The sequence below is a fragment of the Streptomyces sp. NPDC026062 genome, from assembly GCF_055568375.1.
Map to the genome: position 1 here is coordinate 26,068 of NZ_JBVHOQ010000011.1, position 112,217 is coordinate 138,284.

The 112,217-nt window shown below is 69.9% G+C and carries 106 protein-coding genes and 5 pseudogenes (1 of these 111 running past the window's edge); 51 read left to right on the plus strand and 60 right to left on the minus strand.

Annotation, left to right across the window (positions count from 1 at the left end; translation table 11 throughout):
* Positions 1-112: 112 nt before the first annotated feature.
* Positions 113-2,416, minus strand: a complete 2,304-nt coding sequence (locus ACZ4LX_RS12370; protein ID WP_467643421.1) for a transglycosylase domain-containing protein — start codon at positions 2,414-2,416, stop codon at positions 113-115.
* A 291-nt stretch (positions 2,417-2,707) separates the two neighbouring features.
* Here ACZ4LX_RS12370 and ACZ4LX_RS12375 point away from each other — a divergent pair, with 291 nt between their 5' ends.
* The 5 genes from ACZ4LX_RS12375 (at position 2,708) to ACZ4LX_RS12395 (ending at position 7,564) form a co-directional block, all read left to right on the plus strand.
* Positions 2,708-3,610: an SPFH domain-containing protein gene (locus ACZ4LX_RS12375; RefSeq protein WP_467643493.1), complete on the plus strand. Its 903-nt coding sequence runs from the start codon at positions 2,708-2,710 to the stop codon at positions 3,608-3,610.
* Positions 3,607-3,855 carry a type II toxin-antitoxin system antitoxin gene (locus tag ACZ4LX_RS12380; RefSeq protein ID WP_467721163.1) on the plus strand — a complete coding sequence of 83 codons (249 nt, stop codon included), beginning with the start codon at positions 3,607-3,609 and terminating at the stop codon, positions 3,853-3,855. The genes ACZ4LX_RS12375 and ACZ4LX_RS12380 overlap by 4 nt, the downstream gene beginning before the upstream one ends.
* Positions 3,856-3,963: 108 nt before the next feature.
* Positions 3,964-4,488, plus strand: a complete 525-nt coding sequence (locus ACZ4LX_RS12385; RefSeq protein ID WP_467643418.1) for a PadR family transcriptional regulator — start codon at positions 3,964-3,966, stop codon at positions 4,486-4,488.
* Positions 4,485-5,171 carry an ABC transporter ATP-binding protein gene (locus tag ACZ4LX_RS12390; RefSeq protein WP_467643415.1) on the plus strand — a complete coding sequence of 229 codons (687 nt, stop codon included), beginning with the start codon at positions 4,485-4,487 and terminating at the stop codon, positions 5,169-5,171. The genes ACZ4LX_RS12385 and ACZ4LX_RS12390 overlap by 4 nt, the downstream gene beginning before the upstream one ends.
* A complete protein-coding gene (locus tag ACZ4LX_RS12395) occupies positions 5,168-7,564 on the plus strand; it encodes an ABC transporter permease (protein ID WP_467643413.1) in 2,397 nt (798 codons plus the stop codon). The genes ACZ4LX_RS12390 and ACZ4LX_RS12395 overlap by 4 nt, the downstream gene beginning before the upstream one ends.
* Positions 7,565-7,586: 22 nt before the next feature.
* On the opposite strand, the gene ACZ4LX_RS12400 is transcribed toward ACZ4LX_RS12395, so the two are convergent.
* Together ACZ4LX_RS12400 and ACZ4LX_RS12405 are read right to left on the minus strand one after the other, a co-directional pair.
* A complete protein-coding gene (locus ACZ4LX_RS12400; RefSeq protein WP_467643410.1) occupies positions 7,587-8,552 on the minus strand; it encodes a hydrogen peroxide-inducible genes activator in 966 nt (321 codons plus the stop codon).
* Positions 8,553-8,893: 341 nt separating this feature from the next.
* Entirely contained in the window at positions 8,894-9,427 is a 534-nt protein-coding gene (locus tag ACZ4LX_RS12405; RefSeq protein WP_467643407.1) for a hypothetical protein, read from the minus strand.
* Positions 9,428-9,889: 462 nt separating this feature from the next.
* Here ACZ4LX_RS12405 and ACZ4LX_RS12410 point away from each other — a divergent pair, with 462 nt between their 5' ends.
* Together ACZ4LX_RS12410 and ACZ4LX_RS12415 are read left to right on the plus strand one after the other, a co-directional pair.
* Positions 9,890-10,441, plus strand: a complete 552-nt coding sequence (locus ACZ4LX_RS12410) for a peroxiredoxin (RefSeq protein WP_467643405.1) — start codon at positions 9,890-9,892, stop codon at positions 10,439-10,441.
* A 12-nt stretch (positions 10,442-10,453) separates the two neighbouring features.
* A complete protein-coding gene (locus ACZ4LX_RS12415; protein ID WP_267073866.1) occupies positions 10,454-10,987 on the plus strand; it encodes an alkyl hydroperoxide reductase in 534 nt (177 codons plus the stop codon).
* 83 nt (positions 10,988-11,070) lie between these two features.
* Here the strand turns inward: ACZ4LX_RS12415 and ACZ4LX_RS12420 are convergent, their stop codons facing one another.
* From ACZ4LX_RS12420 to ACZ4LX_RS12435, 4 genes are all read right to left on the minus strand, one after another.
* On the minus strand, positions 11,071-12,477 hold the full coding sequence (locus ACZ4LX_RS12420) for an AI-2E family transporter (protein ID WP_467643402.1): 1,407 nt from the start codon (positions 12,475-12,477) through the stop codon (positions 11,071-11,073).
* A 136-nt stretch (positions 12,478-12,613) separates the two neighbouring features.
* Positions 12,614-13,321 (minus strand): aggregation-promoting factor C-terminal-like domain-containing protein, encoded by a 708-nt coding sequence (locus ACZ4LX_RS12425; protein WP_467643399.1) that lies wholly within the window; start codon positions 13,319-13,321, stop codon positions 12,614-12,616.
* A gap of 390 nt (positions 13,322-13,711) precedes the next feature.
* On the minus strand, positions 13,712-15,034 hold the full coding sequence (locus ACZ4LX_RS12430; RefSeq protein WP_467643397.1) for a PhoH family protein: 1,323 nt from the start codon (positions 15,032-15,034) through the stop codon (positions 13,712-13,714).
* Positions 15,035-15,373: 339 nt separating this feature from the next.
* A complete protein-coding gene (locus tag ACZ4LX_RS12435) occupies positions 15,374-16,135 on the minus strand; it encodes an isoprenyl transferase (protein ID WP_148020469.1) in 762 nt (253 codons plus the stop codon).
* A gap of 198 nt (positions 16,136-16,333) precedes the next feature.
* Here ACZ4LX_RS12435 and mgrA point away from each other — a divergent pair, with 198 nt between their 5' ends.
* The gene (mgrA, locus tag ACZ4LX_RS12440) at positions 16,334-17,374 is read left to right on the plus strand and encodes an L-glyceraldehyde 3-phosphate reductase (RefSeq protein ID WP_467643393.1); all 1,041 of its coding nucleotides are present in this window, start codon (positions 16,334-16,336) and stop codon (positions 17,372-17,374) included.
* Between the two features lie 445 nt (positions 17,375-17,819).
* Positions 17,820-18,974, plus strand: a complete 1,155-nt coding sequence (locus ACZ4LX_RS12445) for a winged helix DNA-binding domain-containing protein (protein ID WP_467643390.1) — start codon at positions 17,820-17,822, stop codon at positions 18,972-18,974.
* A gap of 73 nt (positions 18,975-19,047) precedes the next feature.
* Here ACZ4LX_RS12445 and ACZ4LX_RS12450 read toward each other — a convergent pair whose 3' ends face one another.
* From ACZ4LX_RS12450 to ACZ4LX_RS12460, 3 genes are all read right to left on the minus strand, one after another.
* On the minus strand, positions 19,048-19,506 hold the full coding sequence (locus tag ACZ4LX_RS12450; RefSeq protein ID WP_467643387.1) for a hypothetical protein: 459 nt from the start codon (positions 19,504-19,506) through the stop codon (positions 19,048-19,050).
* Positions 19,507-19,575: 69 nt separating this feature from the next.
* Positions 19,576-20,382, minus strand: a complete 807-nt coding sequence (locus ACZ4LX_RS12455; RefSeq protein WP_467643384.1) for a class I SAM-dependent methyltransferase — start codon at positions 20,380-20,382, stop codon at positions 19,576-19,578.
* A gap of 113 nt (positions 20,383-20,495) precedes the next feature.
* Positions 20,496-21,347 (minus strand): prepilin peptidase, encoded by an 852-nt coding sequence (locus ACZ4LX_RS12460; RefSeq protein WP_467643379.1) that lies wholly within the window; start codon positions 21,345-21,347, stop codon positions 20,496-20,498.
* 104 nt (positions 21,348-21,451) lie between these two features.
* Here ACZ4LX_RS12460 and ACZ4LX_RS12465 point away from each other — a divergent pair, with 104 nt between their 5' ends.
* The 4 genes and pseudogenes from ACZ4LX_RS12465 to ACZ4LX_RS12480 form a co-directional block, all read left to right on the plus strand.
* On the plus strand, positions 21,452-21,823 hold the full coding sequence (locus tag ACZ4LX_RS12465; RefSeq protein WP_467643376.1) for a DUF192 domain-containing protein: 372 nt from the start codon (positions 21,452-21,454) through the stop codon (positions 21,821-21,823).
* 667 nt (positions 21,824-22,490) lie between these two features.
* Complete coding sequence (locus tag ACZ4LX_RS12470) at positions 22,491-23,687, plus strand: hypothetical protein (RefSeq protein ID WP_467643372.1); 1,197 nt, start codon at positions 22,491-22,493, stop codon at positions 23,685-23,687.
* 226 nt (positions 23,688-23,913) lie between these two features.
* Positions 23,914-24,501, plus strand: a complete 588-nt coding sequence (locus ACZ4LX_RS12475) for a hypothetical protein (protein ID WP_467643369.1) — start codon at positions 23,914-23,916, stop codon at positions 24,499-24,501.
* Positions 24,502-24,570: 69 nt separating this feature from the next.
* A pseudogene (locus ACZ4LX_RS12480) lies at positions 24,571-24,732 on the plus strand (hypothetical protein); the annotation flags it as partial.
* Between the two features lie 106 nt (positions 24,733-24,838).
* Here the strand turns inward: ACZ4LX_RS12480 and ACZ4LX_RS12485 are convergent.
* Positions 24,839-25,432, minus strand: a complete 594-nt coding sequence (locus ACZ4LX_RS12485) for a hypothetical protein (RefSeq protein ID WP_467643366.1) — start codon at positions 25,430-25,432, stop codon at positions 24,839-24,841.
* A gap of 401 nt (positions 25,433-25,833) precedes the next feature.
* Here ACZ4LX_RS12485 and ACZ4LX_RS12490 point away from each other — a divergent pair, with 401 nt between their 5' ends.
* Positions 25,834-26,337, plus strand: a complete 504-nt coding sequence (locus tag ACZ4LX_RS12490) for a DinB family protein (protein ID WP_467643363.1) — start codon at positions 25,834-25,836, stop codon at positions 26,335-26,337.
* A gap of 78 nt (positions 26,338-26,415) precedes the next feature.
* Here the strand turns inward: ACZ4LX_RS12490 and ACZ4LX_RS12495 are convergent, their stop codons facing one another.
* Complete coding sequence (locus ACZ4LX_RS12495) at positions 26,416-27,375, minus strand: YihY/virulence factor BrkB family protein (RefSeq protein ID WP_467643360.1); 960 nt, start codon at positions 27,373-27,375, stop codon at positions 26,416-26,418.
* A 296-nt stretch (positions 27,376-27,671) separates the two neighbouring features.
* On the opposite strand from ACZ4LX_RS12495, the gene ACZ4LX_RS12500 reads away from it, so the two are divergent.
* The 3 genes from ACZ4LX_RS12500 (at position 27,672) to ACZ4LX_RS12510 (ending at position 28,738) form a co-directional block, all read left to right on the plus strand.
* Positions 27,672-28,076, plus strand: coding sequence for a hypothetical protein (locus ACZ4LX_RS12500; RefSeq protein WP_467643357.1), 405 nt, complete (start codon positions 27,672-27,674; stop codon positions 28,074-28,076).
* Positions 28,073-28,390, plus strand: a complete 318-nt coding sequence (locus tag ACZ4LX_RS12505) for a hypothetical protein (protein WP_467643355.1) — start codon at positions 28,073-28,075, stop codon at positions 28,388-28,390. Before ACZ4LX_RS12500 ends, ACZ4LX_RS12505 begins: the two co-directional genes overlap by 4 nt.
* A gap of 102 nt (positions 28,391-28,492) precedes the next feature.
* Positions 28,493-28,738, plus strand: coding sequence for a hypothetical protein (locus tag ACZ4LX_RS12510; RefSeq protein WP_467643352.1), 246 nt, complete (start codon positions 28,493-28,495; stop codon positions 28,736-28,738).
* On the opposite strand, the gene ACZ4LX_RS12515 is transcribed toward ACZ4LX_RS12510, so the two are convergent.
* The 4 genes from ACZ4LX_RS12515 to ACZ4LX_RS12530 form a co-directional block, all read right to left on the minus strand.
* Positions 28,725-29,030, minus strand: coding sequence for a hypothetical protein (locus tag ACZ4LX_RS12515; protein ID WP_467643349.1), 306 nt, complete (start codon positions 29,028-29,030; stop codon positions 28,725-28,727). The genes ACZ4LX_RS12510 and ACZ4LX_RS12515 overlap by 14 nt on opposite strands.
* A gap of 168 nt (positions 29,031-29,198) precedes the next feature.
* On the minus strand, positions 29,199-29,687 hold the full coding sequence (locus ACZ4LX_RS12520; RefSeq protein WP_467643346.1) for a hypothetical protein: 489 nt from the start codon (positions 29,685-29,687) through the stop codon (positions 29,199-29,201).
* A 206-nt stretch (positions 29,688-29,893) separates the two neighbouring features.
* Complete coding sequence (locus ACZ4LX_RS12525) at positions 29,894-30,688, minus strand: GOLPH3/VPS74 family protein (protein ID WP_467643344.1); 795 nt, start codon at positions 30,686-30,688, stop codon at positions 29,894-29,896.
* A gap of 338 nt (positions 30,689-31,026) precedes the next feature.
* Positions 31,027-31,344 carry a hypothetical protein gene (locus ACZ4LX_RS12530; protein ID WP_467643505.1) on the minus strand — a complete coding sequence of 106 codons (318 nt, stop codon included), beginning with the start codon at positions 31,342-31,344 and terminating at the stop codon, positions 31,027-31,029.
* Between ACZ4LX_RS12530 and ACZ4LX_RS12535 the strand changes: the two are divergent.
* Positions 31,246-31,629: pseudogene (locus tag ACZ4LX_RS12535) on the plus strand (protein kinase domain-containing protein); the annotation flags it as partial. The gene ACZ4LX_RS12530 and the pseudogene ACZ4LX_RS12535 overlap by 99 nt on opposite strands.
* Here the strand turns inward: ACZ4LX_RS12535 and ACZ4LX_RS12540 are convergent.
* Positions 31,628-32,167, minus strand: a complete 540-nt coding sequence (locus ACZ4LX_RS12540; RefSeq protein WP_467643503.1) for an ATP-binding protein — start codon at positions 32,165-32,167, stop codon at positions 31,628-31,630. The pseudogene ACZ4LX_RS12535 and the gene ACZ4LX_RS12540 overlap by 2 nt on opposite strands.
* A 311-nt stretch (positions 32,168-32,478) precedes the next feature.
* Between ACZ4LX_RS12540 and ACZ4LX_RS12545 the strand changes: the two genes are divergently transcribed.
* Positions 32,479-33,330 (plus strand): helix-turn-helix domain-containing protein, encoded by an 852-nt coding sequence (locus tag ACZ4LX_RS12545; RefSeq protein ID WP_467643342.1) that lies wholly within the window; start codon positions 32,479-32,481, stop codon positions 33,328-33,330.
* 11 nt (positions 33,331-33,341) lie between these two features.
* Entirely contained in the window at positions 33,342-33,533 is a 192-nt protein-coding gene (locus ACZ4LX_RS12550) for a hypothetical protein (protein ID WP_467643340.1), read from the plus strand.
* 65 nt (positions 33,534-33,598) lie between these two features.
* Here ACZ4LX_RS12550 and ACZ4LX_RS12555 read toward each other — a convergent pair whose 3' ends face one another.
* The 15 genes from ACZ4LX_RS12555 to ACZ4LX_RS12625 form a co-directional block, all read right to left on the minus strand.
* Complete coding sequence (locus ACZ4LX_RS12555) at positions 33,599-34,111, minus strand: hypothetical protein (RefSeq protein ID WP_467643338.1); 513 nt, start codon at positions 34,109-34,111, stop codon at positions 33,599-33,601.
* Positions 34,112-34,409: 298 nt separating this feature from the next.
* Positions 34,410-35,054: an OmpA family protein gene (locus ACZ4LX_RS12560; RefSeq protein WP_467643334.1), complete on the minus strand. Its 645-nt coding sequence runs from the start codon at positions 35,052-35,054 to the stop codon at positions 34,410-34,412.
* Positions 35,054-35,647 (minus strand): hypothetical protein, encoded by a 594-nt coding sequence (locus tag ACZ4LX_RS12565; RefSeq protein WP_467643332.1) that lies wholly within the window; start codon positions 35,645-35,647, stop codon positions 35,054-35,056. The genes ACZ4LX_RS12560 and ACZ4LX_RS12565 overlap by 1 nt, the downstream gene beginning before the upstream one ends.
* A gap of 29 nt (positions 35,648-35,676) precedes the next feature.
* Positions 35,677-36,279: a pilus assembly protein TadG-related protein gene (locus ACZ4LX_RS12570; protein ID WP_467643490.1), complete on the minus strand. Its 603-nt coding sequence runs from the start codon at positions 36,277-36,279 to the stop codon at positions 35,677-35,679.
* Positions 36,279-36,512: a hypothetical protein gene (locus ACZ4LX_RS12575; protein ID WP_467643329.1), complete on the minus strand. Its 234-nt coding sequence runs from the start codon at positions 36,510-36,512 to the stop codon at positions 36,279-36,281. The genes ACZ4LX_RS12570 and ACZ4LX_RS12575 overlap by 1 nt, the downstream gene beginning before the upstream one ends.
* Positions 36,513-36,715: 203 nt before the next feature.
* Complete coding sequence (locus ACZ4LX_RS12580; RefSeq protein WP_467643327.1) at positions 36,716-37,798, minus strand: response regulator; 1,083 nt, start codon at positions 37,796-37,798, stop codon at positions 36,716-36,718.
* Between the two features lie 63 nt (positions 37,799-37,861).
* Positions 37,862-39,235 (minus strand): sensor histidine kinase, encoded by a 1,374-nt coding sequence (locus tag ACZ4LX_RS12585; protein WP_467643325.1) that lies wholly within the window; start codon positions 39,233-39,235, stop codon positions 37,862-37,864.
* Positions 39,236-39,288: 53 nt separating this feature from the next.
* Positions 39,289-40,176: a DUF5936 domain-containing protein gene (locus ACZ4LX_RS12590; RefSeq protein WP_467643323.1), complete on the minus strand. Its 888-nt coding sequence runs from the start codon at positions 40,174-40,176 to the stop codon at positions 39,289-39,291.
* Positions 40,177-40,204: 28 nt separating this feature from the next.
* Positions 40,205-41,143, minus strand: a complete 939-nt coding sequence (locus tag ACZ4LX_RS12595) for a type II secretion system F family protein (RefSeq protein WP_467643321.1) — start codon at positions 41,141-41,143, stop codon at positions 40,205-40,207.
* A 100-nt stretch (positions 41,144-41,243) separates the two neighbouring features.
* Positions 41,244-42,584, minus strand: a complete 1,341-nt coding sequence (locus tag ACZ4LX_RS12600) for a CpaF family protein (RefSeq protein ID WP_467643318.1) — start codon at positions 42,582-42,584, stop codon at positions 41,244-41,246.
* A 36-nt stretch (positions 42,585-42,620) separates the two neighbouring features.
* The gene (locus ACZ4LX_RS12605) at positions 42,621-43,025 is read right to left on the minus strand and encodes a TadE/TadG family type IV pilus assembly protein (RefSeq protein WP_467643488.1); all 405 of its coding nucleotides are present in this window, start codon (positions 43,023-43,025) and stop codon (positions 42,621-42,623) included.
* Positions 43,019-43,486 carry a TadE/TadG family type IV pilus assembly protein gene (locus ACZ4LX_RS12610; RefSeq protein ID WP_467643315.1) on the minus strand — a complete coding sequence of 156 codons (468 nt, stop codon included), beginning with the start codon at positions 43,484-43,486 and terminating at the stop codon, positions 43,019-43,021. The genes ACZ4LX_RS12605 and ACZ4LX_RS12610 overlap by 7 nt, the downstream gene beginning before the upstream one ends.
* A 109-nt stretch (positions 43,487-43,595) precedes the next feature.
* The gene (locus ACZ4LX_RS12615; protein WP_467643313.1) at positions 43,596-44,843 is read right to left on the minus strand and encodes an AAA family ATPase; all 1,248 of its coding nucleotides are present in this window, start codon (positions 44,841-44,843) and stop codon (positions 43,596-43,598) included.
* Between the two features lie 7 nt (positions 44,844-44,850).
* Positions 44,851-45,561, minus strand: a complete 711-nt coding sequence (gene cpaB, locus ACZ4LX_RS12620; RefSeq protein ID WP_467643311.1) for a Flp pilus assembly protein CpaB — start codon at positions 45,559-45,561, stop codon at positions 44,851-44,853.
* A 168-nt stretch (positions 45,562-45,729) separates the two neighbouring features.
* Positions 45,730-46,590, minus strand: a complete 861-nt coding sequence (locus tag ACZ4LX_RS12625) for a hypothetical protein (RefSeq protein ID WP_467643309.1) — start codon at positions 46,588-46,590, stop codon at positions 45,730-45,732.
* A 748-nt stretch (positions 46,591-47,338) separates the two neighbouring features.
* On the opposite strand from ACZ4LX_RS12625, the gene ACZ4LX_RS12630 reads away from it, so the two are divergent.
* Together ACZ4LX_RS12630 and ACZ4LX_RS12635 are read left to right on the plus strand one after the other, a co-directional pair.
* Entirely contained in the window at positions 47,339-49,006 is a 1,668-nt protein-coding gene (locus ACZ4LX_RS12630; protein ID WP_467643485.1) for a chitinase, read from the plus strand.
* 211 nt (positions 49,007-49,217) lie between these two features.
* The gene (locus ACZ4LX_RS12635; RefSeq protein WP_467643307.1) at positions 49,218-51,554 is read left to right on the plus strand and encodes a serine/threonine-protein kinase; all 2,337 of its coding nucleotides are present in this window, start codon (positions 49,218-49,220) and stop codon (positions 51,552-51,554) included.
* A gap of 93 nt (positions 51,555-51,647) precedes the next feature.
* Here the strand turns inward: ACZ4LX_RS12635 and ACZ4LX_RS12640 are convergent, their stop codons facing one another.
* The 4 genes from ACZ4LX_RS12640 to ACZ4LX_RS12655 form a co-directional block, all read right to left on the minus strand.
* Positions 51,648-53,123 carry a GntP family permease gene (locus tag ACZ4LX_RS12640; RefSeq protein WP_467643304.1) on the minus strand — a complete coding sequence of 492 codons (1,476 nt, stop codon included), beginning with the start codon at positions 53,121-53,123 and terminating at the stop codon, positions 51,648-51,650.
* A 120-nt stretch (positions 53,124-53,243) separates the two neighbouring features.
* On the minus strand, positions 53,244-53,681 hold the full coding sequence (locus tag ACZ4LX_RS12645; RefSeq protein ID WP_467643301.1) for a RidA family protein: 438 nt from the start codon (positions 53,679-53,681) through the stop codon (positions 53,244-53,246).
* 6 nt (positions 53,682-53,687) lie between these two features.
* On the minus strand, positions 53,688-54,446 hold the full coding sequence (locus ACZ4LX_RS12650) for an IclR family transcriptional regulator (protein ID WP_467643298.1): 759 nt from the start codon (positions 54,444-54,446) through the stop codon (positions 53,688-53,690).
* Between the two features lie 73 nt (positions 54,447-54,519).
* Complete coding sequence (locus ACZ4LX_RS12655; protein ID WP_467643295.1) at positions 54,520-55,572, minus strand: sugar kinase; 1,053 nt, start codon at positions 55,570-55,572, stop codon at positions 54,520-54,522.
* A gap of 334 nt (positions 55,573-55,906) precedes the next feature.
* On the opposite strand from ACZ4LX_RS12655, the gene ACZ4LX_RS12660 reads away from it, so the two are divergent.
* Positions 55,907-57,226 (plus strand): amino acid deaminase, encoded by a 1,320-nt coding sequence (locus tag ACZ4LX_RS12660; protein ID WP_467643292.1) that lies wholly within the window; start codon positions 55,907-55,909, stop codon positions 57,224-57,226.
* 82 nt (positions 57,227-57,308) lie between these two features.
* Positions 57,309-58,943, plus strand: coding sequence for an N-acyl-D-amino-acid deacylase family protein (locus tag ACZ4LX_RS12665; protein WP_467643289.1), 1,635 nt, complete (start codon positions 57,309-57,311; stop codon positions 58,941-58,943).
* A gap of 59 nt (positions 58,944-59,002) precedes the next feature.
* Here ACZ4LX_RS12665 and ACZ4LX_RS12670 read toward each other — a convergent pair whose 3' ends face one another.
* The 8 genes and pseudogenes from ACZ4LX_RS12670 to ACZ4LX_RS12705 form a co-directional block, all read right to left on the minus strand.
* Entirely contained in the window at positions 59,003-59,725 is a 723-nt protein-coding gene (locus ACZ4LX_RS12670; protein WP_467643286.1) for a DUF981 domain-containing protein, read from the minus strand.
* 106 nt (positions 59,726-59,831) lie between these two features.
* Positions 59,832-60,755, minus strand: coding sequence for a S1 family peptidase (locus ACZ4LX_RS12675; RefSeq protein ID WP_467643283.1), 924 nt, complete (start codon positions 60,753-60,755; stop codon positions 59,832-59,834).
* Between the two features lie 114 nt (positions 60,756-60,869).
* A complete protein-coding gene (locus ACZ4LX_RS12680; RefSeq protein ID WP_467643281.1) occupies positions 60,870-61,529 on the minus strand; it encodes a response regulator in 660 nt (219 codons plus the stop codon).
* Positions 61,526-62,680, minus strand: a complete 1,155-nt coding sequence (locus ACZ4LX_RS12685) for a sensor histidine kinase (protein ID WP_467643279.1) — start codon at positions 62,678-62,680, stop codon at positions 61,526-61,528. Before ACZ4LX_RS12685 ends, ACZ4LX_RS12680 begins: the two co-directional genes overlap by 4 nt.
* Complete coding sequence (locus ACZ4LX_RS12690; RefSeq protein WP_467643276.1) at positions 62,677-63,513, minus strand: lysostaphin resistance A-like protein; 837 nt, start codon at positions 63,511-63,513, stop codon at positions 62,677-62,679. The genes ACZ4LX_RS12685 and ACZ4LX_RS12690 overlap by 4 nt, the downstream gene beginning before the upstream one ends.
* 173 nt (positions 63,514-63,686) lie before the next feature.
* The gene (locus tag ACZ4LX_RS12695; protein ID WP_467643482.1) at positions 63,687-64,577 is read right to left on the minus strand and encodes an AraC family transcriptional regulator; all 891 of its coding nucleotides are present in this window, start codon (positions 64,575-64,577) and stop codon (positions 63,687-63,689) included.
* Positions 64,578-64,716: 139 nt separating this feature from the next.
* The gene (locus ACZ4LX_RS12700) at positions 64,717-65,520 is read right to left on the minus strand and encodes a DUF3626 domain-containing protein (protein WP_467643479.1); all 804 of its coding nucleotides are present in this window, start codon (positions 65,518-65,520) and stop codon (positions 64,717-64,719) included.
* A gap of 282 nt (positions 65,521-65,802) precedes the next feature.
* A pseudogene (locus ACZ4LX_RS12705) lies at positions 65,803-66,222 on the minus strand (class I SAM-dependent methyltransferase); the annotation flags it as partial.
* A 406-nt stretch (positions 66,223-66,628) separates the two neighbouring features.
* Here ACZ4LX_RS12705 and ACZ4LX_RS12710 point away from each other — a divergent pair.
* Together ACZ4LX_RS12710 and ACZ4LX_RS12715 are read left to right on the plus strand one after the other, a co-directional pair.
* A complete protein-coding gene (locus tag ACZ4LX_RS12710) occupies positions 66,629-67,840 on the plus strand; it encodes a pyridoxal phosphate-dependent aminotransferase (protein WP_467643274.1) in 1,212 nt (403 codons plus the stop codon).
* Positions 67,841-67,980: 140 nt separating this feature from the next.
* Positions 67,981-68,394, plus strand: coding sequence for an SCO4983 family protein (locus ACZ4LX_RS12715; protein ID WP_467643272.1), 414 nt, complete (start codon positions 67,981-67,983; stop codon positions 68,392-68,394).
* A gap of 425 nt (positions 68,395-68,819) precedes the next feature.
* Here the strand turns inward: ACZ4LX_RS12715 and ACZ4LX_RS12720 are convergent, their stop codons facing one another.
* On the minus strand, positions 68,820-70,646 hold the full coding sequence (locus tag ACZ4LX_RS12720) for a phosphoenolpyruvate carboxykinase (GTP) (RefSeq protein WP_467643269.1): 1,827 nt from the start codon (positions 70,644-70,646) through the stop codon (positions 68,820-68,822).
* Between the two features lie 212 nt (positions 70,647-70,858).
* Here ACZ4LX_RS12720 and trhA point away from each other — a divergent pair, with 212 nt between their 5' ends.
* The gene (trhA, locus tag ACZ4LX_RS12725; protein WP_467643266.1) at positions 70,859-71,557 is read left to right on the plus strand and encodes a PAQR family membrane homeostasis protein TrhA; all 699 of its coding nucleotides are present in this window, start codon (positions 70,859-70,861) and stop codon (positions 71,555-71,557) included.
* A 191-nt stretch (positions 71,558-71,748) separates the two neighbouring features.
* On the opposite strand, the gene ACZ4LX_RS12730 is transcribed toward trhA, so the two are convergent.
* On the minus strand, positions 71,749-73,770 hold the full coding sequence (locus tag ACZ4LX_RS12730; RefSeq protein ID WP_467643263.1) for a thioredoxin domain-containing protein: 2,022 nt from the start codon (positions 73,768-73,770) through the stop codon (positions 71,749-71,751).
* Positions 73,771-73,855: 85 nt separating this feature from the next.
* Here ACZ4LX_RS12730 and ACZ4LX_RS12735 point away from each other — a divergent pair.
* A pseudogene (locus tag ACZ4LX_RS12735) lies at positions 73,856-74,154 on the plus strand (DNA-binding protein); the annotation flags it as partial.
* Between the two features lie 33 nt (positions 74,155-74,187).
* On the opposite strand, the pseudogene ACZ4LX_RS12740 reads toward ACZ4LX_RS12735, so the two are convergent.
* From ACZ4LX_RS12740 to ACZ4LX_RS12765, 6 genes and pseudogenes are all read right to left on the minus strand, one after another.
* A pseudogene (locus tag ACZ4LX_RS12740) lies at positions 74,188-74,277 on the minus strand (DUF255 domain-containing protein); the annotation flags it as partial.
* 30 nt (positions 74,278-74,307) lie between these two features.
* A complete protein-coding gene (locus ACZ4LX_RS12745) occupies positions 74,308-75,348 on the minus strand; it encodes a DMT family transporter (RefSeq protein ID WP_467643261.1) in 1,041 nt (346 codons plus the stop codon).
* Positions 75,345-76,463 carry an arginine deiminase family protein gene (locus tag ACZ4LX_RS12750; protein ID WP_467643258.1) on the minus strand — a complete coding sequence of 373 codons (1,119 nt, stop codon included), beginning with the start codon at positions 76,461-76,463 and terminating at the stop codon, positions 75,345-75,347. The genes ACZ4LX_RS12745 and ACZ4LX_RS12750 overlap by 4 nt, the downstream gene beginning before the upstream one ends.
* Entirely contained in the window at positions 76,460-77,650 is a 1,191-nt protein-coding gene (locus ACZ4LX_RS12755) for an ATP-grasp domain-containing protein (protein ID WP_467643257.1), read from the minus strand. Before ACZ4LX_RS12755 ends, ACZ4LX_RS12750 begins: the two co-directional genes overlap by 4 nt.
* Before the next feature lie 127 nt (positions 77,651-77,777).
* Entirely contained in the window at positions 77,778-79,139 is a 1,362-nt protein-coding gene (locus tag ACZ4LX_RS12760; protein ID WP_467643254.1) for an ATP-grasp domain-containing protein, read from the minus strand.
* A 71-nt stretch (positions 79,140-79,210) separates the two neighbouring features.
* Positions 79,211-79,900, minus strand: a complete 690-nt coding sequence (locus ACZ4LX_RS12765) for an iron-containing redox enzyme family protein (protein ID WP_467643251.1) — start codon at positions 79,898-79,900, stop codon at positions 79,211-79,213.
* Positions 79,901-81,010: 1,110 nt separating this feature from the next.
* On the opposite strand from ACZ4LX_RS12765, the gene ACZ4LX_RS12770 reads away from it, so the two are divergent.
* The 10 genes from ACZ4LX_RS12770 to ACZ4LX_RS12815 all read left to right on the plus strand — a co-directional run bounded on the left by ACZ4LX_RS12770 (position 81,011) and on the right by ACZ4LX_RS12815 (position 94,003).
* On the plus strand, positions 81,011-82,204 hold the full coding sequence (locus ACZ4LX_RS12770) for an ATP-grasp domain-containing protein (RefSeq protein ID WP_467643247.1): 1,194 nt from the start codon (positions 81,011-81,013) through the stop codon (positions 82,202-82,204).
* A gap of 39 nt (positions 82,205-82,243) precedes the next feature.
* Entirely contained in the window at positions 82,244-83,383 is a 1,140-nt protein-coding gene (locus ACZ4LX_RS12775) for an MFS transporter (protein WP_467643245.1), read from the plus strand.
* Positions 83,359-84,561 (plus strand): tetratricopeptide repeat protein, encoded by a 1,203-nt coding sequence (locus tag ACZ4LX_RS12780; RefSeq protein ID WP_467643243.1) that lies wholly within the window; start codon positions 83,359-83,361, stop codon positions 84,559-84,561. Before ACZ4LX_RS12775 ends, ACZ4LX_RS12780 begins: the two co-directional genes overlap by 25 nt.
* Positions 84,562-84,564: 3 nt before the next feature.
* A complete protein-coding gene (locus ACZ4LX_RS12785; protein ID WP_467643240.1) occupies positions 84,565-85,626 on the plus strand; it encodes a class I SAM-dependent methyltransferase in 1,062 nt (353 codons plus the stop codon).
* A complete protein-coding gene (locus ACZ4LX_RS12790; protein WP_467643237.1) occupies positions 85,627-86,850 on the plus strand; it encodes an acyl-CoA dehydrogenase family protein in 1,224 nt (407 codons plus the stop codon). It abuts the gene before it with no gap.
* Positions 86,851-87,452: 602 nt separating this feature from the next.
* Positions 87,453-87,950: a flavin reductase family protein gene (locus ACZ4LX_RS12795; RefSeq protein WP_467643234.1), complete on the plus strand. Its 498-nt coding sequence runs from the start codon at positions 87,453-87,455 to the stop codon at positions 87,948-87,950.
* Positions 87,951-88,235: 285 nt separating this feature from the next.
* Positions 88,236-89,549 (plus strand): hypothetical protein, encoded by a 1,314-nt coding sequence (locus ACZ4LX_RS12800; RefSeq protein WP_467643231.1) that lies wholly within the window; start codon positions 88,236-88,238, stop codon positions 89,547-89,549.
* Between the two features lie 160 nt (positions 89,550-89,709).
* Positions 89,710-90,297 (plus strand): DUF2975 domain-containing protein, encoded by a 588-nt coding sequence (locus tag ACZ4LX_RS12805; RefSeq protein ID WP_467643228.1) that lies wholly within the window; start codon positions 89,710-89,712, stop codon positions 90,295-90,297.
* Complete coding sequence (locus ACZ4LX_RS12810) at positions 90,297-90,539, plus strand: helix-turn-helix domain-containing protein (RefSeq protein WP_467643226.1); 243 nt, start codon at positions 90,297-90,299, stop codon at positions 90,537-90,539. The genes ACZ4LX_RS12805 and ACZ4LX_RS12810 overlap by 1 nt, the downstream gene beginning before the upstream one ends.
* A 239-nt stretch (positions 90,540-90,778) precedes the next feature.
* The gene (locus ACZ4LX_RS12815) at positions 90,779-94,003 is read left to right on the plus strand and encodes a tetratricopeptide repeat protein (protein ID WP_467643477.1); all 3,225 of its coding nucleotides are present in this window, start codon (positions 90,779-90,781) and stop codon (positions 94,001-94,003) included.
* A gap of 168 nt (positions 94,004-94,171) precedes the next feature.
* Here the strand turns inward: ACZ4LX_RS12815 and ACZ4LX_RS12820 are convergent, their stop codons facing one another.
* Positions 94,172-94,408, minus strand: a complete 237-nt coding sequence (locus ACZ4LX_RS12820) for a hypothetical protein (protein ID WP_467643223.1) — start codon at positions 94,406-94,408, stop codon at positions 94,172-94,174.
* Position 94,409: 1 nt separating this feature from the next.
* Positions 94,410-95,291, minus strand: a complete 882-nt coding sequence (gene mca / locus ACZ4LX_RS12825) for a mycothiol conjugate amidase Mca (protein WP_467643220.1) — start codon at positions 95,289-95,291, stop codon at positions 94,410-94,412.
* 151 nt (positions 95,292-95,442) lie between these two features.
* Between mca and ACZ4LX_RS12830 the strand changes: the two genes are divergently transcribed.
* Both ACZ4LX_RS12830 and greA read left to right on the plus strand, forming a co-directional pair.
* Positions 95,443-95,853, plus strand: a complete 411-nt coding sequence (locus ACZ4LX_RS12830; RefSeq protein WP_467643218.1) for a DUF4307 domain-containing protein — start codon at positions 95,443-95,445, stop codon at positions 95,851-95,853.
* Between the two features lie 189 nt (positions 95,854-96,042).
* On the plus strand, positions 96,043-96,540 hold the full coding sequence (greA, locus tag ACZ4LX_RS12835; RefSeq protein WP_467643215.1) for a transcription elongation factor GreA: 498 nt from the start codon (positions 96,043-96,045) through the stop codon (positions 96,538-96,540).
* Between the two features lie 133 nt (positions 96,541-96,673).
* On the opposite strand, the gene ACZ4LX_RS12840 is transcribed toward greA, so the two are convergent.
* From ACZ4LX_RS12840 to ilvA, 3 genes are all read right to left on the minus strand, one after another.
* The gene (locus ACZ4LX_RS12840) at positions 96,674-97,537 is read right to left on the minus strand and encodes an ABC transporter permease (RefSeq protein ID WP_467643213.1); all 864 of its coding nucleotides are present in this window, start codon (positions 97,535-97,537) and stop codon (positions 96,674-96,676) included.
* Positions 97,534-98,556 carry an ATP-binding cassette domain-containing protein gene (locus ACZ4LX_RS12845; protein ID WP_467643211.1) on the minus strand — a complete coding sequence of 341 codons (1,023 nt, stop codon included), beginning with the start codon at positions 98,554-98,556 and terminating at the stop codon, positions 97,534-97,536. The genes ACZ4LX_RS12840 and ACZ4LX_RS12845 overlap by 4 nt, the downstream gene beginning before the upstream one ends.
* 151 nt (positions 98,557-98,707) lie before the next feature.
* Positions 98,708-99,937, minus strand: coding sequence for a threonine ammonia-lyase (gene ilvA, locus ACZ4LX_RS12850; RefSeq protein ID WP_467643207.1), 1,230 nt, complete (start codon positions 99,935-99,937; stop codon positions 98,708-98,710).
* A 210-nt stretch (positions 99,938-100,147) separates the two neighbouring features.
* On the opposite strand from ilvA, the gene ACZ4LX_RS12855 reads away from it, so the two are divergent.
* From ACZ4LX_RS12855 to ACZ4LX_RS12870, 4 genes are all read left to right on the plus strand, one after another.
* The gene (locus ACZ4LX_RS12855; RefSeq protein WP_467643204.1) at positions 100,148-100,672 is read left to right on the plus strand and encodes a MarR family winged helix-turn-helix transcriptional regulator; all 525 of its coding nucleotides are present in this window, start codon (positions 100,148-100,150) and stop codon (positions 100,670-100,672) included.
* A 73-nt stretch (positions 100,673-100,745) separates the two neighbouring features.
* Positions 100,746-101,240 (plus strand): sigma factor-like helix-turn-helix DNA-binding protein, encoded by a 495-nt coding sequence (locus ACZ4LX_RS12860; protein WP_467643202.1) that lies wholly within the window; start codon positions 100,746-100,748, stop codon positions 101,238-101,240.
* Positions 101,237-101,488, plus strand: a complete 252-nt coding sequence (locus ACZ4LX_RS12865; protein WP_467643200.1) for a hypothetical protein — start codon at positions 101,237-101,239, stop codon at positions 101,486-101,488. The genes ACZ4LX_RS12860 and ACZ4LX_RS12865 overlap by 4 nt, the downstream gene beginning before the upstream one ends.
* Before the next feature lie 198 nt (positions 101,489-101,686).
* A complete protein-coding gene (locus ACZ4LX_RS12870; RefSeq protein WP_266782074.1) occupies positions 101,687-101,878 on the plus strand; it encodes a DUF1059 domain-containing protein in 192 nt (63 codons plus the stop codon).
* A gap of 208 nt (positions 101,879-102,086) precedes the next feature.
* On the opposite strand, the gene ACZ4LX_RS12875 is transcribed toward ACZ4LX_RS12870, so the two are convergent.
* Positions 102,087-103,232, minus strand: a complete 1,146-nt coding sequence (locus tag ACZ4LX_RS12875; protein WP_467643196.1) for a cystathionine gamma-synthase — start codon at positions 103,230-103,232, stop codon at positions 102,087-102,089.
* A gap of 67 nt (positions 103,233-103,299) precedes the next feature.
* On the opposite strand from ACZ4LX_RS12875, the gene ACZ4LX_RS12880 reads away from it, so the two are divergent.
* From ACZ4LX_RS12880 to msrA, 3 genes are all read left to right on the plus strand, one after another.
* Positions 103,300-104,403, plus strand: a complete 1,104-nt coding sequence (locus ACZ4LX_RS12880) for a hypothetical protein (protein ID WP_467643193.1) — start codon at positions 103,300-103,302, stop codon at positions 104,401-104,403.
* 143 nt (positions 104,404-104,546) lie between these two features.
* Positions 104,547-104,669, plus strand: coding sequence for a hypothetical protein (locus ACZ4LX_RS12885; RefSeq protein ID WP_467643190.1), 123 nt, complete (start codon positions 104,547-104,549; stop codon positions 104,667-104,669).
* A gap of 139 nt (positions 104,670-104,808) precedes the next feature.
* A complete protein-coding gene (msrA, locus tag ACZ4LX_RS12890; protein WP_467643187.1) occupies positions 104,809-105,474 on the plus strand; it encodes a peptide-methionine (S)-S-oxide reductase MsrA in 666 nt (221 codons plus the stop codon).
* Between the two features lie 91 nt (positions 105,475-105,565).
* On the opposite strand, the gene ACZ4LX_RS12895 is transcribed toward msrA, so the two are convergent.
* Both ACZ4LX_RS12895 and ACZ4LX_RS12900 read right to left on the minus strand, forming a co-directional pair.
* Positions 105,566-105,808 carry a DUF397 domain-containing protein gene (locus ACZ4LX_RS12895; protein ID WP_467721165.1) on the minus strand — a complete coding sequence of 81 codons (243 nt, stop codon included), beginning with the start codon at positions 105,806-105,808 and terminating at the stop codon, positions 105,566-105,568.
* Complete coding sequence (locus tag ACZ4LX_RS12900) at positions 105,789-106,655, minus strand: helix-turn-helix domain-containing protein (RefSeq protein ID WP_467643180.1); 867 nt, start codon at positions 106,653-106,655, stop codon at positions 105,789-105,791. Before ACZ4LX_RS12900 ends, ACZ4LX_RS12895 begins: the two co-directional genes overlap by 20 nt.
* A gap of 1,399 nt (positions 106,656-108,054) precedes the next feature.
* Here ACZ4LX_RS12900 and ACZ4LX_RS12905 point away from each other — a divergent pair.
* The 4 genes from ACZ4LX_RS12905 to ACZ4LX_RS12920 all read left to right on the plus strand — a co-directional run.
* A complete protein-coding gene (locus tag ACZ4LX_RS12905; RefSeq protein ID WP_467643177.1) occupies positions 108,055-109,215 on the plus strand; it encodes a methyltransferase domain-containing protein in 1,161 nt (386 codons plus the stop codon).
* 340 nt (positions 109,216-109,555) lie between these two features.
* Entirely contained in the window at positions 109,556-109,972 is a 417-nt protein-coding gene (locus tag ACZ4LX_RS12910) for a YrdB family protein (RefSeq protein WP_467643174.1), read from the plus strand.
* A 105-nt stretch (positions 109,973-110,077) separates the two neighbouring features.
* Positions 110,078-111,988 (plus strand): albusnodin/ikarugamycin family macrolactam cyclase, encoded by a 1,911-nt coding sequence (locus tag ACZ4LX_RS12915; RefSeq protein WP_467643171.1) that lies wholly within the window; start codon positions 110,078-110,080, stop codon positions 111,986-111,988.
* Positions 111,981-112,217: the 5' end (the start) of a lasso peptide biosynthesis B2 protein gene (locus ACZ4LX_RS12920; protein WP_467643168.1), read on the plus strand. It continues 495 nt past the right edge of the window; only the first 237 of its 732 coding nucleotides appear in the window; it begins with the start codon at positions 111,981-111,983; the stop codon falls past the right edge of the window. Before ACZ4LX_RS12915 ends, ACZ4LX_RS12920 begins: the two co-directional genes overlap by 8 nt.

The window sequence follows — 112,217 nt, forward strand, 5'->3', positions numbered from 1 at the left end:
GCCGCCCGCCGCCCGTCCCCCTCCCCCCCCCCCCCGCCCCCCGGGGGGGGGGGGCGGGGGGGGCCCCCCCCCCCCCCCCCCCCCCGTTCCGGTACCCGGTCGCTTCAGCTCGTCAACGCGTCGCGGCGTTCTCGTTGTCCGGCCGGTTGTTGTCCCCGGGGTCCAGCGGGAGTTCGGGGCTGGTGGACGGCCCCGGCTCGTTCGACGGGCCGGTCGGCGGCTCGGTCGTCGGGTCCCCGCTGGGGCTGGCGGGCTGCGTGGTCTCCGGGGGCTGGGTCGTCGCGGGCGGTGTGGTCGCGGGCGCCTTGGTCGTGGCGTCGCCCGAGGGCGTGACCTCCTGGGAGGGCGACGTGGTCGCGCTCGGCGGGGTGGTGTCCGGCGGCGGGGTGACCGCGGCGCCCATGTCGGTGTCGAGGACGAACTTGCTCGGCTCGCCCATGGCCTTCGCCGTGAAGTCCGCCCAGATCTCGGCCGGGAAGCCACCGCCGTTGACGCGGCCACCGCCGCCGGCGCCCTTCAGGGTCACCTGGTCGTACTTGTGGATCTTCTTCCCGTTCTCGCCCGTGCGGTCGAAGGCCGCTTCGCCGAACAGGCCGACCGACGTGACGAGATCGGGCGTGTATCCGGTGAACCAGGCGGACTTGTTGTCGTCCGAGGTACCGGTCTTGCCCGCGATCTGCTGGTCGCCGAGTCCTTCGGCGTTCCGTACGGCCCCGTGGGCCGTACCGTCGTCGACGACTCCGGTCAGCACGGACGTCACGGAGTCCGCGGCCTGACGGCTGATCACCTGTTCGCCGATCGCGTCCGGCATCTGCACCGGGTCGTCGTCCTGGTGCACGGCCGACTTCACGATCTGCGGGGTGACCTTCTTGCCGTGGTTGTCGAGCGTGGCGTAGATCCCGGCCATCTCCATCGGGCTCGCGCCCATGGAGCCGAGCGTCTGCGCGGGCACGGCCTCCAGGCCCTTCACGTCCATGCCGAGCTTGCCGGCGGTCTGCATCACCTTGTCCATGCCGACGTCCACGCCCATCTGCGCGAAGACGGAGTTGACGGACTGGTTCATCGCGGTCTGGACGGTGATCGAGCCGTAGTTGTGGTCGTCCTCGTTCTCCGGCGCGAACGCGATGTCGCTGCCCACGACCGGCCGCTTGCTGGTGCCGTCGTAGCGGGTGCCGGCGGTGATCTGCTGGTCGTCCTGCGTCATCGACTCCTGGTCGAGCGCGGCGGCGAGTATGACCGGCTTGAAGGTGGAGGCGGGCTGGAAGTCGGTCCGGGCCGCGTTCGACGACCAGTGTTCGCTCTGGCCACGCCCGCCGTACAGCGCGAGCACCGCGCCGGTCTTCGGATCCACCGAGGCGGCGCCGGCCTGGACGTCCTGGTCGAGCTTGCGATTCTTCGTGTCCAGCTTGTCGATCAGCTTCGTCTCGACCGACTTCTCCAGCTGCTGCTGCTTCTTCTTGTCGATGTTGACGGTGATCGTCCAGCCACCGAGGTCGAACTGCTCGCTGCTGAGGCCCGTCTCCTTCAGCACCGCCTTGCGGGCCGCCTCGACGATGTACCCCTTCTGCCCCGCGATCCCGTTCAGCGGCTTGGGGTCCTGCGGAACCGGGAACTTCAGGCCCTGACGCTTGCCGGCGTCCAGCCAGTTCTCCTCGACCATGTTGTCCAGCACGTAGTTCCAGCGCTCCTTGACGAGCGCCTTCCCCTTCGGGCCCGCGACGGCCCAGTCGTACTGGCTGGGTGCCTGGAGCAGCGCGGCGAGGTAGGCGCCCTGGGCGACGTCCAGCTCCTTGGCGTCCTTGCCGTAGTACGCCTGCGCCGCCGCCTGGATGCCGTAGGCCTGCCGGCCGTAGAAGCTGGTGTTGATGTACCCGGCGAGGATCTCCTGCTTGCTCCGCTTCTGGTCGACCTTCAACGAGATGACCAGCTCCTTGAGCTTCCGGGTGACCGTCTGGTCCTGGTCGAGGTAGTAGTTCTTGACGTACTGCTGGGTGATGGTCGAACCACCCTGCTTGCCCTTGCCTGAAACGGTGTTGAGCAGACCGCGGGCGGTGCCCTTGAAGTCGACGCCCTGGTCGTCGTAGAAGGACTTGTTCTCGGCGGCGACGAAGGTCATCTGGACCTCCTTCGGCACCTGCGCGAGGTCCACGATCTCCCGGTTGACCTCACCCGTCCTGGCCAGCAGGGTCCCGTCGGAGTACTTGTAGATGTTGCTCTGCAGCTTGGCCCGGGCATTGCCCTCGGGCACATCCACGAGCATGTAGAGCACGGCGAAGCCGCCCATGCCCAGCAGGCAGACGGTGAAGGCCGCGCCCAGAAGTTTCCGCCAGGTGAAGAGTCCGCGTATGCCGCCGCCGCTCTTCCCGGCCCCCCGCGACCCGCGTCGCTGGGCTCGTCGCGCATCCGCTCGACCCATTGCTGTGTTGCTCCCGTTTCTCTGCTCGACCGGATCAGCTCGGACATGCCAGCTAACACCGTTGGCAAGGACAAAAAGCGAGCGATCCCGCATTTTCCGGACGTGACAATCAGCACCTGCTCCCAAGGGAACCGACTCATGAGAGGTGCGCAGGGTTGCGAAAAACGTTAATGTGAAATCACATTGCTAGCGAACAGCTAGCCACGCGAAGCGGGGGAATCCGTGACTGAACCGCACAACCCGAACACCTCGGCCGCACCACAGGCCGACCTCGTCCCCGACGCGCCCCAGATGCCGGAGCCGCAGGTCCGCGAGACGACCGCGCACAGCATCGCCGGCGGCCTCGGGCTCCTGCTCACCGTGATCGGAGTGTTCGCCGGTATCGCGCTCGCCGTCCTCGGCGGCGTCATCGGGTCGAACGGGAACAACGGCGTGGGCATACCGCTCTGCATCCTGGGCGTGCTGCTCACCATCGCCTCGTTCTTCTGCATGGGCGGTGTGAAGATGGTCGCACCGGGCGAGGCGCGGGTGATCCAGCTCTTCGGCCGGTACGTGGGCACGATCCGCTCCGACGGCCTGCGCTGGATCAACCCGCTGACCTCCAGCCGCAAGATCTCCACCCGGGTCCGCAACCACGAGACCGCGGTCCTCAAGGTCAACGACGCCTACGGCAACCCGATCGAGCTCGCCGCGATCGTCGTCTGGAAGGTGGAGGACACCGCGCAGGCCCTCTTCGAGGTCGACGACTTCCTGGAGTTCGTCGCCACCCAGACCGAGGCGGCCGTCCGGCACATCGCCATCGAGTACCCGTACGACGCCCACGACGAGGGCGGCCTCTCGCTCCGCGGCAACGCCGAGGAGATCACCGAGAAGCTGGCCGTCGAACTCACGGCACGGGTCCAGGCGGCGGGCGTGAGGATCATCGAGTCCCGCTTCAGCCACCTCGCGTACGCCCCCGAGATCGCCTCCGCGATGCTCCAGCGCCAGCAGGCCGGAGCGGTGGTCGCGGCCCGGCAGCTGATCGTCGAAGGCGCGGTCGGCATGGTCGAGATGGCACTCACCCGGATCACCGAGCAGGACATCGTCGAGCTCGACCCCGAGCGGAAGGCGGCCATGGTCAGCAATCTGATGGTGGTGCTGTGCGGCGACCGCGCGGCGCAACCGGTCCTCAACACGGGCACGCTCTACCAGTGACCGATCAGACCCCGCGGCGCCGCGCGCCGCAGTCCGGGCCGCAGCAGCGCAAGCAGATGCTGCTGCGGCTGGACCCCGCCGTGCACGACGCGCTGGCGCGCTGGGCCTCGGACGAACTGCGCAGCGCGAACGCGCAGATCGAGTTCCTGCTGCGGCGGGCGCTCGCGGAGGCGGGGCGGCTGCCCGGCGGCGCGGCACCGATCCCGCGCCGGGGACGCCCACCGAAGGCGGCCGACCCGGAGTGACCGCCGGGGCCCGCCCCCGCCCGGCCGGCCACCTGTCCGTCCACCCGCCCGGCCTCCCCCGGCCACCGGTATACACCGCAGGTATACACACCGTGTACAGTCCTGCTCATGTCTATCGGCCACACCCTGCTCGGGCTCCTGGAGTCCGGCCCCCGCCATGGCTACGACCTCAAGCGGGCCTTCGACGAGAAGTTCGGGCACGACCGCCCCCTTCACTACGGGCAGGTCTACTCGACGATGTCCCGGCTCCTCAAGAACGGCCTCGTCGAAGTCGACGGAGTGGAGACCGAGGGCGGCCCGGAGCGCAAGCGCTACGCCATCACCGACGCCGGAGTCACCGATGTCGCCACCTGGCTCGCGCAGCCCGAGAAGCCGGAACCGTATCTCCAGTCGACCCTGTACACCAAGGTCGTCCTGGCCCTGCTCACCGGCCGCCGCGCCGCCGATGTGCTGGACACCCAGCGCTCCGAGCACCTGCGCATGATGCGCGTCCTCACCGACCGCAAGCGCCAGGGCGACCTCGCCGACCAGCTGATCTGCGACCACGCCCTCTTCCATCTCGAAGCCGATCTGCGCTGGCTCGAACTGACCGCGGCCCGACTCGGCCAGCTCGCGAAAGTGGTAACCCAGTGATTCCCGACGGCTCCCTGCTCTCCGCCCACGATCTGCGCAAGACCTATGGGCAGACCCCGGCACTCGACGGCGCCTCCTTCTCCGTCCACCCCGGCGAGGTCGTCGCCGTGATGGGCCCCTCCGGCTCCGGCAAGTCCACCCTGCTGCACTGCCTCGCCGGAATCATCACCCCCGACTCCGGCACCATCACCTACGCCGGACGTGAGCTGTCCGCCATGTCCGACGCCGAACGCAGCGCCCTGCGCCGCAGCGAGTTCGGCTTCGTGTTCCAGTTCGGCCAGCTCGTCCCCGAGCTGACCTGCGTGGAGAACGTCGCTCTGCCGATGCGGCTGAACGGCACCCGGCGCAGGACCGCCGAACGCACCGCCCTGGAGTGGATGGAGCGCCTGGAGGTCGACGACATCGGCGCCCAGCGCCCCGGCGAGGTCTCCGGGGGCCAGGGCCAGCGCGTCGCCGTGGCCCGTGCCCTGGCCGCGTCCCCGAAGGTGATCTTCGCCGACGAACCGACCGGCGCCCTGGACTCCCTCAACGGAGAACGCGTCATGCGGCTGCTCACCGACGCGGCCCGTTCCGCCAACGTGGCGGTCGTACTGGTGACCCACGAGGCCCGCGTCGCCGCCTACTCCGACCGCGACATCACCGTCCGCGACGGCCGAGCCACCGACCTGGAGCACGCCGCATGACGCTGCTCGACCGGAAGCAGACCCCGGCCACCCCGGTGCGTCCTCCCGAACCGCCCTCACGCACGGCCTCCTGGCTGCGCGATCTCGGACTCGGTATCCGCTTCGCCGCCGGCGGCGGCCGCGAGGGCTGGACCCGCACGCTGCTCACCGCCGTCGGCGTGGGCCTCGGCGTGGCCCTTCTGCTCCTCGCCGCGTCCGTACCGCACATGCTCGACGAGCGGTCCGCCCGGGACCAGGCCCGCTCCGAGACGAAGATCTCGGAATCGCCCGACGCCCAGGCCAAGAAGTCGGACAGCACGGTCGTGCGGATCGAGGCGAGCACCGAGTACCACGACCGCACCATCACCGGCTTCCTGATGCGCGCCGACGGCAGCCACCCGGTCGTCCCCCCGGGCATCACCGGCCTCCCCGCCGCCGGCGAGATGGTGGTCTCCCCCGCTCTTCGGGAACTCCTCGACTCCCCGGACAACGCGCTGCTCAGGGAACGGCTTCCGTACAAGGTGACCGGCACGATCGGGGACGCGGGGCTGCGTTCACCCGGCGAACTCTGGTTCTACGCCGGCAGCGACACCCTGACCCCGGCGACAGGCGGCCACCGCATATCCGGATACGGCAGGCCCGGCCCGGCCGAACCGCTGTCCCCGCTGCTGATCGTGCTGATCATCATGGTCTGTGTGGTGCTGCTGGCCCCCGTGGCCATCTTCATCGCCACCGCCGTACGCTTCGGCGGCGACCGCCGCGACCGCCGGCTCGCCGCCCTGCGCCTGGTCGGCACGGACATCCGGATGACCCGCCGGATCGCGGCCGGTGAAGCGCTCTTCGGATCGGTGCTCGGCCTCCTCATCGGACTGGCCGTGTTCCTGACGGGACGCCGGTTCGTCGGGTACGCCGAAGTCTGGGACACCAGCGCCTTCCCCTCCGACCTGGCCCCCGACGCCCGGCTGTGCGTGCTGATCGTCCTCGCGGTACCGCTCACCGCCGTGCTCGTCACCCTGGCCGCCATGCGCTCCGTGGTCATCGAGCCGCTCGGCGTCGTACGCAACAGCCGTGCCCGCAAGCGGCGCCTCTGGTGGCGGCTGCTGCTGCCGGTCGCCGGGCTCGCGGTGTTCGGAGCCACCGGCAAGGTCCAGGAGTACGGGCCCGTCAACCCGTACCCGATCGCCGGGGGCGCGGTACTGGTCCTGGTCGGGCTGGCCCTGCTCCTGCCCTGGCTCGTCGAGGCCTGCGTCGGGCGGCTGCGCGGCGGTCCGGTCCCCTGGCAGCTGGCCACCCGCCGGCTCCAGCTGGGCAGCGGGGCGGCCTCCCGTGCGGTCAGCGGCGTCACCGTCGCCGTGGCCGGTGCGGTGGCCCTTCAGATGCTGTTCGCCGCGATGAACGACGACTTCAACAAGATCACCGGGCAGGACCCCTCCCGCGCCCAGTTCTACGCCGCCTCCGAGATCGTCCGGGGCGATGCCGCCCTGCACTCGATCAAGGAGTTCCGCGCCACCAAGGGCGTCACTCAGGTCATCGGCACCGTCGAGGCCTACGCGACCAAGCCGGGCACGTACACCGAAGCGGAGATCCAGCCCACCACCTCGTTCACCGTCGGGGACTGCGCGACCCTGCGCGAACTCGCCAGGATCACGTCCTGCCGGGACGGCGACACGTTCGTCGCCCACCCCACGGACAAGGGCCAGGCCGGCTGGGTCGACCAGACCGCCCGCAAGGGCAAGGTGGTGGAGTTCGACAGCTACGGCAACGGCAAACCGCTGCGCTGGACCCTGCCGGCCGACACCCGGACCGTCGCCGCCCGGACCGACCCGTACGGCGAGGAACGCTCCGGCATCCTCGTCACGCCCGGCGCGATCGACGCGCGGACCCTGCCCGGAGCCCAGACCATCTCGCAGATCCGCATCGACGAAGACGTCCCCGACGCCGCCGAGTACGTACGCAACACAGCGGCCCGGATCGATCCCGGCATGCGTCTGGTCACTCTCAACTCGGTCGAGCGCGACCGGCAGTACGCGAGCGTGCAGACCGGTCTCCAGGTCGGTGCGACCGCCACCCTGCTGCTGATCGCCGCATCCATGCTGGTCTCCCAGCTGGAGCAACTGCGTGAGCGCAAGCGGCTGTTGTCGGTTCTGGTCGCCTTCGGTACCCGACGGGTCACCCTCGGCTGGTCGGTGCTCTGGCAGACCGCGATCCCGGTGGTGATCGGGCTCGCGGTGGCGGTGACCGGCGGTCTCGCCCTCGGCGCCACCCTGTGCTGGATGGTGGACAAGGAGGTGTCCGACTGGTTCCTGTTCCTGCCGATGGCCGGGGCCGGCGCTGCCCTCATCCTCCTGGTCACCCTGCTCTCGCTGCCGCCGTTGTGGCGCATGATGCGCCCGGACGGGCTGCGCAGCGAATGACCCCCGCCGGCCGGACCTGTGCTCAGGTCCGGCCGGCCTCCGCCACGCGCACCGGCAGCACCTCCATCGCCCCGCGCAGCGCCGCCGCGAACTCCTCGAACTCCTCGTGCCGGGCCGCCCCGGTCCGCATCCCCAGCGCCACCCTCCGCGCGGGCGCCGGGTCCGCGAAGTACCCGGTGGTCAGCGCGTCGTTGCGAGCGGTCTCGACCGTCACCGCCGTCCGCGGCAGCAGCGTCACCCCGAGCCCCCCGGCCACCAGCTGCACCAGCGTGGAGAGCCCGGCCGCGGTCGTGGTGACCGGTGCGCCCTCCGTACGCCCCGCCTCACGGCAGATGTCGAGCGCCTGGTCACGCAGGCAGTGCCCCTCGTCGAGCAGCAGCAACGGCAGCTCACGCAGCGCCTCGCGCGGCAGGTCCGCACGTCCGCCGAGCCAGTGGTCGCGCTCCATGACCAGCACGAAGTCCTCGTCGAAGAGCGGGAGTTCGGTCACGCCCGGCACCCCGAGCGGCACGGCGAGCAGCAGCAGGTCCAGCCGCCCCGCCGCCAGCCCGTCCAGCAGCGAGGAGGTCTGCTCCTCGTGCACCTGGAGGTCGAGATCCGGATAGCGGTCCTGGACCAGCCGCAGCACGGTCGGCAGCAGATACGGGGCGACGGTCGGGATCACGCCGAGCCGCAGCACTCCGGTGAACGGCGCACGGACCGCCTCGGCCTCCTCCATCAGCTCACCGACGGCGTGCAGAACACTCCGCGCCCGCACGGCCAGCCGCTCCCCGGCCGGCGAGAGCAGCACCTTGCGTGTCGTGCGCTCGATGAGCTGGATGCCCAGCGCCTCCTCCAGCGCGGACACGGCTCCGGACAGCGCGGGCTGACTCATCCCGATGGCGGCCGCCGCGTCCCGGAAGTGCAGGTACTCCGCCACGGCGGCGAAGGCGCGCAGCTGCGAGAGACTGGGCTGTTTCGGCCGTATGCCCTGATTACCCTGGGCCACTGATAGGCACCTCCGATCATCACGAACGAGCGTAACCGATGGTTTCGATCAATGACTCGATGCCGCGACCGGGGCCGGACCGGACCGGCCGGACAGTGCCGGGCAGAACCTGCCGGCGGACAGCGCCCCTCAAGAGCACACCGGCGTACCGCGAGGGACCTCGCGATCAAAACAGGTGCGGTAAAAGAAAACGCCCGAGGCCCCCTGTCGCACGACAGGGGGCCTCGGGCGTGCTTCAGGCACTCCGCACCATGGCTCGGCGTATTCGCATTCCGGCGCAAGCGACTTCCACCCGTGCCGCATCGCAGAAGGCCGAAAGGGCCCGACCGAAGCGCCGACCGTCAGTTACAACTCGTCGCGGCCCGAACAGCGTTGACGATGTAGGTGCTTGAGCCCGACGTGCTCTTCATCAGCGCAGTGACTTCACCGCAGCCGCCACGGGTGCGGTAGACAGGCCCGGCATAGGAACTGAAATTACCCTCATCGCTCGCGCAGCCATCTGCCGTGTAGTTCGAGCAGAGCTTGATTTTCATCCACTTGGCAGATCCCGTGTTGTTCTCGAAGATCGCACACGTGGGGGTGTCGTTGCTGGCACCGTTGGTGCCCTTGATGTAGGTGAACAGGGTGCCCTTGCGCGTGGCATCGGGAAGCCGCTCCGCGTAGGAGAGGTTGTATCCCGTACCGCACACAGTGGCCGCCGCTACGACCGCACTGGGATTCTCCGCGGCGATCGCCTTCGTCACTTCATCCACCCCGGCCGCGACCCGAGAAGCGGGCTGGTCGATGGCCACAGCCTGCGGGACGGAAAAGGAAAGAACTCCGACAGTGGCCACGACCGACGCAAGTGCAATCTTTGCAACGCGAATCCTACGCATAAAGAATGTTCTCCTCGAACTGTCCGGAATCCTCATCGAAAACTCAATTAATAAAGTAAAAGCGAAGCGCCCTTTCGGGTGACCCAAATACAATCAGCTCACTCTCCCCCTGTCCATGACATATATCGACAGGAGAACGGAGGTCGCCATTCCGTTATTACCAAGGGCGCGCAAAATCACCTCTCCGCACGGAACGAAATGGACAAAGAAGGAGGCGCCGTCACGCCCGGTTTCGACCGGCAGGCATGCAAGTGATTCACATCACGTTCACATGAGGGGCACCGCGAGGCGCGGGGTGCGAGCCTCGCTTCGAGGGCCGGAAGTGGCGGCACGCGGCGCGCGATCACAGAACTGATCGTGATCCTCGATCAATCCTTTTGGGGTAACCAATTTCCGTGATCAATCGGGCATGTGGGAGCGTGCAGGGGTCCAACCCCGAGCAACACAGGAGTGCCCCGAATCATGCTCACTGTCGGTGACCAGTTTCCCCAGTTCGAACTGACTGCTTGCGTCTCCCTGGAGAAGGGCAAGGAGTTCGAGACCATCACCCACAAGTCGTATGAGGGCTGGAAAGTGATCTTCGCCTGGCCGAAGGACTTCACTTTCGTGTGCCCCACCGAGATCGCCGCGTTCGGCAAGCTGAACGAGGAGTTCGCCGACCGTGACGCGCAGATCCTCGGCTTCTCCGGTGACTCCGAGTTCGTGCACCACGCCTGGCGCAAGGACCACCCGGACCTGACCGACCTGCCCTTCCCGATGATGGCCGACTCGAAGCACGAGCTCATGCGTGACCTCGGCATCGAGGGCGCGGACGGCTTCGCGCAGCGCGCCGTCTTCATCGTCGACCCGAACAACGAGATCCAGTTCACGATGGTGACCGCCGGCTCCGTGGGCCGTAACCCCAAGGAGGTCCTGCGGGTCCTCGACGCCCTGCAGACCGACGAGCTGTGCCCCTGCAACTGGACCAAGGGCGAGAACACCCTCGACCCGGTCGCGCTCCTCTCGGGCGAGTGAGCTGACACGACCATGGCTCTCGACGAACTGAAGTCCGCCATACCGGACTTCGCCAAGGACCTGAAGCTGAACCTCGGCTCGGTCATCGGCAACAGCGAACTCCCGCAGCAGCAGCTCTGGGGCACCGTCCTGGCCTGCGCGATCGCCTCGCGCTCGCCGAAGGTGCTGCGCGAGCTGGAGCCGGAGGCGAAGGCCAGCCTCTCCGCGGAGGCGTACACCGCCGCGAAGTCGGCCGCCGCCATCATGGCGATGAACAACGTGTTCTACCGGACCCGGCACCTGCTGTCGGACCCCGAGTACGGCAACCTCCGGGCCGGTCTGCGGATGAACGTGATCGGCAAGCCGGGCGTGGAGAAGGTCGACTTCGAGCTGTGGTCGCTCGCCGTCTCCGCGATCAACGGCTGCGGCCAGTGCCTGGACTCCCACGAGCAGGTGCTGCGCAAGGCCGGCGTGGACCGCGAGACCATTCAGGAAGCCGTCAAGATCGCTTCGGTGATCCAGGCGGTCGGCGTGACCCTCGAAGCCGAGGCCGTCCTCGCCGAGTAGTACCCCTGATACGAGAAGGGCCCCTGGGACGACCGACCGTCCCGGGGGCCCTTCTTTTTGCGTGCCTGTGTCCGTGTGTCCGCTCAGAGCGCCTTCGGCGCCTCCGCGGCCGGTTCGTCCTCGCTGCCGTCGTCGAACTCCTCCGGCGGCGATCCGGGAGCCGGCTGGGGCGCCGCGTCCAGTGCGGTCGAACCGTGCGGAGGTGGCGAGTGGCGGCGGGACTCCTCCTGCCCGTACGTCCGCAGATAGCCGACCACCGTATTGGTGACCGCGACCAGCGGCACCGCGACGACCGCACCCCCGATGCCGGCGATCATGCCACCCGCGGCGACCGAGAGCACCACGGCCAGCGGATGCACGCGCACCGCGCGGCCCAGGATGAACGGCTGCAGGATGTGGCCCTCGATCTGCTGCACCGCGAGCACCACGACCAGCACCATGAGGGCCGTGAACACGCCCTGGGTGACGAGGGCGACGACCACCGCCAGCGCCCCGGAGACCACCGCCCCGACGAGCGGGATGAAGGCGAACAGGAAGATGAAGACGGCCAGCGGAACGGCCATCGGCACATCGAGGAAGAAGATCCCGAGACCGATGAAGATGGCGTCGATCAGGGCGACTATCACCGTGCCCCGCACATAGGCGGTCAGCGTCCGCCAGGCTCGCGGACCGGCGCCCGCGACGCCGGGCCGGGCCTGGGCGGGGACGAGCCTGAGCACCCAGTGCCAGATGCGCTTGCCGTCGTACAGCAGGAAGAGCGTGGAGAACATCGCCAGCAGCATGCCGGTGAGCAGTTCCACCATCACGGTGACGCCCTGGAGTCCGGCGGAGGTGATGGCCTCGGTGTTGGTGCCGACGGTGTCGCTGAGGTTCTTCGCTATGTCGTTGATCTGTTTGTCGGTCACATGGAACGGGCTGTCCAGCAGCCAGTTCTTCAGGTCGTCGATCCCTGTCCGGACCTTGTCGGAAAGGGTGTCGATGTTGTCCATGACCTGCCAGACCACGAACCAGCCGACCAGGCCCATGATGACGAAGCCCAGGATCGCCGTGACCGCGGTGGCCAGTCCGCGCGGCAGCCCGTACCGCCTCAGCCGGGCGACGGTCGGCTGGAGCATCGCGGTGACGAGCAGCGCGGCGACGAACGCCAGCACCACCAGCTGCACCGCGCTGATGACGCGCATGAGCACCCAGAGGGTCCCGGCGAGCACCAGCAGCCGCCAGCCCGCCTCGGCCGCGACCCGCATCCCCCAGGGGATGGCGGCGACCGGATCGGGGCGTGCGGAGACGGAGGGTGCGTACGCGGGCGGCGGCGGCACATGGTCGGCGACGGTGGCCGTGTCCTTGTCGCGTATCGCCGCCGGCTCCGGCGGTACCCCGCGCACGGAGGCATCGTCCTCGCCGGCAGCTTCGGCCCGCCGTTCCTCCAGGCGCTCCCCCATCCTGGTCAGTTCAGCACCCAGTTGTCCGAGCCACCCAGGCAGTTTCGACATAACGGTTCCTCTACCCCCGTCCGCTCTCCCCACCGCTCCCCCGGGAAACGGCTCCGCCCGACCGTACACGCGCGAAGCCCCCCACCGTAGGACGGTGAGGGGCTTCGCGAGGTTGAGAACCGAACCTCGGAGGGTTCTAGTACCAGTGGTTGGCCTGCCAGAAGGACCAGGCGGCGCACGGGCTGCCGTAGCGGCTGCTGTTCATGTAGTTGAGGCCCCACTTGATCTGGGTGGCCGGGTTGGTCATCCAGTCGGCTCCGGCCGAGGCCATCTTCGAGCCGGGGAGCGCCTGGACGAGACCGTAGGCGCCGGAGGACGGGTTGCTCGCCCGGTAGTTCCAGCTCGACTCGACGTTCACGATGTTGCTGAAGCACTGGAACTGGTCGGCCGGCACCATCTGCCGTGCGATCGCCTGGACATCGGCCACGCTGTACGAGGACTGCGTGGCGATCGAGGAGGCGCTGCGTACCTCGGAGCGGCTGGCGCGCTCGGCAGCTTCCTTCTTCTCCTGGCGTTCCTTCTCCAGCCTGTCCTCGGCCGCCGCCTTCTTGGACTTGGCGTCCTTGGCGGCCTGCACACGGGCTGATTCCTCGGCGGACTTCTTCGCCGACGCGTCGGCCGCGGACGCCTGGGCGTCGGCCTGCTGCGTCAGCGATGCGGTCTGCACCTGGGCCTGCTGGCCCGCGGGGATGTCTGCGAGCAGCGTGGTGTCGGCTGCGGTCGCCTCGAAGTTGTTGTCATCGGCAGCGGGAGTGCTGCCTGCTGCAACGCCTACGACGGCGCCAACGGTGGTTACCGCTGTGGCAGATGCCACGGCGAACCCCCGGACCGAGATCCGGCTCACACGGTGTCCTTCCAGCATCGCCCGCTTAGGTGACCTCGCGGGCGCAATCGTGCCCCTGGCACTGGCCTCCCTACTGCTTGGGTCACGGGAGGCACGGGCCCGGTGGGCGACTCCCCGGAGGGAGCGCCGCGTGGTGCTCGCGGGCGGCATACGGGCGGCAGTTGTTGAGTTGTGTGGTGCGTGGCGCCTCTGGAGGTGCCGGTGTGCCGTATGCGGGGCCTGACGGAAGCAAGACTCTGCCGGAACGGGACGCCGGGAAGCAATTCTCTGTTGCGTGTGAAAGCTCACACCCCGTTTGGAGCAAGTGAATTTCGGAAATGGTGCCGCGACATGATGCCGCCCGGCTAAGCTCCTTGGCCCGCCGGGCGGCATCAACCGTTCCAAGCCGTATCAGATCTGACCTTCCTCCAACATTTCGGTCACCAGTGCGGCGATGCGGGAGCGTTCCGAACGCGTGAGCGTCACATGCGCGAAGAGCGGGTGACCCTTCAGCTTCTCGACCACGGCGACGACTCCGTCGTACCGGCCGACCCGGAGGTTGTCCCGCTGGGCCACGTCATGTGTGAGCACCACCCGGGAATTTGCCCCGATTCTGGACAACACCGTCAGCAGGACGTTCCGTTCGAGCGACTGGGCCTCGTCGACGATCACGAAGGCGTCGTGCAGGGAACGGCCCCTGATGTGGGTGAGCGGCAGGATCTCCAGCATGCCGCGCCCCAGCACCTCCTCGATCACCTCGCGGCCGGAGACCGCCGAGAGGGTGTCGAAGACGGCCTGGGCCCAGGGGCTCATCTTCTCGGCCTCGCTGCCGGGGAGATAGCCGAGCTCCTGCCCGCCCACCGCGTACAGCGGGCGGAAGACCATCACCTTCTTGTGCTGCCCGCGCTCCAGCACCGCTTCGAGCCCCGCGCAGAGCGCCAGCGCCGACTTTCCGGTGCCGGCCCTGCCGCCCAGGGAGACGATGCCGACGTCCTGGTCCAGGAGGAGGTCCAGGGCGATGCGCTGCTCGGCGCTGCGGCCGTGGATGCCGAACGCCTCCCGGTCGCCCCGGACGAGGCGGACGTTGCCCTCGGCGGTCACCCGGCCGAGCGCCTTGCCCCGTTCGGACTGGAGGACCAGACCGGTGTGCACGGGCAGCTCGGCGGCCTCGGGGACGTACAGCGTGTCCTCGGTGAAGAGGAGGTCCACCTGCTCGGCCGACAGGGAGAGTTCGGACATTCCGGTCCAGCCGGAGTCGGTGATGGCGAGTTCCGCCCGGTACTCCTCGGCGAGGAGACCGACCGACGACGCCTTGATGCGCAGCGGCAGGTCCTTGGAGACGACCGTGACGTCGTACCCCTCGGCCTGGAGATTGCGTGCGACCGCGAGAATCCGTGAGTCGTTGTCCCCCAACCGGTAGCCGGCGGGAAGGACGCCGGGATCGGAGTGGTTGAGTTCGACGCGCAGCGTTCCGCCCAGGCCCCCGAGGGGGATCGGGGCATCCAGCCGGCCGTACCGGACCCGGAAGTCGTCCAGCAGCCGCAGCGCCTGCCGGGCGAAGTATCCGAGCTCGGGGTGATGCCGTTTGGCCTCCAGTTCCGTGACCACGACGATCGGGAGCACGACTTCGTGCTCGTCGAAGCGGGACATGGCGTTCGGATCGGCCAGCAGGACGCTGGTGTCGAGAACATAGGTGCGCCTGTCGGGCATGCGGCGCTTTGTGCTGGTCACCACGGAAGGACGTACCCCCTCGGACGAGGTTGGGGTGCGACGGCGTCGCGGAGCATCCCAATGGGAGAGGACGGGCCGGGCTCCGGCCACCTTGCGCGGGCCGTGCGCCGGCCCTCCGCGTCGGCCGCACTGTATGTACGGTCCTTCGTGTGCAAAGGGCCTCCCGGGCGAGCGGACTCCATGCCGCTCACTTGGACACGATGTCCGCCTGGTTGGAGACCGGACATCGACCTGTCAGGGGTATGCCCTCGAACACGCCAAGCCATGCCGACCTGGCCGGATCCGGTCGAAGCCGTCCGGGGGGGCCGGGGTGGTCCGGGCCGCCCGGCGGCCCGTGCCCTCTCAGCCGCCGTAGCGGCGGTGGCGGGCGGCGTAGTCACGCAGCGCCCGCAGGAAGTCGACGCGGCGGAACGCCGGCCAGAAGACTTCGCAGAAGTAGTACTCGGAGTGCGCGCTCTGCCAGAGCATGAAGCCCGAGAGACGCTGCTCTCCGCTGGTACGGATCACGAGGTCGGGGTCCGGCTGTCCCCGGGTGTAGAGGTGTTCGGAGATCAGGTCGGTGGAGACGATCTCCGCCAGGTCCTCGAAGGAGGTGCCCTTCTCGGAGTGGTCGAGCAGCAGGGAACGCACCGCGTCCGCGATCTCCTGGCGCCCGCCGTAGCCCACGGCGACGTTGACGAGTATTCCGTCGACCCCGACGGTGGCCTGCTCGGCCTCCTTGAGGACCGTCTGGGTGTGCGCGGGCAGCAGGTCGAGCGTGCCGACGTGATGGACGCGCCAGCGTCCGTCCGCCACCAGGTCGCGCACGGTGTTCTCGATGATGCCGAGGAGCGGGATGAGCTCGGACTCGGGCCGGTCGAAGTTGTCGGTGGAGAGCATCCAGAGCGTGACGACCTCGACATCCGTCTCGCTGCACCAGCCGAGAAGCTCCTTGATCTTGTCCGCTCCGGCCTGGTGCCCCTGCGCGGCGGTGCCGCCGGACGCCTTCGCCCAGCGCCGGTTTCCGTCGAGGATGACGCCGATGTGCTTGGGCACCTGGGCGTGATCGAGGCGGGCCTCCACCCGGCGTGCGTAGAGCCCGTACACCAGGTCGCGCAAGTTCACTGAGTTCACCTCTCGGTTCCGTGCGGGCACTCCCGCCCCATTTGCCCGGGGTCCGGGGCCGTCCACCTGGGGATCGCCGCACCGGAAAGGGGGCGGGACGCCCCGCCGTGCCGTGCAGTCCCGAAGCCGCCACATTACTGCGCAGGCGGCGCACCGGCCCAACCCGGCCTGTCACAAGTCCGTGATAAGGAGGGAAACGTGACTGATTCCTCTTCCTCCTACCGGGCCGCCGCCACGCGCTACGACTCCATGGAGTACCGCCGCACCGGCCGCAGCGGCCTCAAGCTCCCGGCCGTCTCGCTCGGCCTCTGGCACAACTTCGGCGACGACCGCGCGCTCGACTCGCAGCGCGCGATTCTGCGCCGCGCATTCGACCTCGGGGTGACCCACTTCGACCTGGCCAACAACTACGGCCCGCCGCCCGGCTCGGCCGAGCTCAACTTCGGGAAGATCTTCCAGCAGGACTTCGCCCCGTACCGCGACGAGCTGATCATCTCCACCAAGGCGGGGTACGACATGCACCCCGGCCCCTACGGCGAGTGGGGCTCGCGCAAGTACCTGCTGTCGTCGCTCGACGCCTCGCTCAAGCGGATGGGGCTCGACTACGTCGACATCTTCTACTCGCACCGCTTCGACCCGGACACTCCGCTGGAGGAGACGATGGGGGCGCTGGCCTCCGCCGTGCGGCAGGGCAAGGCGTTGTACGTGGGGGTCTCCTCGTACAACTCCGAGCAGACCGCCGAGGCGGCCCGGCTGCTGAAGGAGATGGGGGTGCCGGCCCTGATCCACCAGCCGTCCTACTCGATGATCAACCGCTGGACCGAGGACGACGGGCTGCTGAACACCCTGGAGGCGGCCGGCATGGGCTGCATCTCCTTCGTGCCGCTCGCCCAGGGACTGCTGACCGGCAAGTACCTGAAGGGCATCCCCGAGGGTTCGCGCGCCACGCAGGGCAAGTCCCTCGACCCGGGCCTGCTCTCCGACGAGGTGGTCCGCCGGCTGAACGGGCTGAACGACATCGCGCGCCGTCGCGGCCAGTCGCTCGCCCAGCTGGCGCTCAGCTGGGTGCTGCGCGACAGCCGCATGACATCGGCTCTGATCGGCGCGTCGAGCGTGGAGCAGTTGGAGGAGAACGTCGCGGCTCTGGCCGGACCGGCGCTCTCGGACGCGGAGCTGAAGGAGATCGACACCTTCGCCGTGGACACCGCGGGCACCAACATCTGGGCCGGACGGGCCTGAGGGCCGCCGGGGCTCACGACCGCATCCGCGGTACGGGCCTTGGCTCACGGCTCCCGCTGTGCCGGGGCACAAAAACGGGCCGGTCCGTGGGGGGGGTTACGGACCGGCCCGAGGGGGGGTTTCCACCATAACCCTTCGTAAGTGCTGCTGGGTGCCACGCCACGAAATAATTACTCTCCGAATGTGCGGGACTCCGCCACGGACATGGAATCAGGTACTCCGCAAGGCCTGGAGCTGGGCAAACGCCCGACGGGGCCACTTTGACTCCGGACACACCCGCAGGACATACACAGGATGTGCACATTCCGGTCGTCGGTGACCGCGCTCCCACTCCCTTCCATGGGCCACCCCGCCCCCGGCGACCGCCGACGGGTACCGGCCGGACTCATCGACGGCCCGGCGTCGAGGACAGAACCTGACCTGATGGGCCGGTAGCTTTCGATCCATGACGACGCGAAGCGCAACCGTCTCCTGGGCCGGAGCGAACTCCCACCGGATGGAGCGCCAGGGCCTGACGGACCCGCTCACCGCTGCCCCGGCCGCGGTGGTCGGGGCGATGCCGGCCGCGCACGCGCAGGTCCCGTCCGCCGCCGAGCTCTCCGTGGGACTGCGGAGCCGCGACCTGACCCGGGCCGATGTGCGCAAGGCCCTGTGGTCCGACCGGAGCCTGATCAGGACGTTCGGACCGCGCGGCACCGTCCATCTGGTCCCGGCGGCCGAACTGCCCATGTGGACAGGGGCGTTGTCCGCGCTTCCGCCGGGCCGCACCACCCAGCCCGAAGGGGTCCGGATGACTCCGGAGCAGACCGAGGAGGTGCTGGCCGCGATCGCCGACGCCCTGACCGGCGCGGAGCTGACCGTCGACGAACTCACGGAGGCGGTCGTCGCCCGCGCCGGGGCCTGGGCCGGAGAACCGGTGATGCCCGCCTTCCAGACCCTGTGGCCTCGCTGGCGGCAGGTGACACATCTGGCCTCCCACCGCGGAGTGCTCTGCTTCGGTCCGGACCGGGGCCGCAGAGTCACCTACACCCGCCCGGACATCACCCCGCTCGACGGACCCCGGGCACTCGCCGCGCTCGTCGGCCGCTATCTGTACGCGTACGGCCCCGCCACCCCGCAGCACTTCGCCAAGTGGCTCGCTGTGCCCGCCCGTTGGGCTTCCGAACTGTTCACGCGACTGGCGGCGGACGGGGAGATCGAGGAGGTGACGTACGAGGACGGCACCCCGGCCTGGGTGGTGACGGGAGACACCGCCTTCCCCGCACAGCCCGTACGCGGAGTGCGGCTGCTTCCCTACTTCGACGCGTTCGTCATCGCGTCCCAGCCCCGCGAGGAGCTCTTCCCCGGCGCCGCGTACACCCGGGCCCTGGCGGGCGGTCAGGCGGGGAACTTCCCGGTCCTGCTCGTCGACGGCACCGTGGGCGGGGTGTGGCACCAGCGGCGCTCGGGCCGGCGGCTCGCGGTGACGGTGGAGCCGCTGTCCCCGCTGACGGGCGGACAGCTCCATGAGCTGGAACAGCAGGTGGCCCGGGTGGGCGAGATCCTGGAGGGGAAACCGGAGCTGACGGTGGGAGAGGTCACGGTCGGGGCCCACGCGTAAGGACCTTCCCGCGGTTCCTGGCGGGACAGGCCTCGGGGCGCGTCGGCGCACCGCCCGGGCCGGGCCTCGGCGGTCACGTCGCCGCGGCCACGCCCCGGTGGCCCCGGGTGAAGCGGATGCCCACGGTGTCACCGCCCGTCACCACGAACCGGCCGCCCTCACAGCGGATGACGGCCTCGTGCACCTCGCCCCGCTCATCCCTGCGCTCCTCCGTGCACAGCACCGTCCAGCCGCCTTCCGGCGGCTCCGGCAGCCACGTCATTCCGGCGAACTCCCACTGGGCCGCCGGAACACACCAGTCGGGAAGATCCGGCCAGGTACCGGCCCCCACATGCAAGGTGCCGTCGGACGCACAGGTCAGCACCACCGACTGGCCGTCGTCCAGCAGGAAGGCGACCGCTTCCGGCTCCCCCATGCGCCCCTCGGGCCGGTAGAAGACGCCGAGCACGCCGACGATCCTGGCGCCCGCGAGCCATTCCGCGTTCCCCTGGCGCGGGCCGCGCGTCGCTTCCTCGCCGTTGCCGACCCTCATGGCCCGCTCCTTCCCCGTGCGCTCGGCCTCCAGAGTGCCACCCTTCGGGCACCGTAAGGGAGTTCGGCCTCATCCGGGTTTGCGGGCCTCGATCAGAAAGCGGGTGGTGTGGGCGACGAACGGCCCCTCGGTCTCGATCCGGTGGTGCAGCGCGGCAAGTGGTGTCCGGTACGCGCCGACGGTGAAGCCGGGCACCATCCAGATCACCTTGCGCAGGAAGTAGACAACGGCGCCGATGTCGCGGAACTCGGTGCGCAGCCGCTCCGTCCTCAGGTCGACGACATCGAGACCGGCCGCCTCGGCGGCGGCGCGAGCCTGCCCGGGGTCGCGTACGGCGCGCACCTCCGGCGGCTGCGGGCCGAGGAAGTACTCGACGAGTTCGAAGACGCTGGCCGGACCGACCTGCTGCGAGAAGTACGTGCCGCCGGGGGTGAGGACCCGGGCGATCTCCTCCCACCACGTGGTCACCGGGTGGCGGCTGACCACCAGGTCGAAGGCCGCGTCACCGAACGGCAGCGGCGGCTCGTCCTCGTCCGCGACCACCACGGCACCCCGCGGATGGAGAAGGGCGGTGGCACGGGCGACGTTCGGCGGCCAGCCCTCGGTGGCCACGGTCAGCGGCGGCAGCTTCGGCGCGGAGGCGAGCACTTCGCCGCCCCCGGTCTGGATGTCGAGCGCCGCCCTCGCCCGGCCGAGGCGCTCCCCCATCGCACGGGCATACGCCCAGGAAGGGCGCTCCTCGGTGGCCCGGCCCTCCAGCCAGGAGAAGTCCCAGCCGGCCACGGAGACGGCGTCGGCCTCGGCGACCAGGGCCTCGAACCGGGCGCGTTCGTCGGCCTGCGCGGCTGCGTGCGCGCCATCGGGAGCTGCGGTCATACGGGAATGGTGGCAGCCGGACACGGCCGAGCGCGACCGCATTCCCGGCGCGGCCACCGGGCCGGAAGCCGTCCGGCCGCCTCTCAGGCGGACCGGCGCCATCCGGCCGCCTCTCAGGCGGACAGCGCGCCGAACAGAATCCCCAGCAGCGCGCCCGCGATCATGAACGGGCCGAACGGGATGCCGGTCTTGCGCCCGGCGCGCCGCATGATCACCAGCCCGAACCCGTACACCGCGCCGAACAGGAACCCGGCGAACCCTCCGACGAACAGGACGGCCCAGCCGTACCAGCCGAGGACCACGCCCAGGGAGAGAGCGAGCTTGACGTCTCCGAAGCCCATCCCGTTCGGGTTGATGAGGAAAAGCAGGAAGTAGAAGGTGCCGAGAGCCGCACCACCGAGCAGTGCGGGCACCCAGCCGCCGGCATGCTCCGGCAGCAGGGCGGCGATGCCGAGGAGCGCCGCCGCCACGGCCGCGCCCGGCAGCGTCAACTGGTCGGGCAGCCGGTGCACCCGGCGGTCGATGGTCGCGAGGAGCACCCCGACGGGGGCGAGCAGCAGCCAGACGACGAGCTCGGGGCGCGTCCCGGTGGCCGCGGCGAGGGCGGCGCAGGCGAGAGCGGTGACGACGGGTGCGAGGAGGTGCGGGGCGTAGCGCGGGGCGGTGGGTGCGGTGTGGGGGTCCTCGGCCGCGGCGGGGCCGTCCCCGACGTCGCCCCCGGGGTCTTCCGCCGGGTCCGTCCCCGGCGTTGTACGCACGGCGGTGGCCGCGCCCACCTCGGCGCAGGCCGCGCAGCGTGTGGAGCCGAGCCACCCTCGGCCCGGCCCGATGAGGGCATGACCTGCGGGGCAGGCGTCCCGCCACGCGTCGTCCGGTTCGACGGAGAACCGGTAGGCGGCGCGCGGGACAAACAGTCCGGCCGCGACCCCCCAGAGGGCGGCGACCCCTATCAGCATGGCGTACACGGCATAGACCCTAGACGGCCCCTCGGACACCGGCCATGGGCCCTGGGGCCCACCGCATGCCGATCCAGCCCCAGAGTCCGTCACGTGGCGCTACCGTCGTGGCCATGGCTCGATGGCGCAATGGAACAGGAACGCTGACGATCACCGACCGGGACGGGAAACGGGAGACCGTGGTGCCGCTGCGGATCGCGGCCTCGTACCGTCACCGGGCCCGCGGACTGCTCGGCCGGACCGGGATCGACGGCGCGCTGATGATCACGCCGTGCGGGAGCGTGCACTCCTTCCGGATGCGGTTCACGATCGATGTGGCCTATCTGGACCGGAAGTTCAACGTCGTGGCGGTGCACACGATGAAGCCCGGACGGCTGGGCATGCCCCGGCTGCGGGCCCGGCACGTGATCGAGTCGGAGGCCGGCGCGATGGCATCGTGGGGCCTGCGGCCCGGTACGCAGGTGCGGATATCCCAACCCGGCTGACCGACGGGGCCCTTGGGCGGGCGGCGGCGGTGTTCCTGGCGTCGGGGACCCTGTCTGTTGCCCCGGTCCGGGGCTGGGGTCTTTGTCCTCAATCGCCGGACGGGCTCGGTGCGGGTGCTCCGCGGGGTGCGTTCTGTCCGGTGGGTGGGGGTGGGGTCCCTCCGGGGCGTCTCCTCAGAAATGGCGTGTGCACCCGGCGACGCGGAGAAACCCGGGTCGTACGCCATTCCCTGCGGGGACTCCCCTGCACGCCCCCACCCGGACCCGTCGCGCGCCTGCACCCCGGTGGGACGACCCCGCAGACAAAGAGGGACGACGCCGGCCCTCCGGCTGATCGCAGACGCATGGCGGGCGGGTTCGGGGCCGTGCAGGGGAGTCGCCGCAGAACGACGAACATCGACCCGGGTACTACTGCGTACCGGCGGAACGTTCGTCGTTCGAGGAGACGCCCCGGAGGGGCACCGGACCCCCACCCACCGGGGTGACGCGAACCCGGCAACGCGGAGCGACCCGCACCCACGGGGCGACCCGCACACACCAAGCCCGTCCGGCGATTGAGGACGGAACCCCGCGCCCCGGACCGGGGCAAGGCCGAAGAACCCCGCTGCCGCCCGCCCAAGGGCCCCGCCCACCGGCGCGCCCCCGGCCGGACGTCATAATCGGCCGTATGTCCGTCGACCCTTCCCCCCAGGTCACCCCTGTCCCGCCACACCCGGAGGGCCGGCCGGTGCGCGGGCGGTTCGGTGCGGCGTTCGCCGCAGCCGCACCGGCACTCGGGGCGTACGCCGCGGTACGGATCGTCGGACTCGTCGTGTTCTGGGCTGCCGCGTCGGCAAACGGGAAGGACGCGCTGCATCTGCTCTCCGAACGCTGGGACTCCCTCTGGTACCAACGGGTCGCCGAGAACGGCTACGGGTACACGGTGACGCTCCCGGACGTGGGCGTCCACTCCGATCTGGCGTTCTTCCCGCTGTTGCCCGCGCTGGAGCGCGGCATCGCGGAGGTGACCCCGCTCGGCCTCGCGGGCGCCGGGCTGCTGGTTGCCTGGGTGGCCGGGCTCCTCGCCGCGTGGGGGATCTTCGCTGTCGGGGCGCGGCTGTACGGTCGCGGGGCCGGGGTGGTGCTGGCCGCGTTGTGGGGGGTGTACCCGACGGCGTTCGTGCAGTCGATGGCGTACACCGAAACCCTGTTCACGGCGCTCGCCGCCTGGTCGCTGTATGCCGTACTGACCCGGCGCTGGATCGTGGCGGGTGGTCTGTGTGTGCTGGCCGGGCTGACCCGCCCCTCTGCCGCCGCGCTGATCGCCGCGCTCGCGGTCACGGCCGCGGTGACCCTCGTACGGGAGTACCGGTCCGGGGCCGTCGACGGCCTCGTGCGCCGCAACGGCCGGATGCTGCTCGGGGTGGTCATCGCGCCATTGGGCTGGCTCGCCTATGTGGTGTTCGTCGCGGTGCGCGAGGGCAGCCCGTTCGCCTACTTCGACGTGCAGGCGCAGTGGGGCAACAGCATCGACGGCGGCGTGGCCCTGGCCTCCTTCATTTTCGGGCTTCCGCTGCCCGGGATGCTCGGGCTGTGCGCGGCGCTGGCCGCTCTCGGCTGGCTGGTGTCGTTGTGCGTACGACAGCGCCAGCCGCTGCCCGTACTCGTCTACGGCATCGCTGTCGTCGTCATCTCGCTGATCGGCTCCGGGTACTTCGGCTCCCGGCCCCGGCTGATGATGCCCGCCTTCCCGCTCCTGCTGCCGCCCGCCGTCGCACTGCTGCGGCTGCGTTCCACGGCCCGTACGGCGGCGGTCGTCGCGGTGCCGGCAGTGGCGTCGGCGGCCTACGGTGCGTGGACGCTGCTCGGATCCGGCCCGCCGTAACCGGGCGGGAAGGCGAGCGGGACGGCTTCTGTCAGGCCTCCTGGGCCTGCGGGCCCACACCCCGCCCGCGTCGGCGCGGGTCCCCGGCCCGGCGGCCGTTCTGGGCCCGGCATTGGGGCTGCGGGCCCGCGTCAGGCACCTTCTCCAGCCGTACGCTCCACGTCACAGCCGGAGTTCGGCAGTGCGTGCACGGACAGCGGGGCAAGCGCCACAGAGGGAGAGAACCGTGAACGGTGGAAGCCATACAGAGGGAGGAAGCGGTTCCGGAGGCGGCAGGGGGGCGCTGTTCGCGCTGGCCCGGTGCTGGGCCGCAGGGGCCGTCGTCCATGTCGTCTCCGGTTACGTGATCTCGCATGGATTCGTCGATCTGATGGTCACCGACGAACGGCTGGACGTCTTCGCGTGGCGGCTGGGTCTGCGCCACGTACCCGTCGTCCTCACCACCGTGCTGACCGTGCTGGCCGCCGCCCGCACCCTGCCCGAGGAGCGGCGTACGTCCCGGCCCCGGTATCTGTCAGCCGCTCTGGCTGTCCCGCTGGCCGCCCTCGCGTACGGGTACTACGAGTACTACGGGAGCGCGGCGGCCTCGCAGGTCCCCGGCGTCGAAGGGGTCCTGCTGCCTGCGGTGACCCTGGCGACCGGAGCGGTGGTGGGGCTGTCCGTGGACCGGCTGATGGAGGACACCGAGGCGGAGTCCCCGCAGGCCGCCCCGTACTCCTGGCGGGACGGCGGAGCGGGCGCCACGGGCTACATCGGGGGGATCGGCCTCGCGGCCGGCGTCGTCGCCGCGCTGGCCGGCGCGATGGCGTGGTGACGCCGAGGTGCGTGTCGTCCTCGTTCGCGACGGGGTCTTCGAGCTGTCGGGGCCGGGCTCTTCTCCTCGTTCCTCCGGTTCCGCAACGCCGGAATCGCTCTGCCGACCGGTATGAGGGGAGCGCACGGGATCCTGACCTTGCTGGGCCGCGACGAGGACCGCGTTCCCGAGGCGGTGCGGCCGGCCGCCGGACTGGGCCATGTCCTGCCGACCGTCGGCCTCACCCTGTTGTCCGTGCCGCTCGGCGAGCGCGTCAGCACGTACGGCGGACCGGGGCGAGCAGTGAACAGGTTGAGGCCGGCTCCCTGTGAGGGACTCCGTCCCCCGGTTCCCTCCCCTATCGCGACGGAACGTCACTTCCGTACACGACCCAGGGCGACTGCTCGAACGAGCTCACTCCGGACAACTGCGGCTGCACGGCTGCTACTTCGGGCCGCACCGCCAGCGTGTCGGGCCAGTGGTCGAAGTACACCGTCCCCTTCTCGATGAACCCCCTCCAGTCGGTGGCCTCCGAAGCGCCCTCCCGGTCGACCACGAAACCGACACAGAGCACCGATGCCCTCCCGACCGCCTCCCGCACCGCGCGCACGACTGTCTCCCGGTCGTCCCCGCTCAGGCCGCAGAGCCCGAACTGCACGGTCACCGTGCCGTCGTCCGTCCGCCGGACCCGGGTGGGGACCTCGGCGCCGCTGCGCAGCCAGAGCAGGAAGTCGACCTGGTCCAGCCGTTGCAGGCCTGCCAGGAGTACGAGTTGGTCCCTGGTCACCCAGGACTGGGTGCCGGTCTGCCGGGGCCCCGGGCCCATCAGCGTGATGCGCCGGGTGACCGGATGATCGGGCCGCACACCCGCCACCTCCAGGTCGCCGAGCAAGGACTCGGCGTCGGGGCGGCTCCAGCCCAGGTGGTAGGAGTAGAAGAATCCGTCACTCATCGGCACGTCACCTCGTGAAGAGAGTCCGGGCACCCCGGATTCACCCCGGCACACGCCGGATGAGAGGTGGCCGCCCTGCTGGTCAGGTAGAGCGTGGAAATCCCAGTGCACGCGAGCGCACCCGCCCCGCCGCCGGCCGGGCGGCTTCGCGTGGGGCTCACGGTTGGTCTCCTTGAGCGTAATGAGGACCGCTGCCCGGTGCGTGGGCCCACGGACCCACCGGCGGACCCCAATGGGCCGGGGCGCGTCATGACACCGGGAGGGATGCGCCATGACACCGGGAGGGGCGCGTCATGACCTCGTCGTGTGCGCGGCATGAGCGCGAACGGACGCGGCGGAATCGCCGCCGCCGCGGATATGCGGTGGACAGGGCGGTCCGCGACCGGCGATCGTGTACGCCGATGACACGCACCGATTCGCCTCCCGCCTGGGACGAGCGCACCCAGCTGACCACCTTCCTCGACTACACCCGCGCCACGGCCGTGGCCAAGTGCGAGGGCATCTCGCAGGAGAACGCGGTCCAGGCACCGCTCCCCGGTTCTCCCCTGATGACCCTCGCGGGCATCGTCAACCATCTTCGCTGGGTCGAGTACTTCTGGTTCGAGGTCCAGTTCCTCGGCGGGGAGGACGAGGGCCCGTGGACGGACGAGGATCCCGACCGCGAGATGCGCATCGCCGTCGACATGCCGATCGCCGACGTGCTGGCGGAGTACGAGGCGCAGTCCGCCCGGTACCGCGAACTCGTCGCCGGTCATGACCTGGACGCCTCGGCCGAACGGCCGCGCCGGGACGGTACGTTCCCCGATCTGCGCTGGATCCTGCTGCACCTGATCGAGGAGACGGCCCGGCACAACGGTCACATCGACATCATCCGGGAGATCGTCGACGGCACCACGGGCGACTGAGCCCCACGGGACCGGGCGACCCGGACGTCACGGGCCATCGCGCGTCCCGGGCGACCGAACGCCGTCGGCCCCCGACCGCTACGGAACGCTGCGCCGCGCCCGGTCGAGTTCGACGTTGAACTGGGCGCCGGTCAGCAGTGCCAGGTTGGTGAACCACACCCAGATCAGGAACACCACCAGCCCCGCGAGTGAGCCGTACAGCCTGCTGTAGGACCCGATGTACGTCGCGTACAGCGCGAATCCCGCCGAGGCCACCAGCCACAGCAGCGCCGCCAGCACCCCTCCCGGCAGCCCCTGCCGCGTTCCGCGCGCGGAGGCCGGTCCGGTCCGGAACAGGACCATGATCAGGCAGGCGACCAGGCAGAGCAGCATCGGCCACTTCAGCACCGCCCACAGCGCCTCCTCCAGGCCCGCCAGCCCCATCCGCTGTCCGAGCCGGCGGGCCGGCGGCCCGGAGAGGACGAGAGCGAACGCGCTGGCCATCAGGAGCAGCAGCAGCCCGGTCGCGGACGCGACGATGATGTGGGCCTTGCGCAGGGCGGGCCGGGTGTCCGGCACCCCGTGCATCGCGTGCAGCGCCCGCCGGAACACGGCCAGATAGCTGGACGCGGACCAGACCGCGCTGACGGTCCCGGTCCCGACCAGCAGCCACACCGCGGTGCGCTGCCGCGTGGCGGCCTCCAGCGGCTGGCGCAGCGCGGCGCCGGACTCCGCCGGGGCGAAGGCGGTGACGTCGGCTATCAGCGCCTGCGTGGCGTGGGGACTGGCCAGCCCGATGACGGAAACCGTCACCAGGAGCGCGGGGAGCAGGGCGAGAATGGCGTAGTACGTGAGGGCCGCCGCCCAGTCCGAGAGGTCGTCGTTCCACAGGGAGACGGGCGTCCGTCGCAGGGCGACGGTCCAGTTCCGCGGCGTCCGGGGGCGGCCGTCGGGGCCGTCGGGGCTGGGATGACCGGACTCCGGGCCGTTCTTCCTGGGGCGGCGGCTGTCCGTGCGGGGTGGTGTCCCGGCGGCGGTACCGCTGTTCTTGCTGAACACGGATGAGGCTCCGGGGATGTAGAAGGGGCGGCACGGTCGGGTACCTCGCGCGCAAGGGCCGTGGTGACGCGGTGTGCTTCCCATCCTCTTCTGCTCCCGTTCCCGACCGGTACACCCGGTCCCTCCGGACGCCGGGGCCGTCGTGCGCCCTCATCCCTCCGGAGGCCGGGCCCGTCGTGCGCCCGCGTCCCTCCGGAGGCCGGGCCCGTCGTGCGCCCGCATCCCTGCGGTCCGGTGCGCCCCCGGGCAGCCGCTGCCAGCTCACCGCTGTCACACCCGCGTCGTACGCTCGCGTCATGAGCGTCTCCCTCTACTACAACGCGCACCGCGCGACCCCGCTGACCGAGGCCGAGTCCGCCTCCGTCGGGCGCGTGGTGGCCGCGCACACGGCGTCGTTCCCGTACGACGACGAGGAAAGCCTGTACCTGTACGACCAGGATTCCTCCGAGCCTCCGGAGATAGTCGCCGGGTCCACCAAGATGCCCTTCGATCCCGGCCGGCTGATGCCCGTGATCGCCCATGTGCTGGATTCCGTCACGGAGTTGCGCCGGGTCCTGCCGGATGCGGAATGGCGGGTGCACATGGACGATCTCGACGTCCCGTGGGACGAGGCCGAGGGGTACGCCCTGCCCGGGATGCGCGACGCGGACCTCATGGCGGAGCTCGCGGCGGCGGGCGGCGAGGACGGAGCGGCGGGGTGAGCGACGCGGGTTCCGGGACAGAGGCGGGGGCGGGGACGGTTCCGGGGGCCCGGCAGCCCACGCCGGAGCAGCGGCGGCTCATCGAGTTCGGCGAGGCGCTGTACCACCGCGTGTCACCTGATGCCGCTCTCGGCCATGTGCTGTTGCCCGAGGACGGCGCGGTGGCGGTCGTGCACCAGGTGAGGGGCGGCGGCACGATCCTCGTGGGGGCCGACCGGTCGGTGCTCTTCTCCGGCTCCGCGCGCGGCATCGGTCCCGCCCTGGCCGACTTCCGGGCGGGAGCGCGCACGCCCGTGGAGCGCTTCGGGCGGTGACGGCCGCGACGACGTCCTCGTGGAGACGGCCGATCGGGCCCGGGCCGTGCCCTGGAAGGAGTGCGCGATGGGGTCGACCGCGTACCCGTAGAAGGAGGCCCGGTGGTTGACCCCGCGCTCAAGCACGCCCTGCGCCTTCTCCGCTCAGTGAAGTCGCAGAAGCCGCCCGACGGGGATGCCGTCGCGTTCGCCGACTGGCGGGAGAGCGTCGCCGGGGCCTTGGACGCGTTGGCCTGCGTACTGAACTTCGAGGCGGACCGGGAGAGGGCCGGAGCGGAGGCTGCGGCAGCACGGGAACAGGCCGCGGCCGTTCGAAGCCGCTGGGGGACCGCGGTCAGCGAGCGCTGATACCGCGGGCGGCCATCCAGATGGTGAGGTCGCGGGCAATCCGGTCGATGCTCGTCTCGGTGACGACCTCGTGTTCACGACGCGTGGTGTCACGGCGCACGACCTCGTAGACGCCTTCGTCCAGGACCGCGACCGAGGTGAACCACACAGGGTCGTCCTCGTCGGGCTGGATGACGACGAAGGTGTTGTCCGAGCTGTTGAGGTCGTCGATCAGCATGAACAGCGCGTCCTCGGACGGGTCCTCGATGTGGTCGCCGCTCTCACTCTCGGCCCGGTAGTACGCAGCTCTCATCGGTCCTGTCTCCTCACAGCCCGCTGCCCTGATTCCGGCCAGGATGACACGCACCACTGACACTTCCGACAGCGCCGACCGGGCCCGCCGCGCGAGCGGGGCGGCCCGCCCCACGTCGGACACGGTCTCCCCCGCAGCCCCCGGACAACACCGTGAGCGGACGGACAGTCACAGCCCGGGCTGCCACGTGCCGAAAGCCCAGCCCGGGTAGGAGGTGCCGAGATACGGCAGGTGGGCGTCCCAGTCCCAGGATGACAGCGCCTGTACGGGTTGCAGCGTGATGCGACTGTCCGAGTCGACGTCGAACCCCCAGGAGAAGCCGGCCAGCGGCAGGACGCGCCGTTCGGTGTCGTCCATCGGTGTCCATGCGAGGTAACTGTGAGCCGTCCAGGCGAGGGCATCCCGCCTGGCGCGGGAAGGCGCGTCGAACAAGGTGGGCTTGCTTCCGAAGAAGGCGTACGGCGACGGCGCGTCCTCGAAGAGATAGAACGGATCCATGTCGAAGGCGGCTCCGGCGGAAGAGTTGTCCGTCGAACGCACCAGTTGCACCCAGCCGAAGAATGCCCGGTAGCCCTTTCCCGGGTAGTCGATCTCGGCCGTGCAGCTCGGGAAGTCACGGGCGGAGGGGTGCTTGCCGATCGCGACGGGGTCATCCACGTGCTCGACAGTCACGGTCAGCGAGCCCTGTAAGCCGTCATGCAAGAAGGAGGCGATCACAACTGCACCCTGTCGCTTGCAAGCCGCCCTGGGAAGGCCCGTACGAGCCAGAGAAGGCCCGTACGAGAGCGCGACAGCCGGGAGAGGCGTGCAACGGGCGCGGCGGCCCCCGGAGCCTGCACGGGCGCGGCGGCCCCGGAGCCGGGTCACCAGCCCCCGTGCCCGCTGCTTCCGTGGTGACCGGCGCCGCCGTCCGACCAGCTGCCGGGATCCGCGGAGTGGCCGAGGCCGTGGCCTCCGGTGGTGAAGTCTGCGTAGAGGTCGGCGAGTTCACCCTGGAGCCGCCGGGTGAGTCCGTCGGCTCCGGCGGCCAGCGCGGCTGCGGTCTCCGCGTCCGTCGCCAGGTCCGCTCCTCCGCCGGCGGGCGCAAGGTGTCCCGTTGAGGCGAGTGCGGCCAGACGGCGGCGGGCGGCTGTGCCCCGCAAGCCCGGGTGGACGGCGTGAGCGAGGCCTGCGGCGTGGACCAGGGCGAGAAGGGTCAGGTCGCCCCCGTCCGGGGACCCGGCCGGTCCGGAGCGCACCACGGCGTCCAGCCGGCCCAGCAGCTCCCGGCGGGGCGACCGGTCGACGAGGCCGATGTCGTGGCGCGTACGGCCCCCGGCATCGCGCCACCGACGGACACGGACCGTCCCGCGGTCCTCAAGCCGGGAAAGGTACTCGCCCGTGAGGGAGCGCGGCGTCCGGCGCAGCCACTCCCCGGGACCGGGCGGGGGATCGGCGGCGGCCAGAGCACGCAGGACGTTGTTCAGGCGGCGGTCCTCGACGGGCCGGGAGTCGGCGACCTCGATCCGGCGCAAACCGACGATGATCCGCCCCGCCCGGCCCAGATCCGCCAACTCTGCCGCCCGGAGGGCGAACCGGAGCCGTTCGGCGTCCCGTATCCGGGCTCGACGCCGGTGCGGCACCACCGCGATCAGGAGCAGTTCGTCCGCTGTAGTCATACGGGCCACGGTAGGGATACCTCCCACCGGAGGAGCAGACTCCGGCGAATGAGGCGCCTCGACGGTCAACACGCCTGCGCAGCAGCATGTTTGGCGAAACCGACCCCGGCGTGGCGCGTCCCCCTTCATGCACAACACAGCACGCGTCGTGCACACAGCACGCGTCGTGCACACGGAGCTTTCGCGCACACCTCGACCCTGGCGCGTGCCGGGGGTCCTCGTGTGTACAACAGCGCGTATGTGCACGGCAGTCCACCTGCGCGCTCAGCGGTCTTCGTGTGCACGGCACCCTTCGTGCGCACGGCAGTCCTCGTACGCACCAGCCCTCGTACGCGTGGTCACGGGCAACGAGGGCGGGTTGCGGGGTGCGGGAGCGAGCCGCTTGCCGGGCGGCACAACGGGAGGGTCGGACCAGCATGACCACAGGCACGGGCGACGGGCACGACGGCGTGCGGGCCGACGGGCAGGACGGGGACGGGAAGAAGGCCCCGCCCACCGCCCTGGGCGATCTCGCCCCGCTCACCGCCACCGACCCGCAGCGGATCGGCCCGTACCTGCTGCTCGGCCGGCTCGGCGCCGGCGGCATGGGCCGGGTCCACCTCGCACGGTCCGAGGGCGGACGAACCGTCGCCGTGAAGGTGGTGCACGAGGAACATGTCTCCGACCCACAGTTCAGGGCCCGTTTCCGCCGCGAGATCGACGCAGCCAGGCGCGTCGGGGAGCGCTACACCGCTCCCGTACTCGACTCCGCCCCCGACGCCGACCCGCCGTGGGTCGCCACCGGATACGTGCCCGGCCTCACTCTCGAACAGGTCATCCGCAGATACGGCCCCCTGCCCCCGTCCTCCGTGCTCACCCTGGCCGACGGGCTGCTGAAGGCACTGGAGGACATTCACGCGGCGGGGATCATCCATCGTGACCTCAAGCCATCGAACGTTGTCAACGAGGGAACAAGACCCAGGACTTGGTGCCGCGCTGCGGCTGCGGTGCCTCGCACATGCCCCACTCGCCTCCCCAGTCGTCCGCGACCGCCGCCAGCAGCCAGAGCGCGCGTCGCCGACGCCTCTCGCAGAGAGTGGTCAGGTCGGGGTCGGAATGGTGCGGATGCTGGTCCCACACGAGCAGGCGCACCGCGTCGTCGCGGTGACGCAGGGACACATAGAGCTCCCTGCCCGGGCTCATCCGTGCGGTGACCGAGACGAGTTCGGTGACAGCATGTGTGACCGGCCAGATGTACGGGGCGAGCCCGTGCGCCTCCAGGGCGGCCGCGGTCGCCGTACGGGCGATGCGGGCGCTGCGGATGTCGCCGGGAAGGGTGAAGCTCAGCGCGAGCCCGGAGGCATGGCGACCGGATCCGCCCTTCGGGCGGAGGTAGGGCTGCGGCGAGCGGGGCCGGGCGGAGTGCGCACCGGTGTCCGGGAACGGCGTCCGCGTCTCGGCGGCGGCCGGGCAGAGTGCGTCGAGTGGAGATGAGTGCATGGCTGATTCCCCGTAACGGGTGACGAGTTGGCGGTGTCTCTCTTCCTCGTGGGTGCGCACGGATGGCTCGCGCGATTCGGACGACGAACAGTGGCCTGTCTCCCTGACACGGACCCGCCCCTCCCAGGGAAGGAGGTCGCGGGCAGGGCCGTGCGATGCACTTCTTGCTCGGCGCTGCGTGAGCGGTGCGTGACTGAATGTAGTGGATGACGGGTCATATTGGCCACCTCGTCTCGCAAATGTGCCCCTTGCGTAGCTCAAGAAGGCTGCGGCACGGCAGACTTTGCGACGAAGGACACGGAAGGACTGGCATGGCATCCCGAATCGCGCCGACCGAACGTCAGAAGCGCCTGGGGCGCGAACTCAGGAAGATGCGGCTTGCCGCCGGAGTCTCCGCACAGGCCGCCGCAGGCATCCTCCGAGTCGACCGCTCGCGGCTCTCCAATATCGAGCAAGGCATCAGAGCCATCAGCGAGGAGCGGCTGCTCGCGCTGGCGGACGCATGCGAGTGTCAGGATCAGGCCTTCGTCGCCGCTCTGGCCCGGATGACGCGAGCGACGGAGCGGGGCTGGTGGGAACGGTACCGGGACTCCCTGCCCGCAGGTTTGCTCGACATCTCGGAGCTGGAGGCCGGGGCACTCCGCATGCGCACAGCACATTCGGTCCACATCCCGGGCATTCTCCAGACGAGCGATCACGCCTTGGCCGTCTTCCGCGTGGTCGTCCCCGCGCTCCCGGAACACGAAGCGGCCCTGCGGCTCGCTCATCGCGTGGAGCGGCAGAAGGTCCTGGAAGGCGCCGCCGCTCCAAAGTACACGGGCGTCATCCATGAAGCCGCACTCCGCATGCAGTTCGGCGGGCGCCAGGTGGCCCGCGCCCAGCTTGAGCATCTGCTGGCGGTGTCCGGCAGCCCCCGCATCACGCTGCGCGTCATCCCCTTCGAAGCGGGGGCATTCCCGGGTGCGGGGCAGACGGTCAACTACGCGGAAGGACCAGTGCCCCAACTGGACACGGTTCAGGTGGACAGCACACACGGCCCCGAATTCCTCTACGAGGAAGCCCAGTTGAGCAAGTATCGTTCCCACCTCGACTGGATGGAGCGAATCGCGCTGCGGGAGGACAAGTCGCGGGACTTCATCCACGGCATCGCACGCCACCTCTGAGGAGAGTCACCATGCAGGACGTCACGTGGGAAGAGCCGTTCTGCGGCGAAGGTGCCAGCTGCTACCGCCTGGGGACCGACGGCGAGGGCAACAGCTACATCTCCGTCGCGGGCGCCGAGGAGCACCACCTCACCGACAGCCTCGCATCGCTCCAGCAGATGATCCGCGACATCAAGGCCGGCAAGGCGGACCACCTGCTGTAACAGCACGCGCACCCGGCCCCGCAACGCCCCGCAGCGGGTCACGGTGCCGGGCGCACGGCGCCGGATCAGAGGTTCTTCACGTCCAGGTGGTACGAGGTGTCGACCCAGAAGCCGCTGGTGGAGCTGCCCTTGATCTCCAGTACGTACTGCCCGGGAGCCAGCGGCGCGATGCCTCCCCAGATCCCCCACGCGTAGCGGCGGACCAGCCCTGTCCGGAACGGTGCCGTGAACTCCCGCAGAGGCAGCGGGAGGCCGTTGAGGAAGGCTGAGGCCTCCTCCACCTCCAGGGACTGCGGAACCTTCGAGTACGACCTGGCGTGCTGCATGTTGAGGACCGGGAAGAACAGCGGCTTGCCCGACGGGACCGCGCACCGCCGCTCCACACGGCCGCCGTAGGTACCCGCGAGGAACCAGAGGTCGGCCGGCTGATTCCAGGCGGCGTACTCCCCTGTCCGGTCCCCGACCGGGCTGACATCGTCCGGGGCTGACAGCGCCCACTTCCACCATCGGGCCGCGAGCGCCCCGCCCTCGTCCTCGCTCAGCTCCCAGGTGCCGCCGGTCGGCTCCGTACCGCTCACGATTCCCCTCCCTCTCACGGCCCCGCACCCTCGGGGCTCGATTCGAACAAGCGGACACTACCCGGCAGGGGTTCATGGGCTCGACCGGTTCAGCGGGGTCCGCAGGACGAACGGGGTCAGCGGGGTCAGCGGGGTCAGCGGGGTCAGGAGTTCATCTCGTTGAACGGTTCGCCGGGCCCGGACCCCCGAGGCTGTCGGCAGGGCTCGGACGCACCCCGCAAAAGCCTCGCGGCCGATGCCGTATGCGAGGTGCATACGGCATCGGCCGCGAGGTCACGATGCGGAGCGGAGGAGCGGGTCAGCTCTTCGAGCCCTCCGAACGCGCGAAGGAGACCTCCACGCGGCGGTTCTTCTTGCGGCCGTCCTCCGTCGCGTTGTCGGCGATCGGGTACTGCTCGCCGTAGCCACGGATCTCGTACGAGATACCAGTACCGGCCAGCGCCTTGTCGAGGACGTTGTGCACGGCCTCCGCGCGCTGCTTGGAGAGCACGTCGCCATGGGCGGAGGAACCCAGGTTGTCGGTGAAGCCGAACACCCGGACCTTCTTGGCGTCCTGCTTCTTGATCTCCGTGGCGATCGCGTTGATACGGCTGTTGGCCGCGGAGCTCAGCTTCGCGCTGTCCTTGCCGAAGAGGACCTCGGCCTGGAGCGCGAACTTGATGTCCGTGTTGGTGTCCTCGCGGCGCTCAGTACCCGCCAGATCCTCGATGACCGACTTGATGTCGAGGACCTTCGGCGGCGCGAGTGTCGCTCCCTCGGGGAGCTTGAGGTCCGAGTCGTTCGCGTCGAGCTTCATTCCCGGATCGGCCGATGCCGACGGATACGGGCTGTCATCGGCGAAGGCACTTGGAGCAGTGACGACTCCGAACCCCAGCGCCACCACGAGCAGCGCCGTCGCTGCCCTCGCCCCGGAACGCCGGTCGGCAGGGATGACATTGCTCATCACGAGATCGCAATCGTCGCGTTGGTGAAGCCGGGGAACTGGAGGTCGACCTCGCTCGTGGACTGAGCCGGTGCGGGGAACTGCGCAAAGAACGTCAGACTCGCACCGGCTGCGATGCTCGGCTCGAAGCCACTTGTCGTCAGCGGCCGGTCGTCCGTGTCACGAAGCACGTAGTACCGCTTCTTGGCCTTCGAATCGACGAGGGTCATCCCCGCGAGAGACCGGCCCGTCGCCGCGATGTCCTGCTCCTGGCCACTCCACTGCACCGGCGTGGTGTAGAGAGAGCTTCCAGTGTTCTTGAACTGTCCGGTGACCGTGAGGAATCCACCTGAGTCACGCTTGGCCGAATTGATGATCATGTCGACGCCGCCGTCACCCTTGACCGTCACCAGAACCGTCTCGGTGTCCGGCACGGTTTCCCCGCCGCCGCTGCCCTTGTCGGACTCGGACGGCGCGGTGGAAGCCTGCGATGCGGCGTCCTTCGGCTTGTTCCCGTCGTCGCTGCCGCAAGCGGTCATCGAGAGCGCCAGGACTGCTGCCAGCACAGCGGCGCCTCCGGCGCGGCGCATCGTCCTCACGTGCGGATAGCTCATCGGTCCAGTTCCTTTGCGTTCGGTCGTGGTCAGTCTTCGGCCAGGCGTACGTCGAAAAGCAGGGTCATGTCAGGCATGACAGCCAGGCTCTGGGGGCTTACCACCCACACCAGCCCGCTGGCACAGCCGACCGTGCCGATGGACGGCGACGTGATGATCGGGTTCGGGACGAACTTGCATCCCCGATTGTCGAGGACGGCGACGGCCTCCGCCTCCGCCTTCTTCCCCTCGGTACCCGGAACATGATTCGCGCTCATGCCCTTCCGCGACTTCAGCTCGACCTCGTAGCCCCAGCGCATGTCCCCGACGGGCCCGCAATTGACTTGGGCGGCATCGTTCCGGGCGGCGAACGTGCGCGCCATGGCGCAGCCGTCCATGCCGACGTAGGGGGTGTTGAAGACCTCGGTGTAGAAGCCCCTGTCCATGACGTGAGCCATCAGGTCCAGCTTGAGCAGCTTCCGGGAGTCCTTGGCCGCTGCCAGAGCTGTGGCATCGGCCGCGGTCTGGGCACCGTTCCGCTTGACATCCGCCTCACCGAACGCAAAGAAGACCAACGCAAGGAAGAGCAGGCCGGTCACCGCTGTGATGTACAGCGGTGTGGCCTGCCCTGCCTCGGACTTCAGCCGACGCATCACCCGTTGAGGACCGAGTTGATCTTCGTGGTGAAGGAGTTCGCGATGCTCGAGCCCAGCTTCGTGTTCAGCAGCGCGACGACGATGGCCACCACGAGGATCGTGATGCCGACGTACTCGATCGCACCCTGCCCCTTGTCGCTGCGGCGCTTGATCGCGTCCACCGCGGTGTTCTTCCAGCCGTTGATGTAGGTCTGCGTGGTGGCGGCGGCCTTCAGGGTGATGTTCGACATGGTGTTCCCCTCCGAGTTCGGCCGACCGGGAATCGGCCGACATTGCTGGGTACGTTTTCGTGTCGTTCGCGCTTCCGGCTTCCTCCTGGCCGGTCTCACCTTCGACATGAGAAACGTACGTCGCGGCAACGCCTACTCGCATGGGTCTGCGGGCCCAACTCCGGGCCCACTGGTCGAGTTGGGCCTGAAGGCCCGTCATCTTGTCAGCCATGTCGCGTCGACCCCCCGGACGACATGCGGTGCCAGACGGCGATGGCCTCGCCCCGGCTGCCGGCATTCAACTTGGCGAAGATGCGGTTGATGTGGTTCTTGACCGTCTTCTGGCTGATGAAGCAGGTGGACGCGATCTGCTGATTGGTCATGCCCGACGCGATCAGGTCCATCACTTCCACCTCCCGTTCACTCAGCTCGGCCCGTACGCCCTGGGGAGCCTCACTGGGAAGCCCTGGGGATGAATGTCCCACAGATGATTGCGGAAGCGAAGCCCTTTGAGTGAATCCATGTGCGTTCAACTCGCGTCTTACGCCACCGACCTGGTGGCTCACCGCTCCACCAGGCCCCCACTGTCCGCGCGTGTCGTGTGCGGATGCAGACACCTGCCCCTGGGGGACGGCCGGTCGGCGGCCCGGCCCGTTGAAAGCCGTACCCAGTCCCTCGGGCAACGGCCTGCCGTCCTGGCCGGGGCCGACGCCGCCGCCTCGTACCGACTCCAGCAGTGCGCTGCTGGCCGAGTACGTGAAGTGGGCCCGGCCCTCCTTGGTGTCGCGAACGGCGGCCACCAGCTCGTCCGCGGTGAACTCGCCGTGCACCAGATAGCCGCCGGCGCCCAGCCGCAGCGCCTCATGGACGATCTCGCTCTCCCGGCTGTACGTCATCATCAGTACCGGAGCCAGCCGCACCAGGTGGGGCAGGGCCGAGATGCCGTCGACGCCTGGCATGCGCACGTCCAGCAGTACGACGTCCGGGCGGTGCCGCACCGCCATCTCGTACGCCTGCCGGCCGTCCCCCGCCTCCGCGACCACGTCGATGTCGTCACGTCCGTGCAGGAGGACGGTCAGGCCGGCCCGTACGACCGGATTGTCGTCGGCGACGACGACTCGGAGCGGACGTGCCGCGGGCATCGCCTCGGGGCTGGGGAAGGCCGGGAATCCACCGGGGGAATCAGGTGCGGGGACACCGGCTGTGGGGGGCGAACTGAGCGGGCTCGGGTGCGAGGACGTGTGCTGCGAGACGTGCGGCTGCTGCGTCCACTGTTCTCCGGAGCTGCGGGAAATCTCGTCCGACATGGCGCGGGCCTCCTCTCTCAAGGATGGGGACTGTGGGGGGTACTCAGGAGCTGATGTGCGGAATCAGTGGTGGGGTCGGGCTGGTCGGCCGGGGGCCTGCGTGAGCAACGGCGGGTACCCGGGAGGGGCGGTGGACACGGGCGGAGGTGCCAGGTTCATCGCGGCAAGCGACAGATCGAGACGGACCTCGGTGCCCCGCTCCGCCTGGCCCCTGCCGATCCGGATGCGTGCGCCGATGGAAGCGGCGCGTTCGACCATGCCGACGAGGCCGAAGTGCCCGGCCTTGCGGAGATCCGCCAGGGAAGTGCCCCGGGGCAGGCCCTTGCCGTCGTCGTACACACTGATGCGCACGACGTCACGGACCAGCCCGGCGGAGACCTCCACATAGTTGGGACGGGCATGGCGATGGGCGTTCTCCATGGCCTCGGTCGCGATCGTGAGGGCCTGGCGGGCCACGGCGTGCGGAATGGGCGGGACGGGGCCGTCTCCGAGCCGGCGGAACACCGCCTTGACGCCGTGGCGGCGGTCGAAGTCGGCCGTGCGCGCCGCCAGCTCGTCGACCACGTCCACGCCGCCGTCGAGCCCTGACTCCCTGCGCAGGTCGGAGAGGAGTTCCCGGGACTCGGCCGCCGCCCTGCGAGCGGCGCGTGCGACCAGTTCGGCCTGGTGCTTGACCGTCAGCGGGTCCATGCGGTCGGCGGTGCTGGCCAGGCCGTCGGCCGCCAGCGCCAGGCCGTGCAGCGTCTTGGCCACGGAGTCGTGCATCTCCCGGGCGAGGCGTGCGCGCTCCTCCTCGACCGCTCCGCTGACCGCCAGGCGGGCCCTCGTATCCGTCAGGGCCTGGGAGGCGGCGCCGAACCCCAGAAGGAGACTGCGCAGCGTGCTTCCGACCGCCCCGGCCATGATGCAGAGGCCCACTACGAGGAGGGCCGAGGCATCCGCGTCGACCTCGTCGCTGATTCCGTACGCCGCGGCGAGCAGGAGCGTCTGAAGAGCGGCGAAGATGGCGCCGCCTCGCCAGCTGTAGATCAGACCGGCGAGGAGCGGGGTGCAGACCGTCACGTAGGAGAGCGTCGAGCCGGGACTCGCGGCGAACAGCAGAAGCGCACCGAACAGCATGTCCGCGGCGAGCAGAAGCGGATGACGCAGCAGGACCGGCCCGAAACGCTCCCAGTCGCGCATGAGTACGTACGACACCATGACGGTGACGAGAACCGCCGCTCCCACCAGCCAGCTGCCGACCTCGTCATGCACGCTGTCGAGGGCGAAGGGCGTGGCCAGCAGGGTCATCGCGAGCCGGAAGCCGAAGAGCTGACGGCAGAGGGCCTGCAGCGCGTTCAGCTGGATGGGAAGGGAGGGAACATGCCCTGGCGCGCTCTCCGGTGCATGCGCTTCTGATCCGCCTGTCAGAGCGGGACCGGTCGGTCGTGGGGCCATCTGATCCTCTCACCTCCTCATCAGTGCGGAACGCTTCATGACGACTGCGCGCGTCAGCGGCCGAATACATCTCCGAAGTTGACGTTGGCCGCGTAGTAGAAGCCGACAACGATCAGAATCATCGTTCCCGGCAGCATGAAGCTGGTGACGATCAGCGTCGCCTTGGGGACGGCCTTGGCTGCCTTGCGCCGCGCGTTCTGGGAGTCGGTCCGTCGCATGTCGTTGGCGATCTGGATCAGGGTGTCCACGATCGGGGCACCCAGCTCCTCGCCCTGCTGGAGGGCCGAGACGAACATCGACACCTGCTCGGACTCGTTCCGCTTGCGGAGCTGGTCGAAGGCGTCACGGCGGCTGACGCCCATGTCCATCTGGCGCAGGGTGATGCGGAGTTCGTCGGCCCACGGCCCCTTGTACTTCTCCGCGACCCGTTCCAGCGCCTGCCGGAAGCCGAGTCCGGCCGAGACGACGACCGCGAGGACGTCGAGGAAGTCCGGGAGCGTCCGGTCGATGTCCTCCTTGCGGCGCGAGATGGCGGACCTGATGATCACGTCCGTCCAGAACAGGCCGTAGACGAACAGGATGATGGCCAGAACGAGTTGTCCGTTCATGAGCATCGCCAGCGCGGCGAGGGTTCCCAGGCCGCCGTAGAAGGCGCGCCGGGCCGCGTAGCGGTCGACCGTCATACCGCCGGGGTTGCCCGCCATGTCCAGTTTGCGGCGGACCTTGTCGACGCGCTTGGGACCCATCATCGACAGGATGCGGGGCGCGTAGCGCATGCCCATGCGGTCGGCCAGGCCGCCGGCGGCCGTGGTGCGGGTGGCGCCGATCTCCAGCGCGAGCTCCATGTCGCCGGGGAGCTTGGCTTCGGCCCGGTACATGCGGATGCCGTGGAAGGCTCCGTAGACGGCGAGTCCGAAGACGGCCGCGATCAGAAGATCCATGATGTCCTCTCCTTTTCGGTTCCGGCCGTCATATCCGGACGCGAGTGAGTCGGCTGATCAGGAAGAAGCCGAGCGCGTAGAGGCCGGCGGCGACGAGGACGGCGATCCGGCCGGGGGTGGCGGCTGTCATGTCGTCCAGCGAGCCGGCCCGCATGCTGTTGACGATGAGCAGGAAGCCCAGACCCAGGATCGGGACGGCGACCGCGGTCACCTTGACCTGGGAGAGCAGGGTCGTGACTTCTCGCCGGGTCTCCTTGCGCTCCTCCAGCGTCCCCGTGAGGTTGCGCAGCGAGGAGACGATCGTGCCGCCCGCCCGGTTGGAGAGGATGAGGGTGGAGACCAGCACGGTCAGTTCGCGTGAGGGCAGCCGCTCGACGAGTTCGTTCATCGCGTCGTCCAGCGAGTGGCCCACGGCCAGCCGGTCGGCCACCCGGCGCAGTTCCTCGTGGGCCGGCTCGTCGAGCTCGTCCACCGCCATGCTGATGGCCGTACGGAGCGCCAGGCCGGCCTGGGTGGCGTTGGCGAGGACTCGGGTCAGCTCGGGGAGCTGATTGATGAACGCCTCGGTGCGCTTGGCACGCTGGTAGTTGAGGAAGGCGTTGCCTCCCCACAGGCCTGTGAGCGCGGCGATGAGTCCGAAGAACGGGGCGAAGATCGAGCCGACCACGAAGTAGAGGCCGAGCAGTGCCGCCACGACGTAGACGAAGTACTCGCCCGGTGTGAGGTCGAGGCCGGTCGCCGCGATCTTGCGTTCGATGCGCTTGCCGAGATCCGTCTTCCGCAGGCGCCGGTCGACGCCCTGGAATCGACGGGTCCGGCCGCCGATGGTGAGCTGTCCCGTGTGGGACATCCGGTCGACCAGAATCTGCTGCTGAGCCTTGCCCGCGGTGAAGATGTGCACGCCTATGACGCCGAACAGACCGGCGAGGAGCGTCACACCGATCGTCAGGAGCGGAAGATTTTCCATGTCGGACGAGGCCTTCTGGGTGAGCGGCGGACTGGGGGACGTAACCGGATGCGGGTACGGGAAGAGCGGCGGACGGGGAGCTGCCCGGTGCGGTACCGGGTCAGGCGGCTGACTTGCGCATGCTCAGCTGTTCCTCCGCCTCGGCGACGCCGAAGGCCGGCGGGACGGACTCACTCGACATGTAGAGGCGGTCCGCCACCCGGCGGGGCAGCGGGTAGTAGTCGAACTTTCCGTAAATGCGGCCGTCCGCCGCCATCGGCTGGGCGTTGAACCGGCAGACGGAGACGATGCGGTAGTCCTCCCGTCCGTGCGAGTCCACGATCGCGATCTCGGTGATCCGGCGGGATCCGTCGGCGTGGCGGGTCAGCTGCACGATCACGTCGATGGCGCTGTTGATCTGGTCGTGGATCGCCACGAACGGGATCTCGACCTCGGACATGGAGCTCAGCGTCTGAAGACGCATCAGCGCGTCCTCGGCGTTGTTGGCGTGGACGGTGGCGAGCGAGCCGTCGTGACCGGTGGACATGGCCTGGAGCATGTCGAGGGTCTCGCCGCCTCGGACCTCACCGACGATGATGCGGTCGGGGCGCATACGCAGGGAGTTGCGGACCAGGTCGCGGATGCTGATCTGGCCCTTGCCCTCCACGTTGGAGGGGCGGCTCTCCAGTGTGATCACGTGGGACTGCTGGAGCTGGAGCTCGGCGGAGTCCTCGATCGTCACGATGCGCTCACCGTTGGGGATGAGGCCGGACAGCGCGTTGAGCAGGGTCGTCTTGCCGGTGCCGGTGGCGCCCGAGACGATCACGTTGAACTTGGCGCGGACCAGTCCGGCGAGCAGCATCAGCATGTGCTCGTCGAGCGAGCCGAGCCCGATCATCTCCTGGAGCGTGAACGCCTTGGGGAACCGCCGGATGGTGAGGATCGGGCCCTTGAGGGAGAGCGGCGGGATGATCACGTTGACACGCTCGCCCGAGGGGAGCCGTGCGTCGACCATCGGATTGGCCTCGTCGACGCGGCGGTTGACCGTGGAGACGATGCGTTCGATGGTCTGCATCAGCTGTTCGTTGGACGAGAAGCGCATCGGGAGCAGTTCCAGGCGCCCGCGCCGCTCCACGTACACCTGTTCGTGTCCGTTGACCATGATTTCGCTGATGGAGGCGTCTTCGAGCAGGGGTTCCAGGATGCCGAGTCCGAGGGACTCGTCGACGACCCGGCGGATGAGCTGCGAGCGCTCCATCTGGGAGAGGACGGGGCCCTCGCGGCTGATGATGTGGCCCAGGACGCGTTCGAGCCGCGCCCGGCGTTCGGCCGCCGCGAGGGCGGACATCTCCGCGAGGTCGATCTCCTCCAGGAGCTTGGCGCGGTAGACCTGGACCAGCCGACTCTCCTCGCTCAGTCCGCCCGTCGGCTCGGGACCGGTGATGCGCGCCCGCAGGCTCATTTCCTCTACTCCCTTGTGTGGTACGGCGGTACTGGATCAGTCACGCGGCATGGTGGCCTTCTTCGTGACCGATCCGAACGTGAACATCGGCAGGAGTGAAGGGATGGGAACCGTCACCCGCACGGTCACCTCGGTCATGCCGCCGGAGGGGATGATCCTGGCGTCGTCGGCCAGCCAGTCGCTCAGGGAGTCGCGCGCGACCGATGCCGCGCGCCCGAACTGGTACTTGTCCGAGCCCACGCGCGCCCCCGCCCGAGCGGCTGTTCCGGCCTGCTGGGCCGTGTAGATCGCGATGCCGAGCTGGACCACGGCCAGTGCCACGACGAGCAGCAGGGTGAGCACGCCCACGTACTCGACGGCTGCCTGGCCCCGCGCCCGGTCCGAGCGGGACGCGGGTGTGCGTCCGGTGCGGGTCCGCAGTGCACAGGTGAGCCTCACCATCCCCACCCGCCCTTCTCCTTCTTGGCCTTGGCATCGCCTGTCGCGTGCCACGGCACGTCGAACACCCCCGGGAAGATCAGGGGCACCTTGACCTCGATCTTCGCGGTGACCAGGTCACCGAAGCCGCTGTCGCTGCAACGCACGATGCGGGTCTTCCAGGCACGGGGCACGTCCTCGCGCACGGCCTGCTCGCATGCCTGGCGGGAGTTGCCCTCGGCGACCGCGGCCGCCCTGACACCCTTGTCCGCCGCGTTGCCCGCGAGCACCCACGTGTAACAGACCAGTCCGGCCTGCCACATCACCGCGAGCGTCACCAGGATCAGGGGCAGTGTGCCGACGAACTCGATCGCCGTCTGCCCCCGGTCGCTCCGTGTGCGCCGGGGGCGCTCGCCGGAGCCGGATATCTCAGCTCTCGCGCTCCCCGGTCCTGCCTGCGGCCGGCCCGTTCGTAGAAGATTCATAATTCAACGGTCCTCCTCGGTCTCTTCGCTTCACTGGTCGCTTCGTCGGCCGCTTCGCCGGCCGCGTCGCTGTTCGCGTCGCTGTTCGCGTCGCCGCGTGTTCGGGGGCTCATTTCGTACGTCCCCGACGGCCGCCGAGCGAACCTCGGTCGCCCTTGAACTTGCCCTGTTTGTCGTCGCTTTCGGCGTTCTTCACCAGACCGAGATCTGCGGCGAGCCCCCACAGCGCCTGCTTCACTGTGGATTTGGCCTCCAGGTCCTGGAGGCGGCCGGCGTCGATCACCGCATGGAGTTCCTTGAAGTTCGCGGGCACCACGATCCGCGCCACCTTCGTGGCCGTGATCTTCTCGACCAGTGGGGGCTGGATCTCCGTGTTACGCGTGTAGCGGTTGACGACGGTGACCGTCTCCTCGGCCTTGCGGACCTGGAGCCGGTCCCAGAGCCGGACCATGCGCTTGGCCGCGCGCACGGTGATCACGTCGGGGGTGGTGACCAGCAGGGTGCGGTCCGCCATCTCGATGGCCGCGGCGTTGGCCGAGTTCATATGCGTACCGCAGTCGACGACGACGACCTCGAAGCGGTGGCGCAGGGCGCCGATGGTCTGGCGTACGACCCGGTCGCTGACGTCCTCGCCGCGCTCGCCCTCGCCCGGTGCCAGCAGCAGGGCGAGCCCGGTGTCGTGGCTGTACAGGGCGTCCTGGAGAACGCGGGGCGAGATGTCCTGGATGGTGGACAGGTCGACGATCGACCGGCGGAACTGCACGTCCAGATAGGACGCCACGTCCCCGGACTGGAGGTCCAGGTCGGCGAGCGCGACGGTGTGGCCCGACGCCGCGGCGGCAAGGGCGAGTTGGACGGCGACGACGGTCGCACCCACACCGCCCTTGGCACCACTGACGGTGACGACCGTGCCGCCGGGACCCGTGAACATCTCCGCGCCCGCGCCCAGGTGGCGCCGGACCCCGACGGACCAGCCCGCCGCGGCCTGGACGCGCTGGGCCAGCTCCTCGTACGACAGGGGCAGGCCGACCAGACCGCGGGCGCCGGAGTCCATGGCGGCCGAGTAGAGCCCGGGGCTCATGTCGGCGGTGACGAGTACGACTCCGACGGCGGGAAAGCGCAGGGCCACCTCCCGGATCAGCTCGAGCGCCGGGACCGGACCGATCCGCTCGTGCACCAGCACGACCTCGGGCAGCTCGTCCAGCGACTCGGCGGCGAGCCGGGCCAGCGTGTCGAGCAGCGAGGTCGAGTCACCGAGCGGCGCCGCCGGCTCCGCGTCGGGGAGCTGGCTGAGCAGCGTGGTGACGGACCGGGCGGCGTCGGAGTCCCCGACGGCCGGGAGGATTCGTGTGCTCATCCGGTCCTCACTTGTTCTTGTCTTCGTCGAGGTTGTAACTGCCCTCACCGGGACGGAGGGTGGTCGGGCTGTCGTCGGGCAGCAGGGCGAGGCGTACGTGCTCCGCGAAGGACTCGGCGTAGGCGACGCGCTGCGCGTCGGTGGTGTCCAGGGCGAAGGTGATCGGCACGGCCTCGGTGGGGCCGCCCCGGTCGTCGCCCTTCGGGTCGAGCGAGGTCAGCTGGCCGACGTCGAGCACCTTGGCATTGGGGACGATCACGCGCGAGGTGGGCTTGTCCTTGTCGGTCTGGCCCTCGAAGGTCGCGTAGATGTTGACCAGGTTGCCCGGCCGGATCTTGCCGGCGACGCCGGTCGCAGCGTCGATCATGATGGCTATCTCCTGCTGGCCGTTCTCCAGCTTGGGCCGCTTGACGAGCATGTCGTCCTGGAGCAGGGATCCCTTGCGGAGGTTGGTGACGGCGATCTTGCCGTTCAGCACCGAGAGGTCGGTGACGGCGTTCTTGGACAGCCAGCGCTTCGGCATGCTGACCTTCTCGAACTGCCCCGGGTCCAGCGGCCGGTAGGGGGCTATATCGGATTTCACCTGGTAGGCAGTCACCTCCGGACCGACCTTCGAGTTCACATCACTGATCACCGAGAGCACACCGGCGAACGCACCGAAGGCACAGAGGACCGAGAGGAGGAGAAGGATGACGCCGCGGCGTTGCCGTGAGTTCATGAGCGGAGCAACCTCGTTGGGAGACGTGGGTTGATAAGCGGAGTGAGGGGCGGAGCGGGGTCGAGCCGTCACTGGTCTCGCTGTGGCGCCGCCCTTGGGGCCGGGCCGGCGCCGTGCACTGTTCTCCGGGATGTGGGGGCATCAGGGGTGCGCCGCCGTCGCGGTGGCTCACGCCCCGTCGCGCATCGGCGTTCCCTGGCTCAGGACACCGGAGCCGCGCGTGTGGCTCTCCGGCGGTTTCAGCGGAGCCGCGCACAGACCACAGCGGTCACCGATGAGTTCATTTCCGCACCAGGTACAGACCTCCCTGCGAACCGAAGAAACCAGCTGATAGATCAGTGAAATATCGGGCAGAAAGGCGGCGAATTCGATCATCTTCGAAGTTCCCCACCAGGAAGGCGATTCGGCGGGCAGCGGTGCCTCATGCACTGCCTGCACCTCCCAGGCCGGGGCGACGGTGGCCGTCACCCAGTCCGATTGCAGCTGCCCCTTGGCCACCAGCAGGTGGGTGGCGAATTCCGGCCCGGTCAGGTCCCCCGAGCCGAGCTTGATCAGCTGGGGTTCCGGGTTGGCCACCACGCCGAACTGCGAGCCGGGGACCCAGGACTTCGCGTGGGTCTTCAGGCTGACCGGCACCCGGTCGAGTTTGGTGACCGAGTTCAGGAGTGCGCCGGAGTGGATGTAGTGGGAGAGCAGCCTCGCCGCGGAGGCGACGACTCCGGCACTGAAGTCACAGATGGACAACTGCCGGAGCTGGCGCACCAGTACGGCGAGCCCCAGAGGAGGCAGATCCACCTTGAGCAGGGCGATGCGGTCGCTCTCCATCACCGCGCGGATCGCGTGCAGCCTCCGCTCATGGGCGGGCTTGATGCTGGCGGGGTAGAGCGCGACGACGTAGCCGTGCTGCTCCAGAAGCACGTGCATGTCGCCCACCGCCTGTTCGAGCGACTGCTCATCGGGAGCGCGCAGCACCACGGCCGTGGGCGTCTGCTGATCGGCCGGGGACAGCACCAGGTCAGCGCTTGTCACTGCTATTGCTGTCGGCACGCTGTTCCCCGTTCGGCTCCGGCCGCCGCATACCGCCGGCCGCAATCGCTCTCGTCAGGCGCTCCTCCACACAGGCGCTCCCGCATCAGCACTTTATCCACGTAATGCGAGGTAGAGAACACCTTCCAGGACCCAGTACGGACGGGCCCACGGAGCCCTTCCGGACGTTCGCGTGACAAATCGGCCCAAGTGGCCAGTTGTTAAAGTCCGTACCATTTAATCGAATACCCATTCCCTCCACGGGTTATTCATGATCCTCGTCAGCCTTTATGCACGTCAGAGGCGTGGGAGCGCATTCACGCGACAGCCACCGCTGTTCCTGATGGGCCCACTGTGAACTCTGGGCCCTGATTGGGTCCCCCGGGCCCAACGCGATCCGCATGACCGGTGCACTCGACGGCGCCATCAACAGCACCTCCGGGATGGCACCCCCGCCCGCCTCGGGGGGCTCACGCGCCGGAGCTCACGCCCCCGCCAACCACGCCTCCCGCACGCCTCTTTGTGATGACTCACTGCCAGAGGTCTTGACAACTCGATTGGTCTGGACCAGTTTTATCGCCCAGCGGTGGCCACCGTTCCTCGATTCCACACCCGCACCCCCAGTGCACCACCCCCGGCATCCCCGTGCCGCTCCCCGCCATCCCCGACTCCCCCACGGAGGCAGCAAGTGGAACGATCCCCCGCAGCCGGCCGCGGCAGACGGCACAGCCGCCCGCTCCTCGGATCCGCCATGGCCGTCGTCGCCGCCGGCGCCCTGACCCTCACCGGTCTCGTGAGCAGCGCCTCGGCCGCCGATGTCAACGTCGCGAAGAACGCCGGATTCGAGTCCGGCCTCGCCAACTGGACCTGTTCCGGCGGCTCCGGCGCCGCCGTCTCGTCCCCCGTGCACGGCGGCACCTCGGCGCTACGGGCCACCCCGGCCGGCCAGGACAACGCCAAGTGCACCCAGACCGTGGCCGTGAAGCCCAACTCCACGTACGCGCTCAGCTCCTGGGTCCAGGGCGGCTACGCCTACCTCGGTGCCAGCGGCACCGGAACCACCGACGTGGCGACCTGGACCCCCGGCTCCAGCAGCTGGACCCAGCTCTCGACCAGCTTCACGACCGGGCCCAGCACCACCTCCGTCACCGTGTACACGCACGGCTGGTACGGGCAGGCCGCCTATGTCGTGGACGACGTCTCGGTCACCGGACCCGACGGAGGCGGCGGCACCGACCCCGGCCCGGTGATCCCCGCGGCCCCCGCCGGTCTCGCCGTGGGCACGCCCACGTCGTCCTCGCTCGCCCTGTCCTGGAACGCGGTCTCGGGCGCGACCGGTTACACGGTCTACAAGGACGGCGCGAAGGCCACCACCTCCACCGGTACCTCGGCGACGATCACCGGGCTGGCCGCCGACACGGCCTACCAGTTCGCGGTGACCGCCACCAACGCGGCCGGCGAGTCCGTCAAGTCCGCGACGGTCAGCGGCCGTACGTCGACCTCCGGTACCGGCAACCCGAACCCCGGCACCTCCGTGCCCAAGCACGCGGTCACCGGCTACTGGCAGAACTTCAACAACGGCGCGACCGTGCAGAAGCTCAGCGACGTGCCGGCGAACTACGACATCATCGCGGTCTCCTTCGCCGACGCCACGGCGACGCCCGGTGCCGTCACCTTCAACCTGGACTCGGCGGGCCTGAACGGCTACACCGTCGACCAGTTCAAGGCCGACATCAAGGCGAAGCAGGCGGCCGGCAAGAACGTCATCATCTCGGTCGGCGGTGAGAAGGGGTCCGTCTCGGTCAACAGCGACGCCTCCGCCACCAACTTCGCCAACTCGCTCTACTCCCTCATCCAGGAGTACGGCTTCAACGGCGTCGACATCGACCTGGAGAACGGCCTCAACTCCACGTACATGACGAAGGCGCTGCGCTCGCTGTCGCAGAAGGCGGGCTCCGGTCTCGTCATCACGATGGCCCCGCAGACCATCGACATGCAGTCGACCTCGGGTGAGTACTTCAAGACCGCGCTCGCCGTCAAGGACATCCTGACCGTCGTCAACATGCAGTACTACAACAGCGGTTCGATGCTCGGCTGCGACGGCAAGGTCTACTCGCAGGGCTCGGTCGACTTCCTCACCGCGCTCGCCTGCATCCAGCTGGAGGGCGGTCTCGACCCGTCGCAGGTCGGCCTCGGCGTCCCCGCCTCCACGAGTGGCGCGGGCAGCGGTTACGTGTCCCCCTCGGTCGTGAACGCGGCCCTGGACTGCCTCGCCAAGGGCACCGGCTGCGGCACCTTCAAGCCGTCGAAGACCTACCCGGGTATCCGTGGCGCGATGACCTGGTCGACCAACTGGGACGCCAAGTCCGGCAACGCCTGGTCGAACGCGGTCGGCCCGCACGTCCACGCCCTGCCGTAACACCGCCCGGACGGGCCCGGCCGGGCCCGTCCGGCCTCACTGACCAGCAGCGCCGCCGCTCCCCCGGTGGCGCTGCTGCATGTGCGGGGCCGGGCGGGCGTCCCGGGCCTGTATCGGACCCGCAACAGAGTTCCGGGGAGTTGCCGCGCCCCATGGCTGTTGGGGCAGCCTCGTGGCACCGTTGCTGTGAAGGCGCGACAGGGGGAGAGAGATGACGGGGGCGCGGGTTCAGGCGCTGAGCGAGGACGATCCGGGGGCGCTCGGACCGTACCGGCTGATCGGACGGCTGGCGTCCGGAGGCATGGGGCGGATCTATCTGGCCCGCAGCGACGAGCGCGGCGGACGCGCCCTGGTCGCCGTGAAGACGCTGCTGGCCGAGGGCAACGTCAGCGACGTCGACCGCCGGCGCTTCGCCCGTGAGGTGGCCGTCGCACAGCGGGTCGCCAGCGCGTACACGGCGCGTGTCCGGGACGCGGACCCCGACGCGGAGCGGCCGTGGATGGCCATCGACTACATCGCCGCCCCGCCGCTCTCCAGGCTTGTGAGCGAGTGCGGGGTGCTTCCGGCGTCCGCCGTGCGGTGGATCGCCGCCGGTACCGCCGAGGCCCTGGTCACCCTGCACGGAGTGAAGATCGTCCATCGCGATGTGAAGCCGCAGAACGTGCTGTTGCCGCTGGACGGACCCCGGGTCATCGACTTCGGCATCTCGCACGCCAGTGACCTCACGCTCACCGGGCTCACGATCGGCACGATCCCCTTCACCTCGCCCGAACAGGCCCGCGGTGAGGAGTCCACCGCGGCCTCCGATGTCTACTCGCTCGGCGCGACGCTCTTCCTGCTCGCCACCGGACGGCCTCCCTACGTCATGGACGGCGCCCCGCTGGCCCTGCTGGCCCGTGTCCAGCGCGGCGAACTCGACCTCGGCGGGCTGCCGAAGGAGCTCGTGGCGACGATCCGGCCGTGTCTGTCCCTCGACCCGGACAAGCGCCCCGAACCGGCGGACCTGCTCGCCCGTTTCCGCGAGGCCCAGGCCGGTCTGCCGGTGTCCCGGGGCGGCACCCGGTGGCTGCCGCCCCGGTGGACGGCGCTGATCGGCGCGTACGCGACCCAGGGCCTGGAACTCGCGAACGACCGGCACACCAACCGGCGGCCCCCGTCGGGCCCGTCCGCCCCGTCCCACCCGTCGAACGCCGCCACCCGGCCCGTCGTCCAGCGCACGCGCGTGGTCCCGCCCCCGCCTCCCCCGACGCTCGTCTACCCGCCGGAGCGGGAGGCCCGCGCCGCCCGTGACCGCGCCCGCCGCGCACGGGCGCGGCCGGACCTGGCGGCCCTCGCCGAACTGGCGGAGCGGCAGCGGGCGGAGCAGGCCGAGCAGGAACGTGGCGAACAGGAGCGCGTCGAGGCCGCCCGCATGGAGGCCGAGCGGCTGGCCGCCCAGCGCCAGGAGGCCGCCCGCGCCCGGCGCGAGCGGGAGCGTGCCGCCAAGGAGCACGAGCGTGCCGAGCGCGAGCGGGCCGAGCGCCGGGCGGAGCGGGAACGCGCGGCCCAGGAGCACGAGCGGGCCGAGCGCGATCAGGCACGGCAGCAGGCCGAGCGCCGGGCGGAGCGGGAACGCGCCACCAGGGAGGCGGCCGAGCGGGAGGCCCGGAGGCGTTCCGAGCGGGAGGCGGCCCGGCGTACGGCCCGTGCGCGCGCGTCCTCGCCCAGTGCCCCGCCGTCCGCCCCGGACAGCACGCGCCCGACACCTCCGAGTACCGGTTCCTCGGGCAAGTCGTCGGGTCTGGGCTGTCTGCTCGCCGTGGCCGCCGTCATCGCCCTGCTGATCTGGCATCCCTGGGGCACGACCGCCAACAACGCCTCTGGTAGCGGCAGTTCGTCCTCGGGCGGCAGTTCGGGCACCGTATCGTCCGGCGGTCTCAACACGCATACGGACGGCTCCGGCACAGCCCGCGACAGCAACAGCAGCAGCACGGACAGCGGAACCGACGACTCCGGCGGCGATGCCGAGTCCGACCCGACGCCGACACCCACACCGACCCCCAGCCCCACGCCGGATGCCACCGACCGGGCATTCGCGGCGGTGCGCGCCGGTGACTGTCTCAACGTGTACAACGACGGCCACAACGACATGAGCGCCGACCGCCCGATCCGGGTGAACTGCGGCGCCTCGAACGCGTACATGCGCGTCAATCGCGTCAGCAGCCTTTCCGGGGGCTCCAGTTCCTGCGACACCGGGGCGGGTTACACCTGGTGGAGCAGGTCCGGTGACGACGGGATCGACAGGACGCTCTGCCTCGGCCGGGTGTACCAGGTGGGGCAGTGCTTCCCGGCGGACGTCACCGGGGCCACCAGTGCCGATCTGACGGTGGTCTGGCGCTGCAACGCGTCGACCGTTCCCGTGGCCGGGCAGTCGATCCTGCGGATCACCGGGTTCTACCGGGCTCCGAAGGCGGGCCAGAACTGGACCTGCCCGGCCGGGCAGGGCGAGCGGTTCTGGTACTGGCCGGTGAACCAGGGCCGGAGCATCATCTGCGCGTCGGCGGCCTGAACCGGCACCTGGGGGCGGGGCCGGTCGCGACGGCGGGACGCCGTCGCGACCGGCCGCCCGGAGGCCGGATCGCGACCGGCCGCCGCCCGGAGGTCAGATCACCAGGCTGAGCAGCGCCGCCACGGCGAACCCGGCGACCGACAGGACCGTCTCCAGGACCGTCCAGGACTTCAGGGTGTCGCGCTCGGAGATGCCGAAGTACTTCGACACCATCCAGAATCCGCCGTCGTTGACGTGCGAGGCGATGATCGATCCCGCCGAGATCGCCATGATGATCAGCGCCAGGTGCGGCTGCGAGAAGTCCTGGTCCTCGACGAGCGGGACCACGATGCCGGCGGTGGTGACGATGGCGACCGTCGCCGAGCCCTGGGCGATGCGCAGCACCGCCGAGATCAGCCAGGCGAGCAGGATGACGGGCAGGCCGACGTCGTTGAACGTGTCGGCGAGCGCGTCCGCGATGCCACTGCTCTTGAGGACGGCGCCGAAGATGCCGCCCGCGCCGACGACGAGCAGGATGTTGCCGACCGGCTTGAGGGACGAGGTCGACACCGATTCGAGGGACTTGCGGGACCAGCCGCGCCGGATGCCGAGCAGGTAGTAGGCGAGCAGCAGCGCGATCGTCAGGGCGACGAACGGGTTGCCGAAGAACTCGATGACGGAGCGGAGCGTCGAGGGGTCGAGCGCGATGGAGGAGAACGTCGCGGCGAGGATCAGCACCAGCGGGGTGCCGATGATCGCGAGAACGGTGGAGAGCGCGACGGGCGCCTCGTGCGGGGTGACCCCGGCGGCCCGCTGCTCGGCGACGACCGCGGCCTTCGCCTCCTCGGCGGCGTCGGCCATGTCCTGCGGGACGTCGACGAAGATGCGCTTCCCGATCCAGGCGGCGTAGCCCCAGGCGGCCAGGACGGACGGGATGCCGACGACGGCGCCCATCAGGATGACCCAGCCGAGCGAGACGTGGAAGAGGCCGGCGGCGGCGACCGGGCCGGGGTGCGGCGGCAGGAACGCGTGCGTCATGGACAGGCCCGCCAGGAGCGGCATCGCGTAGAGCAGGACCGACTTGCCGGAGCGTTTGGCCGCCGCGTACACGATCGGCGCGAGGACGAAGATGCCGACGTCGAAGAAGACCGGGATTCCGAAGATCAGACCGGTCAGGCCCATGGCGAGCGGGGCGCGCTTCTCCCCGAAGAGGTTCAGCAGCCGGGCGCTCAGCACCTCGGCCCCGCCGGAGACTTCGAGGATCGCGCCGAGCATCGTGCCGAGGCCGATGATGATCGCGACATGGCCGAGGATGCCGCCCATGCCGGATTCGATGACGGAGACGGCAGCGGACTTCTGCACCGTGCCGAAGAGTTCGGTGACGGAGAGACCCGCGCCCAGGCCGACGGCTATGGAGACGGCGAGCAGCGCGACGAACGGCTGAAGCCTGACCTTGATGATCAGGAAGAGGAGGAGCGCGATCCCGAGGACGGCGATGGTCAGCAGACCGGCCGTCCCGCCTATGAGGAGGAGAAGACCGCCGGTGTGGGGTGGCGTCTCGGCCGGTGGGGGGCTTGCGGCGAGCAGCATGGGTAACTCCGTTGTCGTCCATGGAACGCGGGCAGGGTGGCGCGCGGCACGGCACCCCGGTGGGGCGGGGGGCCGTGCCGTGCGTGGTGCGGTGGTGCGGGTGCGGCAAGGGGTCCGGGCTCAGCCGAGGACCGCGAGGGCGTCGATCTCGATGAGCAGGCCCTTGGGCAGGCCGACGTAGACCGTCGTGCGGGCGGCGGGGGCCTCCTTGAGGTTCTGCTCGCCGAAGTAGGCGTTGTAGATCTCGTTCATCTCCGCGAAGTGGTCCACGTCCGTGAGGTAGACGCGCATCATCATCACGTCGTCCCAGCTCGCGCCGCCCTCATCCAGGATCGCCTTGACGTTGGCGAAGGTCTGGAGGGTCTGCTCGCGCAGGGTCGGGCCGGCCGGGGTCGGGGCCTGGCCCTCGACGGCGGGCAGGAAGCCGACCTGGCCGGCGACCTGGAGGATGTTCCCCTTCCGCACCCCGTGCGAGAACTTCGCGGGCGGGGTGGTGTGGGTGCTCGGGGTGAGCGGGGTCTTCGCGGTCTTTTCGGTACTGCTGATGCTGTCGGTCATCGCTGATCAGACTTTCTTGGGTCGGTTGGTGCCGGAGTACTCCCGGCTGATGGTGTCGGCGGTGCGACGGACCAGAGGGAGCAGAGTGAGAAGTTCCTCGGCCGTGACGACCACGTTCGGCGCCGAGACCGACATGGCGGCGACGACGCGCCCGTCCGCGCCGCGAATGGGGGCGCCGACGCAGTTGATGGACTCCTCGTGGCCGCCGAGGTCGGTGGCCCATCCCTGTTCGCGCACGGTGGCGAGTTCCTTGAGGAAGGCGCCGGGTCCGGGTGTCGAACGGGACGTGTACATGGGGTAGTCGAGCTTCTCGGCGACGGAGCGCCGCTCGGCCTCGGAGAGGTCGGCGAGCAGGAGCTTGGCCACGGCGGCGACGGTGATCGCGACGGGTTTGCCGATACGGGAGTACATCCGGACCGGGTAGCGGCTCTCGACCTTGTCGATGTAGAGGACCTCGTTCTCCTCGTACACGGCGAGGTGGACGGTGTGTCCGCAGTTCGCGTTGAGCTCGACGAGGTGCGCGTGGGCGATCTCCCGTACGTCGAGGTTCTCGACGGCCTCCTGGGCGAGCGCGAAGAGCCGCGCGCCGAGGCGGTAGCGCTGGTCCTGCTGGCGGTAGACGAGCCCGTGCTCGTGGAGCGTACGGAGCAGGCGCAGGGCCGTGGACTTGTGGACGCCCAGCCGCTCGGCGACCTGCCCGAGGTCGGCGGGTCCCTGCGCGAGCAGGGGCAGGATGCTCAGTGCCCGGTCGACGGTCTGGCTCATGCCCGTGCCCCGCTGCTCTCGGCCCGGTGTCCGCCGGTGACGCCCCTCGTGTCCGGCCGCCCGCTGCGCTCGCTCATGTCGTACGTACCTCCGTGTCGTCCCCCGTCCACCCGGGGCCGAGACGCAGTCTCCCCCAGTCGGCGTCGCTCAGTGCCGCGAGCCGGTCCGCCCGGTCGCGGCCGGGCGGGTCGGTGAGGTCGCCGGGGACGGTGAGGACGGCCGCGGCCATCAGGTGCCCGTGCCGGGCCCGGTCGCGGACGGGCAGCCCGCGCAGGGTGGCCGAGAGGAACCCGGCGGCGAAGGCGTCACCGGCACCGACGGGGGCGACGACGTCGACCCGGAGGGCGGGGACGTCGGTGACCGTGTCGGCCGGGCCCGTTTCCCGGGAGAACACCGTCGCCCCCTCCGCGCCCCGCTTCACGACCACCACCGCGGGTTCCGGCAGCGCTTCGCGGATCGCGTCGGCGCCCTTCACCCCCCATGCCTCCGCCGCCTCGTCGTCACCGACGAAGACGAGGTCGGCACGGCGGGCCAGGTCCAGCAGGACGCCGGGGGACGCGTCGGCGGTCCGCCAGAGGCCGGGCCTGTGGTTGACGTCGAAGGAGACGAGCGGGCGGCCGGGGCGCGGGGCGGTCAGCTCGCGCAGCAGCGCCAGGCAGTCGGCGGAGAGCGCCGCGGTGATACCGGAGAGGTGCAGGACCCGGCAGCCGGGCAGGGCCCCGTACGGGACGTTCGCGGGGGACATCGCGGATGCCGCGGACCCGGCCCGGTAGTACGCCACCTCGTGGACGTCGGTGGCGCGGTCCGTCGCCGTACGGAAGTAGATGCCCGTGGGCCGGGACGGATCGCGCTGCACGGCGGAGGTGTCGACGCCGTACGCGGAGACCGCCTCGACGAGGTGGTCGCCGAAGCCGTCCGCTCCGACCCGGCTCACCCAGGCCGCGCGGTGGCCGGCCGAGGCGAGGGCGCAGGCCACGTTGGACTCGGCGCCGCCGATGCCCCGGCCGAAGGACGGAACGTCGGCGAGGCGTCCGGGCCGTGAGGGCAGGAACGTCACCATGGACTCACCGAGGCACACGACATCGGCGGTCGCTTCGGCATCGGTCCTGGCCGGGGTTCCGGACACTCGGGCTCCTCGGAATCGGGCGGGCGGGGTGGCACCGGGTCTCGTCATTGACCGGGCATCGGCTCGGATGTTAGACACCCTTGAGCGATATGCGCAATGGGTGTTGCATATGCTGCAACGACAATGTGGCAGCCCGGCACACCCTCTCCGCATGACGACCAGTAACACCCGGTATCCCGAAAACACCCGATGACGCACCATGACGCCGAATACTTCACCTGACTCCGCATGACCCCGAATTCCCCCGCACGGCCCTGAATGACCACGAATGACCTCGCACGACTCCGCACGACCTCACACGGCTTCGCATGACTTCGATCGAGGAGGCACCCCCATGGCCGCCGAACGCCCCGTTGCCGCACCCGCCGCATCCGCAACCGCGCTCGCCGCGCTCGCCGACGAACGGGTCGACCACCGGTTCAAGGCGCTCCCGCCCGACGCGGCCGGCCTGACCGTCGGCGGCCTCGCCGCCGAGCGGCGCAACCTCTTCACCGGTGGCTTCACCACCCCGGTGCTCGCCCTGTCGGCCGAGTCCGTCGAGCACAACCTCGCCCTGATGGAGACGTACGCCCGGCGCCACGGCCTCGCGTTCGCCCCGCACGGCAAGACCTCCATGTCGCCGCAGCTCTTCGCCCGCCAGCTGGAGCACGGCGCATGGGGCATCACCGCGGCGGTACCCCACCAGGCGCGGGTCTACCGGGCGTTCGGAATCCAGCGCATCTTCCTCTCCAACGAACTCGTCGACGCGGCGGCGCTGCGGTGGCTCGCGGGCGAGCTCGACGCCGACCCGGACTTCCGCTTCCTGTGCTACGTCGACTCGGTGCGCGGCGTCGAGCTGATGGACGAGGCCCTGAGCGCGGCGGGCGCGTCCCGTCCGGTGGACGTCGTCGTGGAGCTCGGCGCGGGCGAGGGTGCCCGCACGGGTGCCCGTACCGAGGCCGACTGCGCCTCGGTCGCCGACGCGGTGGCCGCCGCCGGGACGCTGCGTCTGGTGGGCGTGGCCGGTTACGAGGGCGAGGTGCCGGACGCGACCGGCGAACGGGTACGGGACTGGCTGCGCCGGCTCGTCGCGCTGGCCGCCGGCTTCGACGCGGCTGGGCGGTTCGCCGCGTCGGCCGCCGATGAGCCGATCGTGATCAGTGCGGGCGGCAGCGCGTGGTTCGACGCGGTGGCGGACGTGTTCGCGGAGATCCCCGAACTCTCCTCCCCTGTACTCAAGTTGCTCCGCTCAGGAGCGTACGTCTCGCACGACGACGGGCACTACCGCCACCTCACCCCCTTCAACCGGGTCCCCGAGGAGGGCGCGCTGCGGCCCGCCTTCCGGCTCTGGGCCCAGGTCGTTTCGCGCCCGTCGGCCGGGCAGGCGTTCCTGAACGCGGGCAAGCGGGACGCCGCCTACGACCTCGATCTGCCCCGGGCGCAGGTCGTGCGGTCCGGGCGCGACGGCTCGGTGCGGGCGGCGACCGGGATCGAGGTCACCGGCCTGTCGGACCAGCACACCTGGGTACGGACGGACGACGGGGCCGAGCTGGAGGTCGGGGACTGGGTGGGCATGGGCCTGTCCCACCCCTGCACGAGCTTCGACAAGTGGCAGCTGATCCCGCTGGTGGAGGCCGACGGCACGGTCACGGACTACGTCCGCACCTTCTTCTGATCCCGATGATCCCGGCCGGTGCGCGGGGGACGGGCGCCGTGCCCCACCCCCCGGCCGGCCGGCCCCCGAAAGGCATCCCCTCATGGACCTGGTCATCCGCGACGCCCGCGTCATCGACGGCACCGCCACCCCCTCCTACCGCGCCGACGTGGCCCTCACCGGCGGCCGCATCGCGGAGATCCACCGCGCGGACTCCCCGGGGCCCCGCCCCAGCGCCGCCCGGACGCTGGACGCCGACGGCCTCGCCCTCTCCCCCGGCTTCGTCGACATGCACGCCCACAGCGACCTCGCCCTGCTGCGCGACCCCGACCACAGCGCGAAGGCCGCACAGGGCGTCACCCTCGAAGTGCTGGGCCAGGACGGGCTGTCGTACGCCCCCGTCGACGACCGCACGCTCGCCGAGGTCCGGCGCTCCATCACGGGGTGGAACGGCGACGGGAGCGACATCGACTTCGACTGGCGCACCGTCGGCGAGTACCTCGACCGGCTGGACCGCAACTTCGACGGCCGGGGCATCGCGGTGAACGCCGCCTATCTGATCCCGCAGGGCACCGTCCGGATGTACGCGGTCGGCTGGGACGACCGGCCCGCCACCGACGCCGAACTGACCCGGATGAGACAACTCGTCGCGCGGTCCATGGCGGAGGGTGCCGTCGGCATGTCCTCGGGTCTCACCTACACCCCGGGCATGTACGCGGACGACGCCGAACTCACCGCCCTGTGCCGGGTGGTGGCCGAGCACGGCGGCTACTACTGCCCGCACCACCGCTCGTACGGCGCGGGCGCGCTGGAGGCGTACGAGGAGATGGTGCGGCTCACCCGCTCCGCGGGCTGCGCCCTGCATCTCGCCCACGCCACCATGAACTTCGGCGTGAACGAGGGCCGCGCCCCGGAGCTGCTCGGCCTCCTCGACCGCGCGCTCGGCGAAGGCGCCGACATCTCCCTCGACACCTACCCGTACACCCCGGGCTGCACCACCCTGGTCGCCATGCTGCCCAGCTGGGCGAGCGAGGGCGGCCCCGAGTCGGTCCTGACGCGCCTGGCCGACGACGCGACGGCGGCGAGGATCCGCCACGACCTGGAGGTCGTGGGTTCGGACGGCTGTCACGGCGTGCCCATCGAGTGGGACACCATCGAGATCTCCGGCGTCAGCACGCCGGACCTCGCGCACCACGTCGGCCGTACGGTGGCCGAGTCGGCCGGGCTGCGCGGGGAGGAGCCCTGGGTGACCGCACGGCGGCTGCTGCTGGACGACCGGCTCGGGACGACGATCCTCCAGCACGTGGGCCATGAGGAGAACGTCCGGCAGATCATGCGCCACCGCGTCCACACCGGCGGCAGCGACGGAATCCTCCAGGGCGACAAGCCGCACCCCCGGGCGTACGGCACGTTCCCGCAGTATCTCGGCAGGTACGCACGGGACTTGGGCGTCCTCTCCCTGGAGGAGTGCGTCGCCCATCTCACCTCGCGCCCGGCCGCCCGGCTGCGGCTGCCGGACCGGGGGTACGTACGCGAGGGCTACCGCGCCGATCTGGTGCTCTTCGATCCGTCGACGGTGGCGGCGGGCTCGACGTTCGAGGAGCCCCGCACCCTGCCCGTCGGCATTCCGCACGTGCTGATCGACGGCCGCTTCGTCATCGAGGACGGGAAGCGCACACAGGTACTGGCCGGCCGGTCGGTGCGGTCGACGGGGCGGCGGCGGAACGGGGGCGGGTGACCCCCCTGCCGCTCCGGACGGCCTCGGCGGCCGGGACCGCCGAGGCCCGGACGGCTGGTTCACATGGTGTTGACGATGAGGCCGATGTGGGTGAAGTAGTTCAGCCCGCCGAAGAACAGGAACGCCAGCCCCGCCAGTGCCCAGACGACGCCGATGACGGGGGTCATCCAGGTCCGGGGCCTGCGCAGCGCGAACGGGAACAGCAGCGCGCCGATGCCGACCAGGACGTACAGGCCCGACATGAAGCTCGCCTCCAGCATCGGCCAGTCGGCGAACTCCCCCGAGATGGGTTCCTCGGGGGGTGCGGCGAAGAGGGTGTACTTCCAGCCGGCGGCGGCGATCCCGAAGCAGGCGAGCCCGAGGCCGAACACGAAGACCGAGAGGGGCCCGGAGACGCGGGCCGCGCGGGCGACGCGGTCGGCGTCGTTGATCTCGGCTCCGCGTTTCCAGAGGTAGAAGCTCGCGGCGAGGAGGAAGACGCCGAAGGCGAGTGCCGGTTCACCGAAGATGACGTTGTCGAACGGGAAGCCCTGTCCGGCGAGGGGCCAGGTCAGGGTCATGTGGAGGCCGGTGGTGACCAGGGTGAAGCCGATGGCTCCGAACGCCAGGGCCCAGCCTTCCGGGGTGACGGTGCGCCCGGGCGCCAGGAGCTGGTACCCGAGCGCCACCACGAGCAGCAGTCCGGCGCCGGCGGCCACCGACATGATGGTGTTGTACGTCGGCATCCTGGTCCAGTCGATCTTCAGGCCGGATGCCGCCAGGGGGAGGACGTGAGGGATCATGCACGGAGCGTATCGCCGCATACCGGACTTATCGCCCATTGAGGTGGGCGTCACCCGAGCGAGAACGGCGGCGGGGCGGGCGCATCGTCCCGCCCCGCCGCACCCGTCACGGCTTGGGCAGTGTGCAGCCCGCACGGTTGAGGTCGAAGACGTTGCCGGTTCCGATGCACGGCACGATGCCGTAGGTCTCCTGGGCGTAGTTGATGCCCTCGCGGACCGTCACCTGCCCGTTCTCGTCGACCTCGCAGGGGTTGTTGTCCGTGCACTCCTGCCCGTCCTCGTTGCCGGTGTTGTTGACGGCGACGACCTTGCCGGTGGCGTTGTCGATCACCGGCGAACCGGATGTGCCGCCGATGGTCTGGCAGGCGGAGGTGTAGCGGACCGAGTCCTTCCAGGTCCACTCCCCCTCCTTGAGGCGGTAGACGAAGCCGTCGACGTTGCAACTGTACGTGCGCTTCCAGTACCCGGACACGACGGTGATCGCGGTGCCCTGCACCGGGTGCGCGGTGTTGAGCTCCAGCGCCTTGATGCCGTAGGTGCTCTCGATCTGGGCGTACGTGGAGGTGAGCTGGTACACCGATATGTCGGTGTCCGTCATCGTCCCGTACGCGACCTTGCTCGCCCGCAGCGTGCCGACGCCGGTGCCCGCGGAGTTCAGCAGGGTGAAGCTGCGGGTGGAGGACTTGTTGAACACGACCTCGCCGGGGCCGGGGAACCCGGACTCCAGGCAGTGGCCGTTGGAGAGTACGAGCGCGGGGTCGCCCGGCTGGGAGGCGGGCGTGCGGACGACCGATCCCGAACAGTTGCTGAGCGCCACGGTTCCGGCGAAGTTCACGGCCTTGGGCTTGACCTGCGCCTGGGTGGCCGCCCGGCCGGACGACACCGCGTCGGCCGCCGCGTGGCCGGCCGACGCCGCCGCACCGAACGTGCCGGACGCTGCCGCGTCGTGGCTTGTGGCCGCTGCCGCGGGCACGGTGCCGGCTCCGAGGAGCAGCACCGCGAACAGCGCACCGACGAGAGGCTTCTTCATGTGGGGGTCCCCTCAAGTGACCTGCGCAGAGCGTGGGAAGCCTCTGCGACCGGAGTTCTTCCGGTTTGACATGCGCATGGTGGCGCACGGGAGGGAAGCCCACAAGGGGCGAATTCAGGTCACCAGGCCCTGTCGGTAGGCGTACACGACGGCCTGGACACGGTCACGGAGTCCGAGTTTGGCGAGGATGCGTGACACGAACGTCTTGACGGTCTCCGGGCTGATGAGCAGGGCCCCCGCGATCTCGGCGTTGGAGAAGCCGTCCGCGATGAGGCGCAGGACCTCCAGTTCGCGCGGGGTCAGCGGGATGTCGTCCGGGGTGCCGCCGGCGGGCCGGATCCGGGCGGCGTACCGGCCGACCAGCGTGCGGGTGACCTCGGGGTCCAGCAGGGCCTGCCCCGTCAGCACCGTCCTGATTCCGTGCAGCAGCCGGGCGGGCGGCGCGTCCTTGAGCAGGAAGCCGCTCGCTCCGGCGCGCAGCGCCTCGTAGACGTACTCGTCCAGATTGAACGTGGTCACCACCAGCACCTTGACGGGGTCCGGCACCCCGGCGCCGGCCAGCAGGCGGGTGGCCTCGATGCCGTCGAGCACCGGCATGCGGATGTCCATCACCACGACGTCCGGCCGCAGCCGGCCCGCCATCTCGACCGCCGTCCGCCCGTCACCGCACTCGCCGGCCACTTCGAGATCGGGCTGGGCGTCGATGATCGTGGCGAGTCCGGTACGGACCAGGATCTGGTCGTCGCAGACGAGGACCCGGACCGGGGCGGTCACGAGGCGCCCCCCGCGGGTATGCGGGCCCGGACGACGAATCCGCCGTCCGCGCCGGGGGCGGCGCTGAACTCGCCGCCCAGGACGCCGACCCGTTCGCGCAGCCCCACCAGGCCCCGCCCGCTCCCGCCCGGGACCGGAGCCCGCGTGCCGGAGCCGTCCGTGGAGACCTCCACCGTGATCCCTCTTCCACTGTGCCGTACCTGAACCGAAGTACGGCTTCCTTGCGCGTACTTGAGGGCGTTCGTCAGCGCTTCCTGCACCACACGGTAGGCCACGAGCTCGGCGCTGCCGGTCGCTGCGGCCGGGGTGCCCTCCTCGGTGAACTCCACCGGCTGCCCCGCGCGGCGGGTCTGCTCCACGAGGGTGAGGACCCGTCCGGCGGCCGGTGTCCTCGGCTCGGCCCCGTGGCCGGGATCGAGCAGGCCGAGCAGATGCCGCAGGTCGGCGATGGCCCGTCGGCCGGTGTCGGTGACGGCGGTCAGGGTCTCGTCGAGCCGTTCGGGTGCGGCGGTCAGGTAGCGGGCCGCCTCGGCCTGCACGACCATCGCCGTGACGTGATGGGTCACGACGTCGTGGAGTTCGCGGGCGATCCGGGTGCGTTCGGCGACCAGGGTGTCCTCGGCGACGCGGCGGCGGCGCTCGCTCTCCGCCCCGCGGGTGGACCGCAGCCACGCCCCGGCGCCCCAGGCGAAGGCCAGCACCAGGTAGAACGTGACGAAATCGATGGGAGGTTCACCGGTTCCGTACCGGAGGAGTACGAGCGCCAGTGGCACGTACGCCGCGGAGAGCAGCAGCACGACGGCCCGCCGGTGCCGTTCCAGATGGGACCCCGCGCTCAGCAGGGCGATGGGCAGCGCGGCACCCGCGACCAGGTGGTAGCCGCGGAGCTGGTCCACGGCGAAGCCGAGCGACACCAGGGCGGCACAGACCGCCGGCCACCGCCGGCGCGCGGCGAGCGGAAGGCATTCGAGGGCCACGACCACGACGGCCGGCGCGTCGAAGGGGTGGGCGGGCATCCCGCCGAGCTGGGTCCCCCGGCTGTGGAGCGCGGGCACGAGCGATGCCGCGAGCAGGAACAGCCCGAGCGGAAGATCACGCAGGGTCATGTCGAGCCGGCGCCACTGCCCGGGAAGGCGCGGAAGGCTGGTCACCGGGAAACTGTAGTGGTGACCTCGGCCCGGACGGCCCGCCGCCGACGGGGGACCACATGGCCGCGCCAGTGGGCCAGCCACATGAACACGGCGGTCAGCACCACACCGAACGCCACCGCGTACACGCTGCCTTCGGGTCCGAAGGCGCCGCCGGTGACCGGCCTCGGGCCCGAGATCACGGAGTCCAGCAGTCCCCGCTGGGTGTCGTTGCCCGAGACCTCCGTGCTGAAGATGCCGGACGCGGCGTAGTTCCACCCGAAGTGCACACCGATGGGCAGCCACAGCGTGCGGGTGGCCGCGTAGGCGGCGGCGAGCATGCCGCCGGCCTCGATCGCGATGGCGGCGGCGCCCCACAGATCGGCGTCCGGGTTGAACAGATGCACCAGGCCGAACAGCGCGCCCGTCAGCGTCAGCGAGAGCCAGGTGCCCACGCGCTCCTCCAGGAGCCGGAACAGCACGCCCCGGAACAGCAGTTCCTCCGTCACCGCGGCGGCGGCCATGAAGCCGGTCAGCCCCACCGCGCCCGGGACGGTCCCCAGCCCCTCGACCGTGTAGTGGCCGAGGAGTGCGATGTTCGCGATGACGGCCCCGAACAGCGCGACGCCGATCAGCACCCCCCGGCCGACACCCGCCCCCGCGCCTTCCCGGGACAGCTCGGTGACCGGGCGGCGCTCGGTCCGCCCCACCACCCACCGGTAGACCGGCACCGCGAGCACGGCCGTCAGAAGGCCGAGAATCAGCGTGAGCCACGGATTCCCGTCCACCGCGGCGGTGCACCGACCGCCGATCATCGCCACCGCGGCAACGGCGGCGAGCTGCCAGACCACTCTCATGAGAACTCCTCAGCGGGACCCGCGGACGGTGTGCCCGCGGCTTCGCTCCGACGCTACGGATCCGGCGGGCCCGAGTCGTCACCGCGCGGTGGACACCTGCGCGTAGCTCTCACGGGGGACGGCCCGCGCCCCGCGGCCTGCTCAACAGACCGTGAGGCGCGGGCCGTTCGGGCTCACGCCGGGAGAGGCGCCGCCCGTCGGACCCCGGTCCGCTCCACCGGGATCCACAGCTGTGCTTCCGCCCGCTCCCCGTCCGGCGAGACACGGACACGCAGGATCTCCGGCCCCGGCCGGCTCCGGTACGGGTTGGACGGGAACCACTCCGTGAAGACGTCGCGCCACAGGTACTGGAGCGTCTGCGGGAAGGCGCCCGCACTGTCGAAGACGGCCCAGGTGCCCGCCGCCACCGGGAGCGCGTCCAGGTCGTCGGGGACGGGCGCGGAGCTCACCACCCCGTGGTAGTAGTCCAGTTCGGTACCCTCGGCCCTGCTTTCGGCGAGGTCGTCGCTCACCTGGACGATCCCCGCCGGCTCCTGGTCGGACAGGCTCCCGATGCGCTCCAGCGTCTCCTTCCCGATGCTCCGGACGAACTCGGCGATGGCCGGGTTCACCCCCTCATGCACCAGGGGTACGCGCGCCTTCCTCCCCACCACATGGAACTTCCCCTTCTCCACGATCCGGTATCGCATGCTGCTGGTCCCTTCGACGACGAGGCGGAAGGACATCCGGGGCTGGGACCGCAGAGCGGCCCCGGTGCGTCTGGCCTCGCCGGGACCGATGCCGTGCATGGCCCGGAACGCACGGGCGAACGCCTCGCCCGAGGCGTAGCCGTACCGCACCGCGACATCCAGCAGCGTCCGCTCACCGGCCAGCACCTCGGCTCCCGCGACCGTGAGCCGCCGGCGCCGGATGTACTCCGACAGCGGGATCCCGGCAAGTGCGGAGAACATCCGCCGCAGGTGGTACTCCGAGGTCATCGCGATCCTGGCCAGCTCGGCGGCCTCGACACGACCGTCGAGACGGAGCTCGATGTGATCCATGGCTTCGTTCAGCCGCTCCAGCACCCGGGTCTCCTTCCCTTCGTCCACCACGCCAGGAAGGAACCCCCCTGCCCCACCCGACATCCTGTGCCCGGCCCGGCCCGCACGTCAGCGGGGCGGGGCGGGCCGGGGCGCCGCAGCGGGCCAGGCCCGGCCGGGCACGTCAGCGGGCCGGGGCGCCGAAGCGGGCCAGACAGTGCCAGACCCGCTTCAGGGCCTGGAGGTCATGGCGTCCGGCGCGGGCCGCGTCACCGATGATCCGCGGGTCCAGGACCCCGTCCTCGGCGATCTCCGCCCCGAGGGCGACGAACTCCTCGCCGCGGTAGTCGCCGTGCCGGCGCAGCTCCTCGACGGTCAGCCGGAACCCGCCGTGCCATTCGGTGGGGAACGGCAGAGCGCGGGCCGCCGCCTCCACCGGGGTGTCGCGGTAGCAGGGGTCCAGGACGAGGGCCTCGACATGCCGGCCCAGCAGGACAGGGCCGTGGATCTGGGCCTCGACGTAGTCGTCCAGCGCGTCCTGGTCGTCCGCCTCGGCCAGCTCGATCAGGTGCATGCCGGCCGCGACGCCGAAGTCGGCGGGCTCGGCGGCGCTGTCCGGATAGCAGAAGGTCGCACGCGACAGGGCCCCGGCGGTGAGCCTGAGGTGTGCCGAGCCGAACCTCGGTGCCGCCCCGATGGTCGCGCGCCGGAAATTCAGCGCCCCGTACACCGGACGCTGTCCGCCCGGCACGTCGTCGTAGGCACCGCCGAAGATCCGGCTCTCCCAGCGCCACCGGTCGCCGCCCGGGTGCGCGGTGAGGCCGCCGTTGCTGGTGCCCGTCACGAACTGCGACTGGTAGACACCGTCCTTCGCGAGGGCGTCCAGCACGAGCCGCCCCGCCGTTTCGCGGTCGGGGTGGAAGTTCAGCGTCAGCCGGAGCGAGGAGTCGACCGGCCGCCCGGAGGACAGGGACGCGACATGGGCCAGCGCCCGGGACGGGGCCGAGTGGGCCGGGCCCCCGGCCGCCTCCGCCGCCTCCGCCGCCTTGAGTACGTCGTACCCGACGAAGTCGAACATCCGCTGCCCGGCGCGAAGTTCGCCCGCCCCGTCCTTCCCGCCCGTGAACCGGTGCGCGCCGACACCGAAGCCCGCGTCCGGGTCCGACAGCCACAGCCGCTCGAAGCCACGCTCCTCGAACCAGTCGCAGACCAGCGGCACCCGGTCGGGCGCCTGGCGATGACGTGTCCACACGACCGTGCCACCCGTCCGGCACAACCGGGTACAGGTGTCGACGGTGCGCTCGATGCCGGCGTCGACGACATTGCCGAACACACCGCAGACCAGGACGAGATCGGCCGGGGCCAGGTCGAGGTAGTGGTCGGTGAGCGAGGCGTCGCCCGTCACCACATCCACCTGCGGCAGACCGGCCCGGCGGGCCGAATCCCGCGCGTATGCCACGTTTCCGGGGTCGAGCTCCACCAGCCGGGCCCGGACGTCGTCGCGCCGGGGGTGGTCCGCCAGTACCTCGACGAGGTCGCGCCCCTGGCCCGCGCACACGCTGACCACCACGAGCGGGCCCGGCGGCGCGGTGTCCAGCGCTTCCCGGATCCGGTCCTGGACGGTGCGCAGCCGCCGTGTCAGCCATGAATCGGGGGAATCGTACGCGTCGTGCCACGCATGCCAGTCCATGGCCGGGACCCTACGACGGGGGCGGCCGGCCCGTCATGCGGGTTACGGCCGGCGGCTGTCGCACCTGGCCGCCGCCGAGGACAAGGACGAGGACAAGGGGAAGGGGAAGGGGAAGGAGGAGCAGGGACGGCTACGGGACCGAGGAACGGGACCCGCGGAGCGTGGCCAGGGGCGGACCGGACGGCCGGACCCCGGGGCGCCGTGGCGCATCTCACCCGCCCCGGTCCGTCACGCCCCGGTTCCACCGCTTTCCAAGCCGAGGCCGGGTCCGCGCCCCGGTTTCCCACGGCTCCCGGGCACGGGCACATGGCGATGGAAGCCGGGGCGGCGGGCGGACGGACCCGGCTGGGTGACCGGCGGGGGAAAGGCCGGGCGGCCCGCGAAACACAGTCGTAAGCTCGCAGACATGCAGGTCATCCAGTCCACGAAGCTCGCCAATGTCTGTTACGAAATCCGGGGCCCCGTGCTCGAAGAGGCGATGCGGCTGGAAGCAGCAGGTCATCGCATCCTCAAGCTGAACACCGGCAACCCTGCCGCGTTCGGTTTCGAATGCCCGCCCGAGATCCTCGAAGACATCCTGCGCAACCTGTCCGGGGCGCACGGCTACGGCGACGCGAAGGGTCTGCTGTCCGCGCGGCGGGCGGTGATGCAGCACTACCAGACCAAGGGCATCGACCTCGATGTCGAGGACGTCTACCTGGGCAACGGCGTCTCCGAGCTGATCCAGATGTCGATGCAGGCGCTGCTCGACGACGGCGACGAGGTGCTCGTCCCGGCCCCGGACTACCCGCTGTGGACGGCGTCCGTCTCACTGGCCGGCGGCACGGCCGTGCACTACCGGTGCGACGAGCAGTCGGACTGGATGCCGGACCTGGCCGACATCGAGCGGAGGATCACCGACCGCACCAAGGCCCTCGTCATCATCAACCCGAACAATCCGACGGGTGCGGTGTACGACGACGAGATGCTGCGCGGGCTGACGGAGATCGCCCGTCGCCACAACCTGGTGGTCTGCTCCGACGAGATCTACGACCGGATCCTGTACGACGGAGCGACCCACACCCCGACCGCCGCCATCGCCCCCGATCTGATGGTGCTCACCTTCAACGGGCTGTCGAAGAACTACCGGGTGGCCGGCTACCGCTCGGGCTGGATGGCGGTCTGCGGGCCGAAGGCGCACGCCGGCTCGTACATCGAGGGGCTGACGATCCTGGCCAACATGCGGCTGTGCGCCAACATGCCCGCGCAGCACGCCGTGGCCACCGCGCTCGGCGGGCGGCAGTCGATCAACGACCTGGTGCTGCCGGGCGGCCGGATCCTGGAGCAGCGGGACGTGGCGTACGACCTGCTGACGCAGATTCCGGGCGTGACCTGCGTGAAACCGAAGGGGGCGCTGTATCTCTTCCCCCGGCTCGACCCCAAGGTGTACAAGATCAAGGACGACCGGCAGATGGTCCTCGACCTGCTGCGGGCCGAGAAGATCATGGTGGTGCAGGGGACGGGGTTCAACTGGCCGGATCCCGATCACTTCCGGGTCGTGACGCTGCCGTCGGCCAAGGACCTGACGGACGCCATAGGGCGGATCGCCCGCTTCCTGGACGGATACGGGCAGGTCTGATCCGGCACGGACAGGTCCGACCCCACAAAGGCGGGTCCGACCCCGCACAGGCATCGCCGACACCCGCCATCTCGAAGAAAGACAACTTTAGACTGAATCCAAGCTAGGATGGTCCCCACAGCACCACCAGGAGGCCATCCATGTACGAACCGATCCGCACCAAATCGGTCCACACACCGGCCGACCACGCCGGCGACTTCCCGCACCGCACCCGCGAGGAGGAGCTGGACATCCAGCTCGCCGGACACCTCGCCGCGCTGCTCGCGGTCACCGACGAACTGGGCCTCGGCGAGGCGGGCGACCGTATCGCCGAGCAGGTCGCCCGGTTGCGCGGCGCCCCGCCCGCCCGGCACGCCGGTCTGAGCGACGCGCCCGCCACCACCCTCCACCGCCGCGCCCACGCCCTCGCGGGCCGGGCCCTGGTGGTGGCGGCGTCCCGCGCGGACACCGTGGTCGCGATCCTCTCGGCCGAGCGCATGGACGCCCACACCGCAGCGGTTCCGGCCGCCGCCGACACCACCGCCACCCCGTCGCGACTGGTCGGCGCCCTCTGACGGCCCCGGTCCACGGGCCGTCGAGGCGCGTGGACCGGGTGCCACCCAGTCATGCCGGGCCATCGGTGCCGGCAGGCCGTGTCGGCGTGTTGCCGGGCCGTGCCACCCATGCGTGCCCCGCTCCGAAGGGACAGCCGTCCTGCGGAGCGGGGTTCTGCACGTCAGCGCCCGCCAGAAGGCCCGCACCGCCGGGCCGCACCGCACCGAGGGCCGCACCACCGGAGCCGCACCACCGGGCCCGCACCACCGGAGCCGTACCCGGAAACGGACGCTGTTGGCGCGGAAACGGGAGCGGCCCCCGGAACGCATCAGGTTCCGGGGGCCACTCCAGGGGCGTGTTCGTGCACGCCCCTGCCGCGGCAGGCCTTTGACCCCACAGGTCAGGGCGGATGTCGGGAGCCGGGCCGCGGAGATCGGGGGGACGGTCAGCCCAGGCGCTGGACCAGCGCGCGGTACTCGTCCCACAGTCCCTTCGGCGTGTGGTCACCGAAGGTGTTCAGGTGCTCGGGGATCAGCGCCGCCTCCTCGCGCCAGACCTCCTTGTCCACGTTGAGCAGGAAGTCCAGGTCGGACTCGGACAGGTCCAGGCCCTCGGTGTCGATCGAGCCCTTGGCCGGCAGGATGCCGATCGGGGTCTCGACGCCCTCGGCCTTGCCCTCCAGGCGCTCGACGATCCACTTCAGAACGCGGCTGTTCTCGCCGAAGCCGGGCCAGACGAACTTGCCCGCGTCGTTCTTGCGGAACCAGTTCACGTAGTAGATCTTCGGAAGCTTCGACTGGTCCGGCTTGTCCGCGCCGACCTTCAGCCAGTGGTTCATGTAGTCGCCCATGTTGTAGCCGCAGAACGGCAGCATGGCGAACGGGTCGCGGCGCAGCTCACCGACCTTGCCCTCGGCGGCGGCGGTCTTCTCGGAGGCGACGTTGGCTCCGAGGAAGACACCGTGCTGCCAGTCGAAGGACTCGGTGACCAGCGGGACGGCCGAGGCGCGGCGGCCGCCGAAGAGGATGGCCGAGATCGGCACCCCCTTCGGGTCCTCCCACTCGGGCGCGATGATCGGGCACTGCCCGGCCGGGACGGTGAAGCGGGCGTTGGGGTGGGCGGCGGGCGTGCCGGACTCGGGGGTCCAGTCGTTGCCCTTCCAGTCCGTGAGGTGCTGGGGAAGCTCCTCGGTCATGCCCTCCCACCAGACGTCGCCGTCGTCGGTGAGCGCGACGTTGGTGAAGACGGAGTTGCCCCACATGGTCTTCATGGCGTTGGCGTTGGTGTGCTCGCCGGTGCCGGGCGCGACGCCGAAGAAGCCGGCCTCGGGGTTGATCGCGTGGAGCCGGCCGTCCTCACCGAACCGCATCCACGCGATGTCGTCGCCGATGGTCTCGACGGTCCAGCCGGAGATCGTGGGCTCCAGCATGGCGAGGTTGGTCTTGCCGCAGGCGCTCGGGAACGCGGCCGCGACGTACTTCGACTCACCGCGCGGCGGCGTGAGCTTCAGGATCAGCATGTGCTCGGCCAGCCAGCCCTCGTCACGCGCCATGACGGAGGCGATGCGCAGCGCGTAGCACTTCTTGCCGAGCAGGGCGTTGCCGCCGTAGCCGGAGCCGTAGGACCAGATCTCACGGTCCTCCGGGAAGTGCGAGATGTACTTGGTGGAGTTGCAGGGCCACGGGACGTCCTCCTGGCCCTCCTCCAGGGGTGCGCCGAGCGTGTGGACGGCCTTGACGAAGAAGCCGTCGGTGCCGAGCTCGTCGAGGACGGCCTGGCCCATGCGCGTCATGGTGCGCATCGAGACGGCGACGTACGCGGAGTCGGTGATCTCGACGCCGATCGCGGAGAGCGGCGAGCCGACGGGGCCCATGCAGAAGGGCACGACGTACATGGTGCGGCCGCGCATCGAGCCCCGGAAGACACCGTTGTCCCCCACGAAGATCTCCCGCATCTCGGCGGGGTCCTTCCAGTGGTTCGTCGGACCGGCGTCCTCCTCCTTCGCGGAGCAGATGAACGTCCGGGTCTCCACGCGTGCGACATCGCTCGGGTCGGATGCGGCGTAGTACGAGTTCGGGCGCTTGATCTCGTCGAGCTTGGTGAACGTGCCCTTGGTGACGAGCTCCCCGCACAGGCGCTCGTACTCGGCCTCGGAGCCGTCGCACCAGACGATCCGGTCCGGTTCGGTGAGGGCTGCGATCTCGTCGACCCAGGAGACGAGCTCCTGGTGGTGGGTGGGAACAGTGAGGGGAGCCGCGATGTCGCGCGCCACGATCGCTCCTTGGTGAGGGTGTCTGTCTGGTAGGTGCCCCGTGGGGGCCGCGACCCGGATGCTTCTACCCCTTCGAATTTCCCTGGCGCTCATCCGGTGCCGACCGCACTCATTTGATCATCCGGCCGTTCCGCCCATATGTCCAGGGGGCCGCCCACGTGAGCATCGCCACTCGTATCCGATACCTACGGTGGCGTAGGTACGATGCGGGAATGACTGCTGCCGCCGCCGCGCCCGAAACCGCCGGGCTGGAACCAGCCGCAACCACCCATGCCGAGCTGAAGCCACGTATGCGCGGCTGGCTGCACGCCGGAATGTTCCCGGCCGTCCTGATCGCGGGCATCGCGCTCATCGCGCTCACGGACAGCAGCCGCGGCCGGATCGCCTGCGGGATCTACATCCTCACCGCGTGCCTGCTGTTCGGCGTGAGCGCGGTCTACCACCGGGGTACGTGGGGGCCGCGCGGCGAGGCCGTGCTGCGCAGGCTCGACCACGCGAACATCTTCCTGATCATCGCGGGCACCTACACTCCGCTGACCCTGCTCCTGCTGCCCGAGGCCACCGGGACCCCGCTGCTGTGGGCGGTCTGGGCGGCGGCGGTCGCGGGCATAGCCTTCCGGGTGTTCTGGGTCGGCGCCCCGCGCTGGCTGTACACCCCCTGCTACCTCGCGATGGGCTGGGCGGCGGTCTTCTTCCTGCCGGACTTCATGCGGACCGGCGGGATAGCGGTGCTGGTGCTCGTCATCGTCGGCGGGCTGCTCTACAGCGTCGGCGGCGTCATCTACGGCATCAAGCGGCCGAACCCGTCACCGCGCTTCTTCGGCTTCCACGAGGTCTTCCACTCGCTGACCCTGGCGGCCTTCATCGTCCACTACGTCGGCATCTCGCTAGTGGCCTACAACCACAGCTGAGCACCCCCTCACCCTCACCCAGGGCCGCGGCCTCCGAGCCGCGGCCCTTTCGCGTGCCCCTCGCAGGACACCCCGGAGTGCGGCCCGCGGCCGTGATCAGCCTCCGGATCCGCCGCCTCCGAACGCGGGATCCGCCGCCCCCGAGGACGGGATCCACCTCACGGTCCGCGACCCCGGGCACGGGATCCCCTTCACGCTCCGCCGCCCCCCAGCGCCCGCGCCAGCACCTCCGGGTCGGTGGTCGGCGCCTCGCACACGAAGTGCCTGCACACATACGCCGTCGGCGCGCCGTCCACCATCGGACGGTCCGCCAGCAGCGGGAACTCCGTACCGGCCGTCTCGCCCGCCGCGACCACCGCGCCGGGCGCCCGCCCCAGCAGGGCCGTACGGTGCAGCACGCCGCCGACCGGTCCGGCGACCGCCACCTCGCGCGGCCCGTCGAGCAGCGCCTCGGCCACGGCGAGCCCCCAGCCGGTGAACCTCGGCGCCCTCGGCCCCAGGGCCTTCACCACACCCAACGCCCCTTCCGCGGCCGTGCGGTGGGGTTCCGATCCGGTGTACGCGGCGTACGAGAGCAGCGCACCGGCCGCCGCTGTCCAGCCTGCCGGGGTCGCGCTGTCGGTGGGGTCCTGAGGCCGGCGGATCAGCTGCTCGGCGTCGTCCGCCGTGTCGTACAACTGCCCTCCCTCGCCGGTGAAGTGCTGGAGCACGATGTCCGTGAGGAAGCCCGCGAACTCCAGCCAGGCCCCCTCGCCGGTGACAGCGGCCAGGGCGAGGAACCCCTCCGCCACATCGCCGTAGTCCTCCAGCACCCCGGCGTGCTCACCCGCGCGGCCGTCCTTCGACGTACGGACCAGCCGGGCGGCGGGGCCCATGTGGAGCCGCACCAGCAGGTCCGCAGCCTCGGTGGCGCGCTCGATCAGGTCGGGGCGGTCGAAGTACGCCCCCGTCTCGGCGAGGGCGGCGATCGCCAGCCCGTTCCACGCCGCGACCACCTTGTCGTCCCGCCCCGGCCGGGCACGCAGCTCACGGGCGGCGAGCAGCCGGGCCCGCACACCGGCGGCGCGGGCCTCGTCCGCGGCGTCGGCCGCCGGGAGCTGAAGCACCGAGAAGCCCTCCTCGAAGGTGCCCTCGTCGGTCACCGCGAAGAGCTCAGCCGCGAACACGGCGTCCTCCTCGCCCAGCACCTCGCGCAGCTGCGCGGGGGTCCAGACGTAGTACGCGCCCTCGACGTGCCTGCCGTTCGCGTCCTCGCTGTCGGCGTCCAGCGCGGAGGCGAATCCGCCCTCGGCGGTGCGCAGTTCGCGGACCATGAAGTCGGCCGTCTCCAGCGCGACCCGGCGGGCGAGTCCGGAGCCGGTGGAGCGCCACAGGTGGGCGTAGACACGGCAGAGCAGGGCGTTGTCGTAGAGCATCTTCTCGAAGTGCGGAACGACCCACTCCCGGTCCACCGCGTAGCGGGCGAAGCCACCGCCGAGCTGGTCGTAGATCCCGCCCCTGGCCATGGCCTCGCAGGTGTCCGACGCCATCTGGAGGGCGCCGTCCGCCCCGGTGCGGGCGTGGTGGCGCAGCAGGAACTCGATCGTCATCGACGGCGGGAACTTGGGCGCGCCACCGAAGCCGCCGTGCTTCTCGTCGTACTCCCGGGTCAGCCCGAGCAGCGCCTGGGCGAGCTCCGGCTCGCCGGGCACCCCGTCGCCGCCCTGGGCGAGGGTGCGGTCGGACAGATCGCGGACGATGCGTGAGGCGACCTCGCCGACCTCGTCCCTGCGGTCGGTCCAGGCCGCCGTCACCCCTTCGAGGACCTGACGGAAGGAGGGCAGGCCATGACGGGAATCGGGCGGGAAGTACGTGCCGAAGTAGAAGGGCTCGGCGTCCGCGGTGAGGAAGACGGTCATGGGCCAGCCGCCCTGCCCCGTCGCCGCCTGCACGGCCTCCATGTACACGGCGTCCACGTCGGGCCGTTCCTCGCGGTCGACCTTGACGTTCACGAAGTGCTCGTTCATGTACGCGGCGGTGACTTCGTCCTCGAAGGACTCGTGCGCCATGACATGACACCAGTGGCACGACGCGTAGCCGACGCTGAGCAGCACCGGAACGTCCCGCCTTCTGGCCTCCTCGAACGCGTCAGGCGACCAGGGCCACCAGTCGACGGGGTTGTCGGCATGCTGGAGGAGGTACGGGGAGGTGGTCTGCGCAAGTCGGTTGGCCATGGCCCCAATCCTCGCGCACCCGCCTCCACCGCACCCGCGCGCCACGGGGCGGAAGGCGAACGGGCAGGTGGGGCGGGGCTGCGCTGGGGTTCCCGTCCTCGTGTCCGCGCTGACCATCGTTGAAGCCGTGCACGGGAAGACCGGTCTGGCGCGTTTGAAGTGGGTGCTCTCCCGACTGCGAGTGGAACCGGTCAGCCAGGAGGACTCCCTGACTGCCGTGGGGCTGCTTCAGGAAGCGGGCGGGCTGCACGGGCACAAGTACGCAATCGACGCCCTCGTCGCCGCGCTCGCGCTCCGTGTCCCGGCCCCGTGATCGTTCTGGCCTCCGACCGCGACGGCTGGTCGAAGCCCTGCGGGAAGCGCGTGATCATCAGAGACGTGTAAGCACCGTCTACTACCGCGTCTGTGAGTTCACTGGCACCAGTGGCGCGCTGAGCAGCCCCACCTGAGCAGCACCGGCACATCCCGCCTGCCGGCCTCCTCGAACGCTCCGGGCTTGGCGCGCAGCGGCGCCGGGTCGGCCGAGGCCTCTCGAAGTCACCCGTCGTCGGGAGTGCCATCGGCCGCCACTCGCGGATTCGGGTCCGGACCCCCCGGACCCCCCGGACGCTCCACAGGGCTGAGCCGCTGCTCCTCCTCGGTGGTGGCGGGTGGAGGAACAGCGGCGCCCGCATCCGCACGCTGGAAGCAGTAGAGCGCGAGCAGCATGACAGCGCCGCCCAGGAACTGGAGCTGATCCATGCCCTCGTCGAGGATCAGCCACGCCAGGACCGCGGCCACGACCGGACGCAGCAACCCGGACATGGACGCGAGGGCGGGGTCCACGGTCCGCAGCGCATAGGTCATCAGGCCGTGACCGAACAGCTGGCTGACGAGTGCGTAGCCGAAGATCAGCGCGTAGCCGGAGACGCTCTTCGGCAGCAGGGGGTCGCTCGTCAAGAACGCCACTGGTGCCAGCATCATCATGATCACGAGTGAGTTCGTGAGCATGATGATGCTCGTGGGAACGCGTTCCCGCAGATGTTTGGTCAGGAGAAGGAACACGGCGTACAGCGCCGCGGATGTCAGAGCGAGTCCGTCGCCGAAGGCGTGCAGGCTGCTCGGCGCTTGGTCCCCCCCTCCCATCACGACGAGCGCGCCCCCGGCCAAGGCGATGAACACCGCCACCAGCTTCATCAGGGCGATGCGCTCGCGGAACGCCAGCCAGGCGAAGAGCAGCACGAACACGGGCGAAGCGTTCATCAGAAAGGCGGTGTTGGCCACGGTGGTGTAGTTGACCGCCCACTGGTTGGCCAGCAGATCGAGCCCGGAGACGATGCTGGCCAGCACGAGAAGTCCCATGTCCCGGCCGCGTATGTCCCGCACACGCACAGCAGCGCTCCGCGGTGCGAGTACCGCCCCGAGCAGCATCGATGCGACCAGCATGCGCAGCATGAGCGTCGCGGTGGGGTCCACGTCGCTCAGGCGCACGAAGATGAAGGCGGAGCCGATCCCTACGACGCTGCCCGCGAGGGCGAGTTGCCCCCGGATGTGTTCAGACCGTGTGACAGACGGGCCCGTCCCGGGTGCCTTCGTCATGAAGTCTCGCTCTCCTGTTCCGGAACACGAACGGTGTTGAGTGCACAGTGAACGCTTCCGAAGAGCTTGTGATGTTCGTCGAAGGGCACACCGACCACCTCGATCCCCTTCGGCTCCAGGAGTGACGCCAGCGCCTTGTGGGCGGCGGTCGAGGTGAGGACGGTCCGCCCGTCAGGGAGGAAGAAGCTGTTGGCGGCGAAGAGGAGCTGTTGCGCGGCCGGGAGGGGGACGACCTCGGCGCCCGCGGCGTGCAGTGCCTCGCGGAGGGTCGTCGCGACGGCGCCGGATTCGTCCGGGCCCCGATGAACGACGGCCGACACCTCGACGTCGTCGAGCCGGTCCTCGGCCACGACTGCGATGTCCGGGCCGAGGGCAAGCCAGTGGTCGAGGTGGAACTCCTCGGGCCGCCTGCGTCCGTCCCGCACGCTGATGACGGCCCGCTCCCCGGTCAACAGCTGCCGGCGGAGCCGGTCCATCGCTTCCGGACTGCTCCGGAAGCCCCCGCTGAGCACGGCGAGGCGCTGCGAGACCGCGACGTCCCCGCCCTCCAGCCACTGCCCTTCCCCGGCGGTGAGTTCGGCGGGCCTGCCCCGGAGCTGTTCGAGGACCGCCTTGACGACCGCTGTCTCCCGCGCCCGGTCCTGCCGGCGCAGCCGGCCGAGCGCCACCGACTCCCCCAGGTCGACGTAGTGGTCGCGGGGGAACATCAAGCCGAACAGGGGGCGGATCTCGTACGACTCGTAGACGGCGTCAGGGCTGATCTCGGCGAGCTGGGGATCGGCATGGGTGCGCAGATGCGGTCGGCGGATCACGATGTCCGCCAGGTCGTTGCCGCTCCAGCTGTCGAGCGCCGCCCGGATGCCCGGCCAGCGGTCCGGGTCGTCGGTGCCGACCGCGGCGGCGGCGAGGTCGACGAGCGGCTCCCGGGGGCCCTCCGTCAGGAGCTGACGAATGCTCAGGCACTCGGCCCCGCGGCTGACCAGGGCCTCCCTCAGCGCGGCCGACTCCGCGGCGGCACGGCCCGGATCGTATGGGGGGTCCTCACCCATGAACAGCGCCATCTCGGCCGGCATGACGTCGCCCGGGTTCTGTGTCAAGAAGACGATACGGCTCATCGCCCCTCCTCCGTCAGCACATAGGAATAGGTCTGCAGCGTCTCGGCGACCGCGTCGGCGACGTGTTTCGCGGACGGCGCGCGGTAGCGGAACCGTCCGAGCAGTTCCTCGTAGCCGCCCTTGCCGTCGAAGCGGTGGCCCGGCTCGGGCAGCACCTCGGCGTACAGACACTCCACTCGTTCCAGCGGGCTCTGCCTGGAGACCAGGGTCAGTCCGGCCGGTTCCGGCAGCATGAGGAAACCCGCGTGCTCACGTGGGGCGCCCTCGGGCAGTGTCCGCGGAGGCTGCGACATGACGACGCGGAGCCAGTCGCCCACCAGATCCACCCCGTAGACATCCTGCAGGACGAACGGTATTTCGCCGCCACCGACTCGCGCTCCGACTTCGAGGAAGACGGGCCCGTCGGCGCCCTCGATGACCTCCAGGTGGAACGCCCCGTCGCGCAGGTCCAGCGCGTCCAGACACCGGCCGGCGAACGCGCCGATGAGGTCGGCCTTCTCGTCGAGGCGCACCACGGAGGCGAGCGGCTCGCCGCGCGTGAACTCGTAGCAGGTGCCGATGTACTGGGAGCTGAGCTGGAAGCACGTGCGGCCCCGGTGCCGCAGGCCGTCGACGTGCCAGATCGGCCCGGAGACGTGCTCCTCGGCCTCGTACTCGGCCAGGTCGAGACCGGCGAGTGCGGCGACGGGGTCGGTGCCGGGCTCGATCACGACGACTCCGCCGGAGGCCGCGCCGGCGCGCGGTTTGGCCACCACCGCCCCTCCGCAGGTGCGGGCGAACTCCACGACCTGCGCGACCGACGTGACGGAGGTGAACCGCGGAGCCCGCAGGCCTGCCTCGGCGATGGCCTCCTTCATACGGGGCTTGTCCCGGAACAGCTGGGTGGCCCGCACCCCGGGACCGGGCACACCCAGATGGTCCCGGACGGCGGCAGCGGTCAGCAGGTCGAACTCGGACTGGGCGAACACGGCGTCGAAGGGCCCGGCCTCCCGGTGACACCGCTCGGCGGCGCGGAGCACCTGCTGCTCGTCGCCGAGCGAGGGCAGCACCTCCAGGTGGCGGCCCGACCGGGCCATGGGCACGTGGTCCGGAACCGTCACGTAGGAGACCTCGTGCTCCTGGTGGTCGACGTACCGGTCGTACTCCGCGAAGCAGTCGCTGTGCCGGTTGAGAATCAGAAGACGCATGCCACGGTCCCTCCAGTCGCTTTCTCCGCCAGGGCGTCCACCCGGGCCGCCGCGGCTTCGCGCGCCGCGCGGCCATGGTCGCGCGCGAGCATCCCGTGACCTCTCTCGTGCGTCAGGGGCGCGAGCGTCACAAGGCCGGCCCGGTGTCGGGCGCGGTCAAGGTATCGGCCGTTGTGGGCAACGTCGCCTCTGCGGCCGTTGACGGCAAGGGTGGGCACGCCGCGGCGCTCCTCACGGACTGTTCGATGTGTGTGTCCACTTGTGCAAGCGCGGCGTCCAGCGTCTGCCGGTCGTCGGCGACAAGGACGGCGTGCCCGAAGCGGTCGCGGAAGTCGGCGGCGGGCCGCAGGGCGGCACCCGCCGCATGACTGACCGAAACGCTTCGGCACCCGGAGACGGCGGATATCCGCCGGGCGAGCCGAGCCGGGTCTCCCAGGACAGCGGGGTGCGGGACGCTGAAGAAGCGCACGCCGGCAGCGCGTGGCCGTCTGCCCGCCTCCGGTGGTGTGACGGGCAGCCCCGCCAGGGCCTGGATCATCGCGCGCGGCAGGTCGAACCCGTACGACGCCGCGATCAGTTCCTGAATCCGGTCACCGCCCAGACGCGCGGCCACCTCGATCACCACGGGACCCGACGAGGTCAGCCGCGCCTCCAGGTGGAACACCCCGACGTGCATGCCGAGGGCTTCGACGGCGGCCCGGGTGATCCGCTCGACCTGGGCCCGTGCCTCCGGTTCGAGCCCGGCGTCCACGATGTGCCCGATCTCCACGAAGTTCGGTTCGGGGCCGAGTTGCTTCTCCGTCACGGCCACGACCCGAACGGTGCCGTCCGCGACGTATCCCTCGACACTCACTTCAGGACCCGTCACGTACGACTCGACAAGGAGCCTGCCGCCGATACGGAGGCCCATGTCCTCAACGGGGTCGTGGCGGGACAACTCCACCTGGTCGCACAGCTCCCCGAAGTCCTCGACCCGGCGCACCCGGAGGCTGCCGCAGCCGTTGACAGGCTTGACGACCGCGGGGAATCCCACCTTGCGGGCCACGTCCTTGAGCACGGAGTCGTCGGCCCGTTCGACGGCGAGCGGGACGCCATGGGCCACCCGCACACCGCCGGCCGTGAGTGCTTGTTTCATCTTGCGTTTGTCCCGCAGGAGTTCAGCCGACCGAGGGCTGATACCAGGAAGGCCGAGGCGCTGCGCCACGGCGGAGGCGGTGGATATGGAGTACTCGAACGCCGGTACCACCGCTACCACTTCGGTCCGCCGCGCCAGGGCGGCGGCCATATCGGCCACCGCCCCGGCTGACCGCGTGTCCACCTGGAGGTGGGATGCCGCGCCCGACGCGACGGCATCCCGCACCGCGGTGGGCAGTTCATGGACTGCCCGACGGTCACCGATGTGGACACGGAATCCGAGATCGAGCGCTGCCGGGATGAGGTCGGTGCCGGATGACTCCGGTTCGAGTATCAGGACGGTCCCATCGGGCACTTCGAATCCTTACGGTCGACATGGCATTTCGCGGTGCGGGCACCGCGAGCGGTCCAGGGCTTCGCGGCGATTCAGGCCTTGCGGCCGGCCGTGGTTTCGTAGAGCTCCGTGAAGTACAGCGCGATCAGGTCGATGAAGTTGACCAGGTGCCGTTCCGCGTCCTCCAGGGAGCCCCAGCCCTTGATCGCGCGGTCCACCGTGCTCCACATCAGCTCGTCGTGGTCGTGGGACTCGTCGTAGTCGATGTGGGCCTGGGATCCCTTGACCTTCTCCAGGCCGTAGACCTCGGCCGCGTGCTCGGTGATGCCCGGGTTGTAGCGGTCCGAGTACCACTCGACGAACCAGTTCCAGACCGTGGTCGGGAGCGGCCCTTCCTGGTTGATGGAGAAGTACATGTACCCGATGAGGTATTCGGTCGACGGTAACGGACGGATCGCGTCCACGTCGTCCTTGGTGAGACCGAATTCCTTCAGGTCGCGCAGGAACATCCCCTCGTGGTTATTCTCTTCGGAGAGATACCGCGCGAGCGTCGCAGCAAGCCGGTGGTCCTTGTAGCCCACCTTGTAAAGACCGTATGCGTCCACCTCATTGTTGAGGCGAATTCGAAGTACGGTCTCGACGAGGTGCCGCCGGTAGTAGTCCGGGTCCGACCACTCGGCCGCATGAAATTCCCGCGCCTTCGGAACCTTCTCGAAGAGCCGCTCCATTCCTTCCGCAGCCAGCTTCTCAAGGCGTTCGCGTGACATATTGGTGCCTTTCATCGCTCGACGGTAAGAATTTTCTGGTCACCCTCGGTGCGCCGTGGATGACACCGGCGCCTTCCGCGACAGGGCGCGTCGTTCCGGCAGGCGTGACTTCGTCCTTCGAATCAACATCCTCCTGGACAGCTCGAAACTTCCTCTTGACATCTTCGGAACGGGGCGATCAGTTACCCCGCTCCGGAGGTCAGATACTCGGGCCGGCCGAGGAATCCTTTGACGCGCAGCGCTCTTGCCCGCCAACCGCGTGAGATCGACGGCCATGGAGCCGGTTGCACGTGAGGTCATGGAACAGTTCGTGGACTGACATGGATTGATCCACGTCGACTCGCCGTACCGTCGTGGTGATCGTCATGGAGTTGGCCCTTGTGGGCATCCGACTTCCCCGCGCCCGGACTTCGCTCTGGGCGGCACGATCTCCACCGGCATGACATCACTCATAAGAGGGCTCCTGAGGAATGTTGTGCCTAATGTGGCGCAGATCACATGCGGGCCGCACTTCCCGCATAGCCATAGTCCTGACGACTCACCAAGTGATCTCTCGCCGCGGAGCCTTCAATTCCGCCCCACCGGGAAGTAAAGATCTACGCGCGAGTTGCGTCTCCGGCGGCCGCCGCTCTTAAGGCATTGGACCTTTGCCGACGTGCCGTACGGTTTGGCCGATCGGCCGGACAGGCGAATGAAGTCCACCGCGACCGCCGGAGCGGGACATCGGGGCGCCGGGACGTCAGGACGCCGGGATGCCAGGACACCGGGACGCCGGCTCAACGGAGGGGCCGGCAGAGCGATCGCCGCTGCGTACCGCACCTTTCCCGGCGCACTCGGACGCTGCCCGGCCAACGACGGATACGGCCGAGAACGTCAAGAACGCGACCCCGGCCAGGCGGACGCGCCGGACGCCGGCCGGGCGGCGGAACCGGCACCTCCATTGCCCCCGTCGCGTTCCCGCCGGATCACATTCGGCAGCCCAACAGGCTGAAAACACACTGAAGTTATGGCCCGAATACGCTCACCAGACACCCGTTGACACCCGTCTGCGGCACGTCCTAGCGTGACGGCATGGCTAGCTTAAGATCGTATGTCCTTCTCTTGGGACTCGGTACGCGGTACTTCTTGCGCGAGCGTTCGTTCTCGGGCGCCAAGGACGCAAGTTCCCTGCCCGTGTGGGCAACAGCGCTCGATCCACAGCGTTCCCCGCAGCGCTTCTTCGACCGAGTGATAGCGGCGGACGACGGCTATGCCGATTCCGTGCTCGCGGCGGTGGCCGAGTGGAAACAGCGCGGATGGGACCTGGCGGCAGTTGTGCCGATCAACGACTGGGGTGTCCCGACGGCGAGTGCCGTCGCGAAGAAGTACGGATTGCCCGGACTCTCAGCCGATTCGGCACATGTCACTCGCGACAAGTACGCGATGAAGGCGCGTTTCGAGGCGGCGGATCTGCCGACCCCGCGTTCCATCGCCGTCACCACCGAAGAAGAAATGCTCGCCGCGGCCGGGGAGATCGGATACCCGGTCGTGCTCAAGCCCGCCGACTTCAGCGGCAGCGGCGGGGTCAGTCTCGCCCATACACGCGCTGAAGCGATTGCCGCATTCGCTGCCTCCGTAGAACACATCGAGCGTTACCGCGACGACTTCCCCATCGACGGTACCCACTACATGGTCGAGCAATACGTGGACTCCCAGGAGGAGGTCTCCGTAGAGGTACTCTGCCATGGCGATCGGCGCACCACACTCGCGGTGACCGAAAAGTATCTTTCGGAACCTCCTGTGTTTGCCGAGGTGGGGCACCTCGTACCCAGTCACCGTACCGGCGATACGGCGTTGACGACTTTGGCGGAGAAAGCATGCGAGGCCCTCGGAATCGATCGCGGGATCGCGCACGTCGAGGTCAAATTCGACAGCAAGGGTGCTCCGTGGCTCATTGAGGCGGCGGCTCGTCCGGGCGGTGACGGCATCATGGACCAGGTGGAGCGTGCCTACGGGTACAACCCCTACACCCTGCACGTGGCCTCGTACCTGGGCATCGACCCTCTCCCCCTGGTGCGGAGGGAACCCACCGCCAGCAGCGCCGTGGCCTTCCTGAAGGCACAGCCGGGGGAGATCACCTCGGTGAGGGTCCCCGAGGAGCTTCCCGAGAGCGTGGTCTCCGTGCACGTGTCCAAGAAGCCCGGTGATGTCGCGAAGCCGGTCGCGGACTGGTCCACCCGGGACGGCGTGGTCGAAATGACGTGGCCCGAGATCTTCACCGAGCGCACCACGATGCCGGTCAAGATCGCAGATTCACTGTCCGACGAAATCTTCGGTTGATCAGAGATTGAGTGCACAGGGAAGGTCTTGTCGGCACCCATGATCCGATACACCATCGCTTCGACCATCTATCGTCTCTTCGCCGGTATTTTCCTCGTCGTGATCAACTGGCAGATCGCGACAGCGGAAGGCGGGGGCTACTGGCGGTTGGTCATCTCGACGCTGCTGTCCTATCTGCCGGCACTGGCGGTGCCGCTCGTTATCCGTCGCATCAAGATATCGGGGCAACGCCTGTCCGTACTGTCGCTGCTTTATGTGGCAGCGGTTTCATTCGTGGTCAGCTTTCTCGTGGAGAACCCCACCGCGCTGGTCGTGGCAAATCTCTTCATGTGGATCGGTTTCTTCTCCCTGGAGGCGAGCTGGGAAAGCTGGTTCAACGAGGAGAAGCGGCGGCAGGACGTGCCGTGGGCCAGCTCCGTCACGATGTCGGCCAATCAGGCGGCCCTGATGATCGGTCCGCTGTTGGCCCCCGCGGTCATCGGAGTGGTGGGCACCCGCGGCATCGTGCAAGCGTTGACGGCGGGCTTCGCACTGGTCGCGGCGCTCGGTTGGGCGGGAGCGGGTGCTGTCGCAGCCGCTCCCGCAGATGACGCCGACACAGATGACGAGGCCGAAGCCCGCCCCGCGGCGAAGCCCGGGGCCCCACTGCGGCTGATCGCCACGTTCGCGCTCATCTGGCCCGTGCTGGGCGCGTTCAATCTGATGCTGCCGCTCCAGGTCAGCGACCGTGACGCGGGCCTCGTCTCGGTCGCCGTCGTCGACGCCTGCCTGGGCATCGGCGTTATCGTCGCGGGCCTGGTGTCGGCCCGCGCCGGGCTGTCTTCCGCGACGCTCTCGAAGCTGGTGATCGCCTGCACCGTGGCGGGTGGGGTGCTGTGGGCGCTGCCGACGGGTGGAGCCACCGTGGTCGCGATGGCGCTCTCCACCTTCGCGCTGGGGGCCGGCTTCGGCACGCTGCGCATCGCGCTGCGGGAGTACACCGCAACCCACTACGACTCCGCCGTCACCGGCCATGCGGTCGCCCTCGGCAATGCCTCGGCGATTCCCATCCTGGCCGTCGTCCTCCTCGTCTTCGGCACGGCGCAGCCGCTGGTGTGGATCGCACCGTTCCTGCTCGTCATCGTTATGTCGTGCTCATTCCAAGGGATGCGGACATGGAAAACATCGTTGAAGATCTAGTGGCCCTCCGGCTCGACCCCCGCACCGTCCGAAACTCCGACCCTCACCACGGCCTCGTGGCCGCCGCCGAACGCGTCACCGACATGGAGGCGGAGCGATGTCGTGATTCCATCGAAATCCTCGAAGCAATTGCGCCTCACACCCTCGACCCCGAGTTCCGCGCCACACGCGAGGCGGTGTTGACCTGGGCACGCGGGGATCTGCCCAGCGCTCGCGACATACTGGCGAGCAGCCTGAAGAACTCCAGCGGAGAGCATGCGTTGCTCACCGGCTTCCTCGCGCATATGGCCGACTTCTCCCTCGGCGACAACGAGGGAATGCTTGAGACGGGCCGCAGCCTCAGCGAGCTGCGCTCCACGATGACCCGCCGCGCCGCCGGCCTCAGCGACGGCCTTCTCGCCTTCGCGCTTGAGGAATGCGGGGACTACTCCGAGGCGATCTCCTCCGCAGAGCGTGCGATGAGCATCAACCCTGACGATGTCTACGCACTGCACGCCAAGGTGCACGTGTTGCAGAGGCTGCGTGACTTCGAGGCGGCGAAGGACTCCATCTCCCGCTACTCCAATGGATGGGGAGCGGCAGAGCCGATGCGCATCCACATGTGGTGGCACTTCGCCATAGGTCTGCTCGGTGAGGGTGAGCTGGAAGAGGCTCTGCGCTGCTACCAGCTGGAGGTACGCCGCAAGACGAGGGCCGGAGCCCGGGAGGACCTCGATGCGGTCGCGCTGCTCTGGCGGCTGGAAATGCTCGGAGGACAGGACTTCTCCGAGATGCTGGCGCCTCATTGGCTGACGCTCGCCGAGGCCTGGGCCGCCTATGCGGCAGACCCCAATTACGTCTTCAACGATCTGCACGCCGCAATGGCGTTCGCGAAGGCCGAAGACTACCAGCTCTTCGACAGAATCGTCGATTCCTGCCGCGAACGGGAGTCGCCGGAGTTCTTCGGCTCTGTGTGCCGACCGCTCTTCGAGGGCATCGCGGCCTTCGCGCAGCGGGACTACGCGACCTCCGCACGGGTCATGCGTCTCGCCCTGGAGCAGGAGCAGTTGCGTATCGGCGGCAGCAAGGTGCAGCAGAACATCTTCCACTGGACCCGAGATGCGGCCGATGCCTATCTCAGCAGCAGCAAGCCCAGCGATCTCTTCAGCTCTCACATCTATTCACGAACAGGGAAGTGAACAATGACCCAGAAGATCACTGTCGTCATGGACGCGAATGAAGTCGTGCAGCTCGACTACCCCGAGCCCGCTTCACTAACAGTCAAAAAGGGCCGCATCGGTTTCTACTGTCTACCTGACGGTGGTTACTCCGAGGAAGAATTACGTGATGGCGTGACGGTCATCGGCGTCGGCGAGAAGATCAGCATTGCGGCAGGAGAGAAGCTCTTGCTGACGGCCGCACAACCGCATACGGAGTACAGCAGCGAAAGCGCGGCCGAGCCGCACCGGTGCACGATCCGGGCGGACTACCCAATTGTGGCTGCCATGCGGGACTACGTGGCGAAGAAGGGCTACTACTTCGGCTACGAAGACCGCTACGCGAAAGTCTACGAGAGCGGCGCGGCATCATGGGAAGGGGTCTCCGAGAACGCGAGCCTGCGGGAGATCCTTGCGCGGCACCCGGATATATTCAAGGGTGACATCGCGGACATGGGTACAGGAGAAGGCCGCGACAGCCTCTTTCTGCTGAGCAGCCGAATAGGCCGCAGTGTGACCTCTTTCGATGTGTCGCACAGCGCCTTGGAAAATGCGCGCCGGCGCGCTCGCGAGAAGGGGCTCCCCGCCGACGGATTCATCGAGAAGGACATCATCTTCCTGCGCGATGTGGCGGCGGAGTCCTTCGACCTGGTCCTCAACATGGGCGCGCTGCACATGCTCGACCGGGCGGAGGACCGGGCGCGTCACATCGCCCGTGTCTTCGACGTGCTGCGGCCCGGGGGTCACTTCGTCGTCGACCACTGCGCCTCGGAATGGGGCCGCGGCTTCCACACCATCAAGAACTACGATGACATTGCTGCCGACTTGGTGCCGGGCCGCACCATTACCCGGTATGTCGAGATCGACGGCGAGCGTAAACCCATCGACCTTGAGGTGCTGCACTACTCCGAGCGTTCCTCGGAATCACTGCTCTCCGAATTGGCTGCGGCGGGCTTTGAAGAGTTCGCACGCCTCGACACCGACACGGAAGCCTTCGGCAACTCGACATTGCAGGTAGTGCGGAAGCCCATTAAGGATGCCAGGTAGATGACACCCGAGATCCCGGCCCCCGCATCGGCCGAGGCGAATGTGCTGGCGGTGGTGAAGAGCCTGGCCGAGGGCGCGATTACACGCGATCTTGACCGAGAGCTGCCGCGCGAGCAGGTGCGCGCCCTGGCCGACGCAGGTTTCAGTCGTCTGCGCATACCAAAGGAATGGGGCGGCGACGGGCTCACCATTCCCGAATGGGGAGACGTACTCATCGAGCTGGCGGCAGCCGACTCCAACATTCTCCAGATCTTTCGGGGCCACATCGCCTTCGTGGAGGACGTCGTTCACCGGGCCGACGACGAATACCGCAAGCGGTGGCTGCCCCGGCTTCTTGACGGCCAGGTGGTGGGAAACGCCTGGGCCGAGGCGGGACCGATCGCGATGGGCAAGAAGAACACGCTCTTCACCCGGCAAGGTGATGAGATGACGGTCTCCGGCCAGAAGCATTACACAACCGGCTCGACCTTCGCGGATTGGGCGGATGTATCAGGAGTCCACGACGGCCAGAGCGTGGCCGGCTTCGTCTCGATGCATCAGTCGGGCATCACCGTCCACGACAACTGGGATGGATTCGGCCAACGCACCACGGGCACAGGCACATTGATCTTCGACGAGGCGCGTGTCGACCCTCGCGATGTCTCCTCCTTCGAGGAGCGCATTCGCTATCAGACACCGCTCTACCAGTGGATATTGCTAGTCGTGCAGGCAGGCATCGCGGTTGCCGTCGAGCGGGACGTCACAGAAGCCGTACGCAATCGCCGGCGCAACTACTCGCACAGTTCCGCCACTCTCGCCAAGGACGACCCGAATATCCAATCGGTTGTGGGAGAAATCTCCTCCATCGCCTACACGGCGCGGGCTCTGACCCGTGGCGTGGCGGAGGCATTGCAGCGGGCCTCCGAGACGGGCATGGCCGGGCGTGACTCCCAGGAGGATCGTGAGGCGAATCTTGTGGCGGAGATCCGCTCCGAGCAGGCGCAAGTGATGCTCTCCGAGCTGGTACCGCGCTCGGCGACCCTCCTGTTCAACACGCTCGGCGCCTCGGCGACCAGTACCGGTCTCGACCTCGACAGGCACTGGCGCAATTCCAGGACGGTCGCCAGCCACAACCCGGTGATGTTCAAGCAGCGGGCCATTGGCGACTGGCTTCTCAACGGTGCTCTGCCACCCGTTGACTGGCAGGTGGGAGCTCCCTCCGCGGCGAAGACGGCTTCGGACTGAGCTCTTGCGGCCCGTCGATCCCTGTTGCCGCGGTCAGCGGGGATCGACGGGCCGGGCGGTCTCGGCCAAGGGCTGTCCCGCGATTCCTGGCGGGACAGCCCATGGGCGGTTGTCGATCGGCGAGCTCGTCACGGCACTCGCACGCCTTGATCCCGGTGGTCGCTTCTCGTGCCGGCCGCCGCGGTGACATCGTTCCGGCGTCGGTGTCACCGCGGCGGCCCGTGCCGGAGGTGGCACCGGGCCGGCCAGGACAGGACGGCCTGCCTCGACAACGCCCGTCGGCACCATCGACGAGGGCGACGGGCGGCAGCACACTCCGATCGCGGGCCGCCACCGCTGCGCACGCCGGCTCTCCTCCTGCCCGGCCCACTCCACCAGCCCGCGTCGGCCCGCCGCCTCCGGGTCGTGTGCGCAGGGACTCGGCTCGTGACCGACGTCACCGACGTTTCATGACCCCGGTATCGGTCCCCGTACCCGCAACCACTCCCTGACCTGCACAGACAGCGCCACGCTCAAGACCTACAGCTGCGCCGTCACACGACCGCCGCTGCCGTCCGCAGTCACGCAAGAAGGGAACTCTGTTCATGCCCACACCATCCGCAGTGACCTCGCAGGAATTCCGTGACGCCATGGCGCGATTCACCTCGGGAATCGCCGTTGTGACAACGTCCGACAGGGGCGGCACGGATCATGGCTTCACCGCGAGTTCATTCACATCCGTTTCCCTCGAACCTCCGCTGGTGCTGGTCTGCATAGCCCGGAGCGCGCGCTGTCACCCGGTGTTTCAGCAAGAGAACCGTTTCGGAGTCAGCGTTCTCGCCTCCGGCCAGGGGGCGTTGGCGCAACGCTTCGCCAGCTCGTCGGAGGAGAAGTTCCAGGATGTCGCGGTCACGCGCACCGGCCATGGGCTGCCCCTGATCCTCGGAGCGTTGTGCACCCTCGAATGTGAGAAACACGCACAGTACGAGTCGGGAGACCACACGATTCTGGTGGGGCGCGTGGCAAGGGCCGCGTCCGGAGACGGCAGTCCGCTCGTCTGGTACGACAGGTGCTTCCATTCGCTCGCCGCCCTGAGCCACGCGCCCGCACAGTACGTGTGAACTGCCGGCGGCCAGGGCGTCAACCGGAACAAGCGCACCCGCGTCGGCCACCGGTACATCGCGCTCGCCGACCGCGACGGCGCCGCTTCGGGACGCCGGTGGGGGTCACGGGCACACGTACGCGATCGACGGGGCTGTCATCCGCGCGTTGTGGGAGTGCGGTCCCGGATGTGTTCGTCACTTCCGTGCAACCCTCCGGCGGCTTCGGAGGTCTCCTGAACGAACAAACGTTCTTGAGTTGTTCCTTTGCTCCTACCCACCGAGCCACTTCATACAGAGGTATTCATGGTCCACGCTTCCCCCGGCCAGCGCACGCTCCGCCGTACCGCCGGCGCCGTCGGCGCGGCAGCCCTGATGATGCTGGGTGCCACGCCCGCGAGCGCCGCAGACCCGGACACCGGCCTCGTGATGGGCAGGATCGGCCCGATCTCGGGGGTGAAGCCGGGCAGCGAGCTCAGCCTGCCGGGCTCCTTCACCAACACGGGCACCGAGGCGCTCGACAAGGTCTGGATGGTCTGGTCCGTGACCCAGGGTCTCAGCTATACCCCGTTCCCGACGCCCTCCAACTGCTCCACCCACAACCTCGGCGGCGCCGACGAGATACCTCCCTCCTATGCCCTGATCTGCGAGTTCGACCAGACGGTGAGCCCCGGTGTCGTCTACGCGCCCGAGGGTCTGAAGCTGAAGGTGCGGGACAACGCCCTCAACGACGAGCTGGCCGTGCGGGTCAGCAGGAGTCCCATCCAGACCGGTACGGGCGACGAGGGTCCCCCGACTCCGGGCACCGGGCCCGCCGTGAAGCTGGTGGAAAGGCCCGACGAGACCCCGGCCGCTCCGGGCTCCACCGACCCCTACTGGACCAAGACGGCCGTGACCGCCAAGAGCACGGCCGACTTCCAGGTGACGGGTGCCCATCTGAAGGGCAAGGTCGGCGACACGGTCCCGGTGACGGTGAAGTTCACCAACGCCGGGCCCGGCTGGGTGGGGGGTGAGCGCGACACCTCCGTGACCCACGTCCACATCAAGATTCCCGCCGGTACGACGCTCACCGGAACCCCCCCTTGCCGGAGCGAGGGGCAGGGGACGTACACGTGCGGCACCTACAACTCGTGGGTCTACGCGAAGAGTGAGACCCCGTACACATTCAAGCTGAAGATCAACAAGGCCGTGCCCGGGGCCAAGGGCTCGGTGGCACTGGAGAAGAAGTCCCGGCCCTTCGACCCGGTCAAGTCGAACGACACGGCTGAGATCCTGCTCGACGTCGAAGGCTCCGGCACCTCGGGCGGCAGTGGCTCGGCGTCCGGCTCCGGCGGTTCGGGGACGTCCGGCTCGGGCGGGTCCGGCTCGGCATCCGGCTCGGGCGGTTCCGGGACGGCCGCCACCGGCGGTTCCGGCTCCGGCAGTTCAGGAGCGACGTCCGGCTCCGGGACTGCCGCCACGGGCGGCGGCTCCGCCTCGGGCTCGTCCGCCACGGGCGGTGACCTGGCCGAGACCGGCTCCGGTTCCACCCTGCCCCTGGCGGGGGCTGCTGTCGGCGCCCTGGTTCTCGGCGCGGGCGGAGTCCTGGTCGCACGCCGCCGGGCAGCACGGCAGCGGTAACGACACCTGGCCGGAGGGCGAGTGACAGGACGGGGCGCATGCCCGTTCCGTCACTCGCCCTCCGGCATGTCCGGGCCTCCACAGACAGGGTCGACTTGTCGAATATCGATATGCTCCGCTAGCCTCCACCATATCGACCATCGATATGGGGGGAGCTGTCGTGCATACGCGACTCACAAAGATTCTGGCCTCGGTCACGTTCGGTCTGGCGGTCCTCAGCGGGCTCGCCTTCCTGGGCACGGCCGCCACACACCTGCTCGACGACGGCTCGATCTGCGTGAAGACGGGTTTCTGGGCCAACGCCTCGTTCGGGTCACAAGGTCCACCCGTGGGCAAGGGCGTCGACGCCTCCAGCAGTACCGCGCTCCTCTGCCAGGACAGCCCCTCCTTCGCACAGCGGGCCGCGGACCTCGGGGGCGAGCTGCCCTGGCTCCTGTTCAGCGCCCTCGCGCTCCTGCTCTTCTCCTGGCTGCTGACGGGCGTCCAGCAGCAGGGGCCGTTCACGGACACGGTGGCGCGACGGCTCACGGCTCTCGGCTGGCTCGTCGCCGTGGGCACCCCGCTGGCCGGCCTCATCGCCGGCTCGTCGCAGTCCTGGCTCGCCGGGAGCATGGCACCCGTGGTGGGCTCCGAGCTGGAGATCTCCGGCCCGACGGCGCTCATCCTCGCCGGCCTGGGTGCCGTGATCATGGGGAGGATCATGCGCGAGGGCGTGCGCATGCGCGAGGACATCGAAGCGACCATCTGATGCCCGAGGACGAGATCCACGGGATCCGGATCCATCTCGACCGGGTCCTCGCCGAGCGCGGCATGACCCTCACCGAACTGTCCTCGCGGGTGGGCATCACCGTCGTCAATCTGTCCGTACTCAAGAACGGACGGGCCAAGGCCGTACGCTTCTCCACCCTGTCGAGGATCTGCGAGGTCCTCCGGTGCCAGCCGGGGGACCTGATCACCCACGACCCCGCAGGACCCGCCGAGCCCTCCTGACGTCCACCGGCCACGAGCCACGCGCTCCCGCCCCTCCCCCGCGGGGCGGCTCGCGCCTTCAGGTCAATCGCCTCAGCTACAGGCGCACTTGCGGTTCCGCTCGGTTGCGCGGGCGGCGCCGCCTCGGCGGAGTCTCGCTGACTCCCTGTCGCACACCGGCCCCAGGCAGGAGACTGGTCCTCCACACGGCCGGACGCCGGGCCGGCCGAAAGGGCAGGAACCGAGGGGGACTCATGCGGATGCGGGACAGCCACCGGGCGGAAGCCGAACGGCTGTTGGCACGAGCCGTGGAGGAAGAGGTACGCCGCTCGGGCGGCCGGACCGACCCCGGCACGCTGATGGCACGCGGCCGCGCCGCGCTCGATTCACTGGCGGGCGGGGTGAGCGAGGAGTACACCGCGTACACCCAGGCGCTCGACGCCGCGACGGCCGGGCAGCAGCAGCTGGCCCAGCGCTTCAACCGGGCGTCACTCGGAACACCGTTGCTGGTCACGGGAGTCGCCGCCGCCGCCGCCGTCGGCGCTGACGTGGCGCTCGGCACCGCAGGCGGCCTGGCGCTCGGTGCGGGCGCCGTCGTGGCGGTCGCGGGCGCCACCGCCACCGTCGCCAAGGTCACCGCCTCGCACTGGCCGGCCGCGCACCGCCGGGCCGGAGCCGCCGGGCAGCCCGGCGGCACGGAACAGCTGCGCCTCCAGTGGCTGACGGCGCTGGAGGTACGGGGCATCCGCCCCTTCGTCGACCAGCAGCGGATGCTGACCGCCTCCTCACGTACGCCCGCGAAGAAGGCACCGGCCGACCGGGCTGCGCCCAGACTGCGCGGCGGGGACCGCAGCGCGGCAGCCCGGATGCGCGCGCTCCTTGAGCAGTCGTTCAGCCATCTCCCCACGTCCGAGACGAAGTTCGCGGGCCGTCGCGGCGAGCTGGCACAGATCGCCCAGTGGGTGCACGCGGCCCGCGCGTCGACGGAGACGAAGCCGACGGTCGTCGTCCTGCACGGGCCGGCCGGTGCCGGGCGCACCGCGCTGGCCGTGCGGGCTGCGCACAGCCTGAAGGACCAGTTCCGGGGCGCGTGCGTGGTCGATCTGCGCGGCGGCGCCGACGACGAGCCGCCGCTGCCGACCCGGGACGCCCTGCTGCATCTGCTGAACCGGCTCGGCGCCCCCCGCGAGCAGTTGCTGTTCCGCGACAGCTCCTCCGCCGAACAGCAGGTGCGCCGGCTCAGCGAGCTGTACCACCAGCATCTGACCGGCACCCCGGTGACGGTCGTCCTCGACGACGCGAGCGATGCCGAGCAGGTCCGCACCCTGGTCCCGGAGCGTTCGGACAGCCTCGTCCTGGTCACCGCCCGCGAGCCGCTGGACCTGCCGGAGTCCCTGCCCGCCTGGGTGCATCAGCTGGAGGTCGGGGCGCTGGACACCGCGGGGGCGGAGGAGCTGCTGCGCGAGGCGTCCCAGGAGGAAGGGCAGGGACTGTACGACTACGAGGCGGGCGAGGCGATCACCGAGCTGTGCGGCGGACTGCCGCTGGCGCTCCGGATCGCGGGGTCGTCGCTCGGCGAGCGCACCCCGAGCGCACTGGCCGCCGACCTGGCCGCGTACGGTCCGGTCCCGCCGGCCGAGCGCGCCCTGTGGCTGCGCTACACCGACCAGCCCGAACAGGCGCGGCGGCTGCTGCGCCGGCTCGCGCTGGCCGGCCGGGCCAGCCTGGGCGCCGCGGCGGCCGCCGCACTGCTGTCGGCCGACGAGCAGGAGGCCGGGCGGCTGCTGACCGCCCTGTCCGGGGCCGGGCTGCTGGACCATGTGCGGGGCTCCCGCTACCGGCTGCACGATCTCGTACGGGGCTTCGCCCTGGCCCGGCTGAACGACGAGGAGGAGGCCGCCGAACGCACGGCCGCGCAGGAACGGCTCATCGCGAACTACGCCGAGCTGGCGGGTGCGGTGATCCGGATGGTGGACGGCAAGATGTCCACCCGGGCCGGGCAGTTCGGACCGCACGGGTTCGGCTCCCTCGACTCGGCGCTGCGCTGGCTGGACGACGAGTCGAGCTTCATCACGTCCGCGCTGCGGCACAGCGAGGGCGTCGACCAGACCGCGGTGCTCGATCTGCTGGGGGCGCTGTGCGACTACTGCCTGCTGCGTGGCGACCTCTACCGGCTGGGCGAGATCAGCGAGTTGACGCAGGCGGTCGACCAGGGGCTGCTGGAGCGGTCGGTGCAGTGGCGGACCGGTATCGCGGCCCGTCAGCTCGGCGAGCTGGACAAGGCCCGCACCACACTGTCGTCCGTCGTCGGCCTGTACCGGGAGGCACAGAACGACTCGGGTACGGCGCTGGCGCTGTGCTCGCTCGGCATCACCCTGCATCACCAGGGCAATCTGACGGAGGCGTCGGCGCGGCTGCGCGAGGCGATCGGGCTGCAGTCCTCCGCGGCGCAGGCGGAGGACCGGGCCTGGTCGCTGCACGCGCTGGCCGCGGTGGAGCGCGACCGGTCCCAGCTGGCCGAGGCGCTGGAGCTCCTGGACACGGCGCTGGCCCTGCACCGCGAGGGCGAGTCGCTGCACGGGGAGGCGTGGACGCAGTTCCAGCTGGGTCAGGTGCGGCTGCGGATGGGCGATGTGGAGCGGGCCGAGGACGCGCTGCGCACGGCCCTGGAACTGTACGGGCGGACACGGGACGACCGGGGCGAGGCGTGGGCGCTGACCCAGCTGGCGCGGGCCCGGCTGCTGGACCGCGATCCGGCCCCGGCGGTCGAGGAGCTGAACGCGGCGCTGGGCCGCCACCGTGACAACGAGGACGCGCGGGGCGAGGCGTGGACGCTGTACTACCTGGGCCAGGCCCTGGAGGAGGCCGGCGACACCGATCAGGCGGTGCGGCAGCTGGAGCGGGCCCGGACGATGTTCTCGCGGATGCGGGACGTGTACGGGCTGGCGTGTGCCCGGCACCACTCGGGGCGGGTCACCCGCGACCAGCGGGCCGCGCAGACGGGCAACCTGCGCAATTCCGGATTCGCGCGTCAGCTGCTGGTGGACGCGCGGGCCGATTTCCGGCGTATCGGGGTCGCCCACGGGGAGGCGTGGACGTGTCTGGAGCTGGCCCTGATCGACGCGGGCAACCAGCGCGCGCCGCAGGCCCTGGCGCTGTGCGGTGAGGCGGCCGCGCTGTTCGACTCGTACGGCGACGCGCGGGGCGCGGACTGGGCCCGGTTCCTGCGGTGCACGCTGCTGCCGTACGCCTCACCGGGCGGGATCGAGGTGGGCACGGTGGTGGCTCAGCAGGAGCTGGCCGACCTGATCGCGGCCGGTCATGCGACACGGGACGCGAAGCTGGAGGACAGCGCGGAGGCGTTCCGGGTGGTTCTGAACCGGGGCGTGGATCTGGAGGACGGCTGGCAGGCCTGGCGCCTGGGCCTGATCCCGGCCCGTCAGGCGCGGGAAATCATGGGTGTGGCGGTCCCGGACAGGCCGTGAACCGGGCCGCGGACACCGGCCTCACGCCGCGCCGGGGCAGCCGCCCCGCCCTGGGGCGCACGCCGGACGGCGAGCTCACGCTGATCTGATCCGCGTGACCCGTCGCCGTACCGGCGGGCACGGGCGGAGCGGGACCGGTCGCCCGGTGCCGCCCCGCTCCCGCCGCCGCTACTTGCGCTTCGCGGAGCCCGCGGGCTCCGCCGCCGCCTGCGCGGCGGCCGGCTCCTCCGGAGCCTCCTCGAAGTCGACCTTGCCCATGTGCCGGTTCATCGACTTCATCAGCAGCCACACACCCACGGCGAGCGCTGCGAAGACGATGAAGCCGAGGACCCCGGGGGTCACCTTGTTCTTGTCCAGTTCCTCGGCGAGCGGGACGAGGTGCGGCAGTGCCTGAGTCGCGTACATATCAGGCATTGTCGCGGATGCCCGCGAAGAGGTCGCTCTCGGGGAGGGAGGTATCGACGAGAGACTTCGCCAGCTCGTACTCCTCGGTCGGCCAGACCTCCTTCTGGATGTCCATCGGAACGCGGAACCAGCCGCCCTCCGGGTCGATCTGCGTCGCGTGCGCGATCAGCGCCTTGTCGCGGATCTCATAGAAGTCCGCGCACGGAACGTGCGTGGTCAGCGTGCGTTCGGCGCGCTCGAACTCCTTCCAGCGCTCCAGCCAGTCCCCGTACGGCGACTCCAGGCCACGGGCGAGCAGCGCCTCGTGCAGGGCGACCGTGCGCGGCTTGTTGAAGCCCTGGTTGTAGTAGAGCTTCTGCGGCGTCCAGGCGGGACCGAACTCCGCCTCGGGGAACTTCTCGGTGTCCGCCGCACCCTCGAACGCGATCATCGAGATCGTGTGGGTCATGATGTGGTCGGGGTGCGGGTAGCCCCCGTTCTCGTCGTACGTGGTGATGACCTGCGGCCGGAAGGCGCGGATCTTCTCGACGAGGCGGCCCGCCGCCACGGTCTCGTCCTCCAGCGCGAAGCAGCCCTCGGGCAGCGGCGGCAGCGGGTCGCCCTCGGGGAGCCCCGAGTCGACGAAGCCGAGCCACTCCTGCTTGACGCCCAGGATCTCCCGGGCCTCGTCCATCTCCTTCTTGCGCACCTCGTGGATGTTCTTCTCGATGTACGCGTCGCCCTGGAGTTTCGGGTTGAGGATGGAGCCGCGCTCGCCTCCCGTGCAGGTGACGACCAGCACGTCCACCCCCTCGGACACGTACTTGGCCATGGTGGCCGCGCCCTTGCTCGACTCGTCGTCGGGGTGGGCGTGCACGGCCATCAGTCGAAGCTGCTCAGTCAAGACTCGTTCCTCAGTGATTGGTCGCCATCCGGGGTGCCGTCCCGAGGGGACGTCGGTGTGGGGTGGCGGTCGGGTGGCCCACGGGCGGCTTCTATAGTGACCGAACACGGGGGTGGAAAATTCCTCGATCCCCGGTACGGGAGGAACGATCATGACGGCGGTGCGCGAGACGCCTCCCGAGAACCGTTACGGCCGCTCCGCGGACCAGCGCGCGGACCGCAAGCTCAAGATCATCGGATCGGTTCTCGGCGTCGCCCTGCTGGGCGTGGTCGGCTGGATCGGTTACGGCTATGTGAGCGGCCAGGGGCTGAGCGCCGAGGTGATCAAGTCCAAGGTCGTCTCGGAGGACCGCGTCGAGGTGCACCTGGAGGTCCGCAAGGACCAGGACGCCAAGGGGTACTGCACGCTCCGCGCGCAGAGCGAGGACGGCATGGAGGTCGCCCGCAAGGACTTCCGCTTCGACGGCGCCACCGACCGGATCGACGAGATCCTCACCCTGCGTACGACGTCCAGGGCGACCGCCGTCGAGCTGCTGGGCTGCACGGACGACGACGGGGCGTAGCGTTGACGGCCGCTCGGGTGACCTGAGCGGTTCCTGAAGGCGCTGACCTGCGGCTCAACACTCTCAGCTGTTTACCTCCTCCCCCTTTCTCCGGCGAATTGTTAGGCTCGTGGTTTCGCCCACCCGTGGAAGCGCATGCTTCGGGGTAGGGCGATGCTTTGTATTCCCAGTACCGACGAGGAGCACCCTGTGACCCAGACCAGCGAAAACGTCACCTGGCTCACGCCGGAGGCGTACAACCAGCTCAAGGCCGAGCTGGAGCACCTGTCTGGTCCCGCGCGCACGGAGATCGCCGTAAAGATCGCGGCGGCCCGTGAGGAGGGCGACCTGCGCGAGAACGGCGGGTACCACGCGGCCAAGGAGGAGCAGGGCAAGATGGAGCTCCGGGTGCGCCAGCTGACCCAGCTCCTGGAGCACGCGAAGGTCGGCGAGGCACCGGCCGACGACGGCGTGGTCGAGCCCGGCATGGTCGTGACGATCGCCTTCGACGGCGATGACGACGACACGACGACCTTCCTTCTCGCCTCCCGCGAGTACGCGAGCTCGGACATCGAGACGTACTCCCCGCAGTCCCCGCTCGGCGTGGGCGTGAACGGCAAGCGGACGGGCGAGAGCGCCGAGTACGAGCTGCCCAACGGCAAGACGGCCACGGTGAAGATCCTTTCGGCGAAGCCGTACTCCGGCTGATCCGCACACCTCACGCGCACGGCGCGAAGCCCCGGCCGCTGGAGAATCCAGGAGGCGGCCGGGGCTTCGCGCTGTGTCCGTCACGGTGCGGCGTGCGGCGTGCCCGGACCGTGTGCCGGGCTTCGCGCCCCTGTCAGACGGATGCCTGCCGGTACTTGCGGACGGCCAGCGTGCGGAACACGGCGATGATCAGCACCGACCAGATGATCGAGGCCCAGATCGGGTGCTCCATCGGCCATGCGCCGGTGACCGACTTCGGTACGCCCGGCATCGTGTTCCCGAAGAGTTCACGGGCGCCCGCCACCGTGGCGCTGAAGGGGTTCCACTCGGCGACGTACTGGAGGAACGTCGGCATGCCGGTGACCGGTACGAAGGCGTTCGAGATGAACGTCAGGGGGAACAGCCAGATCAGACCGCCGGAGGTGGCCGCCTCCGGGGTCCGCACGGACAGGCCGATCAGGGCCCCGATCCAGGAGAAGGCGTAGCCGAGCAGGAGCAGGAGGAGAAAGCCGCAGATCACCTTGGCGATGTTCTCGTGGGTGCGCCAGCCGACGATCAGGGCGACCCCCGCGAGCACCACGAGGGTGAAGGTGGTCTGGACGAGGTCGGCGAGCGTTCGCCCGGTGAGGACGGCGCCCCGCGCCATGGGCAGTGACCTGAAGCGGTCGATCAGACCCTTGTGCATGTCGTCGGCGATGCCCGCACCGGCGCCCGCGGTGGCGAAGGTGACGGTCTGGGCGAAGATCCCTGCCATCAGGAACTCTTTGTACAGCTGCGGGTCGGTGGAGCCGCCGATGCTGATCGAGCCGCCGAAGACGTACGTGAACAGCACCACGAACATGACCGGCTGGATGACCCCGAAGAGCAGCATCTCCGGAATCCGTGACATCCGGATCAGGTTCCGGCGGGCTATGACCAGCGAGTCGCGGAGGGACTGGGCGATGCCGCCGGAGCCCCGGGGTGCGCGGCCTGCGGTCGTCTCGGTAACGGCGCTCACTTCGCTGCCTCCGTCCGGGCGGCGTTCGCCGCGCCCGCCGCGTTCTCGTCGTTCTCGTCGTTCTCGTCGGTCTTCTCCTGCTCGGCGGCGTGGCCGGTGAGGGAGATGAACACATCGTCGAGGGTGGGCCGGCGCAGCCCGATGTCGTCGATCTCCACGTCCCGGCTGTCGAGTTCGCGGATGACGTCGGCGAGGAGCCTGGCGCCGCCGTCGACGGGGACGGTCAGCTTGCGCATGTGCGGGACGACGGAGACCTCGCCCTTGCCGAGGCGGGCGAGGATGTCGCGGGCCGGGTCGAGCTGGTCGCGCTGCTGGACGACGACCTCGATGCGTTCGCCGCCGGTGCGGGCCTTGAGCTGGTCGGAGGTGCCGCGGGCGATGACGAGACCGTGGTCGATCACGCAGATGTCGTGGGCGAGGCGGTCGGCCTCCTCCAGGTACTGCGTGGTCAGCAGCAGCGTCGTGCCGCCGGCGACGAGCTCCTCGATGACCTCCCAGAGCTGCTGCCGGTTGCGCGGGTCGAGTCCGGTGGTGGGCTCGTCCATGAACATGACGGGCGGGGAGACGACGAGCGCCGCCGCGAGGTCGAGCCTGCGGCGCATGCCGCCGGAGTAGGTCTTGGCGGTCCGGTCGGCCGCGTCGGCGAGGTTGAACCGCTCCAGCAGCTCAGCGGCCCGCGCCTTCGCGGCGCGGGAGGACATCTGGTAGAGCTGGCCGACCATGTGCAGGTTCTCGCGGCCGGTCAGGTATTCGTCGACGGCGGCGAACTGGCCGGAGAGGCCGATCGAACGCCGCACCTCGTTGGGATTCTTCAGTACATCGATGCCCGCGACGAAGGCGCTGCCGCTGTCGGGCCTGAGCAGCGTCGTCAGGACGCGTACGGCGGTTGTCTTGCCGGCTCCGTTGGGGCCGAGAAGTCCGAGGACGGTGCCTTCCGGCACGTCGAGGTCGACGCCACCGAGAGCGGTGACGTCACCGAAGGTCTTGACCAGACCTTCGGCATGGATCGCGCCTGGCATACGGGATTCCCCCAGTGCGTTCGGGTGACTTCCTCACAGATCCTAGATTTGCCCCGGTTTGTGCGCCCGGTGGACACACAGTGTCCGTGTGTGTGCGCCACCGGGCCGGGCGCAGGGCACACTATCGCGATACATCGCGACCGCCAAGGGGTCAGACCATCACGCGATAGCCGGCCCCGCGCAGCGCCGCGGCGACCTCCTCGCAGTGCTCCGGCCCCTTGGTCTCCAGGTGGAGCTCCACCTCGGCCTCGGTGAGGCCGAGCCTCGGGTCGGTACGCACATGGCTGACGTCCAGCACGTTGGCGTCGGCCACCGAGAGCACGCCCAGCATGGTCGCCAGCGCGCCGGGGCGGTCCGTCAGGCGCAGCCGCAGGCTCAGATAGCGGCCGGCCGCCGCCATGCCGTGGGTCAGGATGCGCTGCATCAGCAGCGGGTCCACATTGCCGCCGGACAGCAGCGCCACCACCGGCCCCCGGAACGACTTCGGGTCGCCGAGCAGCGCCGCCACCGGGCTCGCCCCGGCCGGCTCCACCACCAGCTTCGCCCGCTCCAGGCAGAGCAGCAGGGCGCTGGACAGCTCGTCCTCGGAGACCGTACGGACTTCGTCGACCAGTTCCCGGACCAGGCCGAACGGCACATCACCGGGGCGTCCCACCTTGATGCCGTCCGCCATCGTCCGGAGCGAGCCGACCGACACGGGGTGGCCGGCGGCCAGCGACGGCGGGTAGCAGGCCGCACCGGCCGCCTGCACTCCGACGATCCGCACATCCGGCCGGATCGCCTTCACCGCCACGGCGATCCCGGCCGCGAGGCCACCGCCGCCCATACCGACGACGATCGTCCGCACCTCGGGGCACTGGTCCAGGATCTCCAGCCCCACCGTGCCCTGTCCGGCGATGACGTCGGGGTGGTCGAAGGGGTGGATGAAGACCGCGCCCGTCTCGTGCGCGTACTCCTGGGCCGCGGCCAGTGTCTCGTCGACGACATGACCGTGCAGCCGCACCCGCGCCCCGTACTCACGCGTCGCGGCGACCTTGGGCAGCGGCGCCCCGACCGGCATGAAGACCGTTGACCGTACGCCCAGCAGCGCAGACGCGAGCGCGACACCCTGCGCATGGTTTCCGGCACTCGCGGCGACAACGCCTGCGGCGCGTTCGACCGGAGTCAGGCCGGAGATACGTACGTACGCGCCCCGCAGTTTGAATGAGCCGGTCCGCTGAAGGTTCTCGCACTTGAACCGGACGGGCGCGCCCACCAGGGCGGACAGATGGCGGCTTCCCTCCAGCGGCGTGACCCTGGAGACGCCGGAGAGCATCTTCTGCGCCCCGAGGACGTCATCGAGGATCAGCGGGGGAAAACGGCCGGGCGGCGGGAAGTTCATACCGTAATTCTCGCAGCCGTGACCGGCCGGTGGACGGGTCGCACAAGCCCCCTCCCCCGCCCGCCGGCCGGTCCCGGGGGCCGTTGCCGCCTCGGCCGGTCCCGTCCTGCGGCGATGTCCGCAGGTTTGTGCAGCACTGGTACGCGTTGCCCCGGGGCCGCGTACTCTGTCCCCCACCCATCCGACACCGCACGAAGAGAGCTCCCGGCCATGCCCCCTCAGGACATGACGACTGCCGCGTCTCCTTCCGGGGGCGCCGCCCCGGAAGACCCGGGTCACGACCACCTTCTCGACACTCTGCAGCACCAGGTGGCGGTCTTCGCCCGGCGTGCCGAGCAGACCCGCCTCGGCGGTGTCGGGCAGGTGCGCAACTCCATGGACCGGGCCGCCTATCTGCTGCTCAACCGGCTGGACCGGGAAGGCCCCATGGGTGTCAAGGCGCTGGCCGCCGGGATGGGGATCGACTCCTCGACGGTGACCCGGCAGGTCGCGCCACTCGTGGACACCGGTCTCGTCAAGCGCACGTCGCACCCGGAGGACGGCCGCGCGGTCGTGCTCCAGCTGTCCCCGCGCGGCCAGGCACGGCTGGACGAGGTCCGGGTCTCGCGGCGCGAGCTGATGTCCCAGGTGACGGACGAGTGGTCGGAGGACGAACGGGACACGTTCTGCGCGCTGCTCACCCGCTTCAACGTGGCGCTGGCCGCCCGGCAGGCCGCGCACCAGGCGCAGTCCTAGGGCGTTTCGAAGGGAGCGCCCAGCGGGCCCCCGGGGGTTGACCCGGGGGCTGCGGAGCGCTCCGATTGACCTCGTGCGAGAGCGCCATGCGGGCCGACAGCGGCGCCGCGCCCAGGAGTTCGAGGCCTTCGTGGCGGGCGCGGCGGGCCGGCTGCTGCACACCGCGACCCTGCTCACGGCCGAACCGGCGGACCCGCCGGGCGGCAACGAACGCGCGCAGAGGCTCCTGACGGCCGCTCTGGCCCGGACGTACGCGGACTGGGAACGGCTGCACGGCGAGGATCCGTACAACCGCACCCGGCAGGATCTGGCCACCCGGTTCGCCCGGGAGGCATGGCGCCATCACCGCCCGCGCGGCGGGCTGCTGGACCGGCTGACCCCGCAGGAACGGCTCGTCCTGGTACTGCGCCTGTACGAGGGCGTCCCCGAGGAACAGACGGCGGCGCTGCTCGGGATGGCGGTGGACCGGGTCCGCGCGGTCTGCAACCGCTCGGTGGCCACGCTGCGCGGCACCAGGAGCCCGACCGCCCGGCGGGGCCGCGCCCGGGCCCTGGGGGCGGCGCCGTGAGCGGGACCGGCCGCAAGGAGGACGAGGTCCGGCGGATGCTGGAGGGCCCCCGTCCGCAGGTGCCCCCGGAACTGGCGGCACGGGCGGCGGAACGCGGCGTGCGGCTGCTGCGCCACCGGCGGGTGCTGCGCCGGCTGTGGCTGCTGATGGCGGCGGCGGCGGTCGTGGCGTTCACGGTGTGGGCGGTGACGGCCCAGCCCTGGCAGGTCCCGCCGGCCGGCACGACGCCGCCGCTGGACAGCTGGTAGAGCGGGCCTACGCGCGCGGACGGCCGCGTGCCCCGGCCCCTCCGGCCGGAACTCTCGACCCCGAGCCCGAGGACGAACGCACCCGAACCTCGCTGCCTCCTGTGGCGGGTGCGGCAGTGGCGGTATGGCCGGCTGAGTTCGCTGTCGGTTCACGCATGCCCGTTCTATCCTGGAATGGCATCGGCCGAGGAGGCTGTGATGACCAGGAAGATCGCCGACTGCCGCAAATATCCGAGCGTGTCGAACTGCTCGCTGACCATCTCCGGTGAGGAAGACGAAGTCGTGCGAGCCGCGACCGAACACGCGGTCTCCGTCCATGAGCACACCGACAGCCCCGAACTGCGGGAGCAGGTCAGGGCGTCGCTGGAGGACGAGAAGGTCTCGGTCTGAGAACGAGAAGAGCCGGGGCGGGACCGGTTGGCCCGGCCCCGCCCCTGACAGGTCGCCCACCGACGGCCGCACGTCATCACGTGCCGACGACCGCGCGCGATCGCGTACCGGCAGTTCCGCGCGGGAGACCCGCACGCACACCGGCACCGGGTGCGTGCACGTACGCGTACGGCGTCTACGCGAAGGCGGTCCACGCGAACTACGCGAACTAGCCGAGCGCCTGCGTCAGATCGGCCAGCAGGTCGTCGGCGTTCTCGATGCCGACGGAGAGACGGACCAGGTCGGCCGGGACCTCCAGCGGGGACCCGGCGGCCGAGGCGTGGGTCATCCGGCCGGGGTGCTCCAGCAGCGACTCGACGCCGCCGAGCGATTCACCGAGCGTGAAGAGCTTCGCGCGGTCGCAGACCTCGACAGCCGCCTCCTCGCCGCCCGTCACCCGGAAGGACACCATTCCGCCGAAGGCCTTCATCTGCTTGGCCGCGATCTCGTGCCCCTGGTGCTCGGGCAGGCCGGGGTAGAGGACCTGGGTGACCTTGGGGTGGCGGGTCAGCAGGTCGGCGACCTTGGTGGCGTTCTCGCTGTGCCGGTCCATCCGGACGGCCAGCGTCTTGATGCCGCGCAGCACCAGCCAGGCGTCGAACGGCCCGGCGACCGCACCCATCGCGTTCTGGTGGAACGCCAACTCATCCGAAAGATCGGGGTCGTTGACGATCAGCGCACCGCCGACGACGTCCGAGTGGCCGCCCATGTACTTGGTCGTGGAGTGGACCACGACATCGGCGCCCAGGGCGAGGGGCTGCTGGAGGTAGGGGCTGGCGAAGGTGTTGTCGACGACCAGCCGCGCGCCCGCGGCGCGGGCGACCCCGGCGACGGCCGCGATGTCGGTGATGCCGAGCAGCGGGTTGGAGGGGGTCTCCACCCAGATCGCCTTGGTGCGCGGGGTGATCGCCGCTCGTACCGCCGCCACGTCCGAGGTGTCGGCGACCGAGAACTCCACGCCCCAGCGCGAGGCGACCTTCGCGAACAGCCGGAACGTGCCGCCGTAGGCGTCGTTCGGGATGACCACATGGTCGCCGGGGGTCAGCAGCGTACGGAGCAGGCAGTCCTCGGCGGCGAGCCCGGACGCGAAGGCGAGCCCCCGGCGGCCGCCCTCCAGGGCCGCGAGGTTCTCCTCCAGCGCGGTACGCGTGGGGTTGGCGCTGCGGCTGTACTCGTAGCCGCCGCGCAGACCGCCCACGCCGTCCTGCTTGTACGTGGACACCTGGTAAATGGGCGGAACAACGGCGCCGGTAAGGGGATCGGCGGTGTTTCCCGCATGGATCGCGAGAGTCTCGAAGCTGTGCTGGTCGCTCATGGGCCCCGAGCGTAGTTCGTTCCGAGGGCGCTTACGGAGCACCTTGCCGTCCGGTGACAATGGGGGCATGGAGATTCTGTGGTTCCTGCTCGCGCTGTGCATGCTCGCCGCGGTCGTCGGCCCCTTCGTGCTGCGCCGTCGTGGTGGTATCCGTCAGGTGGCGCCCGGTTCCCCGGACGCCGCCGACCCGGACAGCTACGGCTTCGTGCGTCAGGAGGAGCTGGACATCCGGATGCCGGGCCCCGACCAGGATCTTCTCGACGTGCTCGACGTGGTCCAGCACACCCAGGAGTGGCGGGCCGCGTCCCAGCTGCTGTCCGGGACACCGAAGGACGGCGAGGTGCGGTGGCAGCGGGTGCAGGCGTTCGCCGGGGCCGCCTCGCTGGAGCTGATGCGGCAGCCGGGCGTGGGCGGGGCGTGGCTGCGCAAGTGGCGTGCCGAGGCGCCGAAGGACGCGGGCGCCGCGGCCGTGCACGCGGAGTTCCTGGTCCAGCAGGCGTGGCGTTCGTCGACGGCCGGCACGGACGACTTCCGGATCATTCTGGAGGAGGCCCGCTCGGTGTCCGCCGAGGCGGCCCTGCTGGCGCCCGGAGACCCCGTCCCGTACCTCGTGGAACTGGCCGTCGCCCGTGGACTGGGCTACTCCCACGAGGAGTTCGACCAGCTCTGGGCGAAGATCATCGACCGGGCCCCGGCCCACATGGGCGCCCACATCGCGGCGCTGCACTTCTGGTGCGAGAAGTGGCACGGATCGCGCGAGGAGGCCGACCGCTTCGCGACCTCGGCCGCGTCCCGCGCCCCGCAGGGTTCCCTGCTGGCCGCGCTGCCGCTGTTCGCGGTGTACGAGCACCTGCCCGAGGTCAATCTGGTGCAGGGGTTCTACCGGAGCCAGGTGGTGACCCGGGCGGTCGAGGGCGCGATGTTCGCGGTCCACGCGGCCCGCGCCGACGACCCGATGCTCGCGCATGTCCGCCACCTCCTGGTGCTGTTCCTGGTCCGGATGGAGCGCTGGTCCGAGGCGATGAACCAGCTGATCCACATCGACGGGCACGTGGGCGCCCTGCCGTGGACGCAGAACTCGGACCCGGCCGCCGAGTACACGGTGTACCGGGCCCTGGCGGTGGCCGGCTACGAGGCGAACGGCGGCAGCCCTGCGACGCTGCCTCGCTGAGGGCCCTGTCCCGCCCCGGCCGGGGACTCCCCCGCGACCGCCGTGCGACCGCGGGGGCGTATCCCCGCCCTCCACGACTGATTCCGACGTTTCCGACGCTTCCGACGCTTCCGACGCTTCCGACGACAAGGACCGGTGTTCCCGTGGCACGACTGATACCCCTGATCCTGATCGGCCTCGGCCTCTGCTTCTGGTTCAAGGCCCGCAAGCGCGCCGCCGCCTACGTCGAGGACGTGGAGTCACGGGACGGCACGCCCCGTGACTGAGCGCACGAGCGGGAAACACGGCCGGCGCGCCTGAGCGCGGGGCCGGAACCATGGCCGGAATCGCCTCCATCGGTGCCGGAATCCACAGCGGTCCCGGTGCGTTGTACGGACAGCACCCCGACCCCAGGAGGAGCCCCGCATGTTCCTGAACCGCCGTACCCCGCAGCTCCCCACCCCGGAGGAAGCCCTGCGCGGCCGCGCCATCCCGGAATTCACCGTCCCGTCCCACCACACGGTCCTGGGCAACGCCCTGCTGGGCCCGTACCCGGGGGGTCTGGAGGTCGCGGACTTCGCCATGGGGTGTTTCTGGGGCGCCGAGCGCAAGTTCTGGGAGACGGACGGCGTCTGGACGACGCTCGTCGGCTACCAGGGCGGCTATACGGAGAACCCCACGTACGAGGAGGTCTGCTCGGGCCTGACCGGCCACTCGGAGGCCGTTCGCGTGGTGTACGACCCGAAGGTGGTCACGTACACGCAGCTCCTGAAGGTCTTCTGGGAGTCCCACGACCCGACCCAGGGCTTCCGCCAGGGCAATGATGTGGGCACGCAGTACCGCTCCGCGGTCTACACCCACTCCCCCGAGCAGGCGGCGGCCGTGGCCGCGTCCCGTGAGGCGTACCAGAAGGTCCTGACGGGCTCCGGCCACGGTGAGATCACCACGGAGATCCTGCCGGCGGAGGGCCGCACCTTCTGGCCCGCGGAGCCCGCGCACCAGCAGTACCTGGACAAGAACCCGGCGGGTTACTGCGGGCTGGGTGGGACCGGCGTCGCGTGCCCCGTGGGTGTCGCTCCCGCTGCGGGGTGACAAGCTGCCCGAGGCCAGCTGAGTACCCGCCTGCCTGCTTTTGGCCGGCGGGTACTCAGCTGCGCGGGTTGTGGCGGGAGCCCGTCAAGAGTCAGACGGCAGTCCCGATGCCACCGTCACACACTCCAGTCACAAAGGCGTCCCACGTGGCGACGCCGAAAACCAGGACAGGGCCGTTTGCGGATTTGCTGTCCCGCACGGGAACAGTGCCCTGTGCGTCCGCGACCTCGACGCACTGACCGTTGCCGCTGCTGTAGCTGCTCGCGCGCCATGTCAACTCGGGGGCTTCGTCATGCACTTCCAAACACCTTCTCTCAATCACTCCGACCAGCACACACAGTACCGAGCAGCTTGATGCTCTCGCTTGGGTCCAACGCCACAGCTTGTAGGTGCTCAAACATCGACTTGTACCTTCGGATCTCCGTCTCGGACTCCAGGAACAAGTCACCCGCAGGCGTGTCTACATAGACCAACTCCGGATTCTGCGGGTCCGGGAAGTCCATGTGCACAAAGCTCCCGGTCATGCCAGGGTGCGCGCCTTTCGCCAAGGGGATCAACTGCAATGTCACGTGGGGTTCCTCCGCGAGCTGGCAGAGGTGTCGTGTTTGCTCAGCCATCACCCCGCGCCCTCCGACCATCCGGCGTACGGCGGCTTCATCAATGATCGCCCAGAGCTGTAGAGGGTCGGGCTTGGTGAGCACTGCCTGCCGCTCGATCCGTGCTTGTACGCGCCGTTCTACGTCCTCTTGGCTAGCCGTGGGCAACACGCCCTTGATCACAGCTCGTGCGTACCGCTCTGTCTGCGCCAGTCCTGGAACGAACAGCGATTCATAGTTCCGCACGGTGCGAGCCTCGGCCTCGAACCCGATGTATGCAGTGTATTCCTCCGGCAACTCCGAGTGATACGGCCGTAGCCACCCCTGGTCCTGGGAGCGGCTCTGGAGGGCGAGCAAGTCAATTCTCTGAGCCTCGCTCGCTTCGTACAGATCCAGGAGCGCTTGCAATGTCCGCTTCTGAGGGCGAGAGATCGCCTTCTCGATCCGGTACAGGGTCACGCCGTTGACACCTGTCTGCGCGGTGACGTCCTCGCGTGTCAGGTCTGCTTCAGCGCGGAGGAGTCGAAGTTCGGTGGCGAGTCGACGCAGTCTGACGGTGGGTGGATTCTGTCGCTTGCCTGGCACGGTGCGTGCCTCCCTGCCTCGGTGGTACCCGTGAGTCTCACGTCTGACCGCCGCCCCTCTCAAGTCAACGTGAACGCCAGCACATATTTCGCAACCCTTGCATTCTTTAGCTATGCGGATGCATGCTTAGCATAGCTACTCACGGTTGCGGAGCCGTCACGGTGAATAGCTGCGGGCCGACATGCCCACACAGAAATCCCCGGCGACGGTGGTAGCCGTCCCGGGGCATGGCCAACGCTTTGAAGGAGCGTCGACACGCATCATCTTATCGCCCGGTTCATCGAACCGGTGTGCCTACTCCTCGGCTTACGTCGCCGGGAGTTGCCGGCCGAGAGGCTGGCCGGTCGGGCGAACCGCCCGCCCGCGAGGATCGGCCCCCGCCGCCTCCTGGTGTGCCCCTCCGCGATGCCGAAAAGCCTGGTCCCTCGTCCGCCCAGCGGCCCGTACTCGCAGGCTGCGTACGACCGCTGGGAGCGTGCGGAGATTTGGATGCGCCGAGAGGAAGCCGCGCTCCGGCTGGTGCTCCACGGGATCGATCCCGGGCCCTGTGTCACCCACGGGGTGGTGGTGCGGTGATGGACTCCGCACTGTTCCACGGGGCGGACTACCCGTTGGAGAGGTCGCCACTGGCCTTTCCTCCCTGCGAATGCGGCGCACCGATCTGCCCGGATCGCCGCACTCCGCCCGACCTCGACGAAGCGTGTCCCGCTCCTCCTTCTCTCGGGCCTGACAGCCCCCTCCTGGCGGATCTCCGTTCACGAGTCCGGGAGTCGAACCAGTTCCGTTCCTCGTTCCGGGGGTTGCGATGAACACCCCAAAACCAAGAGTTCCGCTCGCGGGTACCAGCCGGCACACCTCACGGCCGCTCCCCACTCCGCCCACCTCCGCCGAGGCCCCCCGCCGGATGCTGCCCTTCGGACCGCTTGGCCTGAGGCCTGGGCAGGTTGTGTTCGAGCGAGTCAAGGGGGTGCCCTGCATGGTGATCAGCGCGACCGGTACCCGGGTGCGCGTTGTGCGGCCTGGCGGCCGACCGTGGGAAACAGAGTTGAGCCGCCTCCTGCCGGGCACCGACTACCACTGTCGACAGCTCGATGCACTGGCGCAGCACATCGCCTACCAGCGGCGCGGCTAGCAGAACGGCTTGCTGGCCTACGAGTTCAGGCCGTGGCCCCGTCCGTCGTGCCATGCGACATGGCGGGCGGGGCCACCTCTCCAGCTCCCGTTGGGCTTCGTCGCCTGACGGGTCAGTGAATGCGGTGCCCCACTCCACAGAGAGGGACGCGGCATGACCACGTTCATCGAACGACCTGCCCGGAACGCCTGCCCGCCGGATGACAGCGGCGATTTCAGCCCGGCGACTACGACCGCCGCGGACCCACGTACTGAGAGGCTGGGCATCATGGATTGGCGTGGACCTGCGGCGAGGCTCGCGGACCTGGTGACGGACCCCGATTCGCGGTGGCTGGCGATGGTGGCAGGCGTGCCCCGTCATCAACTGGTCCCACGATGGTGGGAGAGGGACAGCGAGGGGGACGGATCGGACTGGGTGCTGCGCGACGGTTCCAGTGATCCTGAGGGATGGATGCGGGCGGCCTACTCGGACCGGTCGTTGGTCACCAAGGTCGGCGCCCTGCACGCCGACCACGCACAGAGCGGGAAGCGGGCGCACGGCCGCCCCACGTCGTCGGCCACGATGCCGAGCCTCGTTGTGCGCATGCTCCGACACGGGCGACTGGGAGACGGGCTCCCGGTCCTGGACCTGGGGACCGGAAGCGGCGGGCTCACCGCCTATGCGGCCCGGCGCATCGGGGACCAGCATGTGACCAGCCTGGATGTGGACCCCCACCTGACCTGTGCAGCCCGTGAGCGGCTGGCCGGGCTCGGCATTCACCCCCACTTCGTCACAGCCGACGCGACGGAGCACGTACCTGGTACGTACGACCGCATCGTGTCAACGGTCGGCCTGCCCGCCGGTCGGGGGCTGCGGCCGGTGTTGGCTGCGCTGGCACCTGGTGGACGCATCGCCACGACACTCGGGGGCACATGCCTGATCGTCACCGGGTGGAAGCATGCCAACGGTGAGGTGGTAGGGCGAGTGGAGAGTGACATGGCGGGGTTCATGGTCACTCGCTCCGGGGACGACTACCCGCCCGAGCACATCGAACTCTTCGCGGACGCGTGGAGCACGGAGGGGGAACAAGTCAGTACGGGCCGCTGTCCGGTGGTGGACGTGGCGAACGCGTGGGAGCTGCGGTCCATGCTGGAACTCGCCGTGCCCGGTGTGGAAGTCGCCTACGAGGAGTTCGACGACCAGACCCGGGTTGCCCGCCTCGCTCATCCTGACGGGTCGTGGGCGCGGGCATCCGCGGAGTGGACCGATCCGCCAGAGGTGCACCAGAGCGGGCCGCAGAAGCTGTGGACCGTCTTGGAACGCATCCGCGACCGCCTCAACGTCGAAGGCTCGTTGCCTCTGCTCGGCGCGCGCGTCCGTATCACGAAGGACGGGGTGTGCCACTTCTCCCGTGGCGGATGGAACGCGTCCCTCGGGCATGCCGGGTAGCTCCTGGGTTCTCGCGCGGAGCTGATCAGGCATCGGGTGCCGGCCTGCCTGTCTCTGACCAGCGGGCACCTTCCTGCTGATCAGGAACTCAGCGGGGTGCGAGTGGAGCGGCCTCGACGGACGAGTCCGGTCATCAGCGACAACGATCACGCCACCCACTACCTGGCCGTCAGCCGGCCGACCGGCCCCAAGGACCGTCAACATGTCCTCGAACTCCGGTCGCACCACACCGGCTTCGGCCGCGGACAGGGGCTGAAGCCGTTACCCTCGCTCCGATACGAGCGTCGAGGGCGGGGGAGCCATGCGCGGGAACGGTACGGCCGGACCGGGAGTCCCGTCCTTGGACGGACGCCCCTGGTGGGTGGCGAACGAAGTCCTGGCGTTCGTCCTGGAGCTGGCGGCTCTGGGGTGTCTGTGCTGGTGGGGCTTCACCGAGGGCGACGGCCCGGCCGTGCGTCTGCTGCTCGGCATCGGACTGCCCTCGGTCGCCGTCGTCCTGTGGGGGACGTTCGCCGCGCCCCGCGCCAGGATCCGGCTGCCGCTCGCCGGTGTGCTCGTGGTGAAGGCCGTGGTGCTCGGTGGCGGCGCCTTCGGGCTGTACCGGGTGGGCCACCCGGTGGCGGCGGTGGTGCTGGCCGTGGTGATGGTGGTGAACACGGCTCTGGCGGAGACGTTCCGGCGCGGACCGGACCGGGGTCAGAGCAGGAACACCGACCAGGAAACCGCTTTCGCTGTCAGAAGTTTTGACGAACGGTGATCCAACTGCGTCACCAGGGCGGATGTCATTCCGGTCGTGGGTTTGGACGCGGAATACGTTCTCGACTGGAGCAGGGTGACGGCCCGTTACTCAGGCGCTCCGCGCATGCACCGCAGCAGTCAGTTGTCGAACGCCGGCGGTGCGGGGATGGCGTTCGGCGAGCTCGGTGACGATGGCGCGCATGCTGGGGCGGTCGCGGACCTCAGCCGGTGCCTCCCGGTGAGCGGCGAGCAGGGCGACTGCGGTCTCGTCCGCTACATCAGCACCGCTTCGTCGTCCTGGCAGATCGGAGACTCCTCGGCACGCTGTCCGGTGTCGGGCGGGCAACGGCGCGTCCTGGTCTTGGGCGCGTGCGGGGCCACCGACCTCGAGCTGGGCCGGCTGTCAGACGCCGAACTGCCGGCCGATGCCGCCTGGCGCTGGCCCGGCGTCTACGCGGTCGTCGAAGAACACCCGGACCGCACGGTGCTGCACACCGACCCCGCCGCCGCGCTTCCTGTCTATGTGACGCCCTGGCAGGGCGGTTGGGCCTGGGCCACCTCCGCGCGGCTGCTCGCCCGGCTCACCAAGGCGCCCATCGATGTCCAGAGGCTCGCCTGCTCCGTCCTTGCTCCGTCGGCACCGGCCCTGGCCGGTGCGAGGACCTTCTTCACCGGCATCGAGCAACTGGCTCCAGGGAGCCGGATCGAACTCCCAGCTGACGGCAGCCGCCTCAAGATCACCGTGCAGTGGCGGCCCGATCCGGTCCCGGGCGAGCCGGACCACCAGCTGCGGACCGCGTTGACGGAGGCGGTCGCCCTGCGGGTGAACCGGGCTCCGGGCCTGTCGTGCGACCTGTCGGGAGGACTCGACTCCACCACCATCGCCGTCCTGGCCGCGGCAGCACTGCCAGGTTCCCGCCGCCTGGACGCGATCACGATCCACCCGAAGGGCGATGAGAGCGGGGCGGACCTGCGCTACGCGCGCCTGGCCGCCGACGCGCATCGCGGCAGGATTCGCCACTATCTCCTGCCGCTGGCCGCCGAGCACCTGCCGTACACCGAGATCACCGCGGTCCCTGCGACCGGAGAACCCGCACCCTCGACCCTCACCCGTGCCCGCCTGGTCGGACAGTTCGACTGGATGCGCCAACGTCTGGGCAGCCGGACTCATTTGACCGGCGACGGCGGCGACAGCGTCCTGTTCCAGCCGCCCGCGCACCTCGCCGACCTCGTACGTCACCGGCAATGGCGGCGCACGGTGGGTGAGAGCCTGGGCTGGGCACGACTTCGGCACACCTCCGTCGCCCCGCTCCTGCGCGACGCAGCGACGCTGGCCCGGAGCAGCCGGCGCGACGGACTCGAGGACCTGTGCCGTCGCCTCGCCGGGGCGGCGCGCCGGGATGACGGGCGGGGCAACGTCTGCTGGTTCACGATCCCGCCCCGGCCTTCCTGGGCCACGGCCGCCGCCCGCCGGCTCCTGCTCGACGCGGCGGCCGAGGCGATCGACACCGCAGACCCGCTGCGGGGCCTGGACATCTCGGTGCGGGTCCTCATCGACGAGATCCGCGAGGTCGCCCGTACCGCTGCCGCCGACGCCGAACTCGCCGCCGCATGCGGCATCACCCTGCACAACCCCTTCCTCGACCCGCGCGTCATGGACGCCGTCCTGCGCACCCCGATCGAGCACCGCCCGGCGGCCCACGCCTACAAGCCCGTCCTCGGCCGCGCGATGCAGGACCTTCTCCCCAAGACCGTCGCCCGCCGCAGCACCAAGGGCAGCTTCAACAGCGACCACTACTCCGGCATGCGCGCAAACCTGCCCGCGCTCCTGGCCCTGACCGACGGCCACCTCGCCGCCCTCGGACTCCTCGAACCAGCCGACTTCCGTCGCCATTTGGGCCAGGCCGCCATCGGTATCCCGATGCCGCTGGCCACGATCGAGCAAGCCCTGAGCGCCGAGGCGTGGCTCCACGCCCACTACACCGCCCAGGATCCGCAGTGGACGACACAAGCACCGGAGCGTCCCCGTGCATGACCTGCCTCGCTTCGTCACCGCTCCGCGCCATGTCCGGGCCCTGGACTTCGGCCACGTCATGGTCCTGGTCGACTACCGCTCCAACCGTGTCCAGTGCCTCTTCCCCGCCGCGGCGGCCCACTGGACGGCAGCCGCCCGCACCGGCCGTCCGGACACCGTGCCCGGCGGCCTCGCGGCACAGCTCCTGGCCTCCGGATTCCTCATCCCGAAGCCCGCCGCGACACCCTGG

What these genes read in the sequence shown, in the direction of transcription:
- ACZ4LX_RS12370 (WP_467643421.1), bottom strand. Translation starts at nt 2,416, where the DNA reads ATGGGTCGAGCGGATGCGCGACGAGCCCAGCGACGCGGGTCGCGGGGG.
- ACZ4LX_RS12375 (WP_467643493.1), top strand. Translation starts at nt 2,708, where the DNA reads ATGCCGGAGCCGCAGGTCCGCGAGACGACCGCGCACAGCATCGCCGGC.
- ACZ4LX_RS12385 (WP_467643418.1), top strand. Translation starts at nt 3,964, where the DNA reads ATGTCTATCGGCCACACCCTGCTCGGGCTCCTGGAGTCCGGCCCCCGC.
- ACZ4LX_RS12395 (WP_467643413.1), top strand. Translation starts at nt 5,168, where the DNA reads ATGACGCTGCTCGACCGGAAGCAGACCCCGGCCACCCCGGTGCGTCCT.
- ACZ4LX_RS12405 (WP_467643407.1), bottom strand. Translation starts at nt 9,427, where the DNA reads ATGCGTAGGATTCGCGTTGCAAAGATTGCACTTGCGTCGGTCGTGGCC.
- ACZ4LX_RS12410 (WP_467643405.1), top strand. Translation starts at nt 9,890, where the DNA reads ATGCTCACTGTCGGTGACCAGTTTCCCCAGTTCGAACTGACTGCTTGC.
- ACZ4LX_RS12415 (WP_267073866.1), top strand. Translation starts at nt 10,454, where the DNA reads ATGGCTCTCGACGAACTGAAGTCCGCCATACCGGACTTCGCCAAGGAC.
- ACZ4LX_RS12420 (WP_467643402.1), bottom strand. Translation starts at nt 12,477, where the DNA reads ATGTCGAAACTGCCTGGGTGGCTCGGACAACTGGGTGCTGAACTGACC.
- ACZ4LX_RS12445 (WP_467643390.1), top strand. Translation starts at nt 17,820, where the DNA reads ATGACGACGCGAAGCGCAACCGTCTCCTGGGCCGGAGCGAACTCCCAC.
- ACZ4LX_RS12450 (WP_467643387.1), bottom strand. Translation starts at nt 19,506, where the DNA reads ATGAGGGTCGGCAACGGCGAGGAAGCGACGCGCGGCCCGCGCCAGGGG.
- ACZ4LX_RS12455 (WP_467643384.1), bottom strand. Translation starts at nt 20,382, where the DNA reads ATGACCGCAGCTCCCGATGGCGCGCACGCAGCCGCGCAGGCCGACGAA.
- ACZ4LX_RS12465 (WP_467643376.1), top strand. Translation starts at nt 21,452, where the DNA reads ATGGCTCGATGGCGCAATGGAACAGGAACGCTGACGATCACCGACCGG.
- ACZ4LX_RS12470 (WP_467643372.1), top strand. Translation starts at nt 22,491, where the DNA reads ATGTCCGTCGACCCTTCCCCCCAGGTCACCCCTGTCCCGCCACACCCG.
- ACZ4LX_RS12485 (WP_467643366.1), bottom strand. Translation starts at nt 25,432, where the DNA reads ATGAGTGACGGATTCTTCTACTCCTACCACCTGGGCTGGAGCCGCCCC.
- ACZ4LX_RS12490 (WP_467643363.1), top strand. Translation starts at nt 25,834, where the DNA reads ATGACACGCACCGATTCGCCTCCCGCCTGGGACGAGCGCACCCAGCTG.
- ACZ4LX_RS12500 (WP_467643357.1), top strand. Translation starts at nt 27,672, where the DNA reads ATGAGCGTCTCCCTCTACTACAACGCGCACCGCGCGACCCCGCTGACC.
- ACZ4LX_RS12515 (WP_467643349.1), bottom strand. Translation starts at nt 29,030, where the DNA reads ATGAGAGCTGCGTACTACCGGGCCGAGAGTGAGAGCGGCGACCACATC.
- ACZ4LX_RS12525 (WP_467643344.1), bottom strand. Translation starts at nt 30,688, where the DNA reads ATGACTACAGCGGACGAACTGCTCCTGATCGCGGTGGTGCCGCACCGG.
- ACZ4LX_RS12530 (WP_467643505.1), bottom strand. Translation starts at nt 31,344, where the DNA reads ATGTTCCTCGTGCACCACCTTCACGGCGACGGTTCGTCCGCCCTCGGA.
- ACZ4LX_RS12540 (WP_467643503.1), bottom strand. Translation starts at nt 32,167, where the DNA reads ATGCACTCATCTCCACTCGACGCACTCTGCCCGGCCGCCGCCGAGACG.
- ACZ4LX_RS12545 (WP_467643342.1), top strand. Translation starts at nt 32,479, where the DNA reads ATGGCATCCCGAATCGCGCCGACCGAACGTCAGAAGCGCCTGGGGCGC.
- ACZ4LX_RS12550 (WP_467643340.1), top strand. Translation starts at nt 33,342, where the DNA reads ATGCAGGACGTCACGTGGGAAGAGCCGTTCTGCGGCGAAGGTGCCAGC.
- ACZ4LX_RS12560 (WP_467643334.1), bottom strand. Translation starts at nt 35,054, where the DNA reads ATGAGCAATGTCATCCCTGCCGACCGGCGTTCCGGGGCGAGGGCAGCG.
- ACZ4LX_RS12565 (WP_467643332.1), bottom strand. Translation starts at nt 35,647, where the DNA reads ATGAGCTATCCGCACGTGAGGACGATGCGCCGCGCCGGAGGCGCCGCT.
- ACZ4LX_RS12570 (WP_467643490.1), bottom strand. Translation starts at nt 36,279, where the DNA reads ATGCGTCGGCTGAAGTCCGAGGCAGGGCAGGCCACACCGCTGTACATC.
- ACZ4LX_RS12575 (WP_467643329.1), bottom strand. Translation starts at nt 36,512, where the DNA reads ATGTCGAACATCACCCTGAAGGCCGCCGCCACCACGCAGACCTACATC.
- ACZ4LX_RS12580 (WP_467643327.1), bottom strand. Translation starts at nt 37,798, where the DNA reads ATGTCGGACGAGATTTCCCGCAGCTCCGGAGAACAGTGGACGCAGCAG.
- ACZ4LX_RS12585 (WP_467643325.1), bottom strand. Translation starts at nt 39,235, where the DNA reads ATGGCCCCACGACCGACCGGTCCCGCTCTGACAGGCGGATCAGAAGCG.
- ACZ4LX_RS12590 (WP_467643323.1), bottom strand. Translation starts at nt 40,176, where the DNA reads ATGGATCTTCTGATCGCGGCCGTCTTCGGACTCGCCGTCTACGGAGCC.
- ACZ4LX_RS12595 (WP_467643321.1), bottom strand. Translation starts at nt 41,143, where the DNA reads ATGGAAAATCTTCCGCTCCTGACGATCGGTGTGACGCTCCTCGCCGGT.
- ACZ4LX_RS12600 (WP_467643318.1), bottom strand. Translation starts at nt 42,584, where the DNA reads ATGAGCCTGCGGGCGCGCATCACCGGTCCCGAGCCGACGGGCGGACTG.
- ACZ4LX_RS12605 (WP_467643488.1), bottom strand. Translation starts at nt 43,025, where the DNA reads ATGGTGAGGCTCACCTGTGCACTGCGGACCCGCACCGGACGCACACCC.
- ACZ4LX_RS12610 (WP_467643315.1), bottom strand. Translation starts at nt 43,486, where the DNA reads ATGAATCTTCTACGAACGGGCCGGCCGCAGGCAGGACCGGGGAGCGCG.
- ACZ4LX_RS12615 (WP_467643313.1), bottom strand. Translation starts at nt 44,843, where the DNA reads ATGAGCACACGAATCCTCCCGGCCGTCGGGGACTCCGACGCCGCCCGG.
- cpaB (WP_467643311.1), bottom strand. Translation starts at nt 45,561, where the DNA reads ATGAACTCACGGCAACGCCGCGGCGTCATCCTTCTCCTCCTCTCGGTC.
- ACZ4LX_RS12630 (WP_467643485.1), top strand. Translation starts at nt 47,339, where the DNA reads ATGGCCGTCGTCGCCGCCGGCGCCCTGACCCTCACCGGTCTCGTGAGC.
- ACZ4LX_RS12635 (WP_467643307.1), top strand. Translation starts at nt 49,218, where the DNA reads ATGACGGGGGCGCGGGTTCAGGCGCTGAGCGAGGACGATCCGGGGGCG.
- ACZ4LX_RS12640 (WP_467643304.1), bottom strand. Translation starts at nt 53,123, where the DNA reads ATGCTGCTCGCCGCAAGCCCCCCACCGGCCGAGACGCCACCCCACACC.
- ACZ4LX_RS12645 (WP_467643301.1), bottom strand. Translation starts at nt 53,681, where the DNA reads ATGACCGACAGCATCAGCAGTACCGAAAAGACCGCGAAGACCCCGCTC.
- ACZ4LX_RS12650 (WP_467643298.1), bottom strand. Translation starts at nt 54,446, where the DNA reads ATGAGCCAGACCGTCGACCGGGCACTGAGCATCCTGCCCCTGCTCGCG.
- ACZ4LX_RS12660 (WP_467643292.1), top strand. Translation starts at nt 55,907, where the DNA reads ATGGCCGCCGAACGCCCCGTTGCCGCACCCGCCGCATCCGCAACCGCG.
- ACZ4LX_RS12665 (WP_467643289.1), top strand. Translation starts at nt 57,309, where the DNA reads ATGGACCTGGTCATCCGCGACGCCCGCGTCATCGACGGCACCGCCACC.
- ACZ4LX_RS12670 (WP_467643286.1), bottom strand. Translation starts at nt 59,725, where the DNA reads ATGATCCCTCACGTCCTCCCCCTGGCGGCATCCGGCCTGAAGATCGAC.
- ACZ4LX_RS12675 (WP_467643283.1), bottom strand. Translation starts at nt 60,755, where the DNA reads ATGAAGAAGCCTCTCGTCGGTGCGCTGTTCGCGGTGCTGCTCCTCGGA.
- ACZ4LX_RS12690 (WP_467643276.1), bottom strand. Translation starts at nt 63,513, where the DNA reads ATGAGAGTGGTCTGGCAGCTCGCCGCCGTTGCCGCGGTGGCGATGATC.
- ACZ4LX_RS12710 (WP_467643274.1), top strand. Translation starts at nt 66,629, where the DNA reads ATGCAGGTCATCCAGTCCACGAAGCTCGCCAATGTCTGTTACGAAATC.
- ACZ4LX_RS12715 (WP_467643272.1), top strand. Translation starts at nt 67,981, where the DNA reads ATGTACGAACCGATCCGCACCAAATCGGTCCACACACCGGCCGACCAC.
- trhA (WP_467643266.1), top strand. Translation starts at nt 70,859, where the DNA reads ATGACTGCTGCCGCCGCCGCGCCCGAAACCGCCGGGCTGGAACCAGCC.
- ACZ4LX_RS12730 (WP_467643263.1), bottom strand. Translation starts at nt 73,770, where the DNA reads ATGGCCAACCGACTTGCGCAGACCACCTCCCCGTACCTCCTCCAGCAT.
- ACZ4LX_RS12745 (WP_467643261.1), bottom strand. Translation starts at nt 75,348, where the DNA reads ATGACGAAGGCACCCGGGACGGGCCCGTCTGTCACACGGTCTGAACAC.
- ACZ4LX_RS12750 (WP_467643258.1), bottom strand. Translation starts at nt 76,463, where the DNA reads ATGAGCCGTATCGTCTTCTTGACACAGAACCCGGGCGACGTCATGCCG.
- ACZ4LX_RS12755 (WP_467643257.1), bottom strand. Translation starts at nt 77,650, where the DNA reads ATGCGTCTTCTGATTCTCAACCGGCACAGCGACTGCTTCGCGGAGTAC.
- ACZ4LX_RS12765 (WP_467643251.1), bottom strand. Translation starts at nt 79,900, where the DNA reads ATGAAAGGCACCAATATGTCACGCGAACGCCTTGAGAAGCTGGCTGCG.
- ACZ4LX_RS12775 (WP_467643245.1), top strand. Translation starts at nt 82,244, where the DNA reads ATGATCCGATACACCATCGCTTCGACCATCTATCGTCTCTTCGCCGGT.
- ACZ4LX_RS12780 (WP_467643243.1), top strand. Translation starts at nt 83,359, where the DNA reads ATGGAAAACATCGTTGAAGATCTAGTGGCCCTCCGGCTCGACCCCCGC.
- ACZ4LX_RS12785 (WP_467643240.1), top strand. Translation starts at nt 84,565, where the DNA reads ATGACCCAGAAGATCACTGTCGTCATGGACGCGAATGAAGTCGTGCAG.
- ACZ4LX_RS12790 (WP_467643237.1), top strand. Translation starts at nt 85,627, where the DNA reads ATGACACCCGAGATCCCGGCCCCCGCATCGGCCGAGGCGAATGTGCTG.
- ACZ4LX_RS12800 (WP_467643231.1), top strand. Translation starts at nt 88,236, where the DNA reads ATGGTCCACGCTTCCCCCGGCCAGCGCACGCTCCGCCGTACCGCCGGC.
- ACZ4LX_RS12810 (WP_467643226.1), top strand. Translation starts at nt 90,297, where the DNA reads ATGCCCGAGGACGAGATCCACGGGATCCGGATCCATCTCGACCGGGTC.
- ACZ4LX_RS12815 (WP_467643477.1), top strand. Translation starts at nt 90,779, where the DNA reads ATGCGGGACAGCCACCGGGCGGAAGCCGAACGGCTGTTGGCACGAGCC.
- ACZ4LX_RS12820 (WP_467643223.1), bottom strand. Translation starts at nt 94,408, where the DNA reads ATGTACGCGACTCAGGCACTGCCGCACCTCGTCCCGCTCGCCGAGGAA.
- ACZ4LX_RS12830 (WP_467643218.1), top strand. Translation starts at nt 95,443, where the DNA reads ATGACGGCGGTGCGCGAGACGCCTCCCGAGAACCGTTACGGCCGCTCC.
- ACZ4LX_RS12845 (WP_467643211.1), bottom strand. Translation starts at nt 98,556, where the DNA reads ATGCCAGGCGCGATCCATGCCGAAGGTCTGGTCAAGACCTTCGGTGAC.
- ilvA (WP_467643207.1), bottom strand. Translation starts at nt 99,937, where the DNA reads ATGAACTTCCCGCCGCCCGGCCGTTTTCCCCCGCTGATCCTCGATGAC.
- ACZ4LX_RS12855 (WP_467643204.1), top strand. Translation starts at nt 100,148, where the DNA reads ATGCCCCCTCAGGACATGACGACTGCCGCGTCTCCTTCCGGGGGCGCC.
- ACZ4LX_RS12870 (WP_266782074.1), top strand. Translation starts at nt 101,687, where the DNA reads ATGACCAGGAAGATCGCCGACTGCCGCAAATATCCGAGCGTGTCGAAC.
- ACZ4LX_RS12875 (WP_467643196.1), bottom strand. Translation starts at nt 103,232, where the DNA reads ATGAGCGACCAGCACAGCTTCGAGACTCTCGCGATCCATGCGGGAAAC.
- ACZ4LX_RS12880 (WP_467643193.1), top strand. Translation starts at nt 103,300, where the DNA reads ATGGAGATTCTGTGGTTCCTGCTCGCGCTGTGCATGCTCGCCGCGGTC.
- msrA (WP_467643187.1), top strand. Translation starts at nt 104,809, where the DNA reads ATGTTCCTGAACCGCCGTACCCCGCAGCTCCCCACCCCGGAGGAAGCC.
- ACZ4LX_RS12905 (WP_467643177.1), top strand. Translation starts at nt 108,055, where the DNA reads ATGGATTGGCGTGGACCTGCGGCGAGGCTCGCGGACCTGGTGACGGAC.
- ACZ4LX_RS12915 (WP_467643171.1), top strand. Translation starts at nt 110,078, where the DNA reads ATGCACCGCAGCAGTCAGTTGTCGAACGCCGGCGGTGCGGGGATGGCG.